The sequence below is a fragment of the Pseudomonas sp. PVC-5-1 genome, from assembly GCF_057444345.1.
Map to the genome: position 1 here is coordinate 5,650,850 of NZ_CM172024.1, position 113,352 is coordinate 5,764,201.

The 113,352-nt window shown below is 59.2% G+C and carries 108 protein-coding genes and 2 pseudogenes (1 of these 110 running past the window's edge); 45 read left to right on the top strand and 65 right to left on the bottom strand.

Annotation, left to right across the window (positions count from 1 at the left end; translation table 11 throughout):
• Window positions 1-94: 94 nt before the first annotated feature.
• Complete coding sequence (locus tag AC2T3R_RS25795; RefSeq protein ID WP_085588827.1) at window positions 95-1,243, bottom strand: NAD(P)/FAD-dependent oxidoreductase; 1,149 nt, start codon at window positions 1,241-1,243, stop codon at window positions 95-97.
• Between the two features lie 16 nt (window positions 1,244-1,259).
• Window positions 1,260-1,427: a rubredoxin gene (locus tag AC2T3R_RS25800; RefSeq protein ID WP_003253349.1), complete on the bottom strand. Its 168-nt coding sequence runs from the start codon at window positions 1,425-1,427 to the stop codon at window positions 1,260-1,262.
• Between the two features lie 227 nt (window positions 1,428-1,654).
• On the opposite strand from AC2T3R_RS25800, the gene AC2T3R_RS25805 reads away from it, so the two are divergent.
• Window positions 1,655-2,212 (top strand): chorismate--pyruvate lyase family protein, encoded by a 558-nt coding sequence (locus tag AC2T3R_RS25805; protein WP_015272344.1) that lies wholly within the window; start codon window positions 1,655-1,657, stop codon window positions 2,210-2,212.
• Window positions 2,212-3,102, top strand: a complete 891-nt coding sequence (gene ubiA / locus AC2T3R_RS25810) for a 4-hydroxybenzoate octaprenyltransferase (RefSeq protein WP_015272345.1) — start codon at window positions 2,212-2,214, stop codon at window positions 3,100-3,102. The genes AC2T3R_RS25805 and ubiA overlap by 1 nt, the downstream gene beginning before the upstream one ends.
• 120 nt (window positions 3,103-3,222) lie before the next feature.
• Here the strand turns inward: ubiA and AC2T3R_RS25815 are convergent, their stop codons facing one another.
• Window positions 3,223-3,594, bottom strand: a complete 372-nt coding sequence (locus AC2T3R_RS25815; RefSeq protein ID WP_486744434.1) for a COG4315 family predicted lipoprotein — start codon at window positions 3,592-3,594, stop codon at window positions 3,223-3,225.
• Between the two features lie 172 nt (window positions 3,595-3,766).
• Between AC2T3R_RS25815 and phoB the strand changes: the two genes are divergently transcribed.
• From phoB to AC2T3R_RS25830, 3 genes are all read left to right on the top strand, one after another.
• Window positions 3,767-4,456, top strand: a complete 690-nt coding sequence (gene phoB / locus AC2T3R_RS25820) for a phosphate regulon transcriptional regulator PhoB (protein ID WP_003253341.1) — start codon at window positions 3,767-3,769, stop codon at window positions 4,454-4,456.
• Window positions 4,457-4,504: 48 nt separating this feature from the next.
• Complete coding sequence (gene phoR / locus AC2T3R_RS25825; RefSeq protein ID WP_023661986.1) at window positions 4,505-5,812, top strand: phosphate regulon sensor histidine kinase PhoR; 1,308 nt, start codon at window positions 4,505-4,507, stop codon at window positions 5,810-5,812.
• Between the two features lie 173 nt (window positions 5,813-5,985).
• The gene (locus tag AC2T3R_RS25830) at window positions 5,986-7,326 is read left to right on the top strand and encodes a hemolysin family protein (RefSeq protein WP_486744436.1); all 1,341 of its coding nucleotides are present in this window, start codon (window positions 5,986-5,988) and stop codon (window positions 7,324-7,326) included.
• A 100-nt stretch (window positions 7,327-7,426) separates the two neighbouring features.
• Here the strand turns inward: AC2T3R_RS25830 and AC2T3R_RS25835 are convergent, their stop codons facing one another.
• From AC2T3R_RS25835 to AC2T3R_RS25870, 8 genes are all read right to left on the bottom strand, one after another.
• Window positions 7,427-8,323 (bottom strand): M23 family metallopeptidase, encoded by an 897-nt coding sequence (locus AC2T3R_RS25835; RefSeq protein WP_013974816.1) that lies wholly within the window; start codon window positions 8,321-8,323, stop codon window positions 7,427-7,429.
• A gap of 198 nt (window positions 8,324-8,521) precedes the next feature.
• The gene (locus tag AC2T3R_RS25840) at window positions 8,522-9,424 is read right to left on the bottom strand and encodes a response regulator (protein WP_486744437.1); all 903 of its coding nucleotides are present in this window, start codon (window positions 9,422-9,424) and stop codon (window positions 8,522-8,524) included.
• Between the two features lie 164 nt (window positions 9,425-9,588).
• Window positions 9,589-10,359 (bottom strand): phosphate signaling complex protein PhoU, encoded by a 771-nt coding sequence (phoU, locus tag AC2T3R_RS25845; RefSeq protein WP_013974818.1) that lies wholly within the window; start codon window positions 10,357-10,359, stop codon window positions 9,589-9,591.
• A gap of 63 nt (window positions 10,360-10,422) precedes the next feature.
• Window positions 10,423-11,256, bottom strand: a complete 834-nt coding sequence (gene pstB, locus AC2T3R_RS25850; RefSeq protein ID WP_003258171.1) for a phosphate ABC transporter ATP-binding protein PstB — start codon at window positions 11,254-11,256, stop codon at window positions 10,423-10,425.
• A 72-nt stretch (window positions 11,257-11,328) separates the two neighbouring features.
• Window positions 11,329-12,945 carry a phosphate ABC transporter permease PstA gene (gene pstA / locus AC2T3R_RS25855; protein WP_182329544.1) on the bottom strand — a complete coding sequence of 539 codons (1,617 nt, stop codon included), beginning with the start codon at window positions 12,943-12,945 and terminating at the stop codon, window positions 11,329-11,331.
• Window positions 12,946-13,016: 71 nt separating this feature from the next.
• Window positions 13,017-15,305, bottom strand: coding sequence for an ABC transporter permease subunit (locus AC2T3R_RS25860; RefSeq protein WP_015272350.1), 2,289 nt, complete (start codon window positions 15,303-15,305; stop codon window positions 13,017-13,019).
• A 139-nt stretch (window positions 15,306-15,444) separates the two neighbouring features.
• Window positions 15,445-16,443: a phosphate ABC transporter substrate-binding protein PstS gene (locus AC2T3R_RS25865; protein ID WP_013974822.1), complete on the bottom strand. Its 999-nt coding sequence runs from the start codon at window positions 16,441-16,443 to the stop codon at window positions 15,445-15,447.
• Window positions 16,444-16,660: 217 nt separating this feature from the next.
• Entirely contained in the window at window positions 16,661-17,950 is a 1,290-nt protein-coding gene (locus tag AC2T3R_RS25870) for an MFS transporter (protein ID WP_003258167.1), read from the bottom strand.
• A 361-nt stretch (window positions 17,951-18,311) separates the two neighbouring features.
• Here AC2T3R_RS25870 and AC2T3R_RS25875 point away from each other — a divergent pair, with 361 nt between their 5' ends.
• Together AC2T3R_RS25875 and AC2T3R_RS25880 are read left to right on the top strand one after the other, a co-directional pair.
• Entirely contained in the window at window positions 18,312-18,710 is a 399-nt protein-coding gene (locus tag AC2T3R_RS25875) for an acyl-CoA thioesterase (RefSeq protein ID WP_003253317.1), read from the top strand.
• Between the two features lie 71 nt (window positions 18,711-18,781).
• Window positions 18,782-19,678 (top strand): D-hexose-6-phosphate mutarotase, encoded by an 897-nt coding sequence (locus AC2T3R_RS25880; protein WP_085721310.1) that lies wholly within the window; start codon window positions 18,782-18,784, stop codon window positions 19,676-19,678.
• A gap of 62 nt (window positions 19,679-19,740) precedes the next feature.
• Here AC2T3R_RS25880 and AC2T3R_RS25885 read toward each other — a convergent pair whose 3' ends face one another.
• The 4 genes from AC2T3R_RS25885 to purE form a co-directional block, all read right to left on the bottom strand.
• Complete coding sequence (locus AC2T3R_RS25885; protein WP_371033897.1) at window positions 19,741-20,274, bottom strand: DUF3299 domain-containing protein; 534 nt, start codon at window positions 20,272-20,274, stop codon at window positions 19,741-19,743.
• A 48-nt stretch (window positions 20,275-20,322) separates the two neighbouring features.
• Entirely contained in the window at window positions 20,323-20,568 is a 246-nt protein-coding gene (locus AC2T3R_RS25890) for a GlsB/YeaQ/YmgE family stress response membrane protein (protein WP_003260079.1), read from the bottom strand.
• A 96-nt stretch (window positions 20,569-20,664) separates the two neighbouring features.
• Window positions 20,665-21,747: a 5-(carboxyamino)imidazole ribonucleotide synthase gene (locus AC2T3R_RS25895; RefSeq protein ID WP_013974827.1), complete on the bottom strand. Its 1,083-nt coding sequence runs from the start codon at window positions 21,745-21,747 to the stop codon at window positions 20,665-20,667.
• Between the two features lie 10 nt (window positions 21,748-21,757).
• Complete coding sequence (gene purE, locus AC2T3R_RS25900) at window positions 21,758-22,249, bottom strand: 5-(carboxyamino)imidazole ribonucleotide mutase (RefSeq protein WP_003253304.1); 492 nt, start codon at window positions 22,247-22,249, stop codon at window positions 21,758-21,760.
• 270 nt (window positions 22,250-22,519) lie between these two features.
• Between purE and AC2T3R_RS25905 the strand changes: the two genes are divergently transcribed.
• A complete protein-coding gene (locus tag AC2T3R_RS25905) occupies window positions 22,520-23,146 on the top strand; it encodes a zinc metalloprotease (RefSeq protein WP_410951446.1) in 627 nt (208 codons plus the stop codon).
• Here the strand turns inward: AC2T3R_RS25905 and AC2T3R_RS25910 are convergent.
• Window positions 23,138-24,055, bottom strand: a complete 918-nt coding sequence (locus tag AC2T3R_RS25910) for a LysR substrate-binding domain-containing protein (protein ID WP_013974829.1) — start codon at window positions 24,053-24,055, stop codon at window positions 23,138-23,140. The two genes, AC2T3R_RS25905 and AC2T3R_RS25910, sit on opposite strands and share 9 nt — an antisense overlap.
• Before the next feature lie 182 nt (window positions 24,056-24,237).
• Here AC2T3R_RS25910 and aspA point away from each other — a divergent pair, with 182 nt between their 5' ends.
• The 4 genes from aspA to AC2T3R_RS25930 all read left to right on the top strand — a co-directional run bounded on the left by aspA (window position 24,238) and on the right by AC2T3R_RS25930 (window position 29,301).
• Complete coding sequence (aspA, locus tag AC2T3R_RS25915) at window positions 24,238-25,662, top strand: aspartate ammonia-lyase (protein ID WP_003260072.1); 1,425 nt, start codon at window positions 24,238-24,240, stop codon at window positions 25,660-25,662.
• A gap of 274 nt (window positions 25,663-25,936) precedes the next feature.
• Entirely contained in the window at window positions 25,937-26,929 is a 993-nt protein-coding gene (locus tag AC2T3R_RS25920; protein ID WP_486744439.1) for an AraC family transcriptional regulator, read from the top strand.
• A gap of 225 nt (window positions 26,930-27,154) precedes the next feature.
• Window positions 27,155-28,198: a histone deacetylase family protein gene (locus tag AC2T3R_RS25925; protein ID WP_486744440.1), complete on the top strand. Its 1,044-nt coding sequence runs from the start codon at window positions 27,155-27,157 to the stop codon at window positions 28,196-28,198.
• The gene (locus AC2T3R_RS25930; protein WP_486744441.1) at window positions 28,198-29,301 is read left to right on the top strand and encodes a polyamine ABC transporter substrate-binding protein; all 1,104 of its coding nucleotides are present in this window, start codon (window positions 28,198-28,200) and stop codon (window positions 29,299-29,301) included. The genes AC2T3R_RS25925 and AC2T3R_RS25930 overlap by 1 nt, the downstream gene beginning before the upstream one ends.
• Before the next feature lie 132 nt (window positions 29,302-29,433).
• Here AC2T3R_RS25930 and pdxR read toward each other — a convergent pair whose 3' ends face one another.
• Entirely contained in the window at window positions 29,434-30,978 is a 1,545-nt protein-coding gene (gene pdxR / locus AC2T3R_RS25935; protein WP_486744442.1) for a MocR-like pyridoxine biosynthesis transcription factor PdxR, read from the bottom strand.
• A gap of 90 nt (window positions 30,979-31,068) precedes the next feature.
• Here pdxR and AC2T3R_RS25940 point away from each other — a divergent pair, with 90 nt between their 5' ends.
• Genes AC2T3R_RS25940 through AC2T3R_RS25950 form a run of 3 tightly spaced genes read left to right on the top strand, consistent with a single transcriptional unit; the run spans window position 31,069 to window position 32,836 of the window.
• Entirely contained in the window at window positions 31,069-31,698 is a 630-nt protein-coding gene (locus tag AC2T3R_RS25940) for an FMN-binding negative transcriptional regulator (protein ID WP_486744443.1), read from the top strand.
• Window positions 31,699-31,709: 11 nt separating this feature from the next.
• Window positions 31,710-32,156 (top strand): GNAT family N-acetyltransferase, encoded by a 447-nt coding sequence (locus AC2T3R_RS25945; RefSeq protein WP_061304772.1) that lies wholly within the window; start codon window positions 31,710-31,712, stop codon window positions 32,154-32,156.
• 8 nt (window positions 32,157-32,164) lie between these two features.
• Entirely contained in the window at window positions 32,165-32,836 is a 672-nt protein-coding gene (locus AC2T3R_RS25950; protein ID WP_486744444.1) for a GNAT family N-acetyltransferase, read from the top strand.
• A gap of 149 nt (window positions 32,837-32,985) precedes the next feature.
• Here the strand turns inward: AC2T3R_RS25950 and AC2T3R_RS25955 are convergent, their stop codons facing one another.
• The 4 genes from AC2T3R_RS25955 to AC2T3R_RS25970 all read right to left on the bottom strand — a co-directional run bounded on the left by AC2T3R_RS25955 (window position 32,986) and on the right by AC2T3R_RS25970 (window position 38,008).
• Complete coding sequence (locus tag AC2T3R_RS25955; protein ID WP_025341142.1) at window positions 32,986-33,264, bottom strand: helix-turn-helix domain-containing protein; 279 nt, start codon at window positions 33,262-33,264, stop codon at window positions 32,986-32,988.
• Window positions 33,261-34,586: a type II toxin-antitoxin system HipA family toxin gene (locus tag AC2T3R_RS25960; RefSeq protein WP_410951439.1), complete on the bottom strand. Its 1,326-nt coding sequence runs from the start codon at window positions 34,584-34,586 to the stop codon at window positions 33,261-33,263. The genes AC2T3R_RS25955 and AC2T3R_RS25960 overlap by 4 nt, the downstream gene beginning before the upstream one ends.
• 186 nt (window positions 34,587-34,772) lie before the next feature.
• Window positions 34,773-36,581, bottom strand: coding sequence for a sodium-extruding oxaloacetate decarboxylase subunit alpha (gene oadA / locus AC2T3R_RS25965; RefSeq protein ID WP_232881303.1), 1,809 nt, complete (start codon window positions 36,579-36,581; stop codon window positions 34,773-34,775).
• An 11-nt stretch (window positions 36,582-36,592) separates the two neighbouring features.
• Entirely contained in the window at window positions 36,593-38,008 is a 1,416-nt protein-coding gene (locus tag AC2T3R_RS25970) for an acetyl-CoA carboxylase biotin carboxylase subunit (RefSeq protein ID WP_013974837.1), read from the bottom strand.
• Between the two features lie 189 nt (window positions 38,009-38,197).
• Between AC2T3R_RS25970 and AC2T3R_RS25975 the strand changes: the two genes are divergently transcribed.
• Window positions 38,198-39,160, top strand: coding sequence for a LysR family transcriptional regulator (locus tag AC2T3R_RS25975; RefSeq protein ID WP_269806119.1), 963 nt, complete (start codon window positions 38,198-38,200; stop codon window positions 39,158-39,160).
• Here AC2T3R_RS25975 and AC2T3R_RS25980 read toward each other — a convergent pair.
• Entirely contained in the window at window positions 39,102-39,320 is a 219-nt protein-coding gene (locus tag AC2T3R_RS25980; protein WP_080563834.1) for a PA3496 family putative envelope integrity protein, read from the bottom strand. The two genes, AC2T3R_RS25975 and AC2T3R_RS25980, sit on opposite strands and share 59 nt — an antisense overlap.
• Before the next feature lie 215 nt (window positions 39,321-39,535).
• Window positions 39,536-40,402, bottom strand: a complete 867-nt coding sequence (gene hexR / locus AC2T3R_RS25985) for a transcriptional regulator HexR (protein ID WP_011536461.1) — start codon at window positions 40,400-40,402, stop codon at window positions 39,536-39,538.
• 103 nt (window positions 40,403-40,505) lie between these two features.
• Between hexR and zwf the strand changes: the two genes are divergently transcribed.
• The 5 genes from zwf to AC2T3R_RS26010 all read left to right on the top strand — a co-directional run bounded on the left by zwf (window position 40,506) and on the right by AC2T3R_RS26010 (window position 46,299).
• A complete protein-coding gene (gene zwf / locus AC2T3R_RS25990; protein WP_410951438.1) occupies window positions 40,506-41,948 on the top strand; it encodes a glucose-6-phosphate dehydrogenase in 1,443 nt (480 codons plus the stop codon).
• An 87-nt stretch (window positions 41,949-42,035) separates the two neighbouring features.
• The gene (locus AC2T3R_RS25995; RefSeq protein WP_486744445.1) at window positions 42,036-42,350 is read left to right on the top strand and encodes a hypothetical protein; all 315 of its coding nucleotides are present in this window, start codon (window positions 42,036-42,038) and stop codon (window positions 42,348-42,350) included.
• Window positions 42,351-42,480: 130 nt separating this feature from the next.
• Window positions 42,481-44,667 carry a DNA helicase II gene (gene uvrD / locus AC2T3R_RS26000; protein WP_486744446.1) on the top strand — a complete coding sequence of 729 codons (2,187 nt, stop codon included), beginning with the start codon at window positions 42,481-42,483 and terminating at the stop codon, window positions 44,665-44,667.
• Between the two features lie 255 nt (window positions 44,668-44,922).
• The gene (locus tag AC2T3R_RS26005; RefSeq protein ID WP_003260050.1) at window positions 44,923-45,777 is read left to right on the top strand and encodes a Tim44 domain-containing protein; all 855 of its coding nucleotides are present in this window, start codon (window positions 44,923-44,925) and stop codon (window positions 45,775-45,777) included.
• 114 nt (window positions 45,778-45,891) lie between these two features.
• Complete coding sequence (locus tag AC2T3R_RS26010) at window positions 45,892-46,299, top strand: SMI1/KNR4 family protein (RefSeq protein ID WP_013974843.1); 408 nt, start codon at window positions 45,892-45,894, stop codon at window positions 46,297-46,299.
• A gap of 211 nt (window positions 46,300-46,510) precedes the next feature.
• On the opposite strand, the gene AC2T3R_RS26015 is transcribed toward AC2T3R_RS26010, so the two are convergent.
• The gene (locus AC2T3R_RS26015) at window positions 46,511-48,271 is read right to left on the bottom strand and encodes a cation:proton antiporter (RefSeq protein WP_013974844.1); all 1,761 of its coding nucleotides are present in this window, start codon (window positions 48,269-48,271) and stop codon (window positions 46,511-46,513) included.
• 343 nt (window positions 48,272-48,614) lie between these two features.
• On the opposite strand from AC2T3R_RS26015, the gene AC2T3R_RS26020 reads away from it, so the two are divergent.
• Window positions 48,615-49,100 (top strand): acyl-CoA thioesterase, encoded by a 486-nt coding sequence (locus AC2T3R_RS26020; protein ID WP_003260046.1) that lies wholly within the window; start codon window positions 48,615-48,617, stop codon window positions 49,098-49,100.
• On the opposite strand, the gene pdxY is transcribed toward AC2T3R_RS26020, so the two are convergent.
• Window positions 49,097-49,969 (bottom strand): pyridoxal kinase PdxY, encoded by an 873-nt coding sequence (pdxY, locus tag AC2T3R_RS26025; RefSeq protein WP_486744447.1) that lies wholly within the window; start codon window positions 49,967-49,969, stop codon window positions 49,097-49,099. The two genes, AC2T3R_RS26020 and pdxY, sit on opposite strands and share 4 nt — an antisense overlap.
• Window positions 49,970-50,089: 120 nt before the next feature.
• On the opposite strand from pdxY, the gene AC2T3R_RS26030 reads away from it, so the two are divergent.
• Window positions 50,090-50,482 (top strand): DUF3301 domain-containing protein, encoded by a 393-nt coding sequence (locus tag AC2T3R_RS26030; RefSeq protein ID WP_015272369.1) that lies wholly within the window; start codon window positions 50,090-50,092, stop codon window positions 50,480-50,482.
• Here the strand turns inward: AC2T3R_RS26030 and AC2T3R_RS26035 are convergent, their stop codons facing one another.
• The 3 genes from AC2T3R_RS26035 to zigA are packed head-to-tail and all read right to left on the bottom strand — an operon-like array spanning window position 50,483 to window position 53,326.
• Window positions 50,483-51,454 carry a CobW family GTP-binding protein gene (locus AC2T3R_RS26035; protein ID WP_486744448.1) on the bottom strand — a complete coding sequence of 324 codons (972 nt, stop codon included), beginning with the start codon at window positions 51,452-51,454 and terminating at the stop codon, window positions 50,483-50,485.
• A gap of 40 nt (window positions 51,455-51,494) precedes the next feature.
• Complete coding sequence (locus tag AC2T3R_RS26040) at window positions 51,495-52,121, bottom strand: DUF1826 domain-containing protein (RefSeq protein ID WP_486744449.1); 627 nt, start codon at window positions 52,119-52,121, stop codon at window positions 51,495-51,497.
• Window positions 52,118-53,326, bottom strand: coding sequence for a zinc metallochaperone GTPase ZigA (zigA, locus tag AC2T3R_RS26045; RefSeq protein WP_486744450.1), 1,209 nt, complete (start codon window positions 53,324-53,326; stop codon window positions 52,118-52,120). Before zigA ends, AC2T3R_RS26040 begins: the two co-directional genes overlap by 4 nt.
• Before the next feature lie 202 nt (window positions 53,327-53,528).
• Here zigA and folE2 point away from each other — a divergent pair, with 202 nt between their 5' ends.
• A complete protein-coding gene (gene folE2 / locus AC2T3R_RS26050) occupies window positions 53,529-54,434 on the top strand; it encodes a GTP cyclohydrolase FolE2 (RefSeq protein WP_039612366.1) in 906 nt (301 codons plus the stop codon).
• Here the strand turns inward: folE2 and AC2T3R_RS26055 are convergent.
• Window positions 54,418-54,945: a DUF3617 domain-containing protein gene (locus AC2T3R_RS26055; RefSeq protein ID WP_015272374.1), complete on the bottom strand. Its 528-nt coding sequence runs from the start codon at window positions 54,943-54,945 to the stop codon at window positions 54,418-54,420. The two genes, folE2 and AC2T3R_RS26055, sit on opposite strands and share 17 nt — an antisense overlap.
• A gap of 131 nt (window positions 54,946-55,076) precedes the next feature.
• On the opposite strand from AC2T3R_RS26055, the gene cls reads away from it, so the two are divergent.
• Window positions 55,077-56,516: a cardiolipin synthase gene (gene cls / locus AC2T3R_RS26060; RefSeq protein WP_410951431.1), complete on the top strand. Its 1,440-nt coding sequence runs from the start codon at window positions 55,077-55,079 to the stop codon at window positions 56,514-56,516.
• 140 nt (window positions 56,517-56,656) lie between these two features.
• Here cls and cfaB read toward each other — a convergent pair whose 3' ends face one another.
• Window positions 56,657-57,841 carry a C17 cyclopropane fatty acid synthase CfaB gene (gene cfaB / locus AC2T3R_RS26065; RefSeq protein ID WP_410951430.1) on the bottom strand — a complete coding sequence of 395 codons (1,185 nt, stop codon included), beginning with the start codon at window positions 57,839-57,841 and terminating at the stop codon, window positions 56,657-56,659.
• A gap of 207 nt (window positions 57,842-58,048) precedes the next feature.
• Between cfaB and lpdA the strand changes: the two genes are divergently transcribed.
• Both lpdA and AC2T3R_RS26075 read left to right on the top strand, forming a co-directional pair.
• Entirely contained in the window at window positions 58,049-59,449 is a 1,401-nt protein-coding gene (lpdA, locus tag AC2T3R_RS26070; RefSeq protein WP_486744451.1) for a dihydrolipoyl dehydrogenase, read from the top strand.
• 641 nt (window positions 59,450-60,090) lie between these two features.
• Window positions 60,091-60,342, top strand: a complete 252-nt coding sequence (locus AC2T3R_RS26075) for a hypothetical protein (RefSeq protein ID WP_486744452.1) — start codon at window positions 60,091-60,093, stop codon at window positions 60,340-60,342.
• Window positions 60,343-60,420: 78 nt separating this feature from the next.
• On the opposite strand, the gene AC2T3R_RS26080 is transcribed toward AC2T3R_RS26075, so the two are convergent.
• Both AC2T3R_RS26080 and AC2T3R_RS26085 read right to left on the bottom strand, forming a co-directional pair.
• The gene (locus AC2T3R_RS26080) at window positions 60,421-64,059 is read right to left on the bottom strand and encodes a response regulator (protein WP_416774468.1); all 3,639 of its coding nucleotides are present in this window, start codon (window positions 64,057-64,059) and stop codon (window positions 60,421-60,423) included.
• A 79-nt stretch (window positions 64,060-64,138) separates the two neighbouring features.
• Complete coding sequence (locus AC2T3R_RS26085) at window positions 64,139-65,338, bottom strand: EAL domain-containing response regulator (protein WP_486744453.1); 1,200 nt, start codon at window positions 65,336-65,338, stop codon at window positions 64,139-64,141.
• A 202-nt stretch (window positions 65,339-65,540) separates the two neighbouring features.
• On the opposite strand from AC2T3R_RS26085, the gene AC2T3R_RS26090 reads away from it, so the two are divergent.
• The 10 genes from AC2T3R_RS26090 to AC2T3R_RS26135 all read left to right on the top strand — a co-directional run bounded on the left by AC2T3R_RS26090 (window position 65,541) and on the right by AC2T3R_RS26135 (window position 73,775).
• Window positions 65,541-66,167 carry a response regulator gene (locus AC2T3R_RS26090; RefSeq protein ID WP_416774424.1) on the top strand — a complete coding sequence of 209 codons (627 nt, stop codon included), beginning with the start codon at window positions 65,541-65,543 and terminating at the stop codon, window positions 66,165-66,167.
• A gap of 176 nt (window positions 66,168-66,343) precedes the next feature.
• A complete protein-coding gene (locus AC2T3R_RS26095; RefSeq protein WP_486744455.1) occupies window positions 66,344-66,898 on the top strand; it encodes a fimbrial protein in 555 nt (184 codons plus the stop codon).
• A 70-nt stretch (window positions 66,899-66,968) separates the two neighbouring features.
• Entirely contained in the window at window positions 66,969-67,493 is a 525-nt protein-coding gene (locus tag AC2T3R_RS26100) for a fimbrial protein (protein ID WP_416774421.1), read from the top strand.
• A gap of 45 nt (window positions 67,494-67,538) precedes the next feature.
• Window positions 67,539-70,025: an outer membrane usher protein gene (locus AC2T3R_RS26105; RefSeq protein WP_486744456.1), complete on the top strand. Its 2,487-nt coding sequence runs from the start codon at window positions 67,539-67,541 to the stop codon at window positions 70,023-70,025.
• Window positions 70,026-70,046: 21 nt separating this feature from the next.
• A complete protein-coding gene (locus AC2T3R_RS26110) occupies window positions 70,047-70,805 on the top strand; it encodes a fimbria/pilus periplasmic chaperone (protein ID WP_486744457.1) in 759 nt (252 codons plus the stop codon).
• Between the two features lie 32 nt (window positions 70,806-70,837).
• A complete protein-coding gene (locus AC2T3R_RS26115) occupies window positions 70,838-71,404 on the top strand; it encodes a fimbrial protein (RefSeq protein WP_486744458.1) in 567 nt (188 codons plus the stop codon).
• Window positions 71,397-71,894 (top strand): fimbrial protein, encoded by a 498-nt coding sequence (locus tag AC2T3R_RS26120; protein ID WP_416774417.1) that lies wholly within the window; start codon window positions 71,397-71,399, stop codon window positions 71,892-71,894. The genes AC2T3R_RS26115 and AC2T3R_RS26120 overlap by 8 nt, the downstream gene beginning before the upstream one ends.
• Window positions 71,895-71,899: 5 nt before the next feature.
• Entirely contained in the window at window positions 71,900-72,394 is a 495-nt protein-coding gene (locus tag AC2T3R_RS26125; protein WP_486744459.1) for a fimbrial protein, read from the top strand.
• An 8-nt stretch (window positions 72,395-72,402) separates the two neighbouring features.
• Window positions 72,403-72,933, top strand: coding sequence for a fimbrial protein (locus tag AC2T3R_RS26130; RefSeq protein WP_486744460.1), 531 nt, complete (start codon window positions 72,403-72,405; stop codon window positions 72,931-72,933).
• A 5-nt stretch (window positions 72,934-72,938) separates the two neighbouring features.
• Window positions 72,939-73,775, top strand: coding sequence for an MrpH family fimbial adhesin (locus AC2T3R_RS26135; protein ID WP_486744461.1), 837 nt, complete (start codon window positions 72,939-72,941; stop codon window positions 73,773-73,775).
• A gap of 172 nt (window positions 73,776-73,947) precedes the next feature.
• Here AC2T3R_RS26135 and AC2T3R_RS26140 read toward each other — a convergent pair.
• The 9 genes and pseudogenes from AC2T3R_RS26140 to AC2T3R_RS26180 form a co-directional block, all read right to left on the bottom strand.
• Window positions 73,948-74,122, bottom strand: a pseudogene (locus AC2T3R_RS26140) (Sir2 family NAD-dependent protein deacetylase); the annotation flags it as partial.
• 693 nt (window positions 74,123-74,815) lie between these two features.
• Window positions 74,816-75,220: an antitoxin Xre-like helix-turn-helix domain-containing protein gene (locus AC2T3R_RS26145; protein WP_064491886.1), complete on the bottom strand. Its 405-nt coding sequence runs from the start codon at window positions 75,218-75,220 to the stop codon at window positions 74,816-74,818.
• Window positions 75,221-75,384: 164 nt separating this feature from the next.
• Window positions 75,385-75,600, bottom strand: coding sequence for a tautomerase family protein (locus AC2T3R_RS26150; RefSeq protein WP_047595890.1), 216 nt, complete (start codon window positions 75,598-75,600; stop codon window positions 75,385-75,387).
• 49 nt (window positions 75,601-75,649) lie between these two features.
• Window positions 75,650-76,747: an alkene reductase gene (locus AC2T3R_RS26155; RefSeq protein WP_486744462.1), complete on the bottom strand. Its 1,098-nt coding sequence runs from the start codon at window positions 76,745-76,747 to the stop codon at window positions 75,650-75,652.
• A gap of 28 nt (window positions 76,748-76,775) precedes the next feature.
• Window positions 76,776-77,342: an OsmC family protein gene (locus tag AC2T3R_RS26160; protein ID WP_064491859.1), complete on the bottom strand. Its 567-nt coding sequence runs from the start codon at window positions 77,340-77,342 to the stop codon at window positions 76,776-76,778.
• 67 nt (window positions 77,343-77,409) lie between these two features.
• Window positions 77,410-78,081 carry a DsbA family oxidoreductase gene (locus AC2T3R_RS26165; RefSeq protein WP_332728739.1) on the bottom strand — a complete coding sequence of 224 codons (672 nt, stop codon included), beginning with the start codon at window positions 78,079-78,081 and terminating at the stop codon, window positions 77,410-77,412.
• 47 nt (window positions 78,082-78,128) lie between these two features.
• The gene (locus tag AC2T3R_RS26170) at window positions 78,129-78,470 is read right to left on the bottom strand and encodes a carboxymuconolactone decarboxylase family protein (RefSeq protein ID WP_064491857.1); all 342 of its coding nucleotides are present in this window, start codon (window positions 78,468-78,470) and stop codon (window positions 78,129-78,131) included.
• A 94-nt stretch (window positions 78,471-78,564) separates the two neighbouring features.
• Window positions 78,565-79,125 carry a TetR/AcrR family transcriptional regulator gene (locus tag AC2T3R_RS26175; RefSeq protein WP_064491856.1) on the bottom strand — a complete coding sequence of 187 codons (561 nt, stop codon included), beginning with the start codon at window positions 79,123-79,125 and terminating at the stop codon, window positions 78,565-78,567.
• A 61-nt stretch (window positions 79,126-79,186) separates the two neighbouring features.
• The gene (locus tag AC2T3R_RS26180; RefSeq protein ID WP_064491855.1) at window positions 79,187-79,972 is read right to left on the bottom strand and encodes an SDR family NAD(P)-dependent oxidoreductase; all 786 of its coding nucleotides are present in this window, start codon (window positions 79,970-79,972) and stop codon (window positions 79,187-79,189) included.
• Window positions 79,973-80,293: 321 nt separating this feature from the next.
• On the opposite strand from AC2T3R_RS26180, the gene AC2T3R_RS26185 reads away from it, so the two are divergent.
• The 4 genes from AC2T3R_RS26185 to AC2T3R_RS26200 all read left to right on the top strand — a co-directional run bounded on the left by AC2T3R_RS26185 (window position 80,294) and on the right by AC2T3R_RS26200 (window position 84,688).
• Window positions 80,294-82,351, top strand: coding sequence for a carbon starvation CstA family protein (locus AC2T3R_RS26185; protein WP_064491854.1), 2,058 nt, complete (start codon window positions 80,294-80,296; stop codon window positions 82,349-82,351).
• 13 nt (window positions 82,352-82,364) lie between these two features.
• A complete protein-coding gene (locus AC2T3R_RS26190) occupies window positions 82,365-82,568 on the top strand; it encodes a YbdD/YjiX family protein (protein WP_064491885.1) in 204 nt (67 codons plus the stop codon).
• A 108-nt stretch (window positions 82,569-82,676) separates the two neighbouring features.
• Complete coding sequence (locus tag AC2T3R_RS26195) at window positions 82,677-84,023, top strand: cache domain-containing protein (protein WP_064491853.1); 1,347 nt, start codon at window positions 82,677-82,679, stop codon at window positions 84,021-84,023.
• Window positions 84,024-84,055: 32 nt separating this feature from the next.
• Window positions 84,056-84,688, top strand: coding sequence for a response regulator (locus AC2T3R_RS26200; RefSeq protein ID WP_064491852.1), 633 nt, complete (start codon window positions 84,056-84,058; stop codon window positions 84,686-84,688).
• Here the strand turns inward: AC2T3R_RS26200 and AC2T3R_RS26205 are convergent.
• A complete protein-coding gene (locus AC2T3R_RS26205; protein WP_414933393.1) occupies window positions 84,624-84,998 on the bottom strand; it encodes a LysR substrate-binding domain-containing protein in 375 nt (124 codons plus the stop codon). The two genes, AC2T3R_RS26200 and AC2T3R_RS26205, sit on opposite strands and share 65 nt — an antisense overlap.
• Between AC2T3R_RS26205 and AC2T3R_RS26210 the strand changes: the two genes are divergently transcribed.
• Window positions 84,913-85,098, top strand: a complete 186-nt coding sequence (locus tag AC2T3R_RS26210; protein WP_332728975.1) for a hypothetical protein — start codon at window positions 84,913-84,915, stop codon at window positions 85,096-85,098. The two genes, AC2T3R_RS26205 and AC2T3R_RS26210, sit on opposite strands and share 86 nt — an antisense overlap.
• A gap of 39 nt (window positions 85,099-85,137) precedes the next feature.
• A complete protein-coding gene (locus tag AC2T3R_RS26215) occupies window positions 85,138-85,371 on the top strand; it encodes a hypothetical protein (protein ID WP_064491846.1) in 234 nt (77 codons plus the stop codon).
• Window positions 85,372-85,528: 157 nt separating this feature from the next.
• Here the strand turns inward: AC2T3R_RS26215 and AC2T3R_RS26220 are convergent, their stop codons facing one another.
• From AC2T3R_RS26220 to AC2T3R_RS26235, 4 genes are all read right to left on the bottom strand, one after another.
• The gene (locus AC2T3R_RS26220) at window positions 85,529-86,170 is read right to left on the bottom strand and encodes a hypothetical protein (RefSeq protein WP_332728738.1); all 642 of its coding nucleotides are present in this window, start codon (window positions 86,168-86,170) and stop codon (window positions 85,529-85,531) included.
• A 181-nt stretch (window positions 86,171-86,351) separates the two neighbouring features.
• Window positions 86,352-87,695: a P-loop NTPase family protein gene (locus AC2T3R_RS26225; RefSeq protein ID WP_332728737.1), complete on the bottom strand. Its 1,344-nt coding sequence runs from the start codon at window positions 87,693-87,695 to the stop codon at window positions 86,352-86,354.
• A 2-nt stretch (window positions 87,696-87,697) separates the two neighbouring features.
• Complete coding sequence (locus AC2T3R_RS26230) at window positions 87,698-89,698, bottom strand: hypothetical protein (protein WP_064491476.1); 2,001 nt, start codon at window positions 89,696-89,698, stop codon at window positions 87,698-87,700.
• Window positions 89,695-90,654 carry a PDDEXK family nuclease gene (locus AC2T3R_RS26235; protein WP_231114241.1) on the bottom strand — a complete coding sequence of 320 codons (960 nt, stop codon included), beginning with the start codon at window positions 90,652-90,654 and terminating at the stop codon, window positions 89,695-89,697. Before AC2T3R_RS26235 ends, AC2T3R_RS26230 begins: the two co-directional genes overlap by 4 nt.
• 652 nt (window positions 90,655-91,306) lie before the next feature.
• On the opposite strand from AC2T3R_RS26235, the gene AC2T3R_RS26240 reads away from it, so the two are divergent.
• Both AC2T3R_RS26240 and AC2T3R_RS26245 read left to right on the top strand, forming a co-directional pair.
• Window positions 91,307-92,932 (top strand): TnsD family Tn7-like transposition protein, encoded by a 1,626-nt coding sequence (locus AC2T3R_RS26240; protein ID WP_081273173.1) that lies wholly within the window; start codon window positions 91,307-91,309, stop codon window positions 92,930-92,932.
• 262 nt (window positions 92,933-93,194) lie between these two features.
• Window positions 93,195-93,587, top strand: coding sequence for a hypothetical protein (locus AC2T3R_RS26245; protein WP_064491475.1), 393 nt, complete (start codon window positions 93,195-93,197; stop codon window positions 93,585-93,587).
• Between the two features lie 36 nt (window positions 93,588-93,623).
• On the opposite strand, the pseudogene AC2T3R_RS26250 reads toward AC2T3R_RS26245, so the two are convergent.
• From AC2T3R_RS26250 to yidC, 19 genes and pseudogenes are all read right to left on the bottom strand, one after another.
• Window positions 93,624-93,752: pseudogene (locus AC2T3R_RS26250) on the bottom strand (abortive infection family protein); the annotation flags it as partial.
• Window positions 93,753-95,070: 1,318 nt separating this feature from the next.
• On the bottom strand, window positions 95,071-96,906 hold the full coding sequence (gene glmS / locus AC2T3R_RS26255) for a glutamine--fructose-6-phosphate transaminase (isomerizing) (protein WP_486744463.1): 1,836 nt from the start codon (window positions 96,904-96,906) through the stop codon (window positions 95,071-95,073).
• Between the two features lie 3 nt (window positions 96,907-96,909).
• On the bottom strand, window positions 96,910-97,686 hold the full coding sequence (locus tag AC2T3R_RS26260; RefSeq protein WP_247846743.1) for a DeoR/GlpR family DNA-binding transcription regulator: 777 nt from the start codon (window positions 97,684-97,686) through the stop codon (window positions 96,910-96,912).
• Between the two features lie 306 nt (window positions 97,687-97,992).
• A complete protein-coding gene (glmU, locus tag AC2T3R_RS26265; protein ID WP_410951405.1) occupies window positions 97,993-99,360 on the bottom strand; it encodes a bifunctional UDP-N-acetylglucosamine diphosphorylase/glucosamine-1-phosphate N-acetyltransferase GlmU in 1,368 nt (455 codons plus the stop codon).
• A 123-nt stretch (window positions 99,361-99,483) separates the two neighbouring features.
• A complete protein-coding gene (locus AC2T3R_RS26270) occupies window positions 99,484-99,903 on the bottom strand; it encodes a F0F1 ATP synthase subunit epsilon (RefSeq protein WP_003260039.1) in 420 nt (139 codons plus the stop codon).
• Between the two features lie 43 nt (window positions 99,904-99,946).
• Window positions 99,947-101,323 (bottom strand): F0F1 ATP synthase subunit beta, encoded by a 1,377-nt coding sequence (gene atpD, locus AC2T3R_RS26275; protein ID WP_013974904.1) that lies wholly within the window; start codon window positions 101,321-101,323, stop codon window positions 99,947-99,949.
• A gap of 27 nt (window positions 101,324-101,350) precedes the next feature.
• A complete protein-coding gene (gene atpG / locus AC2T3R_RS26280; protein ID WP_013974905.1) occupies window positions 101,351-102,211 on the bottom strand; it encodes a F0F1 ATP synthase subunit gamma in 861 nt (286 codons plus the stop codon).
• A 48-nt stretch (window positions 102,212-102,259) separates the two neighbouring features.
• Window positions 102,260-103,804 carry a F0F1 ATP synthase subunit alpha gene (gene atpA, locus AC2T3R_RS26285; protein WP_013974906.1) on the bottom strand — a complete coding sequence of 515 codons (1,545 nt, stop codon included), beginning with the start codon at window positions 103,802-103,804 and terminating at the stop codon, window positions 102,260-102,262.
• Between the two features lie 21 nt (window positions 103,805-103,825).
• Window positions 103,826-104,362 (bottom strand): F0F1 ATP synthase subunit delta, encoded by a 537-nt coding sequence (locus tag AC2T3R_RS26290; RefSeq protein WP_003260034.1) that lies wholly within the window; start codon window positions 104,360-104,362, stop codon window positions 103,826-103,828.
• A 12-nt stretch (window positions 104,363-104,374) separates the two neighbouring features.
• Window positions 104,375-104,845 (bottom strand): F0F1 ATP synthase subunit B, encoded by a 471-nt coding sequence (locus AC2T3R_RS26295; RefSeq protein WP_003260032.1) that lies wholly within the window; start codon window positions 104,843-104,845, stop codon window positions 104,375-104,377.
• A gap of 56 nt (window positions 104,846-104,901) precedes the next feature.
• The gene (gene atpE, locus AC2T3R_RS26300; RefSeq protein WP_003097235.1) at window positions 104,902-105,159 is read right to left on the bottom strand and encodes a F0F1 ATP synthase subunit C; all 258 of its coding nucleotides are present in this window, start codon (window positions 105,157-105,159) and stop codon (window positions 104,902-104,904) included.
• A gap of 144 nt (window positions 105,160-105,303) precedes the next feature.
• Window positions 105,304-106,173 (bottom strand): F0F1 ATP synthase subunit A, encoded by an 870-nt coding sequence (atpB, locus tag AC2T3R_RS26305; protein ID WP_003260030.1) that lies wholly within the window; start codon window positions 106,171-106,173, stop codon window positions 105,304-105,306.
• A gap of 16 nt (window positions 106,174-106,189) precedes the next feature.
• Window positions 106,190-106,597: a F0F1 ATP synthase subunit I gene (locus tag AC2T3R_RS26310; RefSeq protein ID WP_008092225.1), complete on the bottom strand. Its 408-nt coding sequence runs from the start codon at window positions 106,595-106,597 to the stop codon at window positions 106,190-106,192.
• 149 nt (window positions 106,598-106,746) lie between these two features.
• On the bottom strand, window positions 106,747-107,619 hold the full coding sequence (locus AC2T3R_RS26315) for a ParB/RepB/Spo0J family partition protein (protein ID WP_003260029.1): 873 nt from the start codon (window positions 107,617-107,619) through the stop codon (window positions 106,747-106,749).
• Between the two features lie 9 nt (window positions 107,620-107,628).
• Window positions 107,629-108,420: a ParA family protein gene (locus AC2T3R_RS26320; protein WP_012274913.1), complete on the bottom strand. Its 792-nt coding sequence runs from the start codon at window positions 108,418-108,420 to the stop codon at window positions 107,629-107,631.
• An 18-nt stretch (window positions 108,421-108,438) separates the two neighbouring features.
• Entirely contained in the window at window positions 108,439-109,089 is a 651-nt protein-coding gene (gene rsmG / locus AC2T3R_RS26325; RefSeq protein WP_013970242.1) for a 16S rRNA (guanine(527)-N(7))-methyltransferase RsmG, read from the bottom strand.
• Window positions 109,086-110,978: a tRNA uridine-5-carboxymethylaminomethyl(34) synthesis enzyme MnmG gene (mnmG, locus tag AC2T3R_RS26330; RefSeq protein WP_015268403.1), complete on the bottom strand. Its 1,893-nt coding sequence runs from the start codon at window positions 110,976-110,978 to the stop codon at window positions 109,086-109,088. The genes rsmG and mnmG overlap by 4 nt, the downstream gene beginning before the upstream one ends.
• Before the next feature lie 570 nt (window positions 110,979-111,548).
• The gene (gene mnmE, locus AC2T3R_RS26335) at window positions 111,549-112,919 is read right to left on the bottom strand and encodes a tRNA uridine-5-carboxymethylaminomethyl(34) synthesis GTPase MnmE (protein WP_486744464.1); all 1,371 of its coding nucleotides are present in this window, start codon (window positions 112,917-112,919) and stop codon (window positions 111,549-111,551) included.
• A gap of 88 nt (window positions 112,920-113,007) precedes the next feature.
• Window positions 113,008-113,352 carry the 3' end of a membrane protein insertase YidC gene (yidC, locus tag AC2T3R_RS26340; RefSeq protein WP_013970245.1) on the bottom strand. It continues 1,338 nt past the right edge of the window, so only the last 345 of its 1,683 coding nucleotides appear in the window; its start codon lies beyond the right edge, outside the window — the gene reads right to left on this strand; the stop codon is at window positions 113,008-113,010.

The following is a 113,352-nucleotide window of genomic DNA, read 5'->3' on the forward strand; positions in this document are numbered from 1 at the left end:
GAAGTGAGGATGGCACGTGCACAGGGGCCGCGCCAGTATCTGGGCGGCCATTGTGCAAGCAACAACAGGATAAATCCGACAGAACGCCAGCTATTTACGCCATCACGGCCGGCAGCTGGCGATTCAGGGCCAGCTTTTCCATCACGGCCGCCCCGGTGAGGGCGTAGCCCAGCAGCTTGCCCTCTGCATCAAGGCAGAGCACCTTGAGGTCACTGCCCTGCCCCTCTACCTGCCAGGTGCCTTCGTGGCCCTGGGGCGGCGGCGAGACCACCAGCGGGCAGGCCGGGGTTTTCACGGTGATCGGCATCGGCCCGTAGGCGACCGTTGTCGGCTTGCCGGCCAGGGTTTGCGCCAGGGCCCGGGCACAGCTCATCAGCGGCATCACATAAAGCAGGTTGATGCCATCGACTTCGGCACAGTCGCCAAGGGCAAAGATATTGGCGTGGGACGTGCGCAACTGGCGGTCCACGCAAACGCCGCGGTTGGTCTGCAGGCCAGCAGCGGCAGCCAGGTCGGTGCGCGGGCGCAGGCCGATGGCCGAAACCACCAGGTCGCAGGCGATCACGCTGCCGTCGGACAAGTGCGCCTCCAGGCCCTGCGCCACCTGCTGCAGGCGGGTCAGTACCGGGCCGAGGTGAAAGCGCACGCCCAGGCCTTCCAGCCCGGCCTGCACGGCAGTGGCAGCAGCCGGGTGCAGCAGGGTCGGCATGACTTGCTCGCACGGCGCCACCACATCGACCTGGAAGCCGCCCAGGCTCATGTCGTTGGCGAATTCGCAGCCGATCAGGCCGGCACCGAGGATCAGCACACGCTGTTTGCCGACGGCGGCGGCACGGAAGCGCGCGTAGTCTTCCAGATCGTTGATCGGGAACACCCGATCGCCGCCATCACCTTCGATCGGCACCTGCACCGTCTGCGCACCCCAGGCCAGCACCAGATCGCGGTATTCCACCGCCTCTTCACCTATCCACAAGCGCTTGTGGCCCGGGTCGATGCCGCTGATGCGGGTATGGGTGCGAATCTCGGCATTCAGTTGCTCGGCCATGGCGCCCGGCTCGGCCATGCACAGGCCGTCGGCGTCCTTCTGCTTGGCAAAGCCGGTGGACAGCATGGGCTTGGAGTAGGAACGACCGTCATCGGCGGTGATCAGCAGCAGCGGCGTCTGCGCATCGAGCTTGCGAAATTCACGGGCCAGGTTGTAGCCCGCAAGGCCGGTACCGATGATTACCACAGGGGACGTCATGTCGTGCTTTCCTCGATTAGCCGATGGAGATCATTTCAAAGTCGCTCTTGCCCACGCCGCAGTCGGGGCACAGCCAGTCTTCAGGCACGTCTTCCCAGCGTGTGCCGGGGGCGATGCCGTCGTCGGGCCAGCCTTCGGCTTCGTCGTAGATCAGGCCACAGACAATACATTGCCACTTCTTCATCAGGTCTTTTTCCTCGGTTCAAGCTGGAGCTTTGTGTTGCTGCTGATGGCCTCTTCGCGGGTGAACCCGCTCCTACAGCGACCGCGTAGCCTGTGGGAACGGGTTTACCCGCGACGAAGCCTGCGCGCAATTCGTGGGGCTTTGTAGCGGCCCTGTCAGCAGTATGCAAGCAGTCCGGGCAATCATGCTAAGCTCGCCGCCTCTCTGGTTGTAACAAGCAGACCGACGTGTCGTACGAATCCCCGCAAGCAGCCGCTGTCGCGTGGCTGCCGTATTCACGGCTGGCGACCGACATCGACCAGCCCACCCTTGACTGGCTGTTCGACGAGGGCTCGCTGACCCGTCGCCTGACCCGCCTGTCCAACGATCACTTCTCCGTTACCCCGCTGTTCGAGGGCTGGCAGCCGCTGCGCGATGACGAATGCCAGGCACTGGGCATCGCCGCCGGTGCCGAAGGCTGGGTGCGCGAGGTGTACCTGCGCGGCCATGGCCAACCCTGGGTGTTCGCCCGCAGCGTCGCCAGCCGCAGCGCCCTGGAGCGCGGCGGGCTGGACCTTGAAACCTTGGGCAGCCGTTCGCTGGGCGAGTTGCTGTTCTGCGACCAGGCATTTATCCGCCACCCCATCGAGGTGTGCAGTTATCCACAGGCCTGGCTGCCGAGCGAGGCCGCCCATACTGCGCTGTGGGGCCGCCGGTCGCGCTTCGAACGTGGCGGCCTGGACCTGCTGGTGGCAGAGGTGTTTCTGCCGGCATTGTGGCAAGCGGCCAAGGAGGAAAACCGCTGATGTACCTGCAACTGCTGAAGTCTCTCAACCGCCTGCACCCACGGGCCTGGGACTTTGTCCAGCTCAGCCGCATGGACCGGCCAATTGGTATCTACCTGCTGCTGTGGCCGACCTTGTCGGCGGTGTGGATTGCTGGCAACGGTTCACCAACCCTGGCCAACGTGCTGATCTTTGGGCTCGGTGTGGTGCTGATGCGCGCCGCAGGTTGCTGCATCAACGACTTTGCCGACCGCAAGGTGGACGGCCACGTCAAACGCACCGCCGACCGCCCCCTGGCCAGCGGCCGGGTCCGCCCGCGCGAAGCATTGGCGCTGTTCGCCATCCTGGTCGGAGTGAGCTTCCTGCTGGTGCTGTGCACCAACAGCCGCACGGTGTGGCTGTCGTTCGGTGCGGTAGCTCTGGCGTTCTGCTACCCGTTCATGAAGCGCTACACCTATTACCCGCAGGTGGTGCTGGGGGCGGCGTATTCCTGGGGCATTCCCATGGCCTTCACCGCAGCGGGTGGCGAGCTGCCGGCCAGCGCCTGGCTGCTGTATATCGCCAACCTGCTGTGGACGGTGGGCTACGACACCTACTACGCCATGGTCGACCGTGATGACGACCTGAAGATTGGCGTGAAGTCGACCGCCATCCTGTTCGGCGATGCCGACCGCACCATCATCCTGACCTTGCAGCTGCTGTCGCTGGGCTGCCTGTTGCTGGCCGGCAGCCGCTTCGAGCTGGGTGGCTGGTTCCACCTGGGGCTGCTGGGCGCGGCGGCGTGCTTTGCCTGGGAGTACTGGTCGACGCGCAAGCTGGACCGGGAGTCGTGCTTCAAGGCGTTTCTGCACAATCACTGGGCGGGGATGCTGGTGTTTATCGGGGTAGTATTGGATTACGCACTGCGTTGAAGCTGAGGGCCCTATCGCCGGCAAGCCAGCTCCCACAGGTGCAGCGCTGCCTTCTCAGCTTGCGCACAACCTGTGGGAGCTGGCTTGCCGGCGATGGACCGCAAAGCGGCCCCGGCAATCTCAAGGCTTGGCAACGTGCCAGACGTCCTTCATGCCGTCACCGGTCATGTCGCCGGCCTTTTTGTCCTTGATGAAGGTGTACAGCGGCATGCCGTCATAGGCCCACTGCTTGCTGCCATCATCGCGCATTACTACTGTCCACTTGTCCTTGGCCGGTTCGTCATTGGCCTTCACCATCAGCGGCGGCCAGTTTTTGGCGCATTCGCCATTGCACATCGACTTGCCGCCCGCATCCTTGTCGAAGGTGTACAGGGTCATGCCGGCATGATCGACCAACATGCCGCCCTTCTCCATCGCATGGTCGGCCAAGGCCACCCCCGGGAGCGCCAGCGCAGTGAAAAGGGCCATCCAGCTCAGCGTTTGTCGTGTCATTGGATTCACCATTGTTTCGGGGGGATTGGGTTCAAGTTGCCGCAACCACGGCCCTCTCAAGCCTAGTTCAGTCACGGAATGTCGCCAGAACGGCCAACACCCTGTCACACAGCTGCAATAATTCCGTTATCTAATGCGGGCCAAGACACCGTATCCAGGAGAGGTTTTGAGCATGGTTGGCAGGAACATTCTGATCGTCGACGACGAAGCACCAATTCGCGAGATGATCGCCGTTGCCCTGGAAATGGCCGGCTATGACTGCCTGGAAGCGGAAAACTCCCAACAGGCCCACGCGATCATCGTCGACCGCAAACCGGACCTGATACTGCTCGATTGGATGCTGCCGGGCACCTCCGGTATCGAGTTGGCCCGCCGCCTCAAGCGCGACGAGCTGACCGGCGACATCCCGATCATCATGCTCACCGCCAAGGGCGAAGAGGACAACAAGATCCAAGGCCTGGAAGTGGGTGCCGACGACTACATCACCAAGCCGTTCTCACCACGCGAGCTGGTCGCCCGCCTGAAAGCCGTGCTGCGCCGCACCGGCCCGAGCGACAGCGAGGCACCAATCGAAGTCGGTGGCCTGCTGCTCGACCCGATCAGCCACCGCGTGACCATCGACGGCAAGCCAGCCGAGATGGGCCCTACCGAATACCGTCTGCTGCAGTTCTTCATGACCCACCAGGAGCGCGCCTACACCCGTGGCCAACTGCTGGACCAGGTATGGGGCGGTAACGTCTATGTCGAGGAACGCACCGTCGACGTACACATCCGCCGCCTGCGCAAGGCGCTGGGTGAAGCCTACGAAAATCTGGTACAAACCGTCCGGGGCACCGGCTACCGCTTCTCGACCAAGAGCTGATCGAGCTGAAAGGCGCCAAGCTGCACGTCGTTGTACAAGGACCGTCAATTGAACCAGAACTGGCACGCGACCCTGATTCGCCACCTGCTGCTGCTGATTACCGTCTGCCTGATCGGCGGGTTGGTGAGCGGCTACTATGGCTGGAGCCTGGCCATCGGCCTGGCGCTCTACCTGGGCTGGACCCTCAAGCAACTGCTGCGCCTGCATGACTGGCTGCGCAACCACCAACCCGACGAAGCACCGCCCGATGGCTACGGACTGTGGGGCGAGGTGTTCGACAGCATCTACCACTTGCAACGCCGCGACCAGCGTGTACGCGGCCGCCTGCAGGCGGTGATCGACAGGGTGCAGGAGTCTACTGCCGCACTGCGAGACGCAGTGATCATGCTCGACAGCGATGGCAACCTGGAATGGTGGAACCGCGCCGCCGAGACCCTGCTGGGCTTCAAGACCCCACAGGACGGCGGCCAGCAGGTGACCAACCTGGTGCGCCACCCGCGCTTCAAGGAGTACTTCGAGGCAGGAAACTACCTCGAGCCGCTGGAAATCCCTTCGCCGATCAACGACCGCATGCGCGTGCAGTTGCACATCACCCGCTACGGCAACAACGAGCACCTGATGCTGGTGCGCGACGTTACCCGCATCCACCAGCTGGAGCAGATGCGCAAGGACTTCGTCGCCAACGTGTCCCACGAGCTGCGCACGCCGCTGACGGTCATCACCGGCTACCTGGAAACCCTGCTGGACAACGTCGAGGACGTGAACCCGCGCTGGAGCCGAGCCCTGCAACAGATGAGCCAGCAAGGCTCACGCATGCAGACACTGCTCAACGACCTGTTGCTGCTGGCCAAGCTTGAGGCCACCGACTATCCGTCGGACAACCACCCGGTGGCGGTCGATGCCTTGCTCTGCGCGATCAAGAACGACGCCCAGGCTCTGTCCGGGCCCCGCAAACAGCGCATCACCCTTGAAGCCGCGCCCGGTGTGCAGTTGAAGGGCAGCGAGTCAGAGCTGCGCAGTGCCTTTTCCAACCTGGTGTTCAACGCGGTCAAGTACACCCAGGACGAAGGAAGCATCCGGATTCGCTGGTGGGCCGATGCCCAGGGCGCACACCTGTCGGTGCAGGACTCGGGGGTGGGCATCGATGCCAAGCACCTGCCACGTCTGACCGAGCGCTTCTACCGGGTCGACTCCAGCCGTGCGTCGAATACCGGGGGCACCGGGCTGGGGCTGGCGATCGTCAAGCATGTGCTGATGCGCCACCGCGGCAAACTGGAGATCAGCAGCGTGCCGGGGCATGGCAGTACCTTTACCTGTCACTTCGCGCCGGCACAATTGGCCAACGGCAAGGCTTGAGATCGGGGCTGCTGCGCAGCCCTTCGCGGGCACGCCCGCTCCCACAGGGACCGCAATAAGTCCGCCACCCTTTGCTTTTACGGTCCCAGCCGCTACATTGGACCCCCTGTGCCAGCAAGAGCTGGCACTTTTTTTCTCTCTATCTCGAAGACGGACCCCGTAAAAACTCCATCATGGACCCTTCCCCTGGTATCAGCATCACCTCGTTATTCGCCGATTTCGGCATGATCATCTTTGCCTTGCTCCTGGTGCTGCTCAACGGCTTCTTCGTTGCCGCCGAGTTCGCCATGGTCAAGCTGCGCGCCACCCGCGTCGAGTCCATCGCCGAGCTGCATGGCTGGCGTGGCAGCATCCTGCGCAAGGTGCACAACCAGCTCGACGCCTATCTTTCAGCCTGCCAGCTGGGCATCACCCTCGCCTCGCTGGGCCTGGGCTGGGTCGGTGAACCGGCGTTCGCCCATCTGCTCGAGCCGCTGCTGGCATACCTTGGCGTGGACACGCCCGAGCTGATCAAGGCCATCTCGTTCTTCGTCGCCTTCTTCGTCATCTCGTACCTGCACATCGTGGTCGGCGAGCTGGCGCCCAAGTCCTGGGCCATCCGCAAGCCAGAACTGCTGTCACTGTGGACCGCCGTGCCGCTGTACCTGTTCTACTGGGTGATGTACCCGGCCATCTACCTGCTCAATGCCAGCGCCAACACCATCCTGCGCATTGCCGGCCAGGGCGAGCCCGGCCCGCATCACGAGCACCACTACAGCCGTGAAGAACTCAAGCTGATCCTGCACTCCAGCCGTGGCCAGGACCCGAGCGACCAGGGCATGCGCGTGCTGGCCTCGGCTGTGGAAATGGGCGAGCTGGAGGTGGTCGACTGGGCCAACTCGCGCGAGGACATGGTCAGCATCGACGCCCATGCGCCGTTGAAGCAGATCCTGGCGCTGCTGCGCCGCCACAAGTTCAGCCGCTACCCGGTGTACGACGCCGAGCGTGAGGAGTTCACCGGCCTGCTCCATATCAAGGACCTGCTGCTGGAACTGGCCGAACTCGAGCACCTGCCCGAAACCATCGACCTCGACGACCTGGCCAGGCCGCTGGAGCGCGTGTCGCGGCACATGCCCCTGGCGCAATTGCTGGAGCAGTTCCGCAAGGGCGGCGCGCACTTCGTACTGGTGGAGGAAGCCGATGGCAAGGTGATTGGCTACCTGACCATGGAAGACGTGCTGGAAGTGCTGGTAGGTGACATCCAGGACGAGCACCGCAAGACCGAGCGCGGCATCCTCGCCTACCAGCCGGGCAAGCTGCTGGTGCGTGGCGACACGCCGCTGTTCAAGGTCGAGCGCCTCCTGGGCGTCGACCTTGACCATATCGAAGCGGAAACCCTCGCGGGGCTGGTCTACGAGACACTCAAGCGCGTGCCTGAAGAAGAGGAAGTGCTGGAGGTCGAAGGGCTGCGCATCATCATCAAGAAGATGAAAGGGCCGAAGATCGTGCTGGCCAAGGTGCTCAAGCTGGATTGAGGGCCATTCGCGGGCTCGCCCGCTCCTACAGGATCGCCAAAGGCCAGGCCTTTCAGATTACCAGTGGGAGCGGGCAAGCCCGCGAAGAAGCCGACACGGATCATGGATTACCCGCAGTGAAGTCAGGCAACCCACCAATCGGCCTGTCGAACCGATAAGGTATCGACTCCAGCGCCAACCCCACATTGCGCTGCACCACGAAATGCAGGTGCGGCCCGGTACTGTTGCCGGTATTGCCCGACTTGGCCAGCATCTGCCCCTGCCGCACTCGTTGCCCCTCCGCCACTACCACCGACCCGCGCATCAGGTGCAGGTAGACGCCCATGGTACCGTCCGGGTGCAGGATCCTGACGAAATTGCCCGAGGGGTTGGGGCCGCGCCCGCTCTGGCTGTTCTCCGTCTTCACCACCACCCCTTCCCGCGCCGCGATGATGGTGGTGCCTTCGGGCATGGCGATGTCCATGGCGTAACGCCCCTTGGGCCCAAAATGACTGACCCGGCCATTGGGGCCCTGGGTCACGCGGAACGGCCCGCCAATCCAGGGGAATGCATAGCGGAAGCCCTGGGGCCGCTTGCCCGGGTCGCCCATGGCCTGTAGCAGGGTCGAGCGGTAGTTCAGCAGCATCCCGGGGCGCCCCCTGAGCACGCTGAGCATTTGCGTGGTGCGCGGCGGCAGTACCCGGCGCACGGTACGCGGGGCATTGCCACCTTGTGCGTTCACCAGGTTGTCCAGGCGCAACTCCACCTCCACTGGCACGTGTAGCTGGTTGCGGGCCGAAAAGCTCACGCCGCCGTTGAAGGTTATCGCGTTCAGCAGAACCTGGCCTTCGGGCACCTCGACCATAGGTACGCGCCGCACAAAGGTTTTGGCACCGGGGCCGGGCCGGTCGGAATAGGAGGTCACACGGCCATCATCGGTGATCTCGTAAATGGTCATGCCCAGGCTCGACGCCGAGGCCATGAGCAATGCACAGAACAGCAGCAGGCGGGCGGGCATGATAGTGGCTTTTTGACAGTTACGATCTGTCGAAGCCTAGCAGGGGGTTTTGTGACGGGTATGACAGTTGGTCGGATGGCGTCAACAGGACTGGCCCCATCGCCGGCAAGCCAGCTCCCACAGGAAATGCACAAGGCCCGAGGTTGACGCTGTACATGTGGGAGCTGGCTTGCCGGCGATGGAGCCAGTAGTCATTACTCAGGCGCCCGGGGTGAAATGCTTCTGCGCCGTCCCGCGGGCAATCAGCCGCGACAGGTAGTCGAGCTTCTGGGCATCCTGGTCGACGAACTTGAAGGTCAGTTGCAACCAGTCACTGTCGGGCTTGGGTTCCAGTGCCGCGACGGCATGCAGGTAGCCGTTCAGGCGCGCAACTTCGGCGTTCTCGCCCTGCTCCAGGTCCAGCACCGCGCCTTCCAGCACCTGTGGCAGCGCTTCACCACGGCGCACCACCAGCAGCGCCTCTTTCAGGCTCAGCGCCTTGATCACGCACGGCTGCATGCCGCCGGCCAGGCGCAACTGGCCCTGGCCACGGCCGGTCGGCGCGGGAGTGGCGGGCAGGGGGGTATTGGCCAATGGCCTGGCGGGTGCGGTTGCAGGTGCCGGAGCTGGCGCCGCGACCTTCACCGCTTCAGGCTTGCCGGCTGTCAGCGCATTCAGCGAGTCATTGGCGAACGCCGAGTTGACCCGTGCCGGGCCGCTGGACATCAGGCTGTCGAGCTTGCCGATCTTGGTCAGGGCCTTTTTCACCTTGGTCAGCAATTGCTCGTTGGTGAATGGCTTGCCGACAAAATCGGAAACGCCCGCCTGAATCGCCTGGATGACGTTTTCCTTGTCGCCACGGCTGGTCACCATGATGAATTGCAGGTTCTTCAACTCAGGCTGCTGGCGGCACCAGGTGAGCAGTTCCAGGCCGGACATTTCCGGCATTTCCCAGTCGCACAGAACCAGGTCGAACGCTTCCTTGCCCAGCATGGCCATTGCCTTGCGACCGTTGACGGCGTCGTCGATGGTCATGCCCGGGAAGGCATTGCGCAGGCATTTGCGGACCAGATCACGGATAAACGGGGCGTCATCCACGACCAGCACATTCACTTTACTCATCGATACTCCTTCTGAATCCCGACTAGCCTACCGCCGAATAATGGCCACTTGCTACAACCTGGTCACGCCGGGACTTCTTCACATCGTTCGCGGGTGCCTGCCGGCTCCTCGACCGCAAACGAAAACGCCCGGCCAAGGCCGGGCGTCGATGCTCGGGAGCAACCTTACTTATCGTCAGGTTCAGCCGGAACATTAGCGTTTTCGCCGTCGGAAACAGCAGTGCCTTGCACTTCTGCCGTCATGCGCTTGAGGCCCATGTGACGCACGTCGGTGCCGCGCACCAGATAGATCACCAGCTCGGAGATATTGCGCGCATGGTCGCCGATACGCTCCAGCGAACGCAGGACCCAGATCACGCTCAGTACCCGCGAGATCGAGCGCGGGTCTTCCATCATGTAGGTCACCAGCTCACGCAGGGCGGTCTTGTATTCGCGGTCGATGGTCTTGTCGTACTGGGCCACCGACAGTGCCAGGTCGGCGTCGAAGCGGGCAAAGGCGTCCAGCGCGTCACGGACCATGTTGCGTACCTGGTCGCCGATGTGGCGCACCTCGACATAGCCGCGCGGTGACTCGCCTTCCTCGCACAGCTGGATGGCGCGGCGGGCGATCTTGGTCGACTCGTCACCGATGCGCTCCAGGTCAATCACCGACTTGGAGATGCTGATGATCAGACGCAGGTCGGAGGCCGCCGGCTGACGACGGGCGAGGATGCGCAGGCACTCCTCGTCGATGTTGCGCTCCATCTGGTTGATCTGCTCGTCGACTTCGCGCACTTGCTGGGCCAGGCCCGAGTCGGCTTCGATCAGCGCAGTGACTGCGTCGTTGACCTGTTTTTCGACCAGGCCGCCCATGGCCAGCAGGTGGCTACGCACCTCTTCGAGCTCGGCGTTGAACTGCTGGGAAATGTGATGCGTAAGGCTTTCTTTGTTGATCATCGTTCGCTCCGCGAAGAAGCTGCAAGCTTCAAGTAGTTCATGTCGTGCCCTGGCTGGCCAGGCTTAGCCGTAGCGACCGGTGATGTAATCTTCGGTCTGTTTCTTCGCCGGGTTGGTGAACAGGGTGTCGGTATCCCCGAATTCGACCAGTTTGCCCATGTACATGAACGCGGTGTAGTCCGAAACACGGGCCGCCTGCTGCATGTTGTGGGTCACGATGACGATGGTGTACTTGGATTTCAATTCGTAGATCAGTTCCTCGACTTTCAGGGTCGAGATCGGGTCCAGTGCCGAGCACGGTTCGTCGAGCAGCAGCACTTCCGGCTCCACGGCGATGGTGCGGGCGATGACCAGACGCTGCTGCTGGCCACCGGACAGGCCCAGTGCCGAATCGTGCAGGCGGTCCTTGACCTCGTCCCACAGTGCCGCGCCCTTCAGCGCCCATTCGACCGCTTCGTCCAGCACGCGCTTCTTGTTGATGCCCTGGATCCGCAGGCCGTAGACCACGTTCTCGTAGATGGTCTTTGGGAACGGGTTGGGCTTCTGGAACACCATGCCCACACGACGGCGCAGCTCGGCCACGTCTTCGCCCTTGCGGTAGATGTTATTGCCATACAGGTTGATGGCGCCTTCCACGCGGCAACCATCAACCAGATCGTTCATGCGGTTGAAGGTGCGCAGCAGGGTCGACTTGCCGCAGCCGGACGGGCCGATAAAGGCGGTCACGCGCTGCTTGGGAATGTTCATCTGCACATCGAACAGCGCTTGTTTGTCACCGTAGAACAGGCTCAGGCCCGGTACTTCGATGGCTACGGTTTCTTCGGCCAGGCGCAGGCTCTGCTTGTCGCGGCCCAGGGCAGACATGTCGATGCCGTGGGTATGGGATTCTTGCTGCATGGTCAACTCCATACGCTAACAATTCGTTTCTAAGGGCCGCCCGTTTCACGGGCGGCACGCTTGCAATCAGGATCAGCTGTCGAGGGCCTTGTACTTCTCGCGCAGGTGGTTACGGATCCACACGGCCGAGAGGTTGAGGGCCGCGATCACCAGCACCAGCAGCAACGCCGTGGCGTATACCAGAGGCCGCGCGGCTTCTACGTTGGGGCTCTGGAAGCCGACGTCATAGATATGGAAGCCCAGGTGCATGATCTTCTGGTCCAGGTGCAGGTACGGGTAGTTCCCGTCCACCGGCAGGGATGGAGCCAGCTTTACCACACCCACCAGCATCAACGGCGCCACTTCACCGGCGGCGCGGGCCACGGCGAGGATCATGCCGGTCATCATCGCCGGGCTGGCCATCGGCAGGACGATCTTCCACAGGGTTTCGGCCTTGGTAGCGCCCAGGGCCAGCGAGCCTTCGCGCACGGTGCGCGGGATACGCGCCAGGCCTTCCTCGGTGGCCACGATCACCACCGGCACGGCCAGCAGCGCCAGGGTCAGCGATGCCCACAACAGGCCTGGGGTACCCAGGGTTGGCGCCGGCAGTGCTTCGGGGAAGAACAGGCGGTCGATCGAGCCACCCAGCACGTAGACGAAGAAGCCCAAGCCGAACACGCCGTAGACGATCGCCGGCACACCCGCCAGGTTGTTCACCGCGATGCGGATCAAGCGGGTCACCGGGCCCTGTCTGGCGTATTCGCGCAGGTACACGGCAGCCAGCACACCGAACGGGGTGACGATCACGGCCATGATCAGGGTCATCATCACGGTACCGAAGATGGCCGGGAAGATACCGCCCTCAGTGTTGGCTTCACGCGGGTCATCGCTGAGGAACTCCCAGACCTTGGTGAAGTAGGTGCCCAGCTTGGTGAACCCCGACATGGCGTTAGGCTGGATGGCGTGCACCACCTTGCTGAGGTTGATTTCTACTTCACGGCCGTTGCCATCACGGGCCACCAGGCTGTCGCGGGCGAAGGCCTGGTGCAGACCGGTCAGGCGGTCTTCGATGGCCTTGTAGCGACTGTTCAGCTCAGCGCGCTCGGCGTCCATATCGGCCTGGGCGGCGGCGTCCAGCTTGCCGTCCAGCTCCAGCTTGCGCGCTTGCAGACGCAGGCGCTCGAGGCCATGGTTGATGGCACCGATGTCTTTCTTTTCGAGGCTTTGCAGTTCGCTGTTGAGCTGGTTGGCGCGCTTGAGGCGGGCCTGCAGCTCGGCCCAGGCCGCAGCGCCTTCGGCGACCACGCGGCCGTCTTCCTTGACGCTGACCAGGTAGCCGTAGAAGTTGCCCCACTCGCGGCGCTCCAGGGCGACCAGGTCGGTCGGGTGCCTTTCGTCGACCAGCCAGTCGCCGACCACCCAGGTGAAGTCGCTGCCGTTGAGGTCGCGGTTGCCCACCTTGATCAGCTCACGGGTCATGAACTCCGGGCCTTGGTCAGGCACTGGCAGGCCGGCGCCCTTCAGGCGGGCACGGGGTACTTCTTCCTTTTGCACCACTTCGCCAATGACGACATGGTCGGCCTGGCCCGGCACCTTGTAGGTAGCCTGGACAAGATCGGCCGGCCAGAAGTGGCCCAGGCCGCGCACGGCAATCACCGCCAGCAGGCCAACGGTCATGATCACTGCCATGGCCACCGCGCCGCCGCTCATCCAGACGCCTGGGGCGCCGCTCTTGAACCAGCCTTTGAGGGAATCCTTTTTCACGGATCGCTACCTTTCTATCAAAGCGACGAGTATTTCTTGCGCAGACGCTGGCGAATCAGCTCGGCCAAGGTGTTCATGATGAAGGTGAACATCAGCAGCACCAGCGCGGCCAGGAACAGCACGCGGTAGTGGCTGCCGCCGACTTCCGATTCCGGCATTTCCACCGCCACGTTGGCGGCCAGGGTGCGCATGCCCTCGAACAGGTTCAGCTCCATCACCGGGGTGTTGCCGGTGGCCATCAGCACGATCATGGTCTCGCCCACCGCACGGCCCATGCCGATCATCAGCGCCGAGAAGATACCTGGGCTGGCGGTGAGGATGACCACGCGGGTCAGGGTCTGCCAGGGCGTCGCACCCAGGGCCAGGGAGCCCAGGGTCAGGCTGCGCGGCACACTGAACACGGCGTCTTCGGCGATGGAGTAGATGTTCGGGATGACCGCGAAGCCCATGGCGATACCCACGACCAGGGCATTGCGCTGGTCGTAGGTTATCCCCAGGTCGTTGGTGATCCACAGGCGCATGTCACCGCCAAAGAACCAGTTCTCGAGGTGCGGGCTCATGGTCAGGGCGAACCAGCCGGTGAACAGGATGACCGGGATCAGGATCGCCGCTTCCCAGCCATCCGGGATACGCAGGCGGATCGACTCGGGCAGGCGGGTCCAGGCGAAGCCGGCCAGCAGGATACCGAGCGGCATCAGCAGGAACAGGCTGAACACGCCCGGCAGGTGGCCTTCCAGGTACGGGGCGAGGAACAGGCCGGCGAAGAAGCCGAGGATCACCGTCGGCATCGCTTCCATCAGTTCGATCACCGGCTTGACCTTGCGGCGCATGCCCGGGGCCATGAAGTAGGCGGTGTAGATGGCCGCGGCGATCGCCAGCGGGGCCGCCAGGATCATGGCGTAGAACGCAGCCTTGAGGGTACCGAAGGTCAGCGGCGACAGGCTCAGTTTGGGCTCGAAGTCGGTGTTCGAAGCGGTCGATTGCCAGACGTATTTCGGCTCGTCGTAGTTCTCGTACCAAACTTTGCCCCACAGCGCGCTGAAGGAAATTTCCGGATGCGGGTTGCGCAGGCTAAGTGGCAGCAGCTTGCCGCCTTCTTCGATAATGATGCGGTTGGCACGTGGCGACAGGGCCAGGATGCCAGGGCCTTCGGCGGCCGGCTCGACCAGCAGGGTACGGTGCGCGGTGCTGTGGAACACGCCCAGCTCGCCTGCGGCGTCGAGGGCGACGAAGCCCTTGCGGCGCTCTTCGGCGTCGATCTGTACGACCGCGGCCTTGCCCATCTGGAAGGTGCGGATCAGCTTGAAGCGCGATTCGCCATCCGGGTCACGGGCCATGAACCACTGGGCCAGGCCGCCCTTGGAATCACCGATGATCAGCGAGATGCCGCCGACCAGCTGGGCGGTGGCGGTAATTTCGGTGTCGGCGCTTTCAGACAGTTTGTAGCGGCCGTTGAGGCTCTTGTCGCGCAGGTTGAACACGTCCGCGGTGGCACGGCCGTTGATCACGTACAACCACTGCTGACGCGGGTCGATGAAGATGTTCTTCACCGTTTCGGTCATCTGCGGCAGTTCGATGCGGTTCTGCTCGGTCGTGACCTCTTCGGTCATCATGTTCTCGGTGCGGGTCAACTCGACCACCTGCAGGTGCGCGCCGGTGGAAGCAGCCAGCAGCAGGGTGTCGCCATTGACGTTTACGCTGACATGATCCAGCGCACGCCCCTGCTCGTCGAGCACGAACGGCTGCTCGCCGTACGGGTAGTCGATGCCGGGGGCGATGGTTTTCTTGTTGTCCGGGTAGGTGATCTTGTAGGTGTGGTGAAACACCAGCGCCTGGCCATTGGACAAGCCCAGCACCACCAGCGGGCTACCCGGCTGGTCGGCACTGATCGAAGTGACCTGGGTGCCTGCCGGCAGTGGCAGGTCGACACGCTTGAGCTCGTTACCGGTCTTGGTATCGAAGAACAGTGCCTGGCCCTTGTCCGAAACACGCATGCCCACCAGGTTCTGCTCTTCAAGCGCGATCATCAGCGGCTTGCCGGCATCCTGTTGCAGCCAGGTCGGCTCCAGGGCTTTCTTGCTGGTCAGCTCGGCGCCCTGGAACAGCGGCAGCACCACATAGGCCAGATAGAAGAAGATCAGGGTGATAGCCGCCAATACGGCAAGCCCGCCCACCAGTACATACCAGCGGGTCAGGCGGTCCTTTAGCGCGCGCATGCGGCGCTTGCGTTGCAACTCCGGCGTATTGAAATCAATCCGCACGGGCTGGGAGTTTTGGGTCATGTTGGAATTGGCCAGATCATTCATGCGCACACCCTAGCGGTCCCGTGTGACAAAAGCATTACAAATTGGTGACGCACGAAAGCCCGCCGCACAGGAAACCTGGCTTCGGACTGAAATTTCGTGGAAGAGGCCGGGCGTCAGCGCCGGCCTCCCCCTCAGTTACTTACTTCTTTGCGACGTTACCTGCGTGGGACAGGCCCAGGTCAGCCAAGGTCTTGTCGACGACTTTGGCCGGCAGCGGAATGTAGCCATCCTTCACCACGACCTGCTGGCCAGCTTGCGACAGCACCAGCTTGACGAACTCGGCTTCCAGCGGGGCCAGAGGCTTGTTCGGCGCCTTATTGACATAGACGTACAGGAAGCGCGACAGCGGGTAGGTGCCGTTCAGAGCGTTGGCTTCGTTGTCTTCAACGAACTCGCCGCCTTCCTTCTTGGCCAGGGCCACAGTCTTGACGCTGGCGGTCTTGTAGCCGATGCCCGAGTAGCCGATGCCGTTCAGCGAGGAGCTGATCGACTGCACGACCGAAGCCGAGCCAGGCTGTTCGTTAACGTTAGGCTTGAAGTCGCCTTTGCACAGGGCTTCTTCCTTGAAGTAGCCGTAGGTGCCCGATACCGAGTTACGGCCGAACAGCTGTACTGGCTTGTTGGCCAGGTCGCCGGTCACGCCCAGGTCACCCCAGGTCTTGACGTCGGCTTTGCCACCGCACAGGCGGGTGGAAGAGAAGATGGCGTCGACCTGGGCCATGGTCAGGCCTTTGATCGGGTTGTCCTTGTGCACGAACACAGCCAGGGCGTCTACGGCGACCGGGATGGCGGTCGGTTTGTAGCCGTACTTCTGCTCGAAGGCCTGCAGCTCGACGTCCTTCATCTTGCGGCTCATCGGGCCGAGGTTGGCGGTGCCTTCGGTCAGCGCGGGTGGCGCGGTGGAGGAGCCGGCAGCCTGGATCTGGATGTTTACGTTCGGATATTCCTTCTTGTAGGCCTCGGCCCACAGAGTCATCAGGTTGGCGAGGGTGTCCGAACCGACGCTGGAGAGGTTGCCCGAAACACCAGTGGTCTTGGTGTAGGTCGGGATCGCAGGATCGACAGCGGCTACCGCGTTGGCGGTTGCAACGCCAGCGGCGGCAAAGGTGAGGGCCGCCATCAAACGCTTCAGTTTCATGCCTTGCTCCTAGCAGGAATATTGGGGTGTTGGATGGAACGGGCCCAAGTATCTGTAGGCCGCATGAATACGATATGACTTGAATATGACAATTGGATGAAAGGCCATCATCAAAAGCAGGTCTGGCCTCTTCGCGGGCACGCCCGCTCCCACAGGGGCTGTGTGACCCTTGTGGGAGCGGGCGTGCCCGCGAAGAGGCCAGTAGCCCTGGCGTAGATCAGCGCTTGTTGGCGAGCAGGTACAGACCCACGACCAGACCAACGGCACACAGCCCCGCCACATAGTAGGCCGGCGCCATCGGGCTCACTTTCAGCAGCGCAGTCACCACCATCGGTGTCAGCCCGCCAAAGATCGCGTAGGCCACGTTGTACGAGAACGACAGCCCGCTGAAGCGCACCACCGCCGGGAACGCCTTGACCATCACATAAGGCACCGCGCCAATCACGCCCACGCACAGGCCGGTCACTGCATACAGCGGGAACAGCAGCTCGGGCCGGGTCGGCAGGCTGTGGTAGAAGGTCCAGGAGGTTGCCAGCAGCAGCAGGCTGCCGATCACGAACACCCGGCCCGCGCCGAAGCGGTCGGCCAGGCTGCCAGCGCCGATGCAGCCGAAGCTGAGCAGCACGATGGCCAGGCTGTTGGCCTTGAGCGAGTCGGTTGGGCTGATGTGGTAGATGCTCTGCAGCAGCGCCGGAGTCATCAGGATGAGCACCACGATGGCGGCTGACAGCATCCAGGTCAGCAGCATCGACAGGATGATCGCGCCGCGATGGTCACGCAGCACCGCGCGCAACGGCAGCTCCTCGGCCAGCGCCTTGCGCTGCTGCATCTCGGCGAACACCGGGGTTTCGTGCAGCCAACGGCGCAGGTACACCGAGAACAGGCCGAATACACCGCCAAGCAGGAACGGGATACGCCAGGCGTAATCGGCCACTTCCTGTGCGCTGTAGACGCTGTTGATCAGGGTCGCCACAAGCGAGCCAAGCAGGATACCCGCGGTCAGCCCTGCGGTGAGGGTGCCGCAGGCGTAGCCGGTGTTGCGCTCTGGCACGTGCTCGGACACGAATACCCAGGCGCCCGGTACCTCCCCGCCAATGGCCGCCCCCTGGATCACGCGCATCAGCAGCAACAGGATCGGCGCCCACATGCCGATCTGTGCATAGGTGGGCAGCAGGCCCATGATCAGCGTTGGCAGGGCCATCATGAAGATGCTCAGGGTGAACATCTTCTTGCGCCCGAGCAGGTCACCGAAGTGGGCCATGATGATGCCGCCCAGCGGCCGCGCCAGGTAGCCGGCGGCGAAAATGCCAAAGGTTTGCATCAGGCGCAGCCATTCGGGCATGTCAGCCGGGAAGAACAGCTTGCCGACCACTGTGGCGAAGAACACGAAAATGATGAAGTCGTAGAACTCCAGCGCGCCGCCCAGGGCGGACAGTGAGAGGGTCTTGTAGTCACTGCGGGTCAGCGGCCGCGAAGGCTGCTCGATACTGCTCGGCACGGAGGTCATCGCTCATTGTTCTCTTTGTGGGCATGCAGGCCGCTTGGCATGCGGCTTCTGGATTGGGAGACAGGCGAAGATAGCAAATTGCTGAGCTGCGCCGAAAGCGATACAAAATCCCTACACATATTCATGAATGCGCGGTCGTCGCTGGCCGTTATGCTCTATATACTGGCACTTCGTAGGAAAAGGTTGCTCCTAACTTGGGATGTTGTGCGAAAACGCCGGTCATTACTGTCAGGCGGTTTCGCAGAGTTTCCCTACGGCCGCCCAGTGAAACGAAATCGGCGTAGTATGTTTCAAGCTGAATCGTTTACCCGGCCTTTGCGCCACACCAACGAAAAGCGTCACGGGTCAGAGGCCCCATCGCATGATTGAGCTCGAACAAGAAGATCCAATCCCGCAAGGCGACCTGGCCTTGCAGATCACCGCACTCCCGCGCGAAACCAACGGGTTTGGCGACATCTTCGGCGGCTGGCTGGTCGCCCAGATGGACCTGGCCGGCACCGCCATGGCCAGCCGTGTCGCCGGCGGCCGTGTGGCCACCGTGGCCATCGACCGCATGGCCTTTCTGGTCCCGGTCGCCGTCGGCGCGCAGCTATCGTTCTATACCCAGACCCTGGAAATCGGCCGCAGCTCGATCCAGATGATGGTCGAAGTGTGGAGCGACGACCCGCTGTCCAGCGAATGGCGCAAGGTCACCGAAGCAGTCTTCGTCTTCGTCGCCATCGACGGCAGTGGCCGCACCCGCTCCGTACCTCGTCGCTGAGCCACGCCGGCGGTAAACTCATTGCATGTGCCCGGGTCCAAGGCCCACTGGCAATCAATGAGATGAATGCAATGGCTACCTTCCAGGTCGTAACCGAGCAACATGGCGAACTCAACTGCTGGCGTATCAGCAGTGACCACGCCGAACTACTGATCGCCCAGCAGGGCGCGCAGATCCTCAGCTACCAGCGCGTTGGCCAGCCACCGCTGCTGTGGCTGAGCGACCAGGCCATCTTCCGTAAGGGCAAGTCGGTACGCGCCGGTGTGCCGGTGTGCTGGCCGTGGTTCGGCAACCTGCAGCGCAACCCCCAGGCCGTGCAGGCCATGTACCACGGCGAACAGGCACCCGCCCACGGCCTGGCGCGCGCGCGCGACTGGCAATTGCTGGGTATCGAGGAGGCGGGCGAAGGCCTGCGCATCGAATTCGAACTGCCGGAAGCGCAGGGTGACCTGCCTGGCTGGCCTCATGACGTCGAGCTGAAGCTGGTAGTGGAGCTGGGCGAGGACCTGCAGCTGAACCTGACCAGCCGCAACATGGGCAATACCCCCGTGACCATCAGCCAGGCCCTGCACAGCTACTTCGCGGTCAGTGACGTTCGCCAGGCGCGGGTCGAAGGGGTGGAGGGGCTGAGCTATATCGAGACCCTGGCTGACTGGGAGCAATGCCAGCAGAAGGGGCCGCTGGCGTTTGCCGGGGAGACTGACCGGATCTACCTGGCGACCCCGCAAACCCTGAGCATCGTCGACCCGCACTGGAAGCGGCGCATTACCTTGACCAGCAGTGGGTCGCGCTCGGCGGTGATCTGGAACCCTTGGACTGAACGGGCCAGGGAACTGCCAGACATGGCCGACGATGGGTGGCAGCGGATGCTGTGCATCGAGACGGCGAATGTGTGGGACGACTTGGTGGAATTGAAGCCTGGGGGCAGCAGCTCGCTGGGGGTCAGGATTGGCTGTGAAATGATCTGAGTCTTGCAGTGCCTATGCGGGCCTCTTCGCGGGCTTGACCGCGAAGAGGCCAGTGCAGGCGATCAGAGGTCTGCGTCCTCCACCACCCTCACCTTCCCGGCATCCAGCGCATAGGCCGCATCGGCCAGGTCATTGCTGACCTTCTCCACCTTCAGCTTGCCGCTGACCCACAGCGGTGTGTAGATATCATCGATCTTCAGACCCTTCGGATAGCGCACCAGCACCAGCTGGTTCGGCGGTGGCGGCGGAACATGGATGCACGCGCCCGGGTACGGCACCAGGAAGAACAGCGTGCTGTTGCCCTTGGCGTCGCTCTCCAGCGGCACCGGGTAGCCCCCAAGGCGAATATCCTTGCCATTCATGGCCGCCACCGTCTTGGTCGAGTACATCACCGCCGGCAGGCCTTTGCTCTGCTTCAGGCCGCCCTTGTCGGTAAAGGTACCCATGGCTTCCGGCGAGTTGTGGTCGATTTCGGGCATTTGCTCGAGCGCCTGCTGGTCAGACTCGGGCATCAGCTCCAGCCAGTCGGTTTCAGGCAGTTCGGCATGGGCCAGGGCGCTGGCCAGCAACAGTGGGGCGAGGAAAAAGGCACGCATGAAAATGCTCGGCAACTCCAATGAATTGCCGGGCATTCTAACCACTAATCAGCGCTTCTTGATGAATCCGTAAATCACCAGAAGGATCACGGCACCGACCAGCGCGCCAAGGAATCCCGCAGCCTGCCCGGCCTGATAGATGCCCAGTGCCTGGCCGCCGTAGGTGGCCAGCAGGGAGCCGGCAATCCCCAGCAAGATGGTCATGATCCAGCCCATGCTGTCGTCGCCCGGCTTGATGAAGCGGGCCAGCAGGCCAACGATGAGGCCGATGAAGATGGTTCCAATGATACCCATGGCAATCCCTCTGCAGTGAAGATGGAACAAGCCAAAGCCTAGACAGCGCTTTGGCTCGTTGCCATTTCAGAGGGCAAGCCGCTGGTAGAAGTTCGATCAGTTGCCGATCAGGGCTTCTACTTCGGCAATCTTGCGCTCGAGGGTGGCCATGTCGTGGCAGCGCAGGGTGGCGTGGCCAACCTTGCGACCGGCCTTGAACGCCTTGCCATAGTGATGCAGGTGGCAGTCACCGATGGCAACTACCTTTTCCACCGCCGGCACTTCACCGATGAAGTTGAGCATCGCGCTCTCGCCGACCTTGGCGGTCGAGCCCAGCGGCAGGCCAGCGACGGCGCGCAGGTGGTTCTCGAACTGGCTGCATTCGGCGCCTTCGATGGTCCAGTGCCCTGAGTTGTGCACGCGCGGGGCAATTTCGTTGGCCTTCAGGCCACCGTCCACTTCGAAGAACTCGAAGGCCATGACGCCTACGTAATCCAGCTTTTGCAGCACACGGCCGACGTAGTCTTCGGCCAGGGCCTGCAGCGGGTGCGCCTGGCTGGCGACCGACAGGCGCAGGATGCCGCTTTCGTGGGTGTTGTGCACCAGAGGGTAGAAGCGGGTTTCGCCATCACGGGCACGCACGGCCACCAGCGACACTTCGCCGGTGAACGGCACAAAGCCTTCCAGCAGGCAAGGTACGCTGCCCAGCTCGGCAAAGGTACCGACCACGTCCTCAGGCGTGCGCAGCACCTTCTGGCCCTTGCCGTCGTAACCCAGGGTGCGGGTTTTCAGCACGGCCGGCAGGCCGATGCTGGCCACCGCGGCGTCCAGGTCGGCCTGCGAGAGGATGTCGGCGAAGGCTGGGGTAGGGATACCCAGGTCGCGGAACATGCTCTTTTCGAACAGGCGGTCACGGGCGATGCGCAGCGCTTCGGCGCTGGGGTACACCGGCACGAACTGCGAGAGGAAGGCCACGGTCTCGGCCGGGACGCTTTCGAACTCGAAGGTGACCAGGTCGACTTCGTCGGCCAGCTGGCGCAGGTGGTCCTGGTCGCCGTAGTCGGCACGCAGGTGCTCGCCCAGCGGCGCAGCGCAGGCGTCCGGCGCCGGGTCGAGGAAGGCGAAGTTCATGCCCAGCGGGGTACCCGCCAGGGCCAGCATGCGGCCCAGCTGGCCGCCACCGATTACACCGATCTTCATGGGTTGAGCCTCAAGCCTGGCGCGGGTCTGGGTTGTCCAGCACGGTGTCGGTCTGTTCCGTGCGGAACTGCTTGAGCGCCGCGTGGTACTGCGGGTACTTGGCGCCGAGGATGCTGGCCGACAGCAGCGCCGCGTTGACCGCACCGGCACGACCGATGGCCAGGGTGGCAACCGGCACGCCGGCTGGCATCTGCACGATCGACAGCAGCGAATCGACACCCGACAGCATCGACGATTGCACGGGCACACCCAGCACCGGCAGGTGGGTCTTGGCGGCGCACATGCCTGGCAGGTGGGCAGCGCCACCGGCACCGGCGATGATCACCTCGATGCCACGACCCTCAGCCTCCTCGGCATACTGGAACAGCAGATCCGGGGTACGGTGGGCGGAAACCACCTTCACCTCGTAGGGAATGCCGAGTTTTTCCAGCATATCGGCGGTGTGGCTAAGGGTGGACCAATCGGACTTGGAGCCCATGATCACGCCAACCAGTGCACTCATCGTCGAGCCTCTCCTGCAAGCGCCTTCTGGCGCGCTAAAAGCAACAAGCCACGCAGGTGGGCCGGCGTGGCTTGTCATACGGATTCTAAATCGACCAGGTCGGCCGAAGGCGCGGGATTGTAGCGTATTTCAAGGCCCTGCGCCCACCCCCGCAAGCACATGTCTGATCAAAGGGCAAGCTGTCTCGCAGGACAACTTTTTCCTGCCGCCTCTGGGTTGACGAATAACAGACGCTTGTATCCCCGATCTCGAAAATTCAGGTACGTACATATGAGTGTTTCACGCCTCTTCGCGCTTTCGTGTGGCCTGGTACTCAGCTTGCAACTGCCAGCTGCTTCTGCTGCCCGCTCGCTTACCGTCACCGTCTATGTTCACGACGACCTTGCCGACATGAGCAATGAGCAATTGAACAAGGACTTCTTTCAGCATTGGCTGGACGAGATGCGCAGTTTCAGCCAACAGTCCATCGAGGTCATATTTCAACGCGAGGTAGAACACATTACCGATATTGCTTATGCAGGAATGCCGTCCGCTCAACTACTCGAGGCCTTCACCCGGCAACTGCATGAACAACAGCGCCACCCATCCTTTTCCTTTATGGATAAACAACTGCTGCTGACGCGCAACAGCTATGATCACAGCGGCCTGAACTACAACGCCGGCCTTGCCTATCAGAAGCAAAACACGGCTATAGCATCGGTAGGTGCATACGGTGCTCCAGCCCATGAAATCGGTCATTTGCTAGGCGCCACGCACGAAGATGCCGAACTGAAATTCAATGGCTGGGTGTGTGAAACGTACACCCACCCCCGTGTACCGGCCCGATCCAATTGCTACCGCTACAGCGACAAGAATCGCGCGAATATCGCGGACTACTTGAAATACAACTCAAACTGAAGCCTCACCTTGTGCGCCTGACGACTCAAGCTTGCGCCACAACAAGCGGACGTTGGCCTTGCGCACCAGTGCGCAGCGGTACAGACGAATTTCCAGTGGCACATGCCACTGGCTGCCGCCGCAGATCGCCAGTTCGCCCCGCTCCAGTTCGCCACGCATCGACAGGCGCGGCACCCAGGCGATGCCCATGCCCTCCAACGCCATGCTCTTGAGGCTGTCGGCCATGGCGGTTTCGTAGACGGTGGTATAGCGCAGGTTTCGCTGGCGCAGCAGCAAATTGACCGACCGACCGAGGAAAGCGCCGGCGGTATACGCCAGCAGCGGCACACTGCCCTCGCCTTCCAGGTCGAACAACGGCTTGCCGTCGGCATCCACGGCGCACACCGGCAACATTTCAGTGGTGCCCATGTGCAGCGACGGGAAGATTTCGGCATCCATCTGCAAGGCGGCATCCGGGTCATAGAAGGCCAGCATCAGGTCGCAGCCACCTTCACGCAATGCATGCACGGCATCTCCGACGTTGGTCGCAACCAGGCGGGTGGCGATGTTCAATCCATCGTTGCGCAACTGGGCCACCCAACGCGGGAAAAAGCCCGACGCCAGCGAGTGTGCAGCGGCCACCTGTACCACTTCACCCTGCCCGCCCTCCAGGTGATGCAAATGGCGGAGAATTTCGCTCAATTGGTCGACAACAGTACGCGCGGTGACGAGAAACAGCTGCCCGGCCTCGGTCAGTTCGATCGGCGTGCGGGAACGATTCACCAATTGCAGGCCCAAAGCTGCTTCCAGACTGCGTATACGCCGGCTGAAGGCAGGTTGGGTAACGAAACGCCGCTCTGCCGCCTGGGAAAAACTGCGGGTCGCAGCCAGCGCGCTGAAGTCTTCCAGCCATTTGCTTTCAAGGTTCACGAAGCACATCTCCTGGCGTGCACCAAAATGGAACACGCTCGAATATCAATTGGCGTCACATGAAACACTATGCCGTTTGTGCATAGGTTAGCGTGCAACAGCATTGGCCGCAAAATCACCTTCAGGCCTAGGATTGGCGCCATTCCGGCATGTGCCGGGTCAAAATCGAGATGATATACATCATGTCCTCCGCTGCATCGTTCCGCGTCGAAAAAGATTTGTTGGGTACCCTTGAAGTTCCTGCAGATGCCTACTACGGCATCCAGACCCTGCGCGCTGCCAACAACTTCCACCTCTCCGGTGTTCCGCTGTCGCACTATCCGAAGCTGGTCGTGGCCCTGGCCATGGTCAAGCAGGCTGCTGCTGACGCCAACCGTGAGCTGGGCCACCTGAGCGATGCCAAGCACGCTGCCATCACCGCAGCCTGCGCCCGCCTGATCAAAGGCGATTACCACGACCAGTTCGTGGTGGACATGATCCAGGGCGGTGCTGGTACTTCTACCAACATGAACGCCAACGAAGTGATCGCCAACGTTGCGCTGGAGGCCATGGGCCACCAGAAGGGTGAGTACCAGTACCTGCACCCGAACAACGACGTGAACATGGCGCAGTCGACCAACGACGCCTACCCGACGGCTATCCGCCTGGGCCTGCTGCTGGGCCACGACGCGCTGCTGGCCAGCCTCGACAGCCTGATCCAGGCCTTCGCTGCCAAGGGTAAAGAGTTCGACCACGTACTGAAGATGGGCCGTACCCAGCTGCAGGACGCCGTACCGATGACCCTGGGCCAGGAATTCCGTGCCTTCGCCACCACCATGACCGAAGACCTGCAGCGCCTGCGCTCGCTGGCCCCGGAACTGCTGACCGAAATCAACCTGGGCGGTACCGCCATCGGTACCGGCATCAACGCCGACCCTGGCTACCAGGCCCTGGCCGTACAGCGCCTGGCTGCCATCAGCGGCCAACCGCTGGTACCGGCTGCCGACCTGATCGAAGCCACCTCCGACATGGGCGCCTTCGTACTGTTCTCCGGCATGCTCAAGCGTACTGCAGTCAAGCTGTCGAAGATTTGCAACGACCTGCGCCTGCTGTCCAGCGGCCCACGCACCGGCATCAACGAAATCAACCTGCCAGCGCGTCAGCCAGGCAGTTCGATCATGCCAGGCAAGGTCAACCCGGTTATCCCGGAAGCCGTCAACCAGGTGGCCTTCGCCATCATGGGCAACGACCTGGCCCTGACCGTCGCCGCCGAAGGTGGCCAGCTGCAGCTGAACGTGATGGAGCCGCTGATCGCCTACAAGATCTTCGACTCGATCCGCCTGCTGCAACGTGCCATGGACATGCTGCGCGAGCACTGCATCGTCGGTATCACCGCCAACGAACAGCGCTGCCGTGAACTGGTCGAGCACTCGATCGGCCTGGTCACCGCACTGAACCCGTACATCGGCTACGAAAACGCCACCCGTATCGCCCGCGTTGCCCTGGAAACCGGCCGCGGCGTACTGGAACTGGTGCGTGAAGAGAAGCTGCTGGACGACGCGATGCTCGACGACATCCTGCGTCCGGAAAACATGATCGCTCCCCGCCTGGTTCCGCTGAAGGCGTAACCAGGCCGCTGTAAACAGTCTCACCAGGTCGAGGGACTAGACACCTCTCAACCTTTCCAAGGCCCGAGCCTATGCTTCGGGCCTTTTTTTTGCCTGAAGGATTTTGGGGCTGCTTTGCAGCCCATCGCGACACAAGGCCGCTCCTACAAGAGCCCTGCGAACACCGGCCAATGTGAGAGCGGCCTTGTGTCGCGATAGGGCCGCAGAGCGCCCCCCCGAACATCGGCACACAACTTGCTCCATAATGCGTCCCAGGCCAACGGGATTACCCAGCATGCTGCACAGCCACCTGACCACCCTCAACGCGGTTTCGCTGATCCTCAACGTCTTCCAGGCAGACGGTTGCGAGGCGTCGGCGCTGCTGGCCGGCAGCGGCATCGGCCCGGCAGACCTGGGCCATGCCGATGCGCGTATCACCACCCAGCAGGAACTGCAGGTGTGCGCCAACGCCGTTGCCCGACGCGAAGATATAGGCCTGGAGCTGGGCCAGCGCATGCATGTGTCGTGCTACGGCATGCTCGGTTACGCCCTGCTCTCCAGTGCCACTTTGGGTGACGCCTTGCGCTTGGCACTGCAGTATCCGGCACTGCTGGGAACAATCTTCAAGCTGCGTTTGCTCGATGACGGTCAGCGTGTCTGGTTCAGCGCCAGCGATTACCACGACAGCCCGGCGCTGACCGCCTTCAACGCCGAATTCTGCCTGGTGTCGCTGAAGGTCATCTGCGACGACCTGCTCGGCCGCCCACTGCCCCTGCTGGCAGCCCGTTTCGAACACCCACGGCCCGGTTACCACGCGCTCTATGCCGGGGCATTCCGGTGCCCGGTCGGTTTCGACGCCGAGGACAATGCCTTTGCCTTCGAACGGCGCTGGCTGGACACGCCACTGCCGCTGGCCGACCCAATTACTCACAAGGCCATGAGCGAACGCTGCCGGCGCCTGAACCTGGAATTCACCGGCCGCCAGGCCTGGCTGGGGCGGATTCGCCAACTGCTGGCGCAGCAACTGGATGCAGCGCCCGGGCTGGAAGGGCTGGCGCGGCAGATGAACTGCTCATCGCGCACCCTGCGCCGGCATTTGCAGGCGTTGGGCAGCAGTTATCAACAGCTGCTGGATGAACTGAGGTTCGAGCGGGCCAAGCAGTTGCTGGCTGATGAGCAGATGCCGATCTATCGGATTGCCGAGTGCCTGGGGTTCAGCGAGACCGCCAGTTTTCGGCATGCCTTCCAGCGTTGGAGTGGCGTCGCGCCCAGTCACTTCCGCGGTTGAGCTGTACCGGCCTCTTCGCGGGCGCGCCCGCTCCCACAGGATCTGCACAACTCCCCAGTGTTGTGGGATACCTGTGGGAGCGGGCGCGCCCGCGAAGAGGCCGGTACAGGAAAAGCGGGCCAAAGAGCTTGGCCACATCGATCCCCTTTTGGCCACTTGCGTCGTTCTCCCCCACTGGCCCGCCCATGAGAATGGGCCCACGCCAGTACCCACCGGAGAACAACAATGCTGACGATCTATTCCGATGACCACCGCCTGCACCACGGCCGCTGCGAGCTGATCGACGGCAAGCTGATGCCCTGTTTCGAAATGCCGTCACGCGCCGACCATGTGCTCGACCAGGTCAAAAAGCGCAACCTTGGCGACATCCAGGGCCCCACCGACTTCGGGCGCGCACCGTTGCTGCGTATCCACAGCGCCGGCTACCTGGACTTCTTCGAAGGTGCCTGGGCGCGCTGGGCCGCACTGGGTCAGGATGGCGACCTGCTGCCGTTCACCTGGCCCGCACGCTCCCTGCGCCAGATAAAACCCACCGGCCTGCACGGTGAGCTGGGCTACTACAGCTTCGACGCCGGCGCACCGATCACCGCCGGGACCTGGCAGGCTGCCTACAGCGCCGCCCAGGTCGCCCTCACCGCCCAGGCGGCGATCCAGCAAGGCGCCCATTCCGCCTTCGCCCTGTGCCGCCCGCCAGGGCACCATGCGGCTGGCGAAGTCATGGGCGGCTATTGCTACCTGAACAACGCCGCCATCGCCGCCCAGGCCTTCCTTGACCAGGGCCGGCGCAAGGTCGCAATCCTCGATGTCGACTATCACCACGGCAACGGCACCCAGGACATCTTCTACAGCCGCAACGATGTGTTCTTCGCCTCGATCCATGGCGACCCGCGCGACGAGTTCCCGTTCTTCCTCGGCTATGCCGATGAAACCGGCGAGGGTGCCGGCGAAGGCTGCAACATCAACTACCCACTGCCGGCTGGCAGCGACTGGGCCGCTTGGAACGCCGCCTTGGAGAACGCCTGCCAGCGCATCGCCGCCTATGACGCTGAAGTGCTGGTGATCTCGCTGGGCGTGGATACCTTCAAGGACGACCCGATCTCGCAGTTCAAGCTGGACAGCCCGGACTACCTGGAAATGGGCAAGCGCATCGCCCAGCTCGGCAAGCCGACCCTTTTCGTGATGGAAGGCGGCTACGCTGTGGAAGAAATCGGTATCAACGCGGTCAATGTGCTGGAAGGCTTCCAGCAGGCCCAGCCAGGAGCCCGATAATGGTTCGACTCAAGCGTCTGCTCGCCCCGTTCATCGCCGCTACCCTGTTCACCGGTGCCCTGCAGGCCCAGGCCGAACAGCGCACCCTGCGGGTGTTCAACTGGTTCGACTACATCACGCCACAAACCCTCACCGAGTTCCAGAAAGACAGCGGGGTGAAGCTGGTCTACGACATCTTCGACACCAACGAGGCGCTGGAAGCCAAGCTGCTGACCGGCAACTCCGGGTATGACGTGGTAGTGCCGTCCAACGTGTTCCTCGCCAAGCAGATCGAAGCGGGAGTGTTCCAGCCACTGGACCGCAGCAAGCTGCCGAACTGGCAACACCTGGACCCGGCGCTGATGAAGCTGATCGAGGCCAACGACCCCGGCAACAAATTTGCCGTGCCTTACATGTACGGCACCGTGCTGATCGGCTTCAACCCGGCCAAGGTCAAGGCTGCGCTCGGCGACAACGCCCCGGTGGACAGCTGGGACCTTATCTTCAAGGAAGAGAACATCGCCAAGCTCAAGCAGTGCGGCGTGGCCCTGCTCGACTCGCCGTCGGAGATCATGCCGCTGGCGTTGCAGTACCTGGGCTTGCCACCGAACAGCGACAAACCGGCTGATTACAAGAAAGCCGAAGCGCTGATGCTGAAGATCCGCCCGCACATCACCTACTTCCATTCCTCGAAATACATGGCCGACATCGCCAACGGCGATATCTGCGTGGCAGTGGGCTACAGCGGCAGCTTCTCTCAGGCAGCCAACCGCGCCCGCGAGGCGAAGAATGGCGTGGTGGTGGACATGCGCCTGCCCAAGGAAGGTGCACCGATCTGGTTCGACATGCTGGCGATTCCGAAGAATGCGACCAACCCGGAAGATGCCCACGCGTTCATCAACTACTTACTGCGGCCTGAGGTAATTGCGCCTATCAGCGACTTTGTCGGGTACCCGAACCCGAACAAGGATGCGACCGACAAGGTCGACCCGGCGATTCGCAACAACCCCAACCTGTATCCGACAGCGGAGGCGATGGCCAAGCTGTATACCCTCAAGCCCTTGGCGCGGGATGCCGAGCGGGCTCGGACCAGGGCCTGGACGCGGATCAAGTCCGGCACCTGATTTAGAGCCGGGGGCTGCTTTGCAACCCAATCGCCGGCAAGCCAGCTCCCACAGGTACTGCATCTGCCTCGAAAGCAGTGGAGGTCCTGTGGGAGCTGGCTTGCCGGCGATTGGGCCGCCCAGCGGCCCTATTCACTTCCTCCAGGCCTTGCGCAAGCGCATCAAAGCCTCGGCAATCTCCCCCTCCGGCACCGCTGCAAACCCCAGAACCAGCCCTGCGCGCTTATCCACAGGCTGCTCGCTGTCCGCCAGCCAGAAATTGCTCAGCGGCGTCACCTCCACCCCCACCGCTTCAGCCTTGGCCACCAGCTCCTGCTCCCGCGCAAAGTTATCCACATCGACCTTCACATGCAGCCCGGCCGCCACCTCCGGCATGCCGCCCAAACCCGGAATATCCACAGGCCAGCCAGCCTTCAGCACATTGCGCCGGCTCAACGCTGCCTTGCGCATGCGCCGGATATGCCGCTGGAAGTGCCCCCTGGCCATGAACTCAGCCATAACGCACTGGCTACTGACCTCCGAATGCCGCACCGCCAGCGCCCTGCCCTGGCTGAACGCCTGCGCCAGTTGCGGCGGCAGTACCAGGTAGCCCAGGCGCAACGCTGGAAAGGCGATCTTGCCGAAGGTACCGACGTACAGTACCCGCCCATGCCGGTCGAGCGCCGCAAGCGGGGCCAAGGGCGCACCGCTGTAGCGATACTCGCCGTCGTAGTCGTCTTCGATGATCCAGCCTTCGCTGCGCTCGGCCCAGGCCAGCAGTTCCAGGCGTCGCGCCAGGCTCATGGTCACCCCGGTCGGGTACTGGTGGGCTGGCGTGACATAGGCCAGCCGGCAATCCGTCAGTTGCCCAAGCCGGCGACAGTCCATGCCGTCCTCGTCCACCGGCACGCCACATAACCTGCCACCGGCCAGCGCAAAGGCATGCCCGGCTGCGCGGTAACCCGGGTTTTCCACAGCCACACCGTCGCCCGGCTGCAACAGCAACTGTGCACAAAGGCTGATGGCCTGCTGTGCACCACTGGTGATCACAATTTGTTCAGCGGTACAACTCAGCCCACGCGAGCGACGCAGGTAGGCCGCGATCAGTTCGCGCAACAGCGGCTCACCTGCCGGGTCACCATAACCCAACTGCGCCGGAGCCGGGTTGCGCCAGAAACCCGCCTGCAGCTTGGCCCAGACGTCGAACGGGAACAGGTCGAACGCCGGAATACCGACGCGAAAAGCCCGCGGTGCACCGCTTCTTGGGGGCGGCAGATGGTTACTTTTCAGGCGCTGCAAAGGCTCGCTGGAACAGCGTTTGCTGGATAAATCCTCAGTATTTTCTGAGGAGAATGTGGATAAGTCTGTTGATAACCCCCGGGATAACCCTGTGGATACTTGTGTGGATAGTTTTGCAGTGGAGAGTTTCGGTAACTGGCTGACATAGGTGCCGTCGCCTACCCGGCTTTCGATGTAGCCCTCGGCATATAGCTGGTCATAGGCCCGCACCACACTATTGCGTGACAGCGCCAGCATGGCGGCCAGATCACGAGTGGCCGGTAGCCGCGTGCCACTGCTCAGGCGCCCGTCCAGCACCCGCGCACGTAGCGCCTGGTACAGCTGCTGGCTGAGCCCGCGGCGGCGATCGAGGTCGATCCCGGCAGGGTCGAAAGGCAACACTAGGGGGCGCTCGCTCATGGCATTGGACCTATAAAAACAGCTGTTAATGGCTCTTACTATGAACCAATAGCCTGCCTAGGATGGAGCCATCGCACAAGGAAACCGAGCATGTACAACAGCAAACCCCATCAGGAACACGACCTCGGGCGCCTGCACCAGCACATGCTCGACACCCGCCAGGCCATCCTGGTCAGCCAGGGCGAACAAGGCCTGCTGGCCACGCACCTGCCAGTGCTGGTCGATATTGCCGAAGGCGAATTCGGCACCGTCTATGCCCACCTGGCGCGGGCCAACCCCCAATGGCACGACCTGGGGCAAGGTGGCGAAGCCCTGCTGGTGTTCCCCGGCGCCGATGCCTATGTCAGCCCCGGTTACTACCCGAGCAAGACCGACAACCCCAAGGTGGTGCCAACCTGGAACTACCTGGCGGTGCACGCCTATGGCCCAGCCGAAGTGATCCACGAAGCCGAACCCTTGCTGGCCATTGTCAGCCGACTGACCGAGCGCCACGAACAAGGCCGCGGCGAACCGTGGAAAGTCACCGACGCCCCGCGTGATTACCTTGATGGCATGCTCCGCGCCATAGTCGGTGTTCGCTTGCCCACCACCCGCCTGCAAGGCGCGCGCAAGCTAAGCCAGAACCGCTCTGAGCAAGACATTGCCGGCGTGCGTGAAGGCCTTAGCGCCAGCCCCGATTACCTGGATAACCAACTCGCGGCGCATATGCGCCAACTCTGAAGGAATAGCCCATGTCCAGCGTTACCCTGCGTCCTGTCACCACCCAAGACCATGCTGCCTGGCTCGCCTTGTGGCAGGCCTACTTGCACTTCTATGAATCCGAATTGGCCGATGAGGTCAGCCTCAGCACCTGGCAACGCCTGCTCGACCCAAACGAACCGACCCATTCAGCCTTGGCCTGGGTCGATGGCAAGGCGGTGGGCATGGTCAACTTCATCTACCATCGTTCCAACTGGAGCATTGGCAACGCCTGCTACCTGCAGGACCTGTACGTGGAAAGCGGGCAGCGCTGCCTGGGCATCGGCCGCCAGCTGATCGAGCACGTCTACGCCCAAGCCAAGACCGACAACTGCATCAAGGTGTACTGGGTGACCCATGAGACCAACGCCACCGCCATCAGCCTGTACCAACAGGTTGCCGAGCGCTCGGGCTTCATCCAATTCCGCAAAGAGTTCTAAGGCCGAACATGACCGACGCATTGAACTGGAAACCCGCCGCAGTCCCACAGGCCGACCCTATCGACGGCCGTTTCATCCGCCTCGAAAAGCTTGACCCGGCGCGACATGGCGACGACCTCTGGGAGGTGTTGCAAGGCCCGGCTGCCGATCCGGTACTGTGGGACTACTTGCCCTATGGCCCATTTGCCGAGCGTGCCGCCTTCGACCGTTGGCTGGAAGGCAACGCCGCCGGCCGCGACCCGCTGTTCTACACCGTCATCGACCGCACCAGCGGCCAGGCCCAGGGCATCCTGAGCCTGATGTCGATCGTGCCCGACCACGGCCGCATCGAAATCGGCCACATCGCCTTCGGCGCTGCCATGCAGCGTACGCCCAAGGGCACCGAGGCGGTGTATTTGCTGGGCAAGCTGGGCTTCGAGCTGGGCAACCGCCGGCTGGAGTGGAAGTGCAACAACGCCAACGCCCGCTCCAGGCGCGCGGCGGAGCGGTTTGGCTTTGTGTTCGAGGGGGTTTTCCGCAAGCACCTGGTGGTGAAGGATCACAATCGGGATACGGCGTGGTACTCGATAACCGATGATGAGTGGCCGACGGTGGCTGCCGGGTTCGAGCGGTGGTTGAGCGAGGAAAACCAGAAGCCCGAGGGGCAGGTGCAGACCTTGGAGGCATGCCGCCAAGGTTGAGAATTGCACTGGGCCAACCGGCCTCTTCGCGGGCTTGCCCGCTCCCACAGGTTTTCCACAAGTCTTGAGACTGGTGGTGTGTACCTGTGGGAGCGGGCAAGCCCGCGAAGAGGCCGGCAAGCCCAACACAGACCTGATGTTGGGCGCGCTCAGATCACCTTCCGCTGACGCCTGACAACCCCCATTTGCAAACCAAAAGGACGAAACACGGCATTCATTGATTTGAGTGTCGGGTTTCCTTCCCCTTGCTCGATCTGAATAAGCGTGCGCAGTGAAATCTTGCACATCCTGGCAAACTGAGCCTGTTGCAGATTGGCCACCGTGACCCGCAAATGCCTCACTCCAGCACCGAGTTCCCAAGTGCCATCGGCGATGCCTCGTTGAACATCGTCGATTACCTGGGCACGTTGTTCGGGCGTAAGCGTCATAGCAATTTCCACTCTTTCATTCGTTGCTCAAGCAGCCTCAAGTGGACCGCTGGATGATTCATGACGGCATCAGGCAAGCCCGCAGCACTGAGCAGATCAGGTAAAGCCAACAGGCGTGCGGCATCCTGCCGTAACCGGTCAAAGGCCAGCTGCGGGTCGATCAGATCGGCAAGGCTGGTGCATGCTGCCCACCAGTCGATGTCGCCAGCACGCTCTATGTCCGCCGCCCATTTGGTAGTCCGTGTAATACCTTCCGCGTCCAGCACCATCGGCGCCAGATCATAAATGGGCGCCAACCTGACGGAGTTGGCCCCACGGATGACCGCCATGTTCCGCCCATGATTGTCGGCATTACCCACAACCTTGTTGATAAGGTCGCGGCGCAGGTAGTCGGCAATCAGGTCATAGATCTGTTGGTCTTGCCCGGCTTGTGTCCAAAGCGCCGCCAGGTTCCTCAGCACTTCCCCATGGTCCATCCGGCTACCGGGCTGGGTGATGCCTGACAACGAGTAGATGGACTCGACCGCTAGCCGTTGCACACCGTGCGGGCTGATCTCGCGGTCAAAGCGGCGCATCCACAGGCTGGGCTTTGTACCCTCCTCCAACGCCATGTCGTTCGTCGCCACAGTCTCCACGCCCAAGGCTTGCAATGCGCGGTAGTACAGATATTCAGCCCGCAAGATATCCTGGTCGTTGTTCAGGGCCTGATTGCGGGCGAACTTGATGAACCAGTGCCGGCAGGCTTGCCCATCATCGAGTGCAGCATCGGGATAGAGAAGACCGTCATGGTCCTCCGTCATCAGTAGCTTGGGTGCCTCACCGCCCGCGCCCGTAGCCCCACCGATGGCAGCACCTTGCTCGTAGGCGTACTCAAGAAAACGTTGATCGCGAGAGATCACATCCTGCCTGGCAAAGCCCATTGGCTCACGTGTGTCCAGATAGTTCATGGATTCCTTGATGCGCATGTTTCCTACTGGCGCCGGTGTACTCCTTGCCAAAAGAAACATGTCATCACTGACACCGTCGGGCTTTGCCTGGCCGATGTGCGCCATGAGGAAGCGCTTGGCCGCACCGGATGGCGCAATGTCATGAACGAACGCAGGGGCAGCAGGGAGCATGAAGCTGTCGAAGTCTACCGGTAGCCGGGCACTGACCGCCTTGGCGGCAAAGCTCTGGTAGGCATCAAGGTTGTCTCTGACATAGGACGCTTCATAGGCGACGGCGCACGGCCCATGAAAGCCTTGTTCTGGCCGCAAGAACGTCAACGTCATAGCGTCCTGCCAAATGCCGTCTGCAAAGACCTGAAGGGTTAGCGGGTACATGTGTGACCTGCTGCAGCTGTTAAGACAATCTGCAATATAGTGCATTAACCTTTTCAGTAAGCACATAGAGTATGCACTTTATTGCACATACATTATACCAACCCCAGGCCTGAATGCATTTTAATGCACAAAAAAAGGGGAGCATCCGCTCCCCAGAGGTAAACCGCTTGTAGATGAGGGCTTATCTCAGCCCTCGATCTCGATCAGGATCTCGCCCGGAGTCACACGGTCGCCCTTGGCCACGTGGATGGCCACGACCTTGCCAGCGATACCCGCCTGCACTTCGGTCTCCATCTTCATGGCTTCGGTGATCAGCACGGCCTGGCCGGTCTTGACCATGTCGCCTTCCTTGACCAGCACATCGACGATGTTGCCTGGCATGGTGGTGCTGACGTGGCCCGGGGCACTGGCCTGCTTGCGCTTGCTGCTGCCGCCGCCGACGAATTCGTTGAGCGGCTCGAACACCACTTCTTCCGGCATGCCGTCGATCGACAGGTAGAAGTGGCGCTTGCCTTCGGCCTTCACGCCCACACCGGTGATGTCGACGCGGTAGGTTTCGCCGTGCACGTCGATGACGAACTCGGTCGGTACGCCTTCACCGCTATGGGACGCCACTGCGCCCGCTTCTGGAATTGGCAACAGGACTTCAGGGGTCAGGGTGCCGGCTTCGCGTTCTTCGAGGAACTTGCGGCCAATGTCCGGGAACATGGCGAAAGTCAGCACGTCTTCTTCGCAACGGGCCAGGGCGCCGATATCGGCACGCAGCTTGGCCATTTCCGGCTTCAGCAGGTCGGCCGGGCGCACGTCGATCACTTCTTCGCTGCCGATCGCCTGACGGCGCAGCTGCTCGTTGACCACGCCCGGAGCCTTGCCGTAACCGCCTTGCAGGTACAGCTTCACCTCGTTGGTGATGGTCTTGTAGCGCTCGCCGGCCAGCACGTTGAAGAACGCCTGGGTACCGACGATCTGCGAGGTCGGGGTTACCAGCGGTGGGAAGCCGAGGTCTTCACGCACGCGCGGGATCTCAGCCAGCACTTCGTTCATGCGGTTGAGGGCGCCCTGCTCCTTGAGCTGGTTGGCCAGGTTGGAAATCATGCCGCCCGGTACCTGGTTGACCTGCACGCGAGTGTCCACGGCGGTGAACTCGCTTTCGAACTGGTGGTACTTCTTGCGTACGGCATAGAAGTACAGGCCGATTTCCTGCAGCAGCTCCAGGTCCAGGCCAGTGTCGAATTCGCTGCCCTTGAGCGCGGCAACCATCGACTCGGTACCTGGGTGGCTGGTGCCCCAGGCGAAGCTGGAGATGGCGGTGTCGATGTGATCGGCGCCGTTTTCCACAGCCTTCAGCTGGCACATTGCGGCCAGGCCGGCAGTGTCGTGGGAGTGGATGAACACCGGCAGCGACTGCTCGGCCTTCAACGCCTTGACCAGTTCGCCGGTGGCGAACGGGGTCAGCAGGCCGGCCATGTCCTTGATCGCCACCGAGTCGCAACCCATGGCTTCCATCTGCTTGGCCTGGTTCACGAAGGCTTCGATGGTGTGCACCGGGCTGGTGGTGTAGGCGATGGTGCCCTGAGCGTGCTTGCCGGCAGCCTTGACCGCTTCAATGGCCACGCGCAGGTTACGCACATCGTTCATGGCATCGAAGATACGGAATACGTCGATACCGTTGACCGCGGCCTTGGCGACGAACGCCTTGACCACGTCGTCGCTGTAGTGGCGGTAGCCCAGCAGGTTCTGGCCGCGCAGCAGCATTTGCAGGCGGGTGTTGGGCAGCGCTGCGCGCAGTTTGCGCAGGCGCTCCCACGGGTCTTCCTTGAGGAAGCGCACGCAGGCGTCGAAGGTGGCGCCACCCCAGACTTCCAGCGACCAGTAGCCGACCTTGTCGAGCTTATCGCAGATCGGCAGCATGTCTTCGGTACGCATGCGGGTGGCCAGCAGGGACTGGTGGGCGTCGCGCAGGATCGTGTCGGTTACGTGAATTTTCTTGGACATTATGGGGTTCCTCACAGGCCTGCGTGGGCGGCGATGGCGGCGGCGATGGCCAGGGCCAGCTCTTCGGGTTTGCGCTTGATCGAGTAATTGGTCAGTTCCGGGTGGCTTTCGACGAAGCTGGTGTTGAACTGGCCGCTACGGAATTCCGGATTGCGCAGGATTTCCTGGTAGTACGCGGCGGTGGTCTTCACCCCTTGCACGCGCATGTCGTCCAGGGCCCGCAGGCCGCGGTCCATGGCTTCTTCCCAGGTCAACGCCCACACCACCAGTTTCAGGCACATGGAGTCGTAGAACGGCGGGATGGTGTAGCCGGTGTAGATCGCCGTGTCGGTACGCACGCCTGGGCCGCCGGGTGCGTAGTAACGGGTGATCTTGCCGAAGCTGGGCAGGAAGTTGTTCTTCGGATCTTCGGCGTTGATGCGGAACTGCAGCGCGTAACCGCGGTGCTGGATGTCTTCCTGCTTGACCGACAGCGGCAGGCCCGAGGCAATGCGGATCTGCTCACGGACGATGTCGATACCGGTGATTTCCTCGGTGATGGTGTGTTCCACCTGCACCCGGGTGTTCATTTCCATGAAGTACACCTCGCCATCGGCGAGCAGGAACTCCACGGTACCGGCGTTCTCGTAGTTCACCGCCTTGGCCGCACGCACCGCCAGGTCGCCGATGTAGGCGCGCTGTTCGGGGGTGAGCTGAGGGCTCGGGGCGATTTCGATGAGTTTCTGGTTGCGGCGCTGGATCGAGCAGTCGCGCTCGAACAGGTGCACGACGTTGCCAAAGCTGTCACCGAGGATCTGCGCCTCGATGTGCTTGGGGTTGACGATGCACTTTTCCAGGAACACTTCCGCAGAACCAAAGGCCTTGGTAGCCTCGGAGATGACGCGGGGGAAATTCTGTTCCAGTTCTTCACGGCTGTTGCAACGGCGAATACCACGGCCGCCACCACCAGAGGTGGCCTTGAGCATGACCGGGTAACCGATGCGGTCACCTTCGCTCAGGGCTTCGTGTATATCGGCAACGTTGCCTTCTGTACCCGGGGTTACCGGCACACCAGCGGCGATCATGGTGCGACGCGCTTCGGTCTTGTCGCCCATGCGGCGGATGACCTCGGCGGCCGGGCCGATGAACTTGATCCCGCGCTCGGCGCAAATCTCTGCCAGTTCAGCATTTTCCGACAGGAAACCATAACCTGGGTGCAGGGCATCACAGCCGGTTTCCACAGCCAGGTTCACCAGCTTGCGCGGGTTCAGGTAACCGGCCAGCGGCTCGGCACCAATGCTGTGGGCTTCATCGGCGCGCTTGACGTGCAACGCATGGCGGTCGGCGTCGGAATAGATCGCCACCGAGCGAATGCCCATTTCGGCGCACGCACGCACGATCCGAACTGCAATTTCACCTCGGTTGGCGATCAGGATTTTTTTTATCACTGGAGTCTTCCCAAAGCCGTAGGAACAGTCGAGCCGGTTCTCCCGGTCGGCGCGTGACCAGACGTTGCTGGCCAGTCGCACATTCACCCTAGCGCTGTAGGTTGATAAACAAAAATCAATATTTGTTAGGGGCTGTATTAGCAAAAGCTTATAGTGCGGTAACAAGGTGTTGCCGAAGGGCGGATAAAAATGCGTAAGTCCTTGATGCGTATGACTTTGCGTCAACTGCAGATCTTCAACGAGGTGTGCGATTTGCGTTCATACAGCCGTGCGGCGGAAGAGATGGCGCTTACGCAACCCGCCGTTAGTCTACAGATCCGTCAGCTCGAAGAGCTGATCGGTCAGCCGCTGTTCGAGTACGTGGGCAAGAAGCTTTACCTGACCGAAGCTGCCGAGGCCCTGCAACGCGCCAGCCGCGATATCTTCGGGCGCCTGGAGAGCCTGGACATGCAGCTTTCGGACATGCAGGGCTCATTGCAGGGGCAGTTGAAACTGGCGATCGAGTCCAGTGCCAAGTACTTCGTGCCACACCTGTTCGCGGCCTTCAAGCAGCGTCATCCGGAGGTCAACCTGACCCTGACGGTGGTCAATCGCGCCCAGGCCATCCGCCGCCTGTCGGACAACCGCGACGACCTGATCATCATGTCCATGGTGCCGCAGGACATGGGCCTGGATTTTCTGCCGTTCCTCAACAACCCGATTGTCGCGGTGGCACCGCCCGAGCACCCGCTGTGCAAACTGGAGCAACTGCGCCTGCAGGACCTGGAGCCTCATACCCTGCTGGTCCGCGAACAGGGTTCGGGCACGCGCAAGGCTTGCGAGGAATACTTCAAGGACAAGCGCGTGCATTTCACCCAGACCCTGGAGGTGGCCTCGGCCGACGCCCAGCGCGAGTGCGTAATTGCCGGGCTGGGCATTGCCATGCTTACCCGCCATGCGGTCAACCTGGAGCTGGCTACCGGTGTATTGAGGGAGCTGCCGGTGGAAGAACTGCCGCTGTACCGCAGCTGGTGCGTGGTGCAGTCCAAGGCCAAACGGCAGTCGCCGGTGGCCTTGGCCTTTCTGGCATTCATCCGCAGCGAACGTGCGCTGATCAGCGCGCTGGTTGAGCGTTTTTCGGGGAAGCTGCTGCCGACGCCTGCCAGACCGTGAGCTCTTGCAGTTCGGGGTAGTCCACTAGTTCGCGGAGCAGTTGACGTTGGTCGCAATAGCTTTCGATCGCGCGGCGGTATTCCATGCGGCGCTGATCCTTTTCCTGCTGCTTGCGAGCCTTGGCGCTGGGTTGGTACGTACCGTCGAAGTCACGAGCCATTGCCTGTCTCCCAGATAGGATGCGGGAGTTTCAGACTGGCTTGAGTGGTTTACGGTTTGGCTGTGGAATGGTGACAAAACAGTGAATTTTTGCTGTCTGTGCTGGCCCTATCGCCGGCAAGCCAGCTCCCACAGGTACTCCACAGGACTCGAGGCCTGTGGTGACTGTGTGGGAGCCCGGCTTGCCGGCGATAGGGCCAGCACAGGCAATGCAGATCAGTCGTCGGTAGCCTTGATCGACTTGGGCGACAAGCGCAGGCTGCGCAAGCTGCGCTTCACGCTCTTCAGGTGGTTGACCAGGCTCGGCCCGCGCGCCATGGCTACGCCCATGGCCAGCACGTCGATCACCACCAGGTGGGCGATACGAGAGGTCAGCGGGGTGTAGATTTCGGTGTCTTCATGCACATCGATCGCCAGGTTTACCGTCGATAGCTCCGCCAGCGGTGTCTGGCTTGGGCACAGGGTAATCAGGTTGGCGCCGCTCTCACGGACCAGGTTGGCGGTAATCAGCAGGTCCTTGGAGCGGCCCGACTGGGAAATGCATACCGCCACATCACCCGGCTTCAGGGTCACCGCCGACATCGCCTGCATGTGCGGGTCGGAATAGGCTGCCGCGCTGAGCAACAGACGGAAGAATTTGTGCTGAGCATCGGCCGCCACCGCACCGGAGGCACCAAAGCCATAGAACTCCACACGCTGCGCCTGGGCCATGGCAGTCACCGCCTGCTGCAGCGCTTGTGGGTCGAGGTGCTCGCGCACTTCCATCAGGGTGTGCAGCGTGGTGTCGAAGATCTTCAGGCTGTAGTCGGCGACCGAGTCGTCTTCATGGATGGCGAACTGGCCGAAACTCGCCCCCGCAGCCAGGCTCTGCGCCAGCTTCAGCTTCAGGTCCTGGAAGCCCGAGCAACCGATCGCGCGGCAGAAACGCACGATGGTCGGTTCGCTGATACCCACGCTGTGCGCCAGATCGGCCATGGAGCTGTGCATGACGGCAGCCGGGTCGAGCAGCACGTGGTCGGCTACCTTGAGTTCCGATTTGCGCAGCAGGTGGCGCGATTGGGCGATATGTTGCAACAGATTCACAGGCTGGACTCGGTTATGATCGGCTGGCCGGGTTGTAGCTTTCTTGTAGTTATACTACATGGACGCCAACCCGCCCAGTTAAACGAACGTGGAGAGTGGTGGTTTGACTATTCCTTGCGACATTCTGGTCTTCGGCGGCACCGGCGATCTGGCCCTGCACAAATTGCTTCCGGCGCTCTACCACCTGTTTCGCGAGGCCCGTCTGAACAACGCCGTGCGGATCATCGCGCTGGCACGACGCAACTTGCCACGTAACGATTATCTCAAGCTCGCCGAACGCCATTGCCGGGCACAGATTGCCCGCAACGACTTCGACGAAGAGGTCTGGCAGCGGTTTTCCGCGCGGGTCGACTATTTCGCCATGGATGCTTCGCAAAGCGCCGACTTCGGTCGCCTGGCGCGCTACCTGGGCGAACCCGGCGGCTTGACGCGCATCTTCTACCTGGCCACCGCCCCCAATCTGTTCGTGCCGATTGCCAAGCACCTGCATAACGCCGGCCTGGCAGACACTGAGGCGCGCATCGTGCTGGAAAAGCCGATCGGCCACTCGCTGGAATCGGCTACCGCCATCAACGAAGCGATTGGCGCAGTGCTGGAGGAAAACCAGGTATTTCGCATCGACCACTACCTGGGCAAGGAAACCGTGCAGAACCTCATGGCCCTGCGTTTTGCCAACGCCCTGCTGGAGCCGGTGTGGCGCAACAACCAGGTTGATCACGTGCAGATCAGCGTTTGCGAGACCCTGGGTGTAGAGAACCGTGGTGCCTACTACGACCGCGCCGGGGCGACCCGCGACATGTTGCAGAACCACCTGCTTCAGCTGCTATGCCTGGTGGCCATGGAGCCCCCCGCGCAGTTCGAGGCCGAAGCGGTGCGTGACGAGAAAGTGAAGATCCTGCGAGCCCTCAAGCCCATCACTGGCCAGGACGTGCAGGACAAGACCGTACGCGGCCAGTATGGCGCCGGGCGCATCGGCGGCCAGGAAGTGCCGGCTTATTACTTCGAAAAGGACGTCGACAACGACAGCGACACCGAAACCTTCATCGCCATCGAGGCGCACATCGACAATTGGCGCTGGGCGGGCGTGCCCTTCTACCTGCGAACCGGCAAGCGCATGGCACGGCGCTCATCGCAGATCGTCATCCAGTTCAAGCCGGTGCCCCACGAGCTTTTCAATGGTGGCCAGGTCAACCAGCTGCTGATTCAGCTGCAACCGGACGAACGCATCAGCCTGCGAATGATGACCAAGAGCCCAGGCAAGGGCATGCGCCTGGAACCTGTGGACCTGGACCTGAACCTGGCCCAGGTGTTCAGCCAGACCCGCCGCTGGGACGCCTACGAGCGCCTGCTGCTGGATGTGCTGGAGGGCGACTCGACGCTGTTCATGCGCCGCGATGAAGTGGAAGCGGCCTGGGCCTGGATCGACCCGATCATCAAGGGCTGTGAAGAGCACTTCCAGGCGCCGCGACCGTACCCGGCAGGCTGTAATGGGCCAGAGCAAGCCAACAGCCTGCTCGCCAGGCACGGCAGGCACTGGCATAGCTGAAGCACTGCCCTGCTCCCCTGGCAGGCCAAAGGGCAGAAAGTAGCCCAGCGCACTGGCGCTACTTTCAACCCGAGACAGGAGCAGACAATGGCCATTATCACCAACCTCGTTGCAATCAACGACATCGCCCACGGCAAGCAGGTTTTCAGGGTTCACGGCACCGTTACGGTCGCCTCCCCGGCCATAGAACCGGTGCTGGTCGAACCCAAGCTGCGCCACAGGGGTGGCTGGGAAGTGCTTCAGCTTCAACTTCTGGATAGCGGCGCAATCACTCCGCAGGTGCTGACGGAAAAAACCGTGGCTTTCGAGCGTGCAGGCGGCACTGGCTGGAAAACCGTGGAGATCATTCATGCAGACGGTTCGCAGCGCTGCGAAATTCGTACCATCGAGGCGATTGACTGAGCCGCTGCCGGCCAGGTCGCCCGAGCGGTGGCCTGGCACCTTCCATCGGCTCGATGAACGGGCATGTTGCAGGTGAATATTTATACAGTAGAGGTTTGCCCCATTTCCTGCCGCGCCCTAGAATGGCCCGATGCGCACAGACGACCTCTCCCTCCTGCTGAATTCCCTCAACGATGCCCAACGCCAGGCCGTAGCGGCCACGCTAGGGCGTCAACTGGTGCTTGCTGGCGCCGGTTCCGGTAAAACCCGCGTGCTGGTGCACCGCATTGCCTGGCTGATCCAGGTGGAGCAGGCATCGCCGCACTCGATCCTGTCGGTGACCTTCACCAACAAGGCCGCGGCAGAAATGCGCCAGCGTATCGAGCAACTGCTGGGTATCAACCCGGCGGGCATGTGGGTCGGCACCTTCCACGGCCTGGCCCATCGCCTGCTGCGGGCCCATTGGCAGGAAGCGAGGCTGGTGCAGAACTTCCAGATCCTCGACAGCGACGACCAGCAGCGCCTGATCAAGCGGGTGATGCGCGAGTTGGGCCTGGACGAGCAGAAATGGCCGGCACGCCAGGCCCAGTGGTTCATCAACGGGCAAAAGGACGAAGGCCTGCGTCCACAGCATATCCAGGCCGGGGGCGACCTGTTCCTGTCGACCATGCGCGACGTCTATACCGCCTATGAGCAGGCCTGCGAGCGCGCCGAGGTCATCGACTTCTCCGAGCTGCTGCTGCGCGCCCTGGACTTGTGGCGCGACCACCCGGGCCTGCTGGAGCACTACCAGCGGCGCTTCCGCCACGTGCTGGTGGACGAGTTCCAGGATACCAACGCCGTGCAGTACGCCTGGCTGCGCCTGCTGGCGCGCGGCGGTGACAGCCTGATGGCGGTGGGCGATGACGACCAGTCGATCTACGGCTGGCGCGGTGCCAAGATCGAGAACATTCACCAGTACACTGCCGACTTCCCCGACGCCGAGATGATCCGCCTGGAGCAGAACTACCGCTCCACCGGTGGCATCCTCAAGGCGGCGAACGCGCTGATCGCCAACAACAGCGGGCGCCTGGGCAAAGAGCTGTGGACCGACATGGGTGAAGGCGAACCGCTGACCCTGTATGCGGCCTACAACGAGCACGACGAAGCGCGCTACGTGGTGGAAACCATCGAGAGCCTGGTCAAGAAGGGCAATGCGCGCAACGAGATCGCCATACTGTACCGTTCCAACGCCCAGTCGCGGGTGCTGGAAGAAGCCCTGCTGCGCGAACGCATCCCCTACCGCATCTACGGTGGCCAGCGCTTCTTCGAGCGCGCCGAAATCAAGAACGCCATGGCTTACCTGCGGCTGATCGAAGGCCGTGGCAACGATGCAGCCCTGGAGCGGGTGATCAACGTGCCGCCACGTGGCATTGGCGAAAAAACCGTCGAAGCCATCCGCGAGCACGCCCGCCACAGCCAGGTGTCGATGTGGGAGGCCATGTGCCAGCTGCTCGCCGCCAAAGCCCTGAAAGGCCGCGCGGCCAGTGCCCTGGGTGCGTTCATCGAGCTGATCGAGGGGTTGGCGGCCAAGGTCGTGGACATGCCACTGCATACCATGACCCAGACCACCATCGAGCAGTCCGGGCTGATCATCTACCACCAGGAAGAAAAGGGTGAGAAGGGCCAGGCACGGGTAGAAAACCTTGAGGAACTGGTCAGCGCAGCGCGCAACTTCGAGTCTACCGACGAAGACGCCGACCTCTCGCCTCTCTCGGCATTCCTTGGCCACGCCTCGCTCGAAGCAGGCGATACACAGGCCGACGAGCATGAAGACAGCGTCCAGTTGATGACCTTGCACAGTGCCAAGGGCCTGGAGTTTCCGTATGTGTTCCTGGTGGGCATGGAAGAAGGCCTGTTCCCGCACAAGATGAGCCTGGAAGAGCCTGGCCGCCTGGAAGAGGAACGCCGCCTGGCTTATGTGGGTATCACCCGCGCCATGCGCCAGCTGGTCATGACCTACGCCGAAACGCGTCGCCTGTATGGCAGCGAGACCTACAACAAGGTGTCACGTTTCGTACGCGAAATTCCGGCAGGCCTGGTTCAGGAAGTGCGCCTGTCCAACAGCGTCAGCCGACCGTTCGGCGGGGCCAAGACGGCCACGAACAGCAACCTGTTCGCCAATGCCAGCATTCCGCAGACCGCGTTCAACCTTGGCCAACGTGTGCAGCACGCGGTGTTTGGCGAGGGTGTGATCCTCAACTTCGAGGGCTCCGGCGCCCAGGCGCGTGTGCAGGTGAATTTTGCCGAAGGGAGCAAGTGGCTGATGCTGGGGTATGCCAAGCTCGAGGCCATCTGAAAGCCTGCGCGGTCCCTTGTAGGAGCGGCCTTGTGTCGCGATAGGGCCGCAAAGCGGCCCCACAATCATGGCGTTGACGCTGATATCTTAGGGCTGCTTCGCAGCCCTTTCGCGACACAAGGCCGCCCCTACAGGTCCGTCATAAGCACCTTGTAACATTCAGGCAAAAGCTCGAAACATTATGTCGCTGGTCATGTGCCCGGGAACCTGTGCACCATGACGCGCGTGCAATCCACAACAGGGGATATCCCACTTATGCAACGTTTTCTTAGCATCGCTCTGGCGCTCTGCGTCGGCCTGACGCTGAGCCTGGACGCCAACGCCAAGCGTTTTGGCGGCGGCAAGAGCTCGGGCTCCGCGCCTATTCACCAGACCCGCCAGGCCACGCCAACCACGCCTGCCGCCGCGCCGACCGCACCTGGCCGTGCCGCTCCGGCCGCCAGCGGTGCTTCGCGCTGGCTGGGCCCTCTGGCCGGCCTCGCCGCCGGTGGCCTGCTGGCTTCCATGTTCATGGGCGACGGTTTCGAAGGCTTCCAGATCATGGACTTCCTGATCGTGGCGCTCATCGCCTTCCTGGTGTTCCGCTTCATCGCCGCGCGCCGTCGCCAGCAGCAGCCGCAAATGGCCATGCCGGGCCATGCGCCGATGCAGCGTGAAACTCACGCGCAGCCTGCCCAGCCGTCGATCTTCGGTGGTTCGGCCGCACCTGCTGCCGCAGCCGCCCCGGTGATCAACGCCCCGGCCTGGTTCAACGAGCAGAACTTCCTGGCTGCTGCCCGTAACCACTTCCAGGCGCTGCAGCAGCACTGGGACGCCAACGAGATGGACAAGATCGCCGAGTTCGTCACCCCGCAGATGCTCGAGTTCCTCAAGCGCGAGCGCGCCGAACTGGGTGATGGCTTCCAGTCCACCTACATCGACAACCTCGAGGTGCAGCTGGACGGTGTCGACGACCGCGCCGACCGTACCGACGCCACCCTGACCTTCCGTGGCGTGTCGAAAAACTCGCGCTTCGACCAGGGCGAAGTGTTCAGCGAAAGCTGGCACATGGTTCGCGCCCAGGGCGAAAACCAGCCTTGGCTGGTGGCCGGTATCCGTCAAAACGGCTAACCGCTGCGTGCTGCACAAAAAACCCCGGGCCTGTCCCGGGGTTTTTGCTTTTGCCAGAGTGGCCTACTAGGGTATAACGCGCAGCGTTGTCATCTAGGTCAGAGGAAGTGAACCGTGGAAGAAGTGATCGAACAACTCCGTGAAGCCAACGAGCCAGTGCCGGTGCCCCTTGAGCTTCCCGACGAGGACCTGCTGGTCGAAATCGAAGAAGAGCTGTTCATTAACATTCCGTTCGTGTTCAAAGAGTTCCTGCTGACCGTCAGTGACGTGGTGTATGGCTCACTGGAGCCGGTGACCGTTACCGACCCACAGTCACATACCTACCTGCCCGACGTCGCCGCCAACGCCTGGGATGCCGGCGTACCGCGTGACCTGATTCCACTGTGCCAGGACGGCGACAACTACTACTGCGTCGAAGAGGATGGCACCGTGGTGCTGTGGGATGCCGAAGAGGAAATCGTCGGTGAAGACAGCTGGGAATCGGTGTGGCACTGGGCGCGGGATGTCTGGCTGGAGAGCTGATCTCTATTCCATTGCCCAGGCCCTGATTGATTTAGCAGGGTCCTGTGGGAGCGTCGCGCTTACGAATTGAGTTCTCCGATCTGAGACAGAGAATTATGGCCTAGTGCCATCTATACAGTTAAAATCGCCAGGCTTTCTGCGCATGGCGACATCGCTACCGCTCCATCCCCTCGGACGACGGTGAAATCTTGCGCAGGGAGCATTGCCCTCTTCAGTGCGTATTCTCGCGGCTGTTCTCCAGCGTCTCCAGCAAGGCAATCTGCATGCGCGTATGCACGCGGATAAACCAGCGCCACAGCAAGGCCACCACCACCGCAGCCACCACGGCAATCACCAACAGCAGTTCGCTGGTGGGCAGAATGCTCGCCGACAGCGCCGACAGCAGCAGGAAAATCACCAGCAGCGACAACAACGGGATCACCTCGGCAATAACTCGGCGCACGCGCTGAGTATGCCGTCCGGCCGTTTCCGGTTTGACGCCCATTTCTGCCAGCAGCATCGACAGCGCCTTGAGCTTTCGATAGGCGGCAATCAGGAATGGCAGCGACAGCAATAGCGCTGCGCCCCAGATCAGCGCTTTCTGTTGGCTGGTATCGCTGACCCACTCGCTGAGCCAGTTGCCGATCCGCTCGGCGAAATAGCCACCACTGAAGAAGATGGCGATCACCAGCGCCAGGTTCACCCCAACCTGCAACAGGATGCGCCGGATCATCGCCGCGAGCATGGCGCTCTCGCCTTGCGGCTGGATGCTCCGCAACCATTCGCCATACAACGACAACACCCGCGCCAGGCGGCTGGGCACCACCTTGCCCAGCTTGAGCGACAGCGGGTCGGCGGCACGGATCAGGTAGGGTGTCAGCAGCGTGGTGATTGCCGATACCGCCACAGCCACCGGGTAGAGGAAGTCGCTGGTCACCTGCAGAGTCATGCCCAGCGCGGCGATGATGAAGGAAAACTCGCCAATCTGCGAAAGCCCCATGCCCACCCGCAGCGATGTGCGCCCGTCATTGCCTGCAATGAACGCGCCCATGCCACACGACAACATCTTGCCCAACACCACCGCCAGGGTAATGACCACGATTGGCCAGGCGTAGTCGATCAGCACCTGGGGGTCGATCATCAGGCCGATGGCGACGAAGAAGATGGCGCTGAACAGGTCGCGTACCGGTTCGATCAGGCTCTCGATCTTCAGCAACTGGCGCGATTCGGCCATGATCGCGCCAATCAGGAAGGCGCCAAGCACCATGCTGTACTCGAGCTTCACCACCAGCAGGCAGAAGCCGAAGCACAGGCCCAATACGGTTATCAGCAGCATCTCGTTGCTTTCGAACTTGGCCACGTAGGCCAGCAGGCGCGGCACCAGCAGGATGCCGATGACCAGCGCGACGATCATGAACAGCGACAGCTTGCCGACAGTGGAGAACACCTCGCCCGAGCTGACCGTGCCGCTGACGGCGATGCCCGACAGCAGGGCGATGATGCCGATACCGAGGATGTCCTCGACGATCAGCACGCCGAATATCAGCTGGGCGAAACGCTCGTTCTTCATCTTCAGGTCGTTGAGCGCCTTGACGATGATGGTGGTCGAGGAAATCGCCAGGATGGCGCCGAGGAACAGCGAATCCATGGTGTTCCAGCCGAACCAGCGGCCAATCTCGAAGCCGATCCAGATCATCAGCACGATTTCCAGGAACGCCGCGATGAACGCCGTGGCGCCTACCTTGAACAGCTTGCGCAGGCTGAATTCGAGCCCCAGGCAGAACATCAGGAAGATCACCCCCAGCTCGGCGAGGGTCTTGATGGTGTCTTCATCGTGGATCAGGCCGAACGGTGGGGTGTGCGGGCCGATGATGAAGCCGGCGACGATGTAGCCCAGCACCACAGGCTGCTTGAGGCGGTGAAAGAGAATGGTGACCACGCCAGCAACCAGCATGATGACTGCCAGGTCCTGGATGAAGCTGATGGCATGCATGGCGTGATACTCCTTTTCTCGTCCGTTGCTGGATGCCTGGGCAGACCGCTCCTCTGCCAAGGAAACCCTGAGCGAGCAGCAAGTACATACTGTTTGGAATGCAGGAAAAGCCCATGTTGCATGGGTGCAGTCAGGTTAACATCGCACCCCGCCGCAAAGAGGCGGTGCAATATGCAGAAACAGATCGGCTGGAAAAGCGCCGCTGATGGCATGATCGGCGTGACGATGGAGCGTCAGCCAACGTCCCGTACCAGGAAGGCAAATTCAAAAGAGGGGAACAGAAGTGTCTGCAGATAATGCCCCCCATTCGCCCGATTCCGCGCAACCTCACCGTGAGCACACTATGGAACCTGGAAACGCCCAGCTGAGCATGACCGTCCTGATGACCCCGGACATGGCCAACTTTTCTGGCAACGTACATGGCGGCACCCTGCTCAAGTACCTCGACGAAGTGGCCTATGCGTGCGCCAGCCGCTATGCCGGCAGCTATGTAGTCACCCTGTCGGTCGACCAGGTGATCTTCCGTGAGCCGGTGCACGTGGGTGAACTTGTGACCTTCCTGGCGTCGGTCAACTACACCGGCAACACCTCGATGGAGGTAGGCATCAAGGTGGTGACCGAGAACATCCGCGAGCGCTCGGTGCGCCATTCCAACAGCTGCTTCTTCACCATGGTCGCGGTCGACGACAACCGTCGCCCGGTGCAGGTGCCGCCGCGCCAGCCGCAAAGCAGTGAAGAAAAGCGCCGTTTCCTGCAGGGCCAGCAGCGCCGACAGATCCGCCAGGAGCTGGAAAAGCGCTACCAGGACCTGAAAACCGACGCGATTTAAAGCGCCAGCAGCTGTGCCTCGAAGCGTACCCTTGGGTGCGCAATGCGGTCCTGGGCCCGCACCAGTTGCAGTTCATAGCTGGAGCAGGCCTGGGTTTCGAGCAGCACTTCGTGTACGGCCGCAGCGGTGAATTCGAACGCCTGCACCCAGCTGTCGCCGAGTAGGACGCGGGCCAGGAACAGGCCTGAGGTCAGGTCACCCACCCCTACCGGCTGCCGCGGGAACGCCAGCAGCGGGCGGCGCAGGTGCCAGCTTTGCTCGGCGGTCACCAGCAGCATCTCGAACTGGTCCTCGGCGCGCCCGGGGTAGGCAAGGTGCTTGACCAGCACCACCTGCGGCCCGCGCTGCAACAGGCTGCGCGCCATGTTTACGCAGTCCTCCAGCGACTGCGCTCGGCGCCCACAGAAGCTGTCCAGCTCCAGCTGGTTGGGGCACAGGATGTCAGCCTTGGCAACCGCCTCGTCGAGCAGGAATTCGCTGACTTCCATTGGCACGATGCAACCCTTCTCCGGGTGCCCCATGACCGGGTCGCACAGGTACAAAGCCTTTGGGTTAACCGCCTTGATCCGCTCGACGCCGGCCAGAATCGCCCGACCTTGTTCGGCACTGCCCAGGTAACCGGACAGCACCGCGTCGCAATGGCCCAGCTCGCCGATGTTGGAAATGCCTTCCACCAACGCAGGAATTTGCGCAGGGGCAAGCACTTCACCCGCCCACTGGCCATACTGTGTGTGATTGGAGAACTGCACGGTATTGAGCGGCCACACATTGACCCCGATACGCTGCATGGGAAACACCGCGGCGCTGTTGCCGGCGTGGCCGAACACCACGTGGGACTGGATGGCGAGCAGGTGCGGGGTACGTTTCATGCGGGAGGTTTCCAAAGCTGTTTCAGGGATTGTGCGCAACGCAGTATGAACTCGATTGCCACCTGTACGACAGGCCAGGGACGCAGTTAAGCTGGATCGACCTGTTTGGAGCATACGCAAATGTTGACCCTGGAAAACCTCTTCGTCCTGATGCTGGTCGCCACGGCAGGCGCCTGGTTGTGGCACAACCACGGGTTGCGCGAGAAAGCCCTGGAGCGGGTCAAACAGCATTGCGCCAAGCTCGACCTCGAACTGCTCGACGACGCGGTCGCACTCAAGCGTATCGCCTTTGTCCGTGACGCCAACGGCCGCAAGCGCCTGGCGCGCGTCTACGCCTTCGAGTTCACCGTCACGGGCGAACAGCGCCACCCCGGTACCGTGACCCAGTTCGGCGCCCACAGCGTGCAGATTGAACTGGCGCCCTACCCGTTCGAGATCAAGACCCCACCGCGCACCGACAATGTCATCGAGATGCAGCAGTGGCGCCAGGAGCACAACCGCTGGCGCAACTGATCAGTTGACACGACATTCGCTCAACCCGGCCTGCAGCGCGGATTGCGATTGCGGCTGGTCGAAAATCAGCTCGATACGCGTATCCCTGCGCCAGTCGCTGGGCTGCCAGGCGGGCATGTCCCCATTCAGGCCATTGAATGATTGCCAGCCCTCCACGCTGTGGATAACCCCTTTCGCGCGCCGCCACGGCCAAGCCCGCAAGAACGCCTGCAGCCGCTGTGGATAAAACTGCTGGCCAGGGTGCCAGCGCCAGCCGATGCTCCAACCCCCCTCTCCCTGCTGTGCAAGACAGATCGGCTGCCCGGGGTCTGCCCATAGCGCTGCCGGTGGATTTACAAGATTGTCGACAATCCTGTTATCCACAAGCGAGCTGCCGACAATGCCATGGGGTACAGCCGGAAGGTCCGACAAGGGCAGCTTCCCTTGGACGCTCCAGAATATTCTCTTCCCATAAAATTTATTAGTTATCAACAGTTTAGAGTATTCATCCACAGCCTCTGATTTGTTCAAGACAACGCTTTCAGCAGCATCGAACGCCTGCTGTTGAGCCTTCGGAAGCTGCTCGTTCCGGACCATCGACTGCGCGTCCACGACCATCAGCAATGGCTGTATTGTCAGCACTCCAGCCCAAGGGGCTTTTTGCAACTGAGCAAGCAACTGCAAGGGATGACCCAGTCCGGACGGCTCGATGAACAGCCGGTCAGGGCGGGATTTGCGCAGCAGTCGGCCCAGGCCCACCTGGAACGGCATGCCATTGACGCAGCACAGGCAGCCACCTGCGACCTCGCCTATGGCGATACCGTCTTCGTCACGGCCGAGCAGGGCCGCATCCAGGCCTACCAGGCCGAACTCATTGATCAATACAGCCCAGCGCTCATTGGCCGGACGCTGGGCCAACAGATGACGGATCAAGGTGGTCTTGCCGACCCCCAGTGGGCCGGCAATCACATGGGTGGGAATGTTCTGCAGCATGGGGAGGCTTCGGGCGATGGCGATGCCTCACTATGCGCCGTCAGGCCAGCCAGTCAAGGCTGAGCAGCAGGCGCCCCTGCTGCCCCGATGGCGACCGATGCACCAGGCCCGCACCTTCGTTGCCCTGCCACTTTTCACCTTTGAGCACCGCCACATCGCCAGCTTGCAAGTACTGAACGTTATCCACAGGAATTATTGCTGTGTGTAAGTTACCACGAGGGCTCGCGTCCTCTTTCAACCACTCGCTACCTGGGCCTGCGTAGGTAGTGAGCAGACGCAGCGGAACGTTATCCACATGGAAGCGCGGGCACATCGGGCCTGTCAGTACCCGCAGGCGCAAACCTACCCGCTGCGCACCCACCAGGCAGGTATAGGCCGCCACCAGCCAGGCCACATCCGCCACGAATGCCTCATAGCCGTGCAAATCGGCCGCTTCGCGCAAGAGTTCGGTGAATACCGGCATGTGCCGCTCGTCCACATCGATGACGCGCTGGTCTGCCAAGGGCTGGCCGAGGCTGACCACCAGCGCGGCAAAGTCCTCCAGTTGCGGCGGCAAACGTCGGCGCCATACCGCCAGGTTTACGCCATCCTGCAGCACATCGGTCAGCACCTGCGGTGTCTCGCCAAATACCTGGAAAATATCCACAGGCTTGCATGCAGGGTTCATGCTGCGGCCTCCTCATGCCATGGACCGAACGGATCGGGCAGGCGCAACCAGCCCATGTGCCCCAATTCCATTTCCTGATCGGTCAAAAGGCATGCATCGAGTGCTGTGGATAATTCTTCGAAGTCAATATTCTGCCCGATGAACACCAGTTCCTGGCGGCAGTCACCGCTCTCGGCAACCCAGTTCTTCAAGATCGCGGTGGTGTTATCCACATCCTGTGGCCACTGCTCGCGCGGCACGAAACGCCACCAGCGGCCCGCCAAGCCATGGCGCATCATGCCGCCTGCCTGCGACCAGCTTCCGGCTTCCTGGTATTTGCTGGCCAGCCAGAAAAAACCTTTCGAACGCAGCAGGCGCCCATTGCTCCAGGGCTTGTGGATAAAGTCGAAAAAGCGCTGTGGATGAAAGGGGCGCCGGGCCTGCCAGGTGGTGGCGGCAATGCCATACTCTTCGGTTTCCGGCACATGCTCGCCGCGCAACTCTTGCAGCCAGCCCGGTGCCTGGGCGGCCTGGTCGAAGTCGAACAGGCCGGTGTCGAGGATGCGGTCCAGCTGTACCTGGCCCATGACCATGGGCACGATCTGCGCCCGAGCATTGAGGCTGCGCAGAATGGCCATGAGCTCTTCGCGCTCGTGCTGGCTGATCAGGTCGATCTTGCTCAGCAACAGTACATCGGCGAACTCGATCTGCTCGATCAGCAAGTCACTGATTGAGCGCTCCTCCTCTTCACCCAGGGTTTCGCCACGGCTGGCCAGGCTGTCTGCTGCCTGGTAATCACGCAGGAAGTTCAGGCCATCGACCACAGTGACCATGGTGTCCAGGCGCGCCATGTCGGACAGGCTACGGCCCTGTTCGTCGCGGAAGGTGAAGGTCTCGGCCACAGGCAGTGGCTCCGAGATCCCCGTGGACTCGATCAGCAAATAATCGAAACGCCCTTCTTCAGCCAGCCGCGCCACTTCCTCGAGCAGGTCTTCACGCAGCGTGCAGCAGATGCAGCCATTGCTCATCTCCACCAGCTTCTCCTCGGCACGGTTGAGGCTTACGTTGCGCTGCACCTCGCTCGCATCGATGTTGATTTCGCTCATGTCATTGACGATGACCGCGACTCGCAGGTTGTCGCGGTTACGCAGCACATGGTTGAGCAAGGTGCTCTTGCCGGCGCCAAGGAAGCCGGATAGCACGGTGACAGGGAGACGGTTGGACATGGCGAAACCTCTTCAGGCGAGCGCATTCGAAACGATGCATTGCACAATGTTATAAAGTAACAATACAATTTCGCCAAGCCGTTCGTGACGAATGAGTACCCACCGGGAGGAAAAGTGAACCCGCCACGTGCCAGGGTGCCCCTCCTGGCATTGCAGCTTGATCGGTGATGGCCGCTGATCTCCCTTTTGTTTGGAATACCAGATGACTCAGCTCAAGCTCCCCGACATTGCCGCACAAACCCATGAATACGCCTTACCTTTGAACTGGGTGGGTATGTGCGGGATCGCCCAACCTGTACAGTTCGAGGGGCGCACAGCAGCTGCCACGGTCGATGCCGGCGTTAGCCTGGTAGACGGCAGCTCACGCGGTATCCATATGTCGCGGCTTTATCTCGCCCTGGAGTCGTTGGAACATCAGCCTCTGACGCCGCTCACCATCCGCCAACTGCTGGCTGACTTCCTCAGCAGCCACGAAGGCCTTTCTTCCGCCGCCTATCTGCGTTTGCGCTTCGAGCATCTGCTGAAAAGGCCTGCGTTGATCAGCCCGTTGGAGGGTTGGAAAAGCTATGCCGTCACAGTCGATGCAAGGATCGAAAATGAAATGTTCCACGTGGAACTATCCGTTTCTGTCCCTTACTCCTCGACCTGCCCATGCTCGGCTGCACTTGCACGGCAGCTGATTCAGCAGCAGTTCCAGGCGCATTTCAGCGCAGAGCAGGTCGACAAATCTGCAGTGCTGCAGTGGCTTGGCAGCGCCGAAGGCATCGTAGCGACGCCCCATAGCCAACGTAGTAGCGCGCAAATCCAGGTAAGGCTGCGCAGCAATCAGCAGGTTCTGCCAATCACCGAGTTGATCGACCGCATAGAAGCAAGCCTGGGGACAGCGGTGCAGACCGCAGTTAAGCGCGCAGACGAACAAGCCTTTGCCTTGGCCAACGGCCAGAATCTGATGTTCTGCGAAGACGCCGCACGACGCCTGCACAAGGCGCTACGGCAAATGGAATGGAGCACGGCCTTCAAGCTGCGCGTGGAACATGCAGAAAGCCTGCATGCCCACGATGCTGTCGCGACCAGCCAGTGGCAATGGGATGTCAGCTGCGCGGCTTGACCGAGCCGCAGTCATTACCCAACCACACGGCACGGGTGTTCATGCTGCCTTGCTGCTGTACACCCGAAGCGTTGAATGTACCGTTGACCTGGGTGGTGAATTCCCGGTCACTGAGGAAAGTCGCCTGGCCACTGCCCTGCGCTTTGGGGCAGCTGAACTGAAACTTCCATACATTGCCGGTGCGGTCGGTTATCTTTTGGGTACAACCTGACTTCGGGTCCTGCAGAGGGATATCGTTGGTTGCCACCTGTTCTGGCGTCAGGCACGAGCGCACCCCCTTACCCCCAACAGTCACTCCCTGCTTGGCCAGCACCCCTTCCATCATCGCGCGCTGCTCTGGCGGCAGGTTCTTCAACTGGCCGAGCATGAACTCCATATCGGGTAACGGCTTGCCATCGACCTGCATGTTGCTGGTGGTCAGCTCCCACAAACCTGGCTGTAGCATTTGAGCATGCACCAGCGGGCTGCTCACACCTAGGGCCAACGCCAACAGTGGCAGACGAATCTTCATGGACGAACGCTCCTGGAAAAAGCCGGCCAAGCGGGCCGGTCTGTGCCTTAGACGCCAAATCCACCTGCAGGTTGCAAGGCGGACCGGGAACGTGTTCTGTTACTCAAGTGTACTCGGCAAGCAGGATGCATATGGACTACCACAGCCCCTACTTCTTCGGTTACCTACTCGGCCTGGTTCATTTGCTGGGTATCGTCGCCGCATTGCACGCACTGTTCACCGTGCGCACCGCCCAGGGCGCAATCGCCTGGGCCATGCCGTTGTTCTTCATCCCCTACCTCACCCTGATCCCTTACCTGATCTTCGGTGCGCGCTCGTTCTATGCCTACATCAAGGCCCGGCGCCAGGCCAACCAGGAAATGCATGTGGCCATGGCCAACCTCAACTGGCGGCCTTGGGTAGAAGAAGCCCTTACCGCCCGCGAGTCGGAAAGCTATGCGGCCTTGCGCGCCATGCCCAAACTCGGGCGGATGCCCTGCCTTGCCAATAACGAGGTGAAGCTGCTGATCGATGGCAAGGCAACATTCGATGCAATATTTGCCGCCATCGAAAAAGCCCGCGACGTGGTGTTGGTGCAGTTCTTCATCATCCATAACGACAACCTTGGCAAAGCATTGCAGGAACTGCTGCTGCGCAAAGCCGCCGAGGGGGTGCGGGTGTTCGTGCTGTATGACCGTGTCGGCAGCCATGCCTTGCCGGCAAGCTACAGCCAGTTGATGCGCGACGGTGGCGTACAGATTCATGCCTTCGCAACCCGCCGGGGCTGGTTCAACCGCTTCCAGGTTAACTTCCGTAACCACCGCAAAATCGTGGTGGTGGATGGCTTGCTCGGTTTCATCGGCGGGCACAACGTGGGCGATGAGTACCTCGGTGGCCACCCGCAGCTTTCACCTTGGCGCGACACCCACGTGCAGATCAGCGGGCCGGTGCTGGCCTGCCTGCAGGAATCGTTCGCCGAGGACTGGTACTGGGCCACGCGCCAGCTACCGCCGCTGATTCTGCCGGACGCCTACCCTGACAACGGCGTGCTGTGCCAAGCCTTGGCCAGCGGCCCGGCCGATCCACAGGAAACCTGCTCGCTGTTCTTCCTTGAGGCGATCCATTCAGCCACCCGGCGCGTGTGGATCACCAGCCCGTACTTCATCCCCGACGAGGCGGTGTTCGCCGCGTTGCGTTTGGCGGTACTGCGTGGAGTCGATGTGCGAGTGCTGATTCCGTCACGCCCAGACCATCGCATCGTCTATGCCGCCTCCAGCCTTTTCGCCTTCGAAGCGGTACGTGCAGGTGTACGCATGTTCCGCTACCAACCGGGCTTCCTGCATCAGAAGGTGGTGCTGGTGGATGACGATGTCAGCGCTATAGGCAGTGCCAACCTGGACAACCGCTCGTTCCGCCTGAACTTCGAAATCACCCTGCTGACAGTCGATCGCGGCTTCGCTGATCAGGTCGAGAACATGCTGAACAATGACTTTGAACAGGCACGGGAAATTACTGCGGAGGACAGCCGCGATACTCATCGGCTACAGCAACTGGGGATGCGGATTGCTCGGCTGATTTCGCCGATCCTGTGAAGCTGGATGCGGTCACTGTGGGAGCGGGTGTGCCCGCGAAACAGGCGGCGCAGTGGATGGCCCGGCTTTGCCGGTGTTCGCGGGCTCGCCCGCTCCCACAAAAACTGCGCCAGACAGAATCTCCCACAGCGGTTGCGTTATTAGCGATACAGGTCTTCACGCGTCCAAGGCAGGTCATGGTGCCCATCGGCGTACGGCTTCACGGCCAGAATCTGATGCAGGTTGATCCAGCCCTTCTGGAAGGCATAGGCACACCCGGCCAGGTACAGGCGCCAGATGCGCAAGGTCTTCTCGGGCACCAGCGCCGCCGCCTTGTGCAGCTGGTTCTCCAGGTTCTCGCTCCAGTGGTGCAAGGTCTTGGCGTAGTGCAAACGCAGGCTCTCCACGTCTACTACCTCCAATCCCGCTTCACAGATGCTGGCACTGATCATCGACAGGTGCGGCAGCTCGCCATGGGGGAACACGTAGCGATCGATGAACTCGCCAGCGCCACGCCCGACCGGGCGACCATCCACATGCTTGGCGGTAATACCGTGATTCATCACCAGGCCCCCTTCCCTCACGGCACCGAACAGCTTCTGGCTATACAGCGCCAAGTTGGCATGCCCGACATGCTCGAACATGCCAACGCTGACAACCTTGTCGAAGCGGCCGTCCTGAGGCAGGTCGCGGTAGTCGAGAATCTGCAGGTCGACCTTGTCGGCCAACCCCTCTGCCTTCACCCGCTTGCGACCGAGCTTGAGTTGCTCCTTGCTCAAGGTGATACCAAACACCTTGGCGCCATATTCGCGAGCAGCGAAACGCGCCAGCCCGCCCCAGCCGCAGCCGACGTCGAGCAGGTAGTCACCTGCGTCCAGACGCAGCTTGCGGCACAGATGATCGAATTTGTCCTGCTGTGCCTGATCCAGTGTGTTGTCCGGCTCGCGGAAGTAGGCGCACGAGTAGGCCATGTCCTGATCCAGCCATAGCTGGTAGAACGCGTTGGAAACATCGTAATGGTAGGAAATGGCTTCGGCGTCGGTGCTCTTGTCATGGGCCCGGCGCTGCGGTGGGGCGTCGTCCTCATCGGTCAGTAGCGCTTCGCTCAGCTCATCGCATACGCGGATGGCTTCACCAATATCGCCCTCCAGCTCCAGCTTGCCTTCGACGAATGCCGTGCCCAGCTGGTCCATGCTCGGGTGGCTCAACTGGCTGATCAGCTGTGGCTCCTTGACCAGGATAGTGACCTGCGGGCTAGGTCCCAGATCGAACTGGTTACCGTCCCACAGTTTCAGCCGCAGCGGCAGATGCAGGCTCTGCAGTGCCGGTGGAAGTTGCGCAAGCATGAACGACCCTCCTGTCCGTATTTGGCCACGACGCCTGATATTTCGAACGTCGCCGGATCAGAGTAGTTCATTCGTGGGATGTTTCCTCTAAACGAGACCATGGTCTAGAACCAACTGATCTTATCCATACAGCAGATTGTATACAATTTTTGCATCTCAGCTTAACCTTGTGCCCCTCTTGCGCTTCTTCATCCTGGAGTTGAACCCATGAAATCCTATGACGTGGTGATCATCGGCGGTGGCCCTGGCGGCTACAACGCAGCCATCCGCGCCGGCCAACTGGGCCTGAGCGTAGCCTGCGTGGAAGGCCGCTCTACCTTGGGCGGCACCTGCCTGAACGTGGGCTGCATGCCCTCCAAGGCGCTGCTGCATGCTTCCGAGCTGTATGAAGCCGCCAGTGGTGACGAGTTCGCCCACCTCGGTATCGAAGTCAAACCTACCCTCAACCTCGCCCAGATGATGAAACAGAAGGACGAGAGCGTGACCGGCCTGACCAAGGGCATCGAGTACCTGTTCCGCAAGAACAAGGTCGACTGGATCAAGGGCTGGGGCCGCCTGGATGGCGTCGGCAAGGTCGTGGTCAAGGCTGAGGACGGTAGCGAAACCGCACTGCAGGCCAAGGACATTGTCATTGCCACCGGCTCCGAACCTACGCCCCTGCCGGGCGTGACCATCGACAACCAGCGCATCATCGACTCGACCGGCGCGCTGTCGCTGCCACAGGTGCCCAAGCACCTGGTCGTCATCGGCGCCGGCGTGATCGGCCTTGAGCTGGGTTCGGTATGGCGCCGCCTGGGCAGCCAGGTCACGGTCATCGAATACCTCGACCGCATCTGCCCTGGCACCGACGAAGAAACCGCCAAGACCCTGCAGAAGGCCTTGGCCAAACAAGGCATGGTGTTCAAGCTGGGTAGCAAGGTGACCCAGGCGAACGCCAGCGCCGATGGCGTGAACCTGACCCTGGAGCCAGCAGCCGGCGGCACCGCAGAAACGCTGCAGGCTGACTATGTACTGGTCGCCATCGGCCGACGCCCCTATACCAAAGGGCTGAACCTGGAAAGCGTGGGCCTGGAAACCGACAAGCGCGGCATTCTCGACAACGATCACCACCGCACTTCCGTGCCGGGTATCTGGGTGATTGGCGACGTCACCTCCGGCCCGATGCTGGCGCACAAAGCCGAAGACGAAGCGGTGGCCTGCATCGAACGCATCGCCGGCAAGCCCCACGAGGTCAACTACAACCTTATCCCTGGCGTGATCTACACCCGCCCGGAGCTGGCCACCGTGGGCAAGACCGAAGAGCAGCTCAAGGCCGAAGGGCGTGCCTATAAAGTCGGCAAGTTCCCGTTCACGGCCAATAGCCGCGCCAAGATCAACCACGAGACCGAAGGCTTCGCCAAGGTTATCGCTGATGCCGAGACTGATGAAGTGCTGGGTGTGCACCTGGTAGGTCCAAGCGTCAGCGAGATGATCGGTGAGTTCTGCGTGGCCATGGAGTTTTCGGCCTCGGCGGAAGACATCGCCCTCACCTGCCACCCCCACCCGACCCGCTCCGAGGCCCTGCGCCAGGCAGCGATGAATGTGGACGGGATGGCGATGCAGATATGATGTGAGATAGCCGGGGGCTGCTTTGCAGCCCATCGCGACACAAGGCCGCTCCTACAGGAGAACGCAATTTCCTGTAGGAGCGGCCTTGTGTCGCGACGGGTCGCATGGATTTAGAGAATTAAAGCTGTCGCGAGAAGGTCACGCTATTCGTGGCCTGCGGCCTCTTGAAGAGGAAACGCAAAACTGTCGCAATCGACCAAAACGCCCGATCGAACTGATGCGCTAGAGAATTAAAACTGTCGCGGCCAGAAACGACGCGGCATAGAGCGCTGTGCAGCTTCAGATCGAAACGTGGGAGGAGAAGCTCTCCGCCCTGTTCGGTGACGAGGTGCCTGACCGTGTCAAGTGGGACACCCCGGACGAGATTGCTGCGTTTTTTGCTGCAATGCACGACAAAGACGCCCACATCTTCCTCCCAAGTGGTGGCGGTGACGAGATCCTGAGCTACCGCGTTAATGCCGATGGCCTGCTGGAGTGGTCAGGAAGCACCAGTACCCTGGACAGCTATGCGACCGTAGTAAGCCCGATTCGCCTGACCTTCTGGAACCCGGGCAACCAGATGCATGAGGCTAACTTCGTGCTCGAGGTCGGCTCGCTGCCTGCCGGCTGGCTACACCAACGATGCCGGCGTCGAGGAGCGCGTGGAACTGTCGAAAGGCCGCTATGCCCCGCGCTCTGCCTTGGACAACAGCGAATACCAAGGCAAAGCCCTCCCTACCTCTGCATGCCTTGTAATCCGTGCCACCAAGCAAGCGCGCTATGCGCTGTTCGGGAAGGGCTCGATCTATAACCAGCTCAAAGATCGAAGTTTCGACGCCTACAGCGCGTTCCACAATGACCCAGCGGCCTTCGAGAAAATCGTTGCTGATATGGCGTCGGTCGAAGTCGTCTGATCTTCGGTAACGAAACGCCCCGGTTTAAATCGGGGCGTTTTCTTAGGTGCGTCCCAGATTCCCTCATCAAAGCGCATTCTAAACAGTGAATGATAAAGCCAATGTCTGGTTCATCACCTCAATAGCGCCCCTAAGCTCACCAACCGCGTGCTCCAACTCCTGTGCAGGCACCTGGCCAAGCAAACATATCGCTTCCAACCGACGACAGCATTCTATGACTTGCTCACCCTTAACCACCCGTGCAGCACCTTTAATGCGATGAGCGAGTTCACAGAGTTTGCTGGTATCACTCGCGCGAAGCAGTGCATTCAACTGCTCGCGATCTCTACGATTATTCTTGATCAATTCGTCGAGTATCTGGCGAAACTTTATAGGCTCGCTACTAATCATTAACTCTAGCGGCTTAAGATCGATGACCGGCGGAATTTGGTGCGGTGGAATCAACTGCTTTTGGCAGTAATCAATTGGCTCAATCGCAAATTTATCCTCCGCCTGCAATGCACGTAATCGCGCATCCAATTCATCCAGACCTAGTGGTTTGATCAAGCAATCGTTCATGCCAGCTTGAATGCACTCCTCAATTTCCTCCGGCTGAGCGTCGGCTGTCAGGCCGATGATCACAGTCGCGGCCAATCCCTGTATCTGCTCAGCTTGACGTACGGCACGTGTGAAGTCAGCCCCATTCATTTCTGGCATGCGGCAGTCGGTGATGATGATATCGAAGGGGTGCTCGCACCAGCGTTCGTAAGCCACCTTGCCATTCTCCGCCTCAAACACGTCATGGCCGAGGTAGCTCAGTTGCTCATGCAACACCTGACGATTGATCCGGTGATCGTCTACGACCAACACTTGCAATCGATACCGGGGAAGATCCAAGGACAACGCAGGTAAATAGTTTATCTCGATCGGCTCCAACATCTGCAAGCGCATTTGGACATCGACCCGTGTTCCACGCCCAGGGGTGCTGGTCAGGTCCACTCTGCCCCCCATCATTTCGCATAGAGATCGGCAGATCACCAGGCCCAGCCCCGTACCTTCAGTGTGTTGCTCGTTGCGCTGAGCCTGTGCGAACGGTCTGAACAAGCACTCCTGATCGGCCGTGCTAATCCCCACTCCGGTGTCTTCTACACTCAGGTTAACTGTGAGCAAGTTGGCATCAATCAACATACCAGCAGTGCGGACGGTAATCGTCCCTTCTTCAGTGAACTTGATTGCATTGCTGATAAGGTTTGAAAGAATCTGCTTAAAACGTAAGGCATCAATCAACACATCACAGTTTATACTCGAGTCGATCTCTAATATAAGACTCAGCCGCTTTTGCCGCGCCAGGCCTTCGAACACACGAGCCACTGATTCCACAAGTTCTCGCAAGTTGGCGCGCTTAGGCGAGAGGTTAAGGCGCCCAGACTCAATCCGGGCAATGTCCAGAATATCGCCGATCAACTCCAATAGGCTCTTTGCCGAAGTATGCGCGATTTCGATACTTGCACGATCTATTGGCTTGTCATCAGCACGCTTTAGCGCCAACTCAAGAATACCGATCACGGCATTCATCGGTGTTCGGATCTCATGACTCATGGTAGCCAGGAACCTAGTTTTGGCGCGGCTGGCTTCGTCGGCAAGCGTTTTGGCCTCTTGCAACTGCTGCACCAACTGATGATGTTCGGTGATGTCCAACCAACCGCAGATCACACCCTTGATTTGGCCTGCGGAGTTCCGGAAGGGTTGAATCCAATGATTAATCCACACTTCCTTACCTTGCATGGTAATAGCGTGCACCGATTCGATCATCTGGCCGTCACTCATCGCCTGCAGGTAACTAAGATGAAAGTCTGGAAGACTCTCGAAGTTATCTTTTGGTAGCTGACGCACTGTTTTGTTCAGTACCTGATCGCCTGTAAGACCTACACTCTTTAAGTAGCTGCGATTGCACGACAGCATGCGCCCATTAGTATCGCGGACATACAGCGGCGGCGGCATGCTGTCGGTCAGGGTTTCGACAAACTGCAATTGGTCGTTGAGCATCCGTTCTGCCTTAAGCCGCGCTTTTATCTGACGCCGTAGGTAAATAACCCATAGCAGCAGCAGAACCAGCAGTAAGATCGCAGCAGCAACTATTTCGCTAATCACCCGCTGATAATCTATCCAGGTCTGACCGCTCATGCCTGGCGGGGAACGCCAGCGATTAGAAATCGCATTGAGTTCGTCGGGAGCAATCGTTTGTAGAACTTTATCAATTATCGACTGCAGTTCGACATCACTACGGCGCATCGCGAAATTGGTTGTAGATGGCCCAAGATCAAGCATTTGGTTGATAGCCAGCCTGTCGCGGAATAAACGCTCGATGTAGTAGCGCGCGGCTGGCAGTGACACCATAGCGGCGTCAGTCTCGCCCTGATAAAGTAAATTCATAGCATCCAGCGTGCTGCCCGCTTCCATCACTACAGCTTCTGGATACCGTTTGCGCAACTGACGAATAGCTACGTGACCTGTTGGGACCGCCACTCGTTTTTCAGCTAGGTTTCCTAGTTTGCCTTGTTGGCCAATACCACTAAGTAATACAAACGGACTGTTGATCAACGCCCGGGAAAAGCGCAGGTACTCTTCCCTTTCCGGACTCGCAGCCATCAGTGCCAGATCGGCTTTGCCGTGTTGTATAGCTTCGACAATCTGCGGCACCCCCCCGCTGCGCGTCATGACTTCAAAGTGCAAGCCGGTCGTGAGGGTAATCACTTCGAGAAGATCGGCAATTGCTCCCGAGAAAACTCCATTAGAATCAAAAAATGCACCTGGTGCGAAATCATCATTGATGATCAGCCTTACCACTGGGTGGCGCTGAATCCAGCGAGCCTGTTCTGCCGTCAGCTCGACAGACTCCTCGCCGGGTATAAAGCTGTTACCAACCCAACGTTTGGCCAGTGTGCGTAGCTGACTTTCACCAATAGTCTCAATAGCGGTATTGAGTAACTGCAGCAGTCGTGTATTCCCAGCCTGTACTGCGTAACTGTAATCGCTCGCCCGCACATCCGCAAAGCGCTCGAAATGTACATAGTTGTAGAAAGCTCGATTAATTAAGAAATACGCACTGTAAAGATCATCAAGATACACATCCGCCTGACCAAATGCGGCAGCGGCAATCGCCTTCTCATGGCTGTCATAGATCCGCAAATCGGCCCGAGGATACCGTTTCTTGAGCTCAACGCTGTGTTCATCTGTGATTGCTACGCGCAATCCGGCAAGATCGGAGGGCGATTGCCGCCGCTCCGAGTTACGCTTAAATACTGCGAGCCGATCCTGGACATAGGGCGCACTAACTAGTATGTCCGAATGCGGCCCCTGGCTGCCGTGGATACTGATGACATCAACGCGTCCGGTTTGCAACGCCGTACGTGCCTCCAACTCATTGGCAAAGGACACGATCTTGACCTCCAAACCCAACAACTGCGCGACCAAAGCAGTGACATCGGCACTAATGCCCTCGTATAAGTCGTCCTGGGCATCAACTGAAAATGGTGCAGGCTCTGTGTCTAGCACTCCGACCCTGAGCTCGCCCTTGTGGCGCAACCATTGCCAATCCTCGGTCGAAATCGCCATGTCGTGGGGGTCAATATGCAACTGGCTTGACAACGTCCGAGAGGCCAAAGGCAATGAGGCAGCCAGCACTGGCAGGCAGCTAAATATCAGGATGATGGATAGGCAGATATTACATAGACGCATGCGAGATAAGGACCGAAAAAGTCTGGTAGTCGTCAAGAAATCGAAGCAATGATAGTTCAAAACCGGTACTGTCGCTCATTCACAAAATTCTGCCTTGCTCCGTATTTTTCGTGCAAAACTCAATCAGATGACGCTCCGGCATGGGTCGGGCAAACAAAAAGCCCTGTGCAATGGTACCGCCCAGTTCGATCAGCCGGGACCTTTGCTCCTCGGTCTCTACACCCTCGATGACCAGCGAGATATCCAGCGCCCGTGCCAATGCTACTGCACAACTGACAATAGCTGCGCTCTTGGGCTGACTCTGCATCTTGCGCACGAATACCCGATCTAGTTTGACTTGGTTGAATGGCAACTCGCTTAGGCGTTCTAGCGAAGAATAGCCTGCACCAAAGTCATCCATCGCCAGCCCACAACCGAGCATACGCAAGCGCACAAGGTTCTCTAGGCTAAAGGCGGGGGCTCTGATCAGGGAGGTTTCGGTAATTTCGAACATCACTTCGGTGGCAGGTACCTGAGCGCGCTTGAGCATAAGAGGGATGCGCTCAGTTAGCGCAGTACAAGCAAGCTGTGATGGATGCAAATTGAACGCTAGATTAATTGCCTGGGCCTGTAAATTCAGCCTTTGCTGTAGCGAAAGGCCTTGCTCAAATAATTGCCAAAACAACCGGCCGACTAGGTTGTGCTCTTCCATCACAGAAAGAAAGTGCGCGGGCGTCAACACACCCCATTGCGGATGCTTCCAACGCGCAAGCACTTCAGCGCCGACCATTATCTGCTCTTGAAGCGTAAACTTTGGCTGGTAATAAGCCTCAAATTCACCATTGTCTAATCCCCGTTGCACATCGCCTAGGGTTGGGAGCTCTGCAGGCGACAATCGTTGCGGGACTGGGCTGCAAAACTCTCGGTAACGCTTGACCAAATGCCTGAAATCTTCAAGCCTGAAAGGCTTGCCAAGATCGCCCAAGAAGGTTAGGCCCAGGCAATGAATCATAGCGACCGTCGCCTGGCGCAAAACGGGGTCCAGTTCGCTGCATAAAACTACTGCTCCAACCTTACCACTGCTACTGGCATGGCGGAGAAATGCCAAGCCATCCATGCCGGCCATTTTCAGATCGCACAGTAAGATGTCCACCGCGTCGCATGCAGATAGCAACGAGATTGCTTCATAACCATCAGACGCTTGCAGAATCGAGCCTGGTAGGATTTTTCTCAGCGCCGTCACGGTTACGAGACGCTGAAAGGGTTCATCCTCCAGCACCAAGACAGTCAAATCTTGCATTGCAGGTACACGCGGGCAATTTAAGGAAATGCAGTGTGCAGAATGCGCTACAGTTTTTTCATCAGAAAATTCCTGCGCTCCCTCAGGAATTTTCTGACCGAGGACGAAGGATTCCAGCGCCGCTCTTCATAAAGCATAATGCTAACCCTGTGTCGCCTAGGGTGCTCACTTCGTAACATACTCAATTTCAAGGTAAAGACATATGCATAGCGTTCTGGTAGTCGACGATCACCCAGTCATTCGAATGGCCGTGCGGATTCTATTGGAAAAGCACGGCATGCGCGTAGTTGGCGAAACTGATAATGGAATAGATGCTGTTCGACTCACACGTGAACTTAATCCTCAAGTAGTCGTCCTCGATATTGGCATCCCTAAACTTGACGGATTCACCGTAATATCAAGAATCAAAGCATTGGATGTACGTAGCGAAATACTAATTCTGACTTCACACCCAGCCGAATCGGTGTGTCGCCGCTGCATTCAACTGGGGGCGCGCGGTTTCGTCAACAAGGAAGAGGACTTAAGCAGCCTTATTTCAGCAATCAAGGCAGTGGACTCTGGCTATACTTTTTTTCCTGTCCTAGCATTTGACAGCGTAGCCACTACTGAACAACCGTCCGAGGTAGAGTTATTACGTTCGCTGACAGACCGAGAAATTACGGTTTTGAAGTACTTGGCACAGGGATACTCAAACAAGCAGATCAGTGAAATACTTCTGCTAAGCAGTAAAACAGTAAGCACCTACAAAATCCGATTGCTACAAAAATTAGGGGTTTCCTCGCTAATAGACCTTGCCGATTTAGCCAAGCGCAACTCATTGACGTTCTGATAGGCAGCGAGAAGGCCTTAGGAAATTTCCTAGGCCTGTTTCGGCACATTCCTACTTACATCGTCCACGCCTTCTTCTAGGGTGATCCAACCTCAACGGTGCGCAGATACAGATGCAATTCGTATGTGCTCTATTGAGCCCTTTCAAGGATCATAACATCAACCTAGGAGTATCAAATGAAAGTCCGTGCATTGGCAGGCGCAATCATGGCCGTTACCTTGGCAGCAACTTCCGCAGCCAGCTTCGCGAAAGATCAGGGCCACGGTGTGATTACCTTCAAAGGCGCAATTATCGATGCGCCGTGCTCCATCGCTCAAGATTCGCAATACCAGACCGTAGACATGGATCAGATTTCCAACGTCGCGCTGAAGAACGGCGGCAAATCAAATCCGAAGACCTTCAAGATCGAACTGCGCGGCTGTGAACTGGGCGCCCTGAAGTCGGCCACTGCCACCTTCACCGGTTCGCCTTCGTCCAACCCTGACCTGCTAGCAATCAGAGGCACCGCACAGGGTGCAAGTCTTGCGATCGCCAACCATACCGGCGAACTGATCAAGCTGGGCGAAGCGTCGCCTGCCCAGACGCTGAGCGACGGTAATACCTTCTTGCAATTCAGTGCCTACCTACAGGGCGATATGGTGAGTCCGGCTGGTGGCGGTGAAGCGAAGCCTGCTGAAATTGTACCAGGCGACTTCGAAACCTTCGCCAACTTTACCCTCGCATATCAGTAAAGGACGCAGTCACTGAAGTGCCCCGCAGTACGCATGACTGCGTGCTGCGGGGGTGCTCGCGGAGATTTGGATGATTCGCTCAAACGCGCTGGTCCTGGCCCTCTGCACGTTGGGCGTACCCGTTGGTGCTGCCGATGTGCTCAAGGGACGTGTACAGCTAACCGGAAGCATAGTCGACAAGCCGTGTACTGTCCGTATGGGTAATGACACTCAGACTATTGCCTTCGATCCATTGGCACTCAATAACCTGATCAATGGCAGCAGTTCATCCCACCAATCGCTCAATATTTATATAAGCGATTGCATGACATCGACCACATCGAACGAAGTCGCACCTTTGCAACGCTTCAGGCTGCTCTTCGAAGGTGAGCCAGAAGGTAGGAATTTTGCCATACAGGGCGCTGCAAAAGGCATTGCACTTCGGATTTTAGATAAACAAGGCAAGCTGATTTCACCCGGAGTCTCCATTGAGCACAACACCGGCACTGTCGATAGTTTGCTACTTTATTATTCGCTGACGCTCGTCGGCAGCGGACATACACTGGAAGCGGGCGATTATCACGCCACAATCAGACTGAGTATTCAGCACTTCTGAACTTCAAGCACTCAGTGGGCAGTTTCGCTCAAGGATTTTTGTCACGTGGAATACCATAAGTTACTTGCCGTCGCGGCACTGTGCTGTTCGGCGGCGTGGGCAGGTGCAGCTGAAGAATTCCAGTTCAACATTGATGTCTTGGACATCAAAGACCGCGAGAACCTTGATCTTGGGGTGTTTGCTTCGGCCAACTTCATCATGCCCGGCCAATACAACCTGTTGGTCCACGTGAACCGCGACACGTTGACGGAGTACGCCGTCGACTATCTTCCTGCCGATGACGACCCGAAAAGCAGCGTTGCCTGTCTTTCGCCAGCGTTGGTCAACGATTTGGGTCTAAAGGCGCAAATCATCAAGACACTTACCTGGTGGCACGACGGCGCCTGCCTGGATCTCAGCAGTGTTTCAGGCATGCAAGCCCGTGGCGAATTGGGCTCCTCAGCATTGTACTTGAGCATCCCTCAGGACCAGCTGGAATACACGGCACCAAACTGGGACCCGCCCTCTCGCTGGGACGAAGGCGTTGCCGGGATGCTGCTGGACTACAACTTCAACGCCCAGACTACCGAACGTAACCACGGCAAAGGCCGCAGCGACTATCTGAGTGGCAATGGCACGGCCGGTTTCAACCTCGGCGCCTGGCGTTTACGCGGCGACTGGCAAACTCAGATACAACGCAGTGGTGATCAGCCATCACTTAGTCAGTTCGCCTGGAGTCGCTTTTATGCATTGCGTGCAGTGCCGTCATTGCGCTCGAGCCTAATCGTCGGTGAAGACTACCTGGACTCCAGCCTGTTTGGCAGCTTCCGATACACCGGTGTCAACCTGAGCAGCAACGACAACATGTTGCCTCCAAATCTCAGGGGATATGCGCCGGAGGTCACTGGTGTGGCGCGGACCAATGCGCGCGTGGTGATTCGTCAACAAGACCGTGTGCTTTATGAAACTCAAGTGCCGCCGGGAGCGTTTCGTATCCAGGACCTCAACGATGCGGTCTCCGGCCAGCTTGATGTGCGCGTCGAAGAACAAGATGGCAGCGTTCAGGAATTCCAATTGGACACCGCCAGCATCCCCTACCTCACTCGACCCGGTACGGTTCGCTATAAGCTGGCCGCCGGTAAACCCTCAGACTGGGAGCATCAGTTGGATGGACCGGCTTTTGCCACTGGTGAGTTCTCATGGGGGGTGAGCAACGGCTGGTCGCTGTATGGCGGTAGCCTCGGTTCCAAGGATTACGCTTCGCTGGCCGTGGGCGTGGGCCGTGACCTGATGGATTTCGGTGCGCTGTCGTTCGACGTCACCCAGTCGCGCGCGACGCCGCAGGAAGACACTCTCAGCGGCAAGTCTTATCGTGCCAGCTATTCCAAGCGCTTCGATGAATACGACAGCCAAATCACCTTCGCAGGCTACCGGTTCTCTGAGGAGAATTATCTGAGCATGAGCGAATTCATTGAGGTACGACGTGGCAGCCAGTCGTTGAACCAGAGCAAAGAGTTGTATACCGCGACATTAAGCAAGCAATTCCGAGATTCCTCGCTCAGCCTGTATTTCAACTACAACCACCAGACTTACTGGAACAGCCAGGCGAGCGATCGCTACAGTCTGACCTTGTCGCGCTACTTCAATGTCGGAGGCCTCAAAAACCTCAGCCTGTCGTTGACCGCTTACCAGAACAAGACAAACGGCATCTCCGACGACGGCGCATATCTGTCGGTGAGCATTCCTTGGGGAAGCACGGGTTCGCTCAGCTACAACTCATCAGTCAACCGCGGAGATACCAGTCATAGCCTGAGCTATTACGACCGGATCGATGAGCGCAACCAGTACATGGTCAGTGCCGGACAGGCTTCAAGCGGTCAAACCGCCAGCGGTTACCTGTCCCATGATGGCGACCAAGCGCAGGTTGTAGCCAGCGCCAGCTACCAGGCCGGTGAATACACCTCGGCCGGGCTATCCCTGAAAGGCGGTGCGACGATTACCAGCCATGGCGCGGCGCTGCACCGCAGCAACGTTATGGGCGGCACTAGGCTACTGATCGATACCGAAGGCGTAGCCGGCGTGCCGGTGCGCGGAAACGGCGGAGTCACCCGCACCAATCGTTTTGGCAAGGCCGTGGTCACAGACGTCAACAGCTACTACCGCAACCAAGCCAGCATCGTGCTCGACAGCCTAGCCGAGGATGTCGAAGCCACGCAGTCTGTCACCCAGGCGACCCTGACTGAAGGGGCGATCGGTTATCGCCGCTTTGATGTGATCGCCGGTCACAAGGCCATGGTCGTGATTCAAATGGTCAACCACCGCGCACCGCCTTTTGGCGCCTCGGTGAAAAACAGCCGCGGACAGGAAACCGGCATTGTCGGTGAGGACGGTTCGACCTACCTGAGCGGGATGAGAGCAGGCGAGCGCATGTCTTTGCACTGGGATGGCAGAGCGCGCTGCCACTTCACCCTCCCCGAGCAGGTGGACTCACCCGACCAACAACTGGAGCTGCTGTGCCAGCCAACCAGCGACCCGGATAACGTCACTGCTTGATTCACTACACCAGGTAACCTCATGAAAACTTGCAACAAACGCATCTCCTTGACCCTGCTTGCCCTGCTTAGCACATGCACGACACAAGCCAGCTTGGCCGCCGTATCGCTGGACCGCACTCGGGTTATTTTCACAGGTGGGGAGAAATCGGTCAGCCTAAGCATCAGCAATCAGAACACCCAGTTGCCCTACCTGGCCCAAGCCTGGATCGAAAACGAACTGGCCGAGAAGATCACCAGCCCAATGGTGGTGGTACCGCCAATTCAGCGGCTGGAAGCCGGAGCTAACAGTCAGGTGAAAATTCAGGGTCTACCGGAATTGGCCCAGTTGCCCCAAGACCGCGAATCGCTGTTCTACTTCAACCTGCGCGAGATCCCACCACGCAGCGACAAACCCAACACGCTGCAAATTGCCCTGCAAACTAGGGTCAAGTTGTTTTACCGGCCCGCAGCAATTGCTCCAAGGGCCGGCGTCAACGAAGCACCCTGGCAGGAAAAACTCACCCTCACCCGCCAGCACGACCGCTACTTGGTGAACAACCCAACGCCATATTACGTCACGCTGATCGACGCAGCGCCCAACCTCAAGGCAGACGGAGCAGTCGACTTCAAGCCACTGATGATCGAACCCAGAGGCCAACTCGATTTGGGCGTTAGCAGCAAGATGCTAGGCGACAAGCCGGTGCTGACCTATGTCAACGACTACGGCGGTCGCCCACAGCTGCAGTTCAGTTGCGCAACAAGCACCTGTACCGCAAGCCCCGTGGCCAGCAAACGCTGACGTTCAATGACTTGTTCCTGTGAAGGCCAATCATGAAGCCCAGACTCTGTGTATCCCTGACACTACTGTGCTATGCCAGTGGCACCATTTATGCTGCCAGCCCATCAACATCGGCCGAGGTCCAGGTCACCGGCATCTTACTTGAAAGCGCCTGCTATCTTGACCCCAGTTCCGCCTACCAGAGCTTGTCTTTGGGAGAGCTCAGCACTACTCGCCTGTCGCGCATGGGTGACCAAGGCACGCCCGTACCCCTGCACCTGAAGCTGCAAGGCTGCGTGCGCAGCGAAGGTGGTCGTCATGACGCACAGCAAGGTGCGCTGGTTTGGAGCGCCATCGAACCGGTGGCGGCAGTGACCTTCAAGGCAGTGGCCGACGCCGATACACCCGGGCTGATCAAGGTGACTGGCGCCGAGGGGTTCGGCCTACGCCTACTTGATGTGCAAGGCAATGACGTGCGCTTGGGCCGCACCGCCCCCGCTTGGTTCGTTTCGCCAGGTGACAGCCAGTTGACCTATTACATCCGCCCCGAGCGCACGGCCGCCCCGCTGCGCCCCGGCGTCTTCCGCGCCAGCCTCAATGTGAACCTGGCATATGACTGAAGCCCTCATTATGACTGTCGCACGTCCCGCAGTGCTGGCGCTGCTGCTTGGCTGCGGCCCCTTGGCGCAAGCCGTCGATTTTCGGGTGTCGATAAAAGGTGTCATCCAAGCGGAGATTCCCTGCGTGGTCAATAAAAACGCCCCCATTAGTGTCCCTTTTTCTGATGTTCAAATTGCCGCCATTGATGGCCGATACAAGACTGTCGCCATTGATTACACGCTTGACTGCAGCCGCTCAGCGACCAATGAGCTCCGGATGCAGGTGCGCGGTTTTCCAGCATTCGATCGGACACTGCTGGAGATACCCGGTTTCGAGAATATCGGCATCGCCATCAAGAAAGATGGCGAGCCGCTCGCACTCAATAGCTGGTCCAACTTCGATACTCGCAAGCAGCCCGTGCTGCAAGCCGTGCTGGTCAAGCGGGACTTTAGCGAAGTCAAGGCAGGCGCGTTCACGGCCAGCGCAACCTTGGTGGTGGACTATCGATGATCCTCTTGCACCGCACCCTGGCAATCCTGTCGATCATTGTCCTGCCCCTGTCGTGCGTGAACGCGGACACCGTGATGTTCAGTGGCACCCTGTTGGCGCCACCCGGCTGCACCGTCGGTGACAAGGGTGGCCGAATCAACGTTAGGTTTGCGCAAAATATCGCTGTGAACCGGATAGATGGAGAGCGCTACCGCCAGGCAATACCTTACCAGATCGACTGCCCAGGAGCCGCCGAGTCCAACGTTGCCTGGCGCATGCGCCTGACCCTCAAGGGCACCCCCGCTCCTTTCGACATCGCTGCGTTGAAAACCTCAGAAAATGATTTGGGTATCAAGGTCATGCTTGGTGGCACCGCACTGGAGCCCAACATGCCCCGAGAGATCGATGTCCGCTCATCGACACCGCCCGTGTTGGAAGCCGTACCGGTAAAGCTCGCTGGTGCGGCGTTGCCCAGCACCGAATTTACTGCCTCGGCGCTCTTGATGGCCGAGCTCTACTAGGAGGATCCATGAGCAAGTGGGCCATGAACCTGGGCGCCTGGATCATCAGCGTGTGGTTACCGCCGATCCAGGCAGCAGAAGACAACCTGTACTTTTCTGGCACTTTGGTGAACGAGCCCTGCATGCTCGCCGAAGGGGATAAGTTGATCGAGATAGACTTCAAAAGCGTGATCGACAAGGACCTTTACCTTAACGGCAGGACCCAGGGTCACCCCATCGAGCTGCATCTGCAGAACTGCGACCTAGACGTCGGCAAACGCATGGTTAGCATCACCTTCAGTGGCAATGAGAGCACCGAGCCACCCGGATTTCTGATGATGCGAAGCACAAGCGTCCAAGGCCTGCTGGTAGGGCTGGAAACCATGGGCGGTGCGCAGCTACCGCTGAACAAGACCCACCGCATAGGCGAGCTGACCCGTGGTGAAAACCTGATCAGTTTCAATACCTACCTGCAAGGCGAGCCCAAAACGCTAGCCAACCGTACCCTCGGACAGGGCGACTTCGGAGCCTCCCTAACATTTGCCCTAAGTTACGAGTGAACAACATGAAAAGACCTTTTGCGACAATGCTGCGCTGCGCCCTCGCTGCAGTGCTGCTGTGTGGGGCAGCCGTCCAGGCTCACGCCATCAGCATCACCACGACAAAAAGTGAGTATGTCCCAGGGGGGGTACGTTACTACTTTGAGGTGACCAGTTGGGGTAATGAGTTGAGTACTAGCCCCTGCTCCACGAACGAGTCTGTTTATACTGTTTGCCGTGTTGAGTTAAGTGCACGTATTGCTTCGAGCTACAACAGATCAGTAGGGGATTACGCCTCATGGGATGTCTCCCCACGTCGTAACTCTAACATGGGGCAGCTGCTGAAGGATTTGGAAAATAAGGGGTTTCGCATTCCGCTCAGAGGTTCAATATTTGTAGATCCGAGCTATCCGTATACTGATCTTTGTATCGGTTTTGCAGCTGCAATAACTGGGGGGAACATTGCTGCTCCTTATGTACCCTTTGGCCCGTGTGTTCGAGTAGCTGTACCTTCGCTGCAGTGCGATTTCGGAGGAAATGGCGTGATCGACCACAAGACTCTGATGGATAACGCGGTAAACGGGGCGACTGCTTCGACGCAGGTCAATGTGCGATGCCAGGGCCCAGCCAGCATTACTGTCTCGACATCCCAGACCAATGCCTACGGCGTACGGCTCACGAATGATGGCAGCCTGTACAGCAGGATCACTATCAATGGCAAGGATGCCACGGCAGGTATCAACGTGCCCATTACACCAGGCTCGGGCAAGTTGTTGACCATTACATCGACGCTTGTTAAACGTGGAAACGTCATGCCTGGTGCATTCTTTGGTTCCACAGTGGTCACCGTATCGCCGCCGTGAAATAGTCCGATGTAACTAATTGGGTGAGCTCTAGCTTGTCGCTTTCATGTCCCGCATGATTGATGACATGCTGTTCCTAGCCAAAGCCGACCACGGCCTGATCATTCCAGAGCAAGCTGATATCTAACTGGCAGATCTAGTGTCCCGACTGGTTGAGTCTTCAGCAGCACCTTAACCGTGGAATAGATAGATGGGCCGAGTTAGGTTTGGCTTGGCCAACCGGCTGTAGGCGGCAGAGATACCAGCTCTACGAGAGCTGGATTCTCGCGAAAGTCGTCCGCTGTTTTGAGACGCTGAGGGCGGTGCTTCGCCCAAAGCCCTGTCAGCTTGTCGCGGAAGGTAGGAACTCTTCACAGTACGAAGATATCATTCGACTGGCCCTGTGGGCTGAGGGCAGTAGAATGGCTTTTCAAGCCCCGCTCTTGGCGTCAGCTTCATAGCGCCAGAACTCATGATGATATTGCCTCTCATGCAGGCGATTCAGCTGTTCGAGGTTATGTTCTGTGCGCCTGAACAACTGACCGCAAACCGGGGAATCCTGCTCCTCAGCAGCTGCTGATCAGTGAATGCTTCCGCTGTCACCGCCGAAGGCCCGCATTTGATAATCGGTTACAGCTTGGAACAACGACTCAGCGATCAGACGTAACCTTTCCACTTCGACCGCAGGCGCGCCTGCAACTTGAGCGTCGTGATACCGACGCATAGCCTCAACAGCGTCGGTATAGGCTGGATGCTCAGGCATCAAGATCTCGGGCAATTTAGGCATGTATGAAGCTGGCTGTGGCCTTACAACTGCAGGATGACAAAAGCCCGGCATAGGCCGGGCTTTTTGTGCCGCTGTTTGCATACCTACGTCTGGCCGTGTGGCTCTAGCGGAGGCCTTTGACGAGCTCGCCGTAATCCTTGGACAGCCAGGTCATTGGCCCACCGTAGAGGTTGAAGCCAACTCGATATCCTTAATCGAGGTCGTTATGCAGAAGCGCACCCCAGTGGTCCTCTATCCCAATGCGGGAACCACAGTAAATGGAGACTCTGCAGCGCTAGCTTGATCCCTGCGCCACGCCGATGCGCTGTAACTGATCAATGCGCTTGCAGGTCTCATAGAGCGAGATCATGTCGCCTTGCGCCATGATCTCCAAGGGAGAGCGTCCCTCGAAGAATTCATTCTCGTTTATGAACCCAGGGAATCCTTTGACGTTAGCCTGATTGGCAAACGTGGTCCGCAACGATGCGTGGATGCTTAGCACCAGGCCAATTCGCTGCTGCTGATCTTGATCGAGCCGTCGGCCAGCACCGCAGTCTTGAGAGGCGCGGCGGTATGTAGAGTGCGATATGCGCAGGATTCTGCAGGCTTGGGTCGGGGAGGCCTGCCAGCCGGCGATGATGCGCAGCGCCACTTTCAGACCTACCGAAGACTGCTCTTGGTTGAAACGCCCGCCGCCCATAATGCCGTCTACTCTTGCCGACCTCAGGCAGTTTACCTCTGATAGCATGAGTGAAGCACTATGAGCACCAGCCATCCATATCCTGCCTAGCTCACTTTTTTCAAAAGTGATCTAAAGCAAGCTGGCCCAGCCTACGCATGGCGTGGACCAGGCCAGCTTCAGTATCAGCCGTTCTGAATGGCTCGGACTTTCTCAGTGGTGATAGGCTCACCACCGATGCCCCAATCGCCGCTCTTCACTTCTTCAAAAATCACCCAAGTCACAGCCCGCATCTTCTCTCCCTCGACGGAGACCATGGCGTCGGTAATCTTGCTGATGATCTCGGCCTTTTGCTCCGAAGAGAAAACACCCTCAATGCCTTTTACAGTAACCAGTGGCATGTCCGGACTCCTACAGTAGTGGAATAGCGTGGTGAATCAACCGGGACGGTTATCCCTGGTATGTCGCATAGTCGGTGTAGCCCTTCGCTCCAATCACACCGTAGAAGGTGGAGTGATCGCTCGGTGCAAGTGGCCAACCGTTCTGCATCCGCTCAACCAGATCAGGGTTGGCAATATACGAGGTGCCGAAGGCGATCAGGTCATGATTGCCATTCTGCAGCTCAGCTTCTGCCAGCTCAGCGGTGAAGCCACCAGCACCGATGACCGTGCCTTTGTAGAGCGAGCGGAACTGCTTGTAGAAGCCTTCAGGGAATGGAACTGCGGCCAGCGTTGGCTGGTAGTTCAGATGGACAAAAGCCAACTCACGCTCGTTCAGTTCAGCGGCAACGCTCATCCAGGTTGCTTCTTCTTCCGGATAAGGGCGCAGGTCGTACAGACGCCCGAACGGAGAGATACGCACGCCGACGCGGAAGCTACCGATGGCATCGCCGATCGCATCGATCGTTTCCAGCAGGAAGCGCTGTCGATTCTTGATCGACCCTCCGTACTCGTCAGTGCGCGTATTGATCTGGCTGCTCAGGAACTGGTCGAACAGGAATGCGTTGGCCGCCATCAGCTCGACGCCATCGAAGCCCGCGTCCACCGCACGCAATGCGGCGGCAACGAAGTCGTCAGTGACACGGTGAATCTCGTCGACAGTCAGCGCACGCGGGACGCTCGGTGCAACCGGGCCAGCTACACCGGGGCCAGTCCAGGCGTAAACTGTGGTGCCCACGGCTGGCTCGGCACTCGCCGAAACTGGCGCTGCGTTGCCTGGCTGGAGGGATAAGTGCGACATGCGGCCCACATGCCACAGTTGGGCGAAGATCTTGCCGCCTTTGGCATGAACGGCATCAGTGACTTTGCGCCAAGCGCGGGTCTGTTCGTCGGTATAGATACCAGGCGTGTACAGGTAACCGCGCCCCTCGTCGGAGATTGGCAAGCCTTCAGTGATGATCAGACCAGCCGAGGCACGCTGGGCGTAATACAACGCGGTCAGCTCGGACGGCACGTTGTCTTCCGTCCGGGTACGGGTCATTGGGGCCATCACTACGCGGTTGGCCAGTTTGAGGCCGTCCAGGTCGTATGGAGAAAACAGCTTTTTCATGATCTACCTCTGCAAACGAATACGTGAATCAGGCAGCTGGCTGGCCAGCGATAACTTCCAGCTTGGGCACCATGCGGATAGCCTTCGAGAAGTTGGCGAGGTTCACGGAGGTCTTGGTGACGATGCGATGCAGTTCTTCCACCTTGTCGGCAGGTGCATCAGTGTGGATGCGCACCACGTAGCTCATCTCGTCGAAGCCTGGGTTGACGCTTTCGTCCAGGCCCAGGAAGCCACGAAGATCCAGTTCACCACTGGTCTCGATTTCCAGGCTGTGGATGGTGATACCCATGACTGACGCGTTCACCACATAGCCAACAGAGAGGCAGGCGTTCAGACCAGAGATGAGCAGCTCCTGCGGGTTGGGGGCAGAGTTGGTGCCCAGCAGTTCCAACGGCTCATCAGCTGCGATCTGGACATTTCGTGGGTAGTCGGTACCGCTCAGGTGAAAGCGGTCGATGGTGGCCACGGTGCGGGTCTGATGCTCCCACTTGGTGTTGATCTTGAAGCGTGCGTGACGCTTGGATGGATCTTCAGCGACGCCCTGTGCGAATGCTTGCAGAGCAGCGACATCGATACCGTTGAGATGCTTGTCCATTTTCAAATCCTCTTAAAATCGTGGATAAAAGATCAAAATTGCGACGCACCCGAAGGCGATCACTCGGTTAGTGCGAACAGCCTGTGATTGAACAGCTGTTGGCACTGATTGCCTCTTCATCACTCGAAAGCTCTTCCATCGCAGCACGGAGCACTTTGATAAACACTGCCGGCTCCTGTGCACCGGAGATGTAGCGGTTGCCTTTGATCACGAACAACGGAATGCCGGTACCTAGTCCGTTCACTGCTGCTTCATCACTCAGGATTGCGGCTTCCGCCGAATCGAAACCAACGAGGTCTGTTGCCCCCACCTCTGTCGCCAGGTCCCGCAAGACCCGTTCGTCGAAGATATTCTTGCCCTCAGTCGTTCCGGCCAGATAAAGCCGCTCGACATAGCGTGCCTGCAGAGCCGGGTCAGAAATCGCCTTCACGTACTGGTGAGCGGCGGAGGTATCCCCGAAGCGCATGACGTCAAACCGGTAGTCCAGCCCCTCAAGTGCAGCACTTTCTTGCACGGCTTCCATGAACACGTCCGCTCGACCTTGGCTACCGGTTTTCTGTACCAAAGCCTGGTTGAAAGAGATCGGGGTCATGCCTTTGGCCAAGCGGTATGCACGCGGCACGATTTCAACTTCGACCTCATCCTTGAGATCATCAATGGCCTTCTCCAAGCGCCTCTTTGCTATCCAGCACCAGGGACAGACAAAGTCGGACCAGACCTCAACCGTAATTTTCTTCATGGAATCTCCTCTCTATCTGTCTCTGCTGGATAAGCTGCGAAAGCCACTCAGCTCTGAGGTTTGCTGTCCATGGCGTCCAGGACATGCGTGCTGTAAACCACTGCCGCACCAGCGTTCATGTTCACGGCCACACCAAGTGCCTCGGCAACTTCCTCGGTGGTGATGCCGAGCTTCTTGGCTTCTGCAGCGTGGAAAGCAATGCAACCATCGCAGCGCGTGGTGACAGCGACAGCCAGCGAGATCAGCTCACGGGTCTTGGCATCGAGGTGATTGGTTTTGCTACCTGCATTACCAAGCATTGCCACGCCCCGCAGGGTGTCAGGCGAATGTGCACCGAACTCTTTCAGACGGGCGCTTACATCGGTGACGGTTTGTTGCCAGTTAGGCATGCTAGACATGATTACCACCCTACTAGTTGATAGGTATGACTTACCAAAAAATGGGCCGAAACGGGTCGCGTATCGGCCCCCTTATTCGCAGATATCAGTACTCTGCGATCATCCGAAGAACTGCCATATTTACCATCTCACCGTCCTTGGTAGCCCAGTTAATGAAGCTCGATCCCTCAAGGATGCTGAGCAACAAGTAAGACTTCTCTCTGGACCCTCGCCCCTGGGGTAACTCACCAGCGGCAATGCCTTCGTCCATCACTCTGGTCAACCAGGACAACTGAACATCGAAGAAGCGTCGTGTCAGGCGCTGAAGCCCATCTGGCAGCGCAGCCATTTCAGCTGCCAGCGCGCCACACAAAGGCAAAAGACCACCCTCAGTGCTGGAGTAGAAAAGCACATAGAACGCCTTGAGCCTTTCTTCCGCACCTTTCTGATTGATCTCAATACGCTCGAACTCAGCCTGCACTTGCGAAACGTACTCTTCGACGATCGCGATACCCAGGTCTTCCTTTGTCGGGAAGTGGTAATGAATGCTTGCTTTGCGAATACCGACCGCATCAGCAAGATCCGCATAGCTGAACGCCGCATAGCCTTTGGTCCGCATCAGTCCTTCAGCGGCTTGAATTAACGCGTCCCGTGTTGCCAGTGCCATACATTCTCCTGCCTTCATCGCCCGACCAGAAAAGAGCGATTCCGGCCACTACTCAGACAGTTTACTTCCCTTGCTTGCGGGCGGCCATGACCCCACCGTCCACGTCCCACACTGCGCCGGTCACCCAAGACGCCTTGTCAGAGAGCAAGAACACAATGGACTCAGCCACATCCCGTGGGGTGCCGTTGCGACCCAGCGGGTGGAAGTTGTTGAAATCATTCAGCGCGCCTGCCAATTGCTCACCAGGGATGAAACGCTCGAAGATCTTGGTTTCCACAATGCCTGGGCTGACCGAGTTGACGCGAATGCCGTGCTGCGCCAGCTCGCCTGCCGCGTGCGTGGTCAGGGCATCCAGGCCCATTTTGGCCATGGAGTAGGCCGACGCTGGAACACCTTCGACGGCTTGGCGCGCAGCCACAGCAGTGACGTTCACGATCGAGCCAGGTTTGCCCTGAGCTACCAGCTGTGCTGCCACCTGACGGGTCAGGAAGAAGACAGCGCGGTTCAGGTTGAGGAAGTTGTCGTAATCCTCCAGCGAGTGCTCGATGAAAGCTTTCGGGTAGTAGATACCCGCGGAATTGACCATCAGGTCAATGTCCTTGTGGCTGGTGGCCAATTTCTCGATCAGTGCCTGGACACTGACAAAATCGGTCAAGTCGACCGCGTAGGCTACGACCTTATCTTCGCCAGCAACGGCAGCCAGTTGTTGGCGTGCTGCTTCGGCTTTCTCAGGGCGGTTACCCACGATCACCACCGAACCACCTTGCTCGGCGACCATCTGTGCGGTTTCCAGACCGATACCGCTCGTTCCACCTACCACCAGAAGCTTGCGACCTTTGAACTGCATGATGATGTCCTCTGTTCGTTTGTCTATCTACTAGTAGGTAGACTATTCCTCGATCTGACGAGTGTCAAGCTACCGCTGATCGGCGAGGCTGGATGGAAGCGAATCAGGTGAGTTGGGCTAAAGGCTTGGTGCCGGCGCGGGGAGCGGAATCAGCATCCCCTTTCCCGAGGCACGGACTACGTAGTTCTACGTAGCCTGCGCCCGTAGTACTGCGCATTTTCTTGTGGACGCAGGACGGCGAGAGTGTCGCCGTCCTGATAAGGGCACACAAAACAACAAAAGCCGTCGCCGGGTTTACCACCCGCGACAGGAGAATATTCGATGACCACACTGGCTACCCGAATTGCCTGGTTCGCCGTCGCCTTGCTGGGTGCATTTGCTCTAGGCACCCTGGCATTGCGCAGAGGCGAAGCCATCAGCGCCCTCTGGATCGTGACCGCTGCCGTCGCCATCTACCTGATTGCCTACCGCTACTACAGCTTGTTCATCGCCAACAAGGTGATGCAACTGGACGCCACGCGTGCTACCCCCGCCGTGCTCAACAACGATGGTCTGGACTACGTCCCGACTAACAAGCACATTCTCTTCGGCCATCACTTCGCTGCCATCGCCGGCGCAGGTCCGCTCGTGGGCCCGGTGCTCGCTGCGCAGATGGGCTACCTGCCCGGCACGCTCTGGCTGATCGCCGGCGTCGTTCTGGCCGGCGCGGTGCAGGACTTCATGGTGCTGTTCATCTCCACCCGCCGTAACGGCCGCTCCCTGGGCGAGCTGGTACGCGAGGAGATGGGTCCGATCCCCGGTACCATCGCGCTCTTCGGTGCCTTCCTGATCATGGTGATCATCCTCGCGGTGCTCTCCCTGATCGTGGTCAAGGCCCTAGCGGAAAGCCCCTGGGGCATGTTCACGGTGATGGCCACCTTGCCGATCGCGGTATTCATGGGCGTGTACATGCGCTACATCCGCCCAGGCCGCATCGGCGAGATCTCGGTGGTCGGCGTGGTGCTGCTGCTCGCCTCAATCTGGCTCGGTGGGATCGTCGCCGCCGATCCTTTCTGGGGCCCAGCGTTCACCTTCACCGGCGTGCAGATCACCTGGATGCTGATCGGCTATGGCTTTGTCGCCGCCGTGCTGCCAGTGTGGCTGATCCTGGCTCCGCGGGACTACCTGTCGACCTTCCTCAAGATCGGCACCATCGTCGCCCTGGCGATCGGTATCCTAGTCATCGCTCCTGACCTGAAAATGCCGGCCGTGACCCACTTCATCGATGGCACGGGCCCGGTGTGGAAGGGCGCGCTGTTCCCGTTCCTGTTCATCACCGTCGCCTGCGGCGCGGTGTCCGGCTTCCATGCACTGATCAGCTCGGGCACCACGCCGAAGCTGCTGGCCAATGAAAGCCACGCGCGCTACATCGGCTACGGCGCGATGCTGATGGAGTCCTTCGTCGCCATCATGGCCATCGTCGCCGCCTCGGTCATCGAGCCGGGCGTGTACTTCGCCATGAACAGCCCGGCCGCATTGGTTGGTGCGGATGTCACCAGCGTCGCGGCTACCGTCAGCAGCTGGGGCTTCACCATCACCCCTGAGGTCCTGCAACAGACGGCCAAGGACATCGGCGAACACACGATCCTGGCCCGCGCCGGCGGCGCGCCGACCTTGGCCGTGGGCATCGCTCAGATCCTCCACCAGGCGCTGCCAGGCGAGAACACCATGGCGTTCTGGTACCACTTCGCGATCCTGTTCGAGGCGCTGTTCATCCTCACCGCGGTCGATGCCGGTACCCGTGCCGGCCGCTTCATGCTGCAGGACCTGCTGGGCAATTTCGTGCCTGCGCTGAAGAAGACCGACTCGTGGACCGCCAACCTGACCGCCACCGCCGGTTGCGTGGCCATGTGGGGCTGGCTGCTGTACCAGGGGGTGATCGACCCGCTGGGCGGCATCAACACCCTGTGGCCGCTGTTTGGCATCTCCAACCAGATGCTGGCGGGCATCGCGCTTATGCTCGGCTGCGTAGTGCTGATCCGCATGAAGCGTCAGCGCTATGTCTGGGTGACCTTGGTGCCGGCGGTATGGTTGCTGATCTGCACCACCACGGCCGGGTTGATCAAGCTGCTCGACCCGAACCCTGCGATGGGCTTCCTGGCCTTGGCGAACAAGTACAGCACCGCCGCCGCCGCGGGCCAGGTGCTGGCCCCGGCGAAGGACCTAGCGCAGATGCAGCACGTTGTGTTCAACGCCTACACCAACGCGACCCTGACCGCGCTGTTCCTGCTGGTGGTCCTAAGCATTCTCTGGTTCGCGATCAAGGTCGGCCGCCAGGCCTGGGTCATACCCGAACGTACCGACAAGGAGTCGCCGTTCCAGCCACAACCCGATGCCTGAGGAGCCTGCCAGCATGTTCAATGACTTGAGCAAGATGGGCAAATACCTGGGGCAGGCCGCGCGGATGCTGGTCGGCATGCCAGACTATGACGCCTACGTGGAACACATGCAGGGCAAACACCCGGACAAGCCGGTTATGTCCTACGAGGCGTTCTTCCGCGAACGGCAGGAAGCGCGCTACGGCGGTGGCAGCGGACGCCCCGTTCGTTGCTGCTGAGCGTCTACTGATGCAAGCGAGCGCCACGCTCATCGTGGCGCTCTCGCGTTCCAGGGCTGGCAACCCGCATAGTGGCGTCGCCAGCTCCTCCTCGCCTCGGAAAAGTCCATGCAACTCAAGCACAAGATCGTCACCCTCAGTGTGCTGCCGCTGATCCTCTCGGTGCTGTTCATCTGCGTCCTCGTATTTGCTCAGAGCCGCAAGCTGGAAGAGGAACAGGCCCGCCTGGTGGAAAGCAGCATCATGACGTCGAAGAAGGCAGAGCTGAGAAACTACCTGAGCTTGGCGATGAGCCTCATCGCGCCGTTGTATGAAGGCAGTACCGACGATGATGCGACTCGCCAGCGCGCCTTGGAGATCCTGTCCCAAGCTAACTTCGGCCTTGATGGCTACTTCTTCGTGTACGACCAGCATGGCAAAAATCTAATGCACCCGAGGCAGGCCGAGTTGATTGGCAAGGACCTCATTACGCTGACCGACAAAAACGGATTACCGGTAATCCAGGCTCTACTCAAGAGCGCCCGGGAAGGCGATGGTTACCAACTGTACGACTGGCAAAAGCCGTCGACCGGACAGGTCACCGGCAAGCTGGCATACGTGGTGATGCTCGATCGCTGGGGCTGGATGCTCGGCACAGGCATCTACATCGACGATGTCGAGGTGGCGACCCTCAAGTCGCGCCAGGAGGTGGCCTCGGGCGTGCTGACGACAGTGATGGCGATCGCTTCGTTCTCGCTGGTTGCTGTGCTCGTAATCTTTGCTGGTGGCCTGATGCTGAACGTCAGTGAGCATCGCTTAGCCGACCGAAAGCTTTCCACACTCAACCAACGGATCGTGAACCTGCAGGAGGAGGAGCGCTCGCGGGTTTCGCGTGAACTGCATGATGGAATTAGCCAGGAGCTAGTATCAATCAAGTTTCAGTACGAACTGGCCGCCATCGAACTGGCCAATGGTCGAAGTGAGGGGTTGGAAAATCTTCGCAAAGGAACTTCGAGACTCGGAGCCGCCATCGGCGAGATACGTCGCATTTCCCATGATTTGCGCCCCTCGCTTTTGGACACGCTGGGACTGTCACCTGCCATCGAACAACATGTCATTGAGTTCGAGCAGCGCACCTCGATTCACACCCGGTATGAATGTGGAATGGATGCCACCGACATCGATACGGGGCTTAAACTGACACTGTTCCGCATCATCCAAGAGGCACTGGCGAACGTTGAGCGCCATGCGAAAGCCAACACCGCGATCGTCTCCGTCTCACTCCAGCAGGGCATGATTGTGCTACGGGTTGAGGACAACGGTGTCGGGTTTGACACTCGGGCAGCCGACGAAAGCCACGGCATCGGTCTGAGGAACATTCGCGAACGAGTGGATCACCACTTGGGTAGCGTTAGCATCACCTCTTCTTACGGCCGTACCGAACTGCAGGTGCAGATACCGGTTACGATCACTTGAGCAGCCTCGTCAATCGAACCCTTGAGAACTCCATGAGCGTAACCCACCCGGTCAGAATTGCTTTGGTCGACGACCACGTCCTTGTGCGCGATGGCGTCAAGGCTCTGCTAGGCGCGATCCCGCATTTCGAGGTAGTCGGTCAGGCCGAGTCAGGTGCCCAAGCAATTGAATTGGTAGCGAACACCGAGCTGGACATCCTCTTGGTCGATGTAGGGCTTCAGGACATGAATGGGTTGGAGCTCACGCGCAAGCTGCGTGACCTCTATCCGGATATCAAGATCCTCATGCTGAGCATGTATGACAATCAGGAGTATGTACGCACCTCTATCAGTTCAGGAGCACTCGGTTACGTGTTGAAGAACGCGCCGTCTGCAGAGCTCATCGCTGCCATTGAAGCCATCGCCGCAGGAGGAAGCTTCTACAGCTCGGAGATCACTCGCAAGCTCGCCGGGGGTAGCCGCGATGAGCACGATTTGACCCCTCGTGAGCTGCAAGTGCTTTCGATGATCGCCAAGGGCCATAACAACAAGGAAATGGCCCGCCAGCTGGATATCAGTGTACGAACAGTTGAAACCTATCGACTGAGCATTAGACGCAAGCTCAACATCGATACTCCCGCGGCAATCGTAAAATACGCCTTGGAGCATGGCCTGATGTCGATCTAAGCATGCCCAGCCGCCAATTCACTACTGCCGCCGATACCTGGATTTGAACGTCAGGAAAGCGCTCGTGATAACTCGACAAAAGCGGAGGTAGCCTTGCTGCAGCGGTGCTTTCCAGAGTACCAATACACAGGGTGCTCCGAAGGGAACCCCGCTTGAGCGCGGTCTCTGCCTCAGTGGAAAGGCGCAGCAGCTTATCGGCTAATGAGATGGAGAAGGTGCGAGTGATGCCGTTCGACGGTGTGGCGCCGGCGCGCTTCTTGAGATTTTTCTCGGCCCATCCAAAAGGTCGGAAAAACGCCGACGGCCATATGCACACCCGCGAAGCGCATCCCGTCGCCTCAGTGACGATGGAAGCGATTCCCACACTTGAATCTCTCATCGTACAGAGTCTATCCTCGCGCGGCATTTGAGATCACCCTGGCTGGAAGGCAGCCAAAACTGGAGCTTTTATGAAACCCGTCGATGAATCTGGCAACCCTGAACGTGAAGCGCAGATGGCCTTCTCATTCGAAGCGTTCGACGCTGGGGACCAGTCGCATCTGCAAATGCCTTCGCTGATCAAGTCCGCTGCAGCCTACCCTCTCGCCGAAAGTAAGGTTGTCGCTTTCCCGCAGCGCGCAATCTCCTCGGCCGACGCGGGGCTGATTGCTAGAGTCCTCCAGAGAACAAAGCACTTCGTCTAAAGCTGGAGTGACCGGTAGGACTTACCCACTCCAACGCACAGCCTGACTTCAAAGCGCCTGGTAAATCTCACTGGGCGTTTTTCATTTTGCCCTTGAGAAAAGCCGTTTAGGTCCTCAGGGTTTCCGTCCGGCCATGAGGGTGGTTGGAGATACATCCTCATTCCGAGCCATTATCTTGCACACGAGTCGCTTGAGCGAAAATAGAGATGATAGCTCGCAAGGTCTCCGGATTGGCCTCTGACCATGCCTGATCCTGTAAATCACGGAGCGCTTGCTGACTGGGAATCGGCCGAAACTCTTGGCTCGTGAGTTCGCAAACGTAGACGTGGAGGCCTTGCTCAATCGCTTGAGAGACCAATCGGTGCCAATAAAAATTGCCACCATCTATCGTCGTTTCCGCTGTCAGGAGGATATCGAAGTGCTGAACGATGTAGCAAAAAAGCACTTTCTGCGAAATATCACGAAGAGCCAGTGAATGCCGCCTATTCGGCGATCGCCAAACCAAATTGTGCGCTAGGTCGCGGTTGCTGGCTCTCGTCCCGCGCCTGAGCGTGACTTTGTCGTAATAGGCTACTGATAGATCCATGTCGTCGACTAAGGCGATTTCAAATTCATTCGCCGTCCCTAGTCGTTGGTCGACACGAATCCAACGATACCGAGGGTCAACCCGAAAACCCGACATCTCATTGATCTCGCTTACCTCGTCAGCCGCCGTAAGAGCTGCGTAAAAAGCGGAATTGTCGGCTGTGCGTGCGAGTAAAGCAGAAAGTGCACTGCGATCTTGAACGGCAAGGGACATGTGGGCGTCTCCGAGGAAGTTTTTGTCGAAACACTCAAGCTATACGACGCCGCTCAGATTCTACAATCACGAGTGAGGAATAGAGTCTGCCCCAATGAGTCCATTCCGGGAAGGACCGGTCGATCAAGTCACATCCCTGTGCTCGACCACCTGGCGGCTAAAACCGGGGAAGCTACCCAAGCTAGACTGATTTCCTTCGGGACGTCGCACCCCCGACCGTATATTCAAGGAACAATGACTTTTGTTCTTCCTCGCTCAACCGCGGAGCTGCTAGCCTCCGAGTGGTGGCCTTCTTGGGCTTTTGGTCACCAGGCTGAATAATTTGGTTTTTCGCGGCCCGCTCTGACGCGTTCATGGCGGAGTCGAAGATCGTTGCGGCCACTTGCTTATCTCGCTCCGCGATGACCGACTGTTTCACGCTGCTCGTATAAGTCTTCGGTAGATCAAACGGACACCATAAGTCCGACCGAGTTTTCCGCACCCGGCGTTCACCTAGCGCTAAATTATGGAGATCCTGGACATCCCCAGCATTTGCGGTGAACTCGGCAGAGCGAAAGGCACTACCAAGATCGTCCATCTCAATCCAAGTCCGCCCAGACTTGCGACTTTCAACGTACGCCTGCTTGAGCAGATGTACCGCGATCCGCTTGATTCCAAAAGTGTATCGATAGAGCTCTGCGGCAAAATTTCTCCCTCGAGTACGAATGTGACCACCACTCACCCTGACGCACTCATCGACATATGCTTTCCAATCTTTACTTCCAACCTCGTCGGGTAGCATGATCCGAGGTTCTGCGAGCAAACGCTGCTTGTCTTCATTATTACGCTTGAAGAGCTTATGCCCAAGACTGAAATTAGAGACAAAAACTGCTGGCGGACCTATTCGCATCAATGTCAATAGAATGGTCACGATCTTCGCTATCCCCAAGCCCAAACTAATATGTTGAGTTTCATCAAGCAGCAGTAACGACACTAGATCCCTGTACGCACGCCGTCGACACTCAAGCAGCAGCTTGTCAAAATTGACAGCCTTATGATTCGACTCTCCGAACAAAAACCACAACAGCAGGCTTTTGCGGCTCTCCTTGCCTTCAGCACTGGCATACCAGTAAGACTCCAGATTGAGAACTCCGTCAAAATATGGTGATTGCAACTCAGACGGACCGGGCATGACTTTTTTCAGAGCCTCAATGGTTCGGCTTTTACCCAGCCCGGCCAAGCCCGTTAGACATATTGGTACGACCTCAGCCACGGGGGGAGTATAAATCTTCGCTTGGTGCTCGGCCTCGCTTGAGAAAACATGGCAATGATGCATAAAAGCTCGGCTAACCATTTCATGGATAAAATCGATTGAGAATTGATTAGGTATGAACGACTGCCTCAGTGCATCTTCGAGTATTTTTGCTGCCATCAATGGTTCAGCGCTAGCTAGCGATAAAACGGGACTAGGTTTGACCGTAATGGTCTTCCGGACGTATTCATCGTCCAGAGCTAATCTAAACCTGTCTTGCAATAATGCGGTCATCTCTATTTTCCTCGGCTTCTATCAAAGTCCGATTTATCACGCTTCGAAGCTGCGCTCTTGGACGATCCGCCTTTAGTACGCTTAACCGCCTGCCAATCCTCTCCAGTTTCATGCTTGAATGCGTCCCGCTGGACTTGCTGCAAGGCTGCCCTCTGGTCATTTACTTTCTCTACCGCAGCTCGCTTGAGCCGATCTAGATTTCTCAGATCGCTTAGAGAGATGTCGCTATCGCCCTCAAGGGTCCTCAGAGTCCGCACCATATCGAGCTCGTACAGCACACCGTCCAAATCGATCCAGACATGGCGGACGCACATAGTGAGCGCATACACAGTGGTTTTGACCACCGCACTCTTCGCTACTCGGTCAAAGATTCCGGTAGCTTCCAGTTCAGTAGACCTGTATTTACGACCATAGAAATATACGGCGTCTTGTTTGATGGTCGCAGGATGCTGGGAAAGGAAGGTTCTGACGGCAACATCAAACTGCATCCCAATTGAGGAGTCACGTCCACGTCCACTCCAATAATTCCAGACGCCGATAGGCGTAGCTTTCACTCCGGCCAGAAACATGGCTTCCTCCATCCTGCCGCTAGCGTCTGACCCCAAGTTATCCTCCAACACCTGCCTGATCTCCCGCCTGGCCATGGTGACGAAATTCAGCTTGCTCTGTAGGACTTCCGGCTGCTCCAAATCCTTTTTATCTCGTGGATGCGATGACTCAACTGTCGACTTTGATTGACCCGAAAAGACCGGAGTAAGCTCCAGTTCACCCAGCCAATCGATCTGTGGCTCGACATCATAGTTTGCACCGGGACCTCTATCAAAAATGACGCTCCCGGAAAGCCCTTCGCAGGGCCAATGTTCGGGTGAGATCTCAACGCCAAAGAGTTCACAGAATTTGACCTTATTCAAGGCCATAGAGAACATACACATCCGGTAGGACTCCATATTCTCTCTCCCTTCAGAGAACCCAATTCCAACAATCGCACCCGAAACTCCGCACACTGCACGAACTACGCAAAATGAATCGACGATGCTACCTTCACTAAGGCCGCTTAGTTTCTCAGAAATATAATACCCATCAAATTCGAGCAGCTGATTAACATTAATCAACTTCTCTGAGAAACTACCTTTATCACCTGATCTCGCACGGGCTCTGTTCCCTCCTCTTTGCGCTATTTCTCGTTTGCGTAGGCTGAAAAGCTTCCTGACCCAGTATTTAACTTGCGCCATTGATGGGTAAGGAAGTCCCTGTGGGTGACGAAAAACGAAATCTCCTCTTTGTTCCACGGCGACACATCCGAATTCATTGGTCAAGATTTCTCGAATAATCCTGTTCCAAGTATGCTTTGGCGATGTATATCGTACATATCCCGAGCTTATTTTTTGCTGCATTTCCTTATCACAGGGATATCCAGCTTTTTTTCCCTTGGGCGATGGTCGCCCAAGCTTCACTGTGCGATTTGCGCCTGCTCGGTCCCAACTTCCGGAGTAGTGGCTACGGGGCATCAAGGCCCACTTATTGCGCCCAAACGTGATATATGTGTAGAACCATAGACGTAACCGAGCAGGATTCTGTATCGGAGTAGAGAGAGCTGCATGTGCATTGATTTCAGCGTCAGGGTTTGTGTGCATGAGAATTTTTTGGGCGTTGAGAACTAGGTCGGCAATCGCCATAAAGCGTCGGTTAACCTTCTCATCATAGGACTCTTTAACTGAAACGCGACATTCCTCTAAATGAGAGATTTTCACACCTTCGATACGTTTTAACCAAGGCGGAAATTTTTCCACCACTCCCGTCTCGATAATTAAACCTGCCTCCAGAGCTTCTTCGAACTCGGATGTGGTGAAGGTGAATATGACTGGAATAGGCTCTTTGCGAAGAATGAACTCAACCATCCGAACTCGGTTATGAAAAGGATCATTCACCAGAAAATAGTAGATCACGCCCTTACAGAGTTGTCCAAAACCTTCGGGCGCCACCAACTGCGCGCCGGTTATCATGAGGATTTCTCCGTAAAAAGGGAGCCATATACCTGCAGCGGATCTCCTCGCTCCATTTCCAAAGGATGGTCAATCAGGATTGGCTGGAAGAAATTTACTTTTAAACGTCCCTCCCATATGTCTTGGTAAAACCGCGCCGTAAATTGTCTAGGATCACCCCACCGTTTACCAAATTTGGAGATCACAATATAAGCCGGCTCGCCCCTGGCAAGAAAATCTGTGACCTCAGCACTGAATTCGGCCAGAAGCTCGACTGGGTGCGATAGCGACACGTTATGCATCGGAAAAATCAGGCCCAGATTGGCTTGAACCGTGGGTGCAATATTGTCCAAGGACGCCTTGACCGTTCGAATTCCGGCGCTCGCGTAGTAAGCCGTCTCCAGCTCCGTACGCCCCTCCGCGTAATCACGATCTTTACTTTGCTGAAAAGGGGTTTTCAAGCTGGACAGACGTCGTTCGCCAAAGGCCTCGCTTTGATCCTTGATCGTCCAATTCACGGCGTAGGGAACACCGTTTTCCCCTAGTAGGTAAAGAAGGAGGTCACCTTGGTAGGGGAACGGCATCCTACGCCAGACCCCCTTATCCCGCACTGTGACTTCGACATGCTTGAAGCCGATTTCCGTTGCGATGTCAGTAGTCCCGCGTACCGGTGGGGGGAATCCCCCCTTCATGAGTGGATGGCCACTCAACGGGTGGGGCGCATCGTATGGCCAGAGCATTTTTTGCTCATGAATGTCGAGTAAGCATGGAGAGTGCAAAGCGAGCTGAATGAAAACACGCTCGGGATTGGACATTGCATGGATAGCCCGATTGAGCTTGCGGCTATTCAAGCGAGAGATACGAGATTTTTTTGGGGCTTCTCGGGGAACCGCCAAGGTTGAGGGAACGTATGGCTCGCCCCAGCGGAAGTCCCTCTGACGACCCATGATGAGATCGAATTTCTGTTGCATGTTCATATTGAGCCTTCCTATGTCGTAGGAAAAAGCGCCGCAGCCCGACTGGGGATAATTTGTCAGGCTCCCGGCGAACCCTTGCCACACGGGCATCCAGCAGCACATTGCACTGTGGATAACACCAACTTTCTTGTGGATGAACGAAGTCGTGCGGGACTTGACGTCCCACATGCAAGGGATAGACAATGGAAGGGTCAGGGTTCGAAAACTGACTTATCCACAGAGACCCCAGGTCGCACTGGGGTCTTTGTCTACCTGACTTCAAGTAGCTTTCTGAGCTAGCTTCGAGATGTCATGTGTGTCCTCTTGGTCGTTAATTGATCTTTCTCACCAATGGTTCCATCCCCATCTGAGATGGCCACCGTTTCGGTTAAACGCTACATTCTACCGTTGCGAATTCTCACCGGACAACTAAAAAAGTTCTATTAGAAAGCACTTGCAATAGAGATACTGAATTTTTTCTATAATCTCAAGGAACCGTGCACCCTCAGATTTTCATGTTTCTCGTATAATAATACAATACGTTGTTTTTTATGTTTTTCATTGTCTAGTATTATCTTACGTTGCTCTGATGGACCTGGCGTTGTTTGCACAATGCTAGTTTTTCTACTAGGGTCATTATCTAGCAAGCAAGAATGTTATAGATGGTGGTGCCATGATTAACATCGCAGTTAAGTGGCTACCTGACGAGACGTTTTACAGCCTCTGTTGTAGGCAGCACGCATATTTGGCAAACGTTGATTCCTCCGCTACCACGTCATGGTTGTTTGGAGTCCGTAAAAACTATAGCCATGATTTCCCTTATAATCTTGGTGCTTTAAATACATTGATGATTGAAACATGGGGTACGCCCGTCACTATAGTTGGCGAGCACACCATTGTTCCTTTTTTCTTAGCCTTCCAGTCAGAACACAATGTGCTAGCCACGTACGAAGCACTCAGCGGCCCCAGGTTAGGCTCGCTGAAATATCGTCTGGGTTTGCTCACGGGCCGTTTTGGCGCAGAACACCCTCTAAAAGCTTGCCCTTCCTGTATGGCTAATGATCGCCTTCTTTTTGGTGTTGCGTACTGGCATCTATCTCATCAGTATCCAGGCATAATTTTATGCCCCGTACACGGTCAATACCTTAGAGAAAGTACAGTAAATCGCCAGTGGTCAGGATGGTTCGAGTGGAGCCTGCCAGCGGAAGAGCGACTATTACCTCCACTCCCATCTCCGACCTCAACCGTCGATCAGATAATCCTCAAAAAAATCGCAGGAGCCATCATAGATCTAGCTGCCTTCGGGACGAGAGGAGTATTTAGCCCCGACGCTGTACGCGGTGTTTACAGGGCTACCCTGCTAGCCTACGGCGGACTTGATGCAGCAGCTTGCTCACTTTTAGCCTATACCACGCGCCTGCGGGCTTATCCGCCGTTCGGCTGCCTACCTTCCCACAGCAAGGGAGCAGCTGCGTTTCTAAGCGCGCTCATACGCAACCGAGAGACTCGCTGCCACCCCCTGAAGCACCTCACCCTAATAGCATGGCTGTTTGATTCGCTTCAGCAGTTCACTTGCCTTCATGATCAGCTGATCGTACAAGGATTGCAAACAGGCGACAACTTACATGATATTCCTTTGGAAAAGATTTGCACAAATAAATCCTCAACCCCACGTAATGATGGGGTAAAAGGACCAAGACGACCAAAAACTATTAAACCAACTATAAGAACTGAAATTCTACTGCGCCTTTCCAACGGCGCTTGCAAAAGCAGCGTGTGCGCAGACTTTAATATTACAATTTCAACAGTTAATAAACTGCTGCGCTCCGAGCCGCTGGTAAATAAAGCATGGAAGTTGTGTGCAAGCTCTCATGAAAAGTTCAAGCGTAGACTTCTTTGGGAAAAGACGGTTAGGTGTCACTCGCAAGAATCCGCCAAACAAATTCGACATCGTATTTCTGCTATTTATGCCTGGCTTTACCGAAACGACAGACAGTGGCTCAACGACAAACTCCTAGAATTGCCAACCGGTCGTATTGGAAATCATTCGTCCGTAGATTGGGAATGCAGGGACCTAAATCTAATGGCCGAGCTGGATGCAGTTGCTAGATTATTAAGTATAAATTATGAATCACCGTTGACCAGGCAGCTGATCTTTTCGACCCTCCCCAAACTAGCTACCGCGCTTGAAAATCGGCAAGCCTTTCGAAGGACCCGAGCCCTTCTCCGCGATGTGACGAGTACCGGGCCTGAAGGCGCCATGCGATCAGCTGGGCCTAGCGCAAAAGCGCCCAAATAGTCGAGGGAGATGGTCAATCGTACTCCTTGATTTCCGGCATCCATACTCCGATGTTCTGGACTGATACGAAGATGAGCTAGAAGCTTGCGGTTACGAAATCGGTCCTTGTAACGTAATCGTCCGTCGGACCTCGATCTCGCGTGAATCAAACGAAAGTCTTCAAAATTTCTAGCACTTTAGACTCGATGAAGCTTGAAGAGGCTTGGCCAGCCACCGAGGTCGATTTACGCTGTAGATAAACGCCGTAACGGAGAGATTTCAAATGAAAGCCGCCAGTGCTGAGCTCACTCAAAATCAGTTGGCCGTAGGGTTAAGGGCTGCCATGCGTATTCTCGATGGATGGAACGCGACCACTGAACAGGCCAGCCGCATCCTTCGCATATCCGCAGTCACTCGGCAGAAGGTCTCTCGGGACTCAAACGCCAGCGTACGGCTTGACCTCGATCAGCAGCAGCGAATCAGCCTGGTGCTGAATATTCATGCTTCGTTGAGGACGGTCTTTGCGAATCAAGAAAACGTTCAAGGTTTCCCAAGCCTGGAGAACGCCAATGATTTCTTCGAAGGACGTTCTCCCTTGGAAGTAATGGCCCAAGGGGACATGATCTCGCTTTATGAAACGTATAGGCGCATTGAAAATCTCCAGCAGGCTAGCTGACCCTTGTTAGCCAGCCCCTCGGATCGCAAACGTAGTTCACGCGTGCCCCGTGTGTTCTCTATATCGATGGGTCTCGGACACAAAGTCGATAGACGTGCCGGTAGCTGCAACAGCCAACTGGGCGTGTCTCGGCTGAGGACCGCGATACTGCCCGTCCTTTCCGTGTCCCGTCCCGTATCAACCTCTTAGCTGAGTCAGGTTGCTCGTAATTTGTGGGAGATTACGGAGACAGGCGAATGCGCGGCGATTGTAGCCTTCGTATTCTGTCTCTACCTGGAGGGTAGAGGGCTGTTGCAACAGCTATACCGTCTAGGGGGATGATTATGGTATCGAACCCGGTGGTCCCATTCGTTCCAGGCGATGCTCGGATAAGACCAATACTTCAAGCGTTGCTTGTAGTCTTCCTCAACGTATTGAATGTATTTTCGGTCCGCTTCCATATAGCAGCTCCAGAGCGAATCAGTTCTCCGCACTGTCCCCATCAACGAAAGCAGTTCTTTTTCGAAGTCGTCATAGCTGTCGTAGAGCAACGCCAAAGCATCTATGAATGCTGCGGTGGTAGTCTCAATTACTCGACTGGAGCTCGGCGACGGTGCACCCGCGAACCTTGCGGCAGCCTGACCAATTCTCGCGGATATCGACAGAATTTCAGCGCTTGCCTCTCCCCTCACCTGATCGTTCAAAGCGGCAGCCTTATTCAGTAGGACCCAAGCAGCATGCGCCCCAGAGATGATAATGGGAGAAGTGCACAATCGCTGGCAGACCTCAGCTCGTTTGAGCGCCAGGGGGTCGTGGTTTGCAATGGCCTCCGCTTCGGCGAGGTGTCTGCCTTCGCAGGTGCGCCACATTACATCGAGGTAATGGTCCGCTCGAGTGAATACTTTCCCGCAAAATGGGCAATTTCTGAGCAATACAGTGTTGTGCTTGTAGCAGACAGACACATTGGCCTTCCCATAGCGTCTCCAATAGGAAAAACCTTTGGTTGCTACGTCCTCTCTAACACAGTCAGGGCAGAACCAAGCAACCGGCTCACTGTATTGCACACCGGGAGAAATATAGTCGCTTCCGGAGTATGAAATATCCCAATCATTCTTAATGACATGAAATGCGGCGTGCATCGTGTGACAGTGAACAAGCCGATTGAAACCATAGCAACCAGGCCACCCGAATTCTGCAGCGAGAATCCGGACTGCATCGGCCTTGATCACACGGCTAGTAGCAGCCAGGGTTTCGAATGTAGCTGCCTTTGGATCGCCCCAACAGAGGAGCAAGTTTCTTCTCACGTATGACTGAAGAGATTCATCAACCTGTATGGGGAGGGGCATCAGAAAACGCCAGATTTAGGTAGGGAGGGGTGGACCGGGCAGGAGGGTGAGCCGTCCGATGGAGGGAAGCGAGAGCTTCCCTCCATCGGCGACAGTTTTAATTGTTCGAAAACAGTTTTAATTCAACAAAACCACGTAAAGCGCCCCTGGCTTCTGGCTTACTCGACCGTAACCGACTTGGCCAGGTTACGCGGCTGGTCCACGTCGGTGCCCTTGAGCACGGCCACGTAGTAAGACAGCAGCTGCAGCGGGATGGTATACAGGATCGGCGCCAGGGCGTCGGCGATGTGCGGCACCTTGATCACGTGGGTACCTTCGCCATTTGTCATGCCGGCCTGCTCGTCGGCAAACACTACCAGCTCGCCACCACGGGCGCGTACTTCCTGCAGGTTGGACTTCAGCTTCTCCAGCAGTTCGTTGTTCGGCGCAACGGTTACCACTGGCATGTCGTTGTCCACCAGCGCCAGCGGGCCGTGCTTCAGCTCGCCTGCCGGGTAGGCTTCGGCGTGGATGTAGGAGATTTCCTTGAGCTTGAGCGCACCTTCCATCGCCACCGGGTACTGCGCACCACGGCCGAGGAACAGGGTGTGGTGCTTGTCGGCGAACAGCTCGGCGATTTTCTCGACGGTGGCGTCCATGGCCAGGGCTTCGCCCAGGCGGGCCGGCAGGCGGCGCAGTTCTTCGACCAGCTCGGCTTCAACGCCGGCTTCCAGGGTACCGCGCACCTGGCCCAGGGCCAGGGTCAGCAGCATCAGCGAAACCAGTTGGGTGGTGAAGGCTTTGGTCGAGGCCACGCCGATTTCCGGGCCGGCCAGGGTCAACAGGGTCAGGTCCGACTCACGCACCAGCGAGCTGATACCGACGTTGCAGATCGCCAGGCTGCCGAGGAAGCCCAGCTCCTTGGCGTTGCGCAATGCGGCCAGGGTGTCGGCGGTTTCGCCAGACTGCGAGATGGAGACGAACAGAGTGTCCGGCTGCACCACCACCTTGCGGTAACGGAACTCACTGGCTACTTCGACCTGGCACGGGATCCCGGCCAGGCTTTCCAGCCAGTAACGGGCGACCATGCCGGCATGGTAGCTGGTACCACAGGCAACGATCTGCACGTTGCGCACCTTGGCGAACAGTTCGGCAGCCTGCGGGCCGAAGGCCTGGACCATCACGTTGTCCTTGCCCAGGCGGCCTTCCAGGGTGCGCTGCACCACGCTTGGCTGCTCGTGAATTTCCTTGAGCATGAAGTGGCGGTAGGTACCTTTGTCGGCAGCTTCGGCACCTTCGTGGTACTGCACGGTTTCGCGCTGGACCTTGTGGCCATCCTGGTCCCAGATGGAGACCTGGTCACGGCGAATTTCGGCGATGTCGCCTTCTTCCAGGTACATGAAGCGGTCGGTGACCTGGCGCAGGGCCAGCTGGTCGGACGCCAGGAAGTTCTCGCCCAGGCCCAGGCCGATGACCAGCGGGCTGCCACTGCGTGCGGCTACCAGGCGGTCAGGTTGCTTGGCACTGATCAGCGCCAGGCCGTAAGCACCATGCAAGCGCTTCACCGCAGCCTTCAGGGCATCGGTCAAGTCCGGAATGCTCTTCAGGGTGTGGTGGATCAGGTGGACGATGACTTCGGTATCGGTCTGCGAAGTGAAGACATAGCCAAGGCCCTTCAGCTCTTTGCGCAGTTCTTCGTGGTTCTCGATGATGCCGTTGTGCACCACGGCCACTTCATTGCCCGAAAAGTGCGGGTGGGCGTTGCCCTCGGTCGGCGCACCGTGGGTGGCCCAGCGAGTGTGGGCGATGCCCAACTGGCCGGCCAGTGGCTCAGCAGCAACAGCGGCTTCCAGTTCACTGACCTTGCCGATACGGCGACGGCGCTGCAGTTCACCGTTCTGGGTGAGGACGGCCAGGCCGGCGCTGTCGTACCCGCGGTACTCAAGACGCTTGAGGCCTTCGATCAGGATGGCTGTGATGTTGCGCTCGGCGACGGCACCAACGATTCCACACATGGTTTATTGCTCCTGGCTGATCGCGGCGCAGATCAGGTTGATGCCGCGGGCTTGAATTTGTTCGCGTGCCGCTGCGGGCAGGCGTTCGTCAGTAATAAGGGTGTGCACGCTGCCCCAGGGCAGCTCGAGGTTGGGGATCTTGCGCCCTACCTTGTCCGATTCGACCATCACGATCACTTCACGGGCGACTTCGGCCATGACCCGGCTCAGGCCGAGAAGTTCGTTGAAGGTGGTGGTGCCGCGGCCGAGGTCGATACCGTCGGCGCCTATGAACAGTTGGTCGAAATCGTAGGAGCGCAGCACCTGCTCAGCCACCTGGCCCTGGAACGACTCGGAATGCGGGTCCCAGGTACCACCGGTCATCAGCAGCACCGGCTCGTGTTCAAGGTCGCAGATGGCGCGAGCCACGTTCATCGAATTGGTCATCACCACCAGGCCAGGATGGCGGCCCAGTTCAGGGATCATGGCTGCCGTGGTGCTGCCGCTGTCGATAATGATGCGCGCATGTTCGCGGATACGCGTCACAGCAGCGCGGGCGATGGCCTTTTTATAGGAAGACACCGGCTGGGCAGGTTCACCGAGCAGCTCTTGAGGCACCGGGACCGCGCCACCATAACGTCGTAGCAACAGGCCATTGGTTTCCAGAGCAGCGAGGTCCTTGCGGATGGTGACCTCCGAGGTAGCGAAACGCTTGGCCAACGCGTCCACACTCACCTCGCCCTGCTCGCTGAGCAAAGCCAGGATGTTGTGCCGCCGCTGCGGGGTGTTTCGTTTCGACATGAGCGCTTAAGTTTCGATTCGAAAGATAATGATGGCAATCAAAACCTAAGATGAGCGATTCGTCAAGTCGTCACTGCCCTGTGGATAGATTCTCTCTGCACTGGCGCGGCCCCTGTAGGAGCGGCCTTGTGTCGCGATGGGCCGCAGCGCGGCCCCAGGGTTTTCGAGGCAACACAGAAATTGTCGGGCCTACTTTGCAGTCCGTCGCGACACAAGGCCGCTCCTACAGAGGCTGCGATATGCCGCAAAATAAAAAGCCGACCTATTTACATAAGTCGGCTTTCGATCGAAACAGCTGTGTATAACTCAGCTCTTCTTGATCTTCTCCGGTCGCTTCCAACCCGAGATGTTGCGTTGGCGCGCACGAGCCACCGCCAGATCGCCTGCCTCAACGGTCTGAGTGATGGTCGAACCGGCAGCAGTGGTCGCACCAGCCTTGATTTCCACAGGCGCTACCAACGAGTTGTTCGAGCCGATGAACACGTCCTCGCCCATTACGGTCTTGAACTTGTTGGCGCCATCGTAGTTGCAAGTGATGGTGCCGGCGCCGATGTTGGTACGAGCACCGATTTCCGCATCGCCCAGATAAGTCAGGTGACCGGCCTTGGCGCCCTCACCCAGATGAGCGTTTTTCAGTTCGACGAAGTTACCCACATGGGCCTTGGCGTCCAGCACGCTACCCGGGCGCAGGCGGGCGAACGGGCCGGCATCGCTGCCCTCGCCCATCACGGCACCTTCGAGGTGGCTGTTGGCCTTGACCACTGCACCTTTGCGCAGGGTGGTGTTCTTGATCACACAGTTCGGGCCGATCTGCACATCGTCCTCGATGACCACCTTGCCTTCGAGAATCACGTTGATATCGATCAGCACGTCACGGCCAACGGTCACTTCACCGCGGACATCGAAGCGCGCCGGGTCGCGCAGGGTCACACCCTGGGCCATCAGGCGACGACCTTCGCGCAACTGGTAGTGGCGCTCCAGCTCGGACAGCTGACGACGGTCGTTGGCGCCCTGCACTTCCATCGGGTCGTGCGGCTGTTCAGTAGCCACCACCAGGCCATCGGCCACAGCCATGGCGATGACGTCGGTCAGGTAATACTCGCCCTGAGCGTTGTTGTTCGACAGGCGGCCCATCCAGTCGGCCAGGCGCGCGGCTGGCAGGGCCAGAATACCGGTGTTGCCTTCCTTGATTGCTTTCTGCTCATCGTTGGCGTCCTTGTGCTCAACGATGGCGGTCACCTTGCCCTGCTCGTCACGCACGATGCGGCCATAGCCGGTCGGGTCGTCGAGGGTCACCGTGAGCAGGCCCAGCTGCTGCTCGTTGGCCTTCGCCAGAAGACGCTGCAGGGTTTCCACTTCAATCAACGGCACATCACCGTACAGCACCAGCACGGTTTCGGCGGTCAAGGCCGGCAATGCCTGGGCAACCGCATGGCCGGTACCCAGCTGCTTGTCCTGCATGACGAAGTTCAGGTCGTCGGCGGCCAGGCGCTCGCGAACCAGCTCGGCACCATGGCCAATGACCACATGAATACCTTGCGGCTGCAGCTGGCGCGCGCTGTGGATAACATGGCCGAGCATGGAGTTGCCGGCAACCGGGTGCAGCACCTTGGGCAGCGCCGAGCGCATGCGGGTGCCTTGTCCGGCGGCGAGAATAACGATATCGAGTGACATTACTGGCTACCAATCCTGGGTGGTCAGTGAAATGACCGGGGGGAGAGAAATCAGAAAAAGAAAAAGGGTAGCCGAGGCTACCCTTTTACTCAATCGCAACAGAAGCTATCAGCCGAGGGCCGATTACTTGCCTCTGCGCATTTGCTGGACGGTACGCAGCTGAGCTGCGGCCTCGGCCAGACGTGCGGCGGCGGCGCCGTAGTCGAAGTCCGCGCCTTTCAGATTCAGGGCGTTCTCGGCAGCCTTGAGGGCTTCCTGAGCCTGAGCTTCATCCAGGTCTGCAGCACGTTGCACGGTATCGGCAAGCACCTTGACCATGTTCGGCTGAACCTCGAGGAAACCACCAGAGATGTAGAACACCTCTTGGGCGCCACCCTGCTTGGTCAGCGTGATCGGACCAGGCTTGAGATTGGTGATCAGCGGCGCGTGACCCGGAGCGATACCAAGATCACCTAGGTTACCGTGCGCAACTACCATCTCGACCAGGCCGGAGAAGATCTCTCCTTCCGCGCTGACGATATCGCAATGGACTGTCATAGCCATCTGCTTGCCTCAACCTGATAGCGCCCCTTGCGGGGCGCAGGAATTACAGTTTCTTGGCTTTCTCGATCGCTTCGTCGATGCTGCCGACCATGTAGAACGCTTGTTCTGGCAGGTGGTCGTAGTCACCTTTGAGGATGCCGCTGAAGCCAGCGATGGTGTCTTTCAGGGAAACGTACTTGCCTGGCGAACCGGTGAAGACTTCGGCCACGAAGAACGGCTGCGACAGGAAGCGCTGGATCTTACGAGCGCGGGCTACCAGTTGCTTGTCGGCTTCGGACAGTTCGTCCATACCCAGGATCGCGATGATGTCTTTCAGCTCTTTGTAGCGCTGCAGAACATACTGAACGCCACGAGCGGTCTCGTAGTGCTCGTTGCCGATCACGTTCGGGTCCAGCTGGCGCGAAGTCGAGTCCAGTGGGTCGACCGCTGGGTAGATACCCAGGGAGGCGATGTCACGGGACAGAACGACGGTGGCGTCCAAGTGGGCGAAGGTGGTCGCAGGCGACGGGTCGGTCAAGTCGTCCGCAGGTACGTATACGGCCTGAACGGAGGTGATCGAACCTTCCTTGGTGGAGGTGATACGCTCTTGCAGAACGCCCATCTCTTCAGCCAGGGTCGGCTGGTAACCTACTGCCGAAGGCATACGGCCCAGCAGTGCGGATACTTCGGTACCGGCCAGGGTGTAACGATAGATGTTGTCGACGAACAGCAGAACGTCGTTACCTTCGTCACGGAACTTCTCGGCCATGGTCAGGCCGGTCAGCGCTACGCGCAGACGGTTTCCTGGTGGCTCGTTCATCTGACCGTAGACCAGCGCTACCTTGTCGAGAACGTTGGAGTCCTTCATCTCGTGGTAGAAGTCGTTACCCTCACGAGTACGCTCACCCACACCAGCGAACACGGAGTAACCGCTGTGTTCCATGGCGATGTTACGGATCAGTTCCATCATGTTTACGGTCTTGCCGACACCGGCGCCACCGAACAGACCAACCTTACCACCCTTGGCGAACGGGCAAACCAGGTCGATAACCTTGATGCCGGTTTCCAGCAGGTCGTTGCCGCCTGCCTGGTCAGCGAACGAAGGCGCTGGCTGGTGGATACCGCGACGCTCTTCTTCGCCGATCGGGCCGGCCTCGTCGATCGGGTTGCCCAGTACGTCCATGATACGGCCCAGGGTGGCCTTACCAACAGGAACGGAAATGGCAGCGCCGGAGTCAACGACTTCCAGACCGCGCTTCAGGCCTTCGGTCGAGCCCATCGCAATGGTACGAACCACGCCGTCGCCCAGCTGCTGCTGAACTTCCAGGGTGGTTTCCGCGCCTTGTACTTTCAGCGCGTTGTAAACACTCGGCACGACGTCACGTGGGAATTCCACGTCGATGACGGCGCCGATGATTTGAACGATACGTCCGCTACTCATAGCTGGATCCTCTGAATATTTGAACCGTTAAACCGCGGCAGCGCCGCCGACGATTTCCGAGATCTCCTGGGTGATCGCAGCCTGACGCGCCTTGTTGTAGATCAACTGAAGCTCTTTGATCAAATCACCGGCGTTGTCTGTGGCGTTCTTCATGGCGATCATCCGGGCCGCTTGTTCAGCAGCGTTGTTCTCGACCACCGCCTGGTACACCTGCGACTCCACGTAACGCACCATCAAGCCGTCCAGCAGCTCTTTTGCGTCGGGTTCGTACAGGTAGTCCCAGTGATGCTTGAGATCCTGATCCGGGGTTGCCACCAACGGTACCAATTGCTCGACCGTTGGCTTCTGGGTCATGGTGTTGATGAACTTGTTCGAAACCACCGAGAGGCGATCGATACGGCCGTCCAGGTAGGCGTCCAGCATCACTTTGACGGAGCCGATCAGATCGTTGATCGATGGCTCTTCGCCCAAGTGGCTGATCGCGGCTACGACGTTGCCGCCAAAGATGCGGAAGAAAGTCGCACCCTTGCTGCCGATCACGCACAGGTCGATTTCCACGCCCTGTTCGCGGTTTTCGTTCATGTCCTTGACCAGGGCCTTGAACAGGTTGGTGTTCAAGCCACCGCACAGACCACGGTCACTGCTCACCACGATATAACCGGCGCGCTTTACAGGGCGCTCGATCATGAACGGGTGGCGGTATTCCGGGTTGGCGTTGGCCAGATGACCGATCACCTGGCGGATACGCTCCGCGTAAGGACGGCTAGCAGCCATGCGCATTTGTGCCTTGCGCATCTTGCTGACCGCCACTTTCTCCATGGCGCTGGTAATTTTTTGCGTGCTTTTGATGCTCGCAATCTTACTGCGAATCTCTTTTGCGCCTGCCATGTATCACCTATCAGGTTAGCAAGCGGGGGCCTGAGCCCCCGCTGCGGCTTACCAGGTCTGGGTGGCCTTGAACTTCTCGATACCGGCTTTCAGGCCTGCGTCGATTTCGTCGTTGAAGTCACCCTTCACGTTGATCTTCGCCATCAGTTCAGCGTGATCACGGTTGAAGAAGGCGATCAGTGCTTGCTCGAAGCTACCAATCTTGGAGACTTCTACGTCAGTCAGGAAGCCACGCTCAGCGGCGTACAGCGACAGAGCCATGTCCGCGATGGACATCGGCGCATACTGCTTCTGCTTCATCAGCTCGGTAACGCGCTGACCATGCTCCAGCTGCTTGCGGGTCGCTTCGTCCAGATCGGAAGCGAACTGGGCGAATGCAGCCAGTTCACGGTACTGAGCCAGAGCGGTACGGATACCACCGGACAGTTTCTTGATGATCTTGGTCTGAGCGGCACCACCTACGCGGGATACCGAAACACCGGCGTTCACTGCTGGGCGGATGCCCGAGTTGAACATGGCCGATTCCAGGAAGATCTGACCGTCGGTGATGGAAATCACGTTGGTCGGAACGAACGCGGAAACGTCGCCAGCCTGGGTTTCGATGATCGGCAGGGCGGTCAGGGAACCGGTCTTGCCAGTGACTGCGCCGTTGGTGAACTTCTCGACATACTCTTCCGAAACGCGCGATGCACGCTCCAGCAGACGGGAGTGGAGATAGAACACGTCGCCTGGGTACGCTTCACGTCCTGGTGGACGACGCAGCAGCAGGGAGATCTGACGGTAGGCAACGGCCTGCTTGGACAGGTCGTCGTAAACGATCAGGGCGTCTTCACCGCGGTCACGGAAGAACTCGCCCATGGTGCAGCCGGCGTATGGCGCCAGGAACTGCAGTGCGGCGGATTCCGAAGCACTGGCAACGACCACGATGGTGTTGGCCAGGGCGCCGGCTTCTTCCAGCTTGCGAACGATGTTGGCAACGGTGGAACGCTTCTGGCCGACAGCAACATAAACACAGAAAATACCGGAGTCTTTCTGGTTGATGATGGCGTCGATGGCCATGGCGGTCTTGCCGATCTGACGGTCACCGATGATCAGCTCACGCTGGCCACGGCCGACAGGGATCATGGCGTCGACGGACTTGTAGCCAGTCTGTACAGGCTGGTCTACCGACTTACGCCAGATCACGCCTGGAGCGACCTTTTCGACCGCGTCGGTTTCGGTGGTGGTCAGAGGACCTTTGCCATCGATCGGGTTACCCAGAGCGTCGACGACGCGGCCCAGCAGGCCTTTGCCGACCGGAACTTCCAGGATACGACCGGTGCACTTGGCGCTCATGCCTTCGGCGAGGGTGTCATAGGCACCCAGGATCACTGCACCTACGGAGTCTTGCTCCAGGTTCAGGGCCATGCCGAATACGCTGCCAGGGAACTCGATCATTTCGCCGTACATGACGTCGGCCAGACCGTGGATCCGCACGATACCGTCGGATACCGAAACAACGGTACCTTCGTTACGGGCTTGGGAGCTCACATCGAGGTTGTCGATGCGGCCCTTGATGATTTCACTAATTTCGGAAGGATTGAGTTGCTGCATTGCTCTGCTGCCCCTTCAAACTCAAGATTTCAATGCTTCGGCCAGTTTCGCGATTTTGCCGCGAACAGAGCCATCGATTACCAGGTCACCAGCGCGGATGACGACGCCGCCAATCAGGCTGGCATCCTCCGACGCGTGCAGGCGCACTTCCTGGCCTAACCGTGCACTGAGAACCTTGGCGAGTTTGTCTTGCTGTTCTTGGTTCAACGCGAAGGCACTGGTGACTTCCACGTCCACGGATTTCTCTTGCTCGGCCTTGTACAGGTCGAACAGGGCGGCAATCTCCGGCAGAAGCAGGAGACGGTCGTTTTCCGCGGCAACATGAATGAAATTCCGTGCCTGTGCATTGAACTTGTCACCGCACACGTCAATGAACGTGGCGGCCTTTTCTGCGCTCGTCAGTCGCGGGGCCTTGAGCAGGCGCTGCATGGTGTCGTCTTGCGACACCGCAGCAGCCAGGCCGAGCATGGCTGACCAATTGGCCAGTTGCTGATGGGCCTGGGCATGCTCAAAGGCAGCCTTAGCGTAAGGTCGGGCCAACGTGGTCAGTTCTGCCATGATCGCCCTCGCTTAAATTTCAGCGGCCAGTTTGTTAACCAGCTCCGCATGCGCGTTTTGATCGATTGTGGCGCCAAGGATCTTTTCAGCACCACCAACGGCCAGGGCACCCACTTGGGCGCGCAGGGCGTCTTTAGCGCTGTTCAGTTCCTGTTCGATCTCGGCCAGAGCCTGAGCCTTCACACGGTCAGCTTCGACGCGGGCCTGATCACGGGCTTCCTCGACAAGCTGAGCAGCGCGTTTCTTGCTTTGCTCGATGATTTCGGCTGCCTGTGCTTTAGCTTCACGCAGTTGCTGACCCGCTTTCTCTTGGGCCAGCTCCAGGTCGCGAGCTGCGCGGTTGGCAGCGTCCAAGCCGTCGGCAATCTTCTTTTGGCGCTCTTGCAGGGCAGTGATGACCGGAGGCCACACATACTTCATGCAGAAGAGTACAAAAATCAGAAAAGCAACGGATTGGCCAATCAGGGTTGCATTAATGTTCACGCCAACACCTCGCTCGGTCTTAATTCATACAGCCATCAACTCGTGGTGACGAGTGATTAGCCGGCGATCTGACCAACGAACGGATTCGCGAAGGTGAAGAACAGAGCGATACCAACACCGATCATGGTTACGGCGTCGAGCAGACCGGCAACGATGAACATTTTAACCTGCAGCATCGGAACCATTTCTGGTTGACGAGCAGCGCCTTCCAGGAACTTGCCGCCCAGCAGGCCGAAACCAATGGCGGTACCCAGAGCACCCAGGCCGATCAGCAGAGCAACAGCGATAGCGGTCAGACCAACTACAGTTTCCATCTTTCCTCCCGACTTTTACGTCGTATTGGTTAGGTTTTTAGTTTGAAGCGGTAAAACAAATCGTTTGGTACAGCATGCCCTTGCGGACTTTTTAAGCCCTCCCCCCGAACAGGCGGGGAAGGCTATCAGACACGCCAGGCGGTCTTAATGGTTATCTTCGTGAGCCATCGACAGGTAGACGATGGTCAGCATCATGAAGATGAAAGCTTGCAGGGTGATGATCAGGATGTGGAACACAGCCCACGCCCATTGCAGCACCACACCCAGGCCGCTGAGCCACAGCAGGCCGGAGCCGAACATTACAGCGATCAGGATGAACACCAGTTCGCCGGCATACATGTTGCCGAACAGACGCAGTGCCAGCGAGATCGGCTTGGCGATCAGGGTGACGAATTCCAGCAGGAAGTTGACCGGAATCAGCAGGATCTGAACGAAGATGTTCTTGCTGCCGAACGGGTGCAGGGTCAGCTCACCGATGAAGCCGCCCAGGCCCTTGACCTTGATGCTGTAGAAGATGATCAGGGCGAACACGCAGAAGGCCATGGCCAGGGTCGCGTTCGGGTCGGTGGTCGACACGGCGCGGAACGGAATGTGCGGGTCACCGGAGATCAGGATGGCCAGCTGAGGAATCCAGTCGACCGGTACCAGGTCGACGGCGTTCATCAGGAATACCCAGACGAAAATGGTCAGCGCCAGCGGAGCGATTACCGGGCTACGGCCGTGGAAGGAGTCCTTCACGCTGCCATTGACGAAGTCCACCATCACTTCTACGAAGTTCTGCAGGCCGCCAGGTTGGCCGGAAGTCGCCTTCTTGGCCGCCATGCGGAAGATGAACAGGAAGATCAGACCCAGCGCGACGGACCAACCCAGGGTGTCCAGGTGGAACGCCCAGAAGCCCATTGCCTTGGCTTCTGCAGCCGAATGGGCGAAGCCCCAGCTGCCGTCTGGTAGTTGACCGTAGGTCAGGTTCTGCAAGTGGTGCTGGATATAGCCCGAAGCGGTTTCTGCTGCCATGGTTGCCTCAAACGCCCTAAGGTCTCGAAAGTCTTTTATTCATCAGCAGGGGCGCGAACCAGCTGACCAAAAGGGTCAACACGAAGACGCCGAATACTGCTAACGGCGCCAGTGGCTTCACTCCTGCGAAGGTCAGTGCAAAAAGCACTGCCGTCAAAATCATCTTGCCTGCCTCGCCAGCGTAGAACGACTTGACGATGGCTTGTGCCGCCCGGGCCCCGCTGAAGCGAAATGCCTTCCAGGCGAAATACACATTGGGTAGCCAGGCAATCAAACCTCCGCAAAGGCCTGAATATCCACTGACCGCCCCTTTCCACTGCCACAACACCAACGTTGCCAGCAGCAGTACGACGAATTGAGCCAGCAGTACCGGGAAAACCGCCCAGCGATGGAAAGGCAGGCGGTTTGGCGTGCGGATTTCCATCACAACTGCTCCTCGGAAGTCGACCAGCAAGTCAGTTATGACTTGGCATAATTTGTGCCGACAAAATGCGCGCAGAGTATAGGGGTGGATTAACCCCTATTCAACTATTCGGTAGTGATTTCCGACTGCGCGCTACAACGGGAATTGTTTCAGCGGATGTGAGCAAGCACGCCTTGCAACTCGTCAAGCGAGTTGTAGCGAATAACCAATTGGCCTTTGCCCTTGTTGCCATGGCGGATCTGCACGGCCGAGCCCAGGCGCTCTGCGAGCCGCTGTTCAAGGCGTGCGATATCCGGATCAGGTTTGCTCGGTTCGACCGGATCAGGTTTGTCGCTGAGCCACTGACGAACCAGTGCCTCGGTTTGGCGCACGGTGAGGCCACGTGCGACAACATGACGCGCCCCCTCTTCCTGGCGGTGTTCTTCCAGGCCGAGCAATGCACGGGCGTGCCCCATCTCCAGGTCGCCATGGGCGAGCATGGTCTTGATCGCGTCAGGCAGGGTGATCAGGCGCAGCAGGTTGGCCACCGTCACCCGCGACTTGCCCACGGCATCGGCCACCTGTTGCTGGGTGAGCTCGAACTCCTGCTGCAGGCGCTGCAGGGCCAGCGCCTCTTCCAACGGGTTGAGGTCTTCGCGCTGGATGTTCTCGATCAGCGCCATGGCGATGGCGGCTTCGTCGGGCACTTCGCGGACCATCGCCGGGATCTTGTCCAGGCCAGCCTGCTGGGTGGCGCGCCAGCGGCGCTCACCGGCGATGATCTCGTAGCGGTTGCCATCGATCGGGCGCACCACGATCGGTTGCATCACGCCATGGTTGCGAATCGAGTGCGCGAGCTCTTCCAGCGCCTCCGGGTCCATGTCCCGGCGCGGCTGGTACTTGCCACGCTGGATCAGCTCGACCGGCAGGTGTTGCAGTTCTTTCTGGTCGATCTTCACAGCCTGCTCTTCGAGCGCGCTGACGGAAGGACCACTGAGCAGTGCATCCAACCCACGTCCGAGACCCCGTTTCTTGACGGCCATACGGATTCCTTAAGTTGTTTGTGCAGTGCGTGATTGACGGCGTTGACGGCGTACCAGTTCCCCGGCCAGGGCCAGATAAGCCAGCGCGCCTCGCGATTGCTTGTCGTAGGCCAGGGCCGGCATGCCGAAGCTCGGGGCCTCGGCCAGGCGAATGTTGCGCGGAATGACCGTGTCGTACAGCTGCGGGCCAAAGTGCTCCTTCAGCTGCGCCGAGACATCGTTGTTCAGGCTCAGGCGCGGATCGTACATGGTCCGCAGCAGGCCCTCGATCTTCAGCTCCGGGTTCAGCCGGGCGGCGATGCGCTTGATGTTATCCACAAGGTCGCTGAGACCTTCCAGTGCGTAATACTCGCACTGCATCGGGATGATCACGCCATCTGAAGCGACCAGGGCGTTGAGCGTCAGCATCGACAGCGACGGAGGGCAATCGATGAGGATGTAGTCGTAGTTCTCGCGGATAGGCGCCAAGGCGTTGCGCAGGCGGCTCTCCTTGACCTGCATTTCCAGCAGCACCACTTCGGCGGCTGTCAGGTCACGGTTGGCCGGCAGCAACTGGAAACCACCGTGCTCGGAGTAATGCATGGCCTGGGCCAGGTCGCATTCCCCGATCAACAGGTCGTAGACCGAGTGCTCGAGCTCGTGCTTGTCCACACCGCTGCCCATGGTGGCGTTGCCCTGCGGATCGAGGTCGATCAGCAGCACACGACGCTTGGTCGCGGCCAGCGAGGCGGCGAGATTGATACAGGTGGTGGTCTTGCCCACACCACCTTTCTGGTTCGCGATTGCGAATACCTTAGCCATTGTTGCGTGTGTTCCCAGTCATGCCTTGCGGCGCAGTATCAGCAGATGGCGCTGGCCCTGGCAACCTGGAACGGTCAGGGCCTGCTCGCTTTCCACTGTGAAGTCTGCGGGCAATGCTACCAGTTCATCGGCAGGATGCAGCCCCTTCATTGCAAGCCATTGCGTCCCGGTGTCGCCCAGGTGGCGGGTCCAGTTGGTGAAGTTCTCCATGCTGCTGAAGGCGCGGGAGATGATTCCGCTGAACGGTTGTGTCGGCTGGAAGGCTTCGACCCGACTGTGGATAACCGTGAGGTTGTCCAACTTGAGCTCCATTTTCACCTGGGTCAGGAAGCGGGTCTTCTTGCCGTTGGCGTCCAGCACCGTCACGCGCTTGTGCGGATGCAGGATAGCCAATGGGATGCCGGGCATGCCACCGCCACTGCCGACATCCAGCCAGTTGTCACGCTCGCTGTGGATAAACGGCATGACACTGAGGCTGTCGAGCAGGTGACGCGACACCATCTCGTCGGGGTCGCGCACGGCGGTGAGGTTGTAGGCTTTGTTCCATTTGATCAACAGGGCGAGGTAGCCGAGCAGCTTCTCGTGATGCTCGGCGCTCAGCTCGACACCGAGCTGGCGCGCACCTGTGGACAACTCTTCAGCGTGTTGCGGGGTGACCAGGGAACTCAAGCGCTTTGCTCCAATTCGCGGCCAGCGCCGCGTTTTTTCAAGTGAATCAGCAACAGGGAAATCGCCGCCGGGGTCACGCCCGGGATACGCGAAGCCTGACCCAGGGTTTCCGGACGGGTCTGGCCCAGCTTGCCCTGGATTTCCTTGGACAGGCCGGAAATCGTCGAGTAATCGATATCCACAGGCAGGCGGGTGTCTTCGCTGGCACGCAGACGTGCGATTTCATCCTGCTGGCGATCAATGTAACCAGCGTACTTGGTGCGGATTTCGACCTGCTCGGCGACCTGTGGATCAATCGCTTCACCGCCGGTTGCCTCAATCAGCCCGGCGTAGTCGATTTCCGGGCGCGCCAGCAGGTTGAGGAGACTGTACTCGTGGCTGAGCGGAGTACCGAACTTATCCACAATGGCCTGGCCTTGCTCGGTGTTCGGGCGGACCCAGGTCGACTTCAGACGCTGCTCCTCGCGTTCGATGCCGTCGCGCTTGGCGCAGAAGGCGGCCCAACGCTGATCGTCGATCAGGCCAAGTTCGCGGCCCTTTTCGGTCAGGCGCAGGTCGGCGTTGTCTTCGCGCAGGATCAGGCGGTACTCGGCACGCGAAGTGAACATGCGGTACGGCTCCTGGGTACCCAGGGTAATCAGGTCGTCGACCAGTACGCCGATGTATGCCTCGTCGCGGCGCGGGCACCAGCTGTCTCGGCCCTGCGCACGCAGGGCGGCATTGGTCCCGGCCAGCAAGCCTTGTGCGCCGGCTTCTTCATAACCGGTGGTGCCGTTGATCTGGCCGGCGAAGAACAGACCGCCGATGACCTTGGTCTCGAGGCTGTACTTGAGGTCGCGCGGGTCGAAGTAGTCGTATTCGATGGCGTAGCCCGGGCGCACGATGTGTGCGTTTTCCATGCCGCGGATCGATCGCACCAGCTCCAGTTGCACATCGAACGGCAGCGAAGTGGAAATACCGTTGGGGTAAAGCTCATGGGTGGTCAGGCCTTCCGGCTCGATGAACACCTGGTGGCTTTCCTTGTCGGCGAAGCGGTGGATCTTGTCTTCGATCGACGGGCAGTAGCGCGGGCCGACACCTTCGATGACACCCGAGTACATCGGCGAACGGTCGAGGTTCGAGGCGATGATCTCGTGGGTGCGCGCATTGGTGTGGGTAATCCAGCAGCTCACCTGACGCGGGTGCATCTGGGCGTTGCCCATGAACGACATCACCGGGATCGGCGTATCGCCTGGTTGCTCGGTCATCACCGAGAAGTCCACCGAACGGCCGTCGATACGCGGCGGGGTACCGGTTTTCAGGCGGCCGACGCGCAGCGGCAGTTCACGCATGCGGTGGGCCAAGGCGATCGAAGGCGGATCACCGGCGCGACCACCGGAATGGTTTTGCAAACCAATGTGGATAAGCCCACCGAGGAAAGTACCGGTGGTCAGTACCACCGATTCGGCGAAGAAACGCAGGCCCATCTGGGTCACCACGCCTTTGACCTGGTCCTGCTCGACGATCAGGTCGTCGCAGGACTGCTGGAATATCCACAGGTTCGGCTGGTTTTCCAGGATTTCACGCACCACTGCCTTGTAGATGGCGCGGTCGGCCTGTGCACGGGTAGCGCGTACAGCCGGGCCCTTGCGGTTGTTCAGAACGCGGAACTGGATGCCGCTCTTGTCGGTGGCCAGCGCCATGGCGCCGCCGAGGGCATCGATCTCTTTGACCAGATGGCTTTTGCCAATACCGCCAATGGCGGGGTTGCAGCTCATGTGACCGAGGGTTTCCACGTTATGGGTCAACAGCAGGGTTTTCACACCCATGCGTGCAGACGCAAGCGCAGCCTCGGTACCGGCATGGCCGCCGCCGATGACGATCACTTCAAAACGGGAAGGGAAATCCACCACGCACCTCGTGCCTGTTTTTGCGAATAGAGAAGGTAAGCGGACAAGTATAGGGACTTCACCCCCTTTAAAGAAACCGTCTGAGCAAATTTTGACCAGTCTGTGGATGAGTGGCAGCCAACAGAAATCAAAGAGGAAAAATTTAAAAAAGCTTTGTTTTTATGTTTATTCTTATGCACAAGCTTTGCTGTGGATAAGGTTATGTAGGCCTTTATTCATGCTGTGTAGAGAAAAATTAAACCCTGTGGCTGGAGTACCATGAGGGCTATGGATAACACGATTTAGCCTGTGGATTAAATGACTGTTTACCCACAAGCAGGTTTGTCCTCAGAAAAAAAGCCTGCTTATCAACGGAGCTGAAGGCGAGTTTTCCACAGGGCTCCTGAGAGCAGATCGGGGTAGGTGAATGAAAAAAATGTGAACCTGCACCGGCCTCTTCGCGGGTAAACCCGCTCTCACAGGGGTCTGCACAGCCTTCAGGTGCGGCGCGATTTCCATAGGAGCTGCGAAATTTGAGGCAAAAAAAAGCCGCTCCCGAAGGAGCGGCTCTTGGTTTTGCCTGGCTGTGAATTACTTGCCGATGCAAAAGCTGGAGAAAATCCGCCCCAGCAGGTCATCAGAGCTGAATGCCCCGGTAATCTCCCCCAGGGCCTGCTGCGCCTGCCGCAGGTCTTCCGCCAACAGCTCACCCGCACCAGCCAGGGTCAGTTGTGCACGGCCATGTTCCAGGTGCTCACTGGCCTGGCGCAGGGCATCCAGATGGCGCCGGCGAGCGCTGAAACCACTCTCCGCCGTCTGTTCATAACCCATGCAGGCCTTCAGGTGGTCACGCAGCAACTGCAGCCCTGCATCGTCCCCTTTGGCACTGAGGGTGATCGTTACATGGCCGTCATCGCACTGTTCCAGCGCTACCCGCTCACCACTAAGATCGGCCTTGTTCCGAATCAGCGTTACCTTGGCCGGGTCTGGCCGTTGGTCGAGAAATTCTGGCCACAGGGCAAACGGGTCGCTGGCCTCGGGCGCGGTGGAGTCCACCACCAACAACACCCGGTCTGCCTCGCCAATGGCCTTCAGCGCACGTTCCACGCCAATCTTTTCCACATGGTCATCGGTGTCGCGCAAACCGGCAGTATCGACCACGTGCAGCGGCATGCCATCGATGTGGATATGCTCGCGCAGGATGTCCCGCGTGGTGCCGGCAATGTCGGTGACGATGGCCGCTTCCCGTCCGGCCAGCTGGTTCAGCAGGCTCGACTTGCCCGCATTCGGCCGACCGGCGATAACCACGGTCATGCCATCACGCAGCAAGGCCCCCTGCCCGGCTTCCCGCTGCACTGTGGACAACTCGGCGCGAACAGTATCGAGCATCGAAAGCACATGGCCATCGGCGAGGAAATCGATTTCTTCCTCGGGGAAGTCGATCGCCGCCTCGACGTAGATGCGCAGGGCTATCAATGCTTCGGTCAGGCTGTGCACACGCTTGGAGAACTCCCCCTGCAGCGAACGCAGTGCGTTGCGGGCAGCCTGGCTGGAACTGGCTTCGATCAGGTCGGCAATGGCTTCGGCCTGGGCCAGATCGAGCTTGTCGTTGAGGAATGCACGTTCGCTGAACTCACCCGGGCGAGCCAGCCGACAGCCAACCTGTACACAGCGCTGCAGCAGCATATCCAGCACCACCGGGCCACCATGGCCCTGCAGTTCCAGCACGTCCTCGCCGGTGAACGAATTCGGCCCGGGGAAGAACAGCGCGATCCCTTCATCCAGTACCAGGCCTTCCTCGTCGCGGAACGGGCCGTAATGGGCGTGGCGCGGGGTAAGCGTACGGCCGGTGATCAACTGGCCGGCCTTGGCGGCCAGAGGGCCGGACAACCTGACAATACCCACACCGCCGCGGCCCTGGGGGGTGGCAATGGCGGCGATGGTTTCACGCACAGTGTTCATGCTCGAAAGCCTCTACGACAAAAACGACAGATAGCAAAAACGCCCCACTAGGGGGCGTTTTTTATTCACAGGCTAGCGCAGTAGCCTGTCAAGCAGCAGCTTTTTTGCTGGCTGCTTCGATGCTGCGAGTGATGTACCACTGCTGTGTGATCGACAGGCAGTTGTTCACAACCCAGTACAGCACCAGACCAGCCGGGAACCACAGGAAGAAGAAGGTGAAGATGATCGGCATCATTTTCATCACCTTGGCCTGCATCGGATCCGGCGGCGTCGGGTTCAGGCGCTGCTGGATGAACATGGTGGCGCCCATGATGATCGGCAGGATGAAGAACGGATCCTTGATCGACAGGTCGGTAATCCACAGCATCCATGGGGCCTGGCGCATTTCCACGCTTTCCAGCAGTACCCAGTACAGGGCCAGGAACACTGGCAT

Bases quoted from the DNA above. Each gene is read 5' to 3' on its own strand.
- AC2T3R_RS26145 (WP_064491886.1), bottom strand. From the start codon at position 75,220: ATGGGCGGCGGGCGTTTCAACCAAGAGCAGTCTTCGGTAGGTCTGAAA.
- AC2T3R_RS26020 (WP_003260046.1), top strand. From the start codon at position 48,615: ATGGAACCTGGAAACGCCCAGCTGAGCATGACCGTCCTGATGACCCCG.
- AC2T3R_RS25880 (WP_085721310.1), top strand. From the start codon at position 18,782: ATGGCTACCTTCCAGGTCGTAACCGAGCAACATGGCGAACTCAACTGC.
- AC2T3R_RS25835 (WP_013974816.1), bottom strand. From the start codon at position 8,323: ATGCCCGCCCGCCTGCTGCTGTTCTGTGCATTGCTCATGGCCTCGGCG.
- AC2T3R_RS26320 (WP_012274913.1), bottom strand. From the start codon at position 108,420: ATGGCTAAGGTATTCGCAATCGCGAACCAGAAAGGTGGTGTGGGCAAG.
- ubiA (WP_015272345.1), top strand. From the start codon at position 2,212: ATGTACCTGCAACTGCTGAAGTCTCTCAACCGCCTGCACCCACGGGCC.
- AC2T3R_RS25975 (WP_269806119.1), top strand. From the start codon at position 38,198: ATGCGTAAGTCCTTGATGCGTATGACTTTGCGTCAACTGCAGATCTTC.
- AC2T3R_RS25905 (WP_410951446.1), top strand. From the start codon at position 22,520: ATGAGTGTTTCACGCCTCTTCGCGCTTTCGTGTGGCCTGGTACTCAGC.
- AC2T3R_RS26030 (WP_015272369.1), top strand. From the start codon at position 50,090: ATGTTGACCCTGGAAAACCTCTTCGTCCTGATGCTGGTCGCCACGGCA.
- AC2T3R_RS26135 (WP_486744461.1), top strand. From the start codon at position 72,939: ATGAAAAGACCTTTTGCGACAATGCTGCGCTGCGCCCTCGCTGCAGTG.
- AC2T3R_RS25925 (WP_486744440.1), top strand. From the start codon at position 27,155: ATGCTGACGATCTATTCCGATGACCACCGCCTGCACCACGGCCGCTGC.
- AC2T3R_RS26175 (WP_064491856.1), bottom strand. From the start codon at position 79,125: ATGGCACTGGCAACACGGGACGCGTTAATTCAAGCCGCTGAAGGACTG.
- AC2T3R_RS26110 (WP_486744457.1), top strand. From the start codon at position 70,047: ATGAAAACTTGCAACAAACGCATCTCCTTGACCCTGCTTGCCCTGCTT.
- cfaB (WP_410951430.1), bottom strand. From the start codon at position 57,841: ATGCTTGCGCAACTTCCACCGGCACTGCAGAGCCTGCATCTGCCGCTG.
- AC2T3R_RS26150 (WP_047595890.1), bottom strand. From the start codon at position 75,600: ATGCCACTGGTTACTGTAAAAGGCATTGAGGGTGTTTTCTCTTCGGAG.
- AC2T3R_RS25920 (WP_486744439.1), top strand. From the start codon at position 25,937: ATGCTGCACAGCCACCTGACCACCCTCAACGCGGTTTCGCTGATCCTC.
- lpdA (WP_486744451.1), top strand. From the start codon at position 58,049: ATGAAATCCTATGACGTGGTGATCATCGGCGGTGGCCCTGGCGGCTAC.
- AC2T3R_RS26160 (WP_064491859.1), bottom strand. From the start codon at position 77,342: ATGGACAAGCATCTCAACGGTATCGATGTCGCTGCTCTGCAAGCATTC.
- AC2T3R_RS26270 (WP_003260039.1), bottom strand. From the start codon at position 99,903: ATGGCTATGACAGTCCATTGCGATATCGTCAGCGCGGAAGGAGAGATC.
- atpE (WP_003097235.1), bottom strand. From the start codon at position 105,159: ATGGAAACTGTAGTTGGTCTGACCGCTATCGCTGTTGCTCTGCTGATC.
- AC2T3R_RS26190 (WP_064491885.1), top strand. From the start codon at position 82,365: ATGTTCAATGACTTGAGCAAGATGGGCAAATACCTGGGGCAGGCCGCG.
- AC2T3R_RS26115 (WP_486744458.1), top strand. From the start codon at position 70,838: ATGAAGCCCAGACTCTGTGTATCCCTGACACTACTGTGCTATGCCAGT.
- AC2T3R_RS26180 (WP_064491855.1), bottom strand. From the start codon at position 79,972: ATGCAGTTCAAAGGTCGCAAGCTTCTGGTGGTAGGTGGAACGAGCGGT.
- AC2T3R_RS25995 (WP_486744445.1), top strand. From the start codon at position 42,036: ATGGCCATTATCACCAACCTCGTTGCAATCAACGACATCGCCCACGGC.
- atpB (WP_003260030.1), bottom strand. From the start codon at position 106,173: ATGGCAGCAGAAACCGCTTCGGGCTATATCCAGCACCACTTGCAGAAC.
- AC2T3R_RS25945 (WP_061304772.1), top strand. From the start codon at position 31,710: ATGTCCAGCGTTACCCTGCGTCCTGTCACCACCCAAGACCATGCTGCC.
- AC2T3R_RS25960 (WP_410951439.1), bottom strand. From the start codon at position 34,586: ATGTACCCGCTAACCCTTCAGGTCTTTGCAGACGGCATTTGGCAGGAC.
- aspA (WP_003260072.1), top strand. From the start codon at position 24,238: ATGTCCTCCGCTGCATCGTTCCGCGTCGAAAAAGATTTGTTGGGTACC.
- AC2T3R_RS26165 (WP_332728739.1), bottom strand. From the start codon at position 78,081: ATGAAGAAAATTACGGTTGAGGTCTGGTCCGACTTTGTCTGTCCCTGG.
- purE (WP_003253304.1), bottom strand. From the start codon at position 22,249: ATGAGTGCACTGGTTGGCGTGATCATGGGCTCCAAGTCCGATTGGTCC.
- AC2T3R_RS26225 (WP_332728737.1), bottom strand. From the start codon at position 87,695: ATGACCGCATTATTGCAAGACAGGTTTAGATTAGCTCTGGACGATGAA.
- AC2T3R_RS26095 (WP_486744455.1), top strand. From the start codon at position 66,344: ATGAAAGTCCGTGCATTGGCAGGCGCAATCATGGCCGTTACCTTGGCA.
- AC2T3R_RS25890 (WP_003260079.1), bottom strand. From the start codon at position 20,568: ATGGGTATCATTGGAACCATCTTCATCGGCCTCATCGTTGGCCTGCTG.
- pstA (WP_182329544.1), bottom strand. From the start codon at position 12,945: ATGAGCGGCGGCGCGGTGGCCATGGCAGTGATCATGACCGTTGGCCTG.
- atpD (WP_013974904.1), bottom strand. From the start codon at position 101,323: ATGAGTAGCGGACGTATCGTTCAAATCATCGGCGCCGTCATCGACGTG.
- AC2T3R_RS26055 (WP_015272374.1), bottom strand. From the start codon at position 54,945: ATGAAGATTCGTCTGCCACTGTTGGCGTTGGCCCTAGGTGTGAGCAGC.
- AC2T3R_RS26215 (WP_064491846.1), top strand. From the start codon at position 85,138: ATGAAACCCGTCGATGAATCTGGCAACCCTGAACGTGAAGCGCAGATG.
- AC2T3R_RS26195 (WP_064491853.1), top strand. From the start codon at position 82,677: ATGCAACTCAAGCACAAGATCGTCACCCTCAGTGTGCTGCCGCTGATC.
- AC2T3R_RS26200 (WP_064491852.1), top strand. From the start codon at position 84,056: ATGAGCGTAACCCACCCGGTCAGAATTGCTTTGGTCGACGACCACGTC.
- AC2T3R_RS25865 (WP_013974822.1), bottom strand. From the start codon at position 16,443: ATGAAACTGAAGCGTTTGATGGCGGCCCTCACCTTTGCCGCCGCTGGC.
- AC2T3R_RS26130 (WP_486744460.1), top strand. From the start codon at position 72,403: ATGAGCAAGTGGGCCATGAACCTGGGCGCCTGGATCATCAGCGTGTGG.
- AC2T3R_RS26240 (WP_081273173.1), top strand. From the start codon at position 91,307: ATGATTAACATCGCAGTTAAGTGGCTACCTGACGAGACGTTTTACAGC.
- folE2 (WP_039612366.1), top strand. From the start codon at position 53,529: ATGACTCAGCTCAAGCTCCCCGACATTGCCGCACAAACCCATGAATAC.
- AC2T3R_RS25895 (WP_013974827.1), bottom strand. From the start codon at position 21,747: ATGAAGATCGGTGTAATCGGTGGCGGCCAGCTGGGCCGCATGCTGGCC.
- AC2T3R_RS25875 (WP_003253317.1), top strand. From the start codon at position 18,312: ATGATTGAGCTCGAACAAGAAGATCCAATCCCGCAAGGCGACCTGGCC.
- AC2T3R_RS26220 (WP_332728738.1), bottom strand. From the start codon at position 86,170: ATGTCCCTTGCCGTTCAAGATCGCAGTGCACTTTCTGCTTTACTCGCA.
- AC2T3R_RS26005 (WP_003260050.1), top strand. From the start codon at position 44,923: ATGCAACGTTTTCTTAGCATCGCTCTGGCGCTCTGCGTCGGCCTGACG.
- glmU (WP_410951405.1), bottom strand. From the start codon at position 99,360: ATGTCACTCGATATCGTTATTCTCGCCGCCGGACAAGGCACCCGCATG.
- AC2T3R_RS26310 (WP_008092225.1), bottom strand. From the start codon at position 106,597: ATGGAAATCCGCACGCCAAACCGCCTGCCTTTCCATCGCTGGGCGGTT.
- atpA (WP_013974906.1), bottom strand. From the start codon at position 103,804: ATGCAGCAACTCAATCCTTCCGAAATTAGTGAAATCATCAAGGGCCGC.
- AC2T3R_RS26170 (WP_064491857.1), bottom strand. From the start codon at position 78,470: ATGCCTAACTGGCAACAAACCGTCACCGATGTAAGCGCCCGTCTGAAA.
- AC2T3R_RS26245 (WP_064491475.1), top strand. From the start codon at position 93,195: ATGAAAGCCGCCAGTGCTGAGCTCACTCAAAATCAGTTGGCCGTAGGG.
- mnmE (WP_486744464.1), bottom strand. From the start codon at position 112,919: ATGAACACTGTGCGTGAAACCATCGCCGCCATTGCCACCCCCCAGGGC.
- AC2T3R_RS26260 (WP_247846743.1), bottom strand. From the start codon at position 97,686: ATGTCGAAACGAAACACCCCGCAGCGGCGGCACAACATCCTGGCTTTG.
- AC2T3R_RS26155 (WP_486744462.1), bottom strand. From the start codon at position 76,747: ATGAAAAAGCTGTTTTCTCCATACGACCTGGACGGCCTCAAACTGGCC.
- AC2T3R_RS25940 (WP_486744443.1), top strand. From the start codon at position 31,069: ATGTACAACAGCAAACCCCATCAGGAACACGACCTCGGGCGCCTGCAC.
- AC2T3R_RS25815 (WP_486744434.1), bottom strand. From the start codon at position 3,594: ATGACACGACAAACGCTGAGCTGGATGGCCCTTTTCACTGCGCTGGCG.
- AC2T3R_RS26120 (WP_416774417.1), top strand. From the start codon at position 71,397: ATGACTGAAGCCCTCATTATGACTGTCGCACGTCCCGCAGTGCTGGCG.
- AC2T3R_RS25955 (WP_025341142.1), bottom strand. From the start codon at position 33,264: ATGACGCTTACGCCCGAACAACGTGCCCAGGTAATCGACGATGTTCAA.
- AC2T3R_RS26230 (WP_064491476.1), bottom strand. From the start codon at position 89,698: ATGATAACCGGCGCGCAGTTGGTGGCGCCCGAAGGTTTTGGACAACTC.
- phoB (WP_003253341.1), top strand. From the start codon at position 3,767: ATGGTTGGCAGGAACATTCTGATCGTCGACGACGAAGCACCAATTCGC.
- AC2T3R_RS25930 (WP_486744441.1), top strand. From the start codon at position 28,198: ATGGTTCGACTCAAGCGTCTGCTCGCCCCGTTCATCGCCGCTACCCTG.
- AC2T3R_RS25950 (WP_486744444.1), top strand. From the start codon at position 32,165: ATGACCGACGCATTGAACTGGAAACCCGCCGCAGTCCCACAGGCCGAC.
- cls (WP_410951431.1), top strand. From the start codon at position 55,077: ATGGACTACCACAGCCCCTACTTCTTCGGTTACCTACTCGGCCTGGTT.
- AC2T3R_RS25860 (WP_015272350.1), bottom strand. From the start codon at position 15,305: ATGAATGATCTGGCCAATTCCAACATGACCCAAAACTCCCAGCCCGTG.
- AC2T3R_RS25870 (WP_003258167.1), bottom strand. From the start codon at position 17,950: ATGACCTCCGTGCCGAGCAGTATCGAGCAGCCTTCGCGGCCGCTGACC.
- AC2T3R_RS26185 (WP_064491854.1), top strand. From the start codon at position 80,294: ATGACCACACTGGCTACCCGAATTGCCTGGTTCGCCGTCGCCTTGCTG.
- AC2T3R_RS25800 (WP_003253349.1), bottom strand. From the start codon at position 1,427: ATGAAGAAGTGGCAATGTATTGTCTGTGGCCTGATCTACGACGAAGCC.
- AC2T3R_RS26080 (WP_416774468.1), bottom strand. From the start codon at position 64,059: ATGCGTCTATGTAATATCTGCCTATCCATCATCCTGATATTTAGCTGC.
- pdxR (WP_486744442.1), bottom strand. From the start codon at position 30,978: ATGAGCGAGCGCCCCCTAGTGTTGCCTTTCGACCCTGCCGGGATCGAC.
- glmS (WP_486744463.1), bottom strand. From the start codon at position 96,906: ATGTGTGGAATCGTTGGTGCCGTCGCCGAGCGCAACATCACAGCCATC.
- AC2T3R_RS26315 (WP_003260029.1), bottom strand. From the start codon at position 107,619: ATGGCCGTCAAGAAACGGGGTCTCGGACGTGGGTTGGATGCACTGCTC.
- AC2T3R_RS25885 (WP_371033897.1), bottom strand. From the start codon at position 20,274: ATGCGTGCCTTTTTCCTCGCCCCACTGTTGCTGGCCAGCGCCCTGGCC.
- uvrD (WP_486744446.1), top strand. From the start codon at position 42,481: ATGCGCACAGACGACCTCTCCCTCCTGCTGAATTCCCTCAACGATGCC.
- AC2T3R_RS26035 (WP_486744448.1), bottom strand. From the start codon at position 51,454: ATGCTGCAGAACATTCCCACCCATGTGATTGCCGGCCCACTGGGGGTC.
- AC2T3R_RS25795 (WP_085588827.1), bottom strand. From the start codon at position 1,243: ATGACGTCCCCTGTGGTAATCATCGGTACCGGCCTTGCGGGCTACAAC.
- AC2T3R_RS26290 (WP_003260034.1), bottom strand. From the start codon at position 104,362: ATGGCAGAACTGACCACGTTGGCCCGACCTTACGCTAAGGCTGCCTTT.
- AC2T3R_RS26040 (WP_486744449.1), bottom strand. From the start codon at position 52,121: ATGAACCCTGCATGCAAGCCTGTGGATATTTTCCAGGTATTTGGCGAG.
- AC2T3R_RS26100 (WP_416774421.1), top strand. From the start codon at position 66,969: ATGATTCGCTCAAACGCGCTGGTCCTGGCCCTCTGCACGTTGGGCGTA.
- pdxY (WP_486744447.1), bottom strand. From the start codon at position 49,969: ATGAAACGTACCCCGCACCTGCTCGCCATCCAGTCCCACGTGGTGTTC.
- AC2T3R_RS25980 (WP_080563834.1), bottom strand. From the start codon at position 39,320: ATGGCTCGTGACTTCGACGGTACGTACCAACCCAGCGCCAAGGCTCGC.
- AC2T3R_RS26235 (WP_231114241.1), bottom strand. From the start codon at position 90,654: ATGAACATGCAACAGAAATTCGATCTCATCATGGGTCGTCAGAGGGAC.
- AC2T3R_RS26090 (WP_416774424.1), top strand. From the start codon at position 65,541: ATGCATAGCGTTCTGGTAGTCGACGATCACCCAGTCATTCGAATGGCC.
- AC2T3R_RS26085 (WP_486744453.1), bottom strand. From the start codon at position 65,338: ATGCAAGATTTGACTGTCTTGGTGCTGGAGGATGAACCCTTTCAGCGT.
- zigA (WP_486744450.1), bottom strand. From the start codon at position 53,326: ATGTCCAACCGTCTCCCTGTCACCGTGCTATCCGGCTTCCTTGGCGCC.
- AC2T3R_RS26015 (WP_013974844.1), bottom strand. From the start codon at position 48,271: ATGCATGCCATCAGCTTCATCCAGGACCTGGCAGTCATCATGCTGGTT.
- AC2T3R_RS25830 (WP_486744436.1), top strand. From the start codon at position 5,986: ATGGACCCTTCCCCTGGTATCAGCATCACCTCGTTATTCGCCGATTTC.
- AC2T3R_RS25840 (WP_486744437.1), bottom strand. From the start codon at position 9,424: ATGAGTAAAGTGAATGTGCTGGTCGTGGATGACGCCCCGTTTATCCGT.
- phoU (WP_013974818.1), bottom strand. From the start codon at position 10,359: ATGATCAACAAAGAAAGCCTTACGCATCACATTTCCCAGCAGTTCAAC.
- oadA (WP_232881303.1), bottom strand. From the start codon at position 36,581: ATGTCCAAGAAAATTCACGTAACCGACACGATCCTGCGCGACGCCCAC.
- atpG (WP_013974905.1), bottom strand. From the start codon at position 102,211: ATGGCAGGCGCAAAAGAGATTCGCAGTAAGATTGCGAGCATCAAAAGC.
- pstB (WP_003258171.1), bottom strand. From the start codon at position 11,256: ATGCAGCAAGAATCCCATACCCACGGCATCGACATGTCTGCCCTGGGC.
- AC2T3R_RS26210 (WP_332728975.1), top strand. From the start codon at position 84,913: ATGCCGTTCGACGGTGTGGCGCCGGCGCGCTTCTTGAGATTTTTCTCG.